The organism is Microbacterium sp. 4R-513, from assembly GCF_011046485.1.
Taxonomy (GTDB): domain Bacteria; phylum Actinomycetota; class Actinomycetes; order Actinomycetales; family Microbacteriaceae; genus Microbacterium.
The window spans coordinates 2,301,994-2,413,649 of the sequence record NZ_CP049256.1 but is presented as its reverse complement, the minus strand read 5'-3'; the positions used below and the strand labels follow the sequence as shown (position 1 = coordinate 2,413,649).

At 70.1% G+C, this 111,656-nt stretch carries 111 protein-coding genes, 3 tRNA genes and 1 pseudogene (2 of these 115 only partly in view); 44 read left to right on the top strand and 71 right to left on the bottom strand.

From position 1 onward, the window contains the following. The 5 genes from G5T42_RS10515 to G5T42_RS10495 all read left to right on the top strand — a co-directional run. Nucleotides 1-718: the 3' end of a cytochrome ubiquinol oxidase subunit I gene (locus G5T42_RS10515; RefSeq protein ID WP_165128346.1), read on the top strand. Its footprint begins 728 nt before the window's first position; the window shows 718 of its 1,446 coding nt (coding positions 729-1,446); the start codon falls outside the window, past its left edge; it ends in the stop codon at nt 716-718. A 12-nt stretch (nt 719-730) separates the two neighbouring features. Then, a complete protein-coding gene (gene cydB, locus G5T42_RS10510; protein WP_165128344.1) occupies nt 731-1,762 on the top strand; it encodes a cytochrome d ubiquinol oxidase subunit II in 1,032 nt (343 codons plus the stop codon). A gap of 127 nt (nt 1,763-1,889) precedes the next feature. Continuing rightward, the gene (cydD, locus tag G5T42_RS10505) at nt 1,890-3,584 is read left to right on the top strand and encodes a thiol reductant ABC exporter subunit CydD (RefSeq protein WP_165128342.1); all 1,695 of its coding nucleotides are present in this window, start codon (nt 1,890-1,892) and stop codon (nt 3,582-3,584) included. Nucleotides 3,585-3,604: 20 nt separating this feature from the next. Further along, nucleotides 3,605-5,296: a thiol reductant ABC exporter subunit CydC gene (gene cydC / locus G5T42_RS10500; protein ID WP_165130190.1), complete on the top strand. Its 1,692-nt coding sequence runs from the start codon at nt 3,605-3,607 to the stop codon at nt 5,294-5,296. A gap of 18 nt (nt 5,297-5,314) precedes the next feature. Further along, nucleotides 5,315-5,854, top strand: a complete 540-nt coding sequence (locus G5T42_RS10495; protein ID WP_165128340.1) for a GNAT family N-acetyltransferase — start codon at nt 5,315-5,317, stop codon at nt 5,852-5,854. Here G5T42_RS10495 and G5T42_RS10490 read toward each other — a convergent pair. The 5 genes from G5T42_RS10490 to G5T42_RS17495 form a co-directional block, all read right to left on the bottom strand. Continuing rightward, complete coding sequence (locus G5T42_RS10490; protein WP_165128338.1) at nt 5,851-6,447, bottom strand: GNAT family N-acetyltransferase; 597 nt, start codon at nt 6,445-6,447, stop codon at nt 5,851-5,853. The two genes, G5T42_RS10495 and G5T42_RS10490, sit on opposite strands and share 4 nt — an antisense overlap. A gap of 112 nt (nt 6,448-6,559) precedes the next feature. Next, the gene (locus G5T42_RS10485; protein WP_165128336.1) at nt 6,560-7,690 is read right to left on the bottom strand and encodes an ABC transporter ATP-binding protein; all 1,131 of its coding nucleotides are present in this window, start codon (nt 7,688-7,690) and stop codon (nt 6,560-6,562) included. After that, a complete protein-coding gene (locus G5T42_RS10480) occupies nt 7,666-8,469 on the bottom strand; it encodes an ABC transporter permease (protein WP_165128334.1) in 804 nt (267 codons plus the stop codon). The genes G5T42_RS10485 and G5T42_RS10480 overlap by 25 nt, the downstream gene beginning before the upstream one ends. Then, on the bottom strand, nt 8,466-9,257 hold the full coding sequence (gene modA, locus G5T42_RS10475; RefSeq protein ID WP_206535625.1) for a molybdate ABC transporter substrate-binding protein: 792 nt from the start codon (nt 9,255-9,257) through the stop codon (nt 8,466-8,468). The genes G5T42_RS10480 and modA overlap by 4 nt, the downstream gene beginning before the upstream one ends. Beyond that, nucleotides 9,254-9,652: a TOBE domain-containing protein gene (locus G5T42_RS17495; RefSeq protein WP_206535624.1), complete on the bottom strand. Its 399-nt coding sequence runs from the start codon at nt 9,650-9,652 to the stop codon at nt 9,254-9,256. Before G5T42_RS17495 ends, modA begins: the two co-directional genes overlap by 4 nt. A 99-nt stretch (nt 9,653-9,751) precedes the next feature. On the opposite strand from G5T42_RS17495, the gene G5T42_RS10470 reads away from it, so the two are divergent. From G5T42_RS10470 to G5T42_RS10445, 6 genes are read left to right on the top strand one after another with little or no spacing between them, the layout of a single operon-like run. Then, nucleotides 9,752-10,855: a HesA/MoeB/ThiF family protein gene (locus G5T42_RS10470; protein ID WP_165128330.1), complete on the top strand. Its 1,104-nt coding sequence runs from the start codon at nt 9,752-9,754 to the stop codon at nt 10,853-10,855. Then, a complete protein-coding gene (gene glp / locus G5T42_RS10465; RefSeq protein WP_165128328.1) occupies nt 10,852-12,105 on the top strand; it encodes a gephyrin-like molybdotransferase Glp in 1,254 nt (417 codons plus the stop codon). The genes G5T42_RS10470 and glp overlap by 4 nt, the downstream gene beginning before the upstream one ends. Further along, nucleotides 12,102-12,620: a cyclic pyranopterin monophosphate synthase MoaC gene (moaC, locus tag G5T42_RS10460; RefSeq protein WP_165128326.1), complete on the top strand. Its 519-nt coding sequence runs from the start codon at nt 12,102-12,104 to the stop codon at nt 12,618-12,620. The genes glp and moaC overlap by 4 nt, the downstream gene beginning before the upstream one ends. Beyond that, a complete protein-coding gene (locus tag G5T42_RS10455) occupies nt 12,617-13,270 on the top strand; it encodes an NTP transferase domain-containing protein (protein ID WP_165128324.1) in 654 nt (217 codons plus the stop codon). The genes moaC and G5T42_RS10455 overlap by 4 nt, the downstream gene beginning before the upstream one ends. Then, nucleotides 13,267-13,536, top strand: a complete 270-nt coding sequence (locus G5T42_RS10450) for a DUF6457 domain-containing protein (protein WP_165128322.1) — start codon at nt 13,267-13,269, stop codon at nt 13,534-13,536. Before G5T42_RS10455 ends, G5T42_RS10450 begins: the two co-directional genes overlap by 4 nt. Further along, entirely contained in the window at nt 13,536-13,769 is a 234-nt protein-coding gene (locus G5T42_RS10445) for a MoaD/ThiS family protein (RefSeq protein WP_165128320.1), read from the top strand. Before G5T42_RS10450 ends, G5T42_RS10445 begins: the two co-directional genes overlap by 1 nt. A 149-nt stretch (nt 13,770-13,918) precedes the next feature. On the opposite strand, the gene G5T42_RS10440 is transcribed toward G5T42_RS10445, so the two are convergent. The 6 genes from G5T42_RS10440 to G5T42_RS10415 form a co-directional block, all read right to left on the bottom strand. After that, entirely contained in the window at nt 13,919-14,347 is a 429-nt protein-coding gene (locus G5T42_RS10440) for a molybdenum cofactor biosynthesis protein MoaE (protein ID WP_165128318.1), read from the bottom strand. After that, complete coding sequence (locus tag G5T42_RS10435) at nt 14,344-14,844, bottom strand: MogA/MoaB family molybdenum cofactor biosynthesis protein (protein ID WP_165128316.1); 501 nt, start codon at nt 14,842-14,844, stop codon at nt 14,344-14,346. Before G5T42_RS10435 ends, G5T42_RS10440 begins: the two co-directional genes overlap by 4 nt. 9 nt (nt 14,845-14,853) lie before the next feature. After that, nucleotides 14,854-16,452 (bottom strand): SDR family oxidoreductase, encoded by a 1,599-nt coding sequence (locus G5T42_RS10430; protein ID WP_165128314.1) that lies wholly within the window; start codon nt 16,450-16,452, stop codon nt 14,854-14,856. A gap of 126 nt (nt 16,453-16,578) precedes the next feature. Continuing rightward, complete coding sequence (locus G5T42_RS10425) at nt 16,579-19,029, bottom strand: FdhF/YdeP family oxidoreductase (protein WP_165128312.1); 2,451 nt, start codon at nt 19,027-19,029, stop codon at nt 16,579-16,581. Between the two features lie 119 nt (nt 19,030-19,148). Next, a complete protein-coding gene (locus G5T42_RS10420) occupies nt 19,149-21,098 on the bottom strand; it encodes a helicase HerA-like domain-containing protein (protein WP_165128310.1) in 1,950 nt (649 codons plus the stop codon). A 38-nt stretch (nt 21,099-21,136) separates the two neighbouring features. Next, nucleotides 21,137-21,844 (bottom strand): phosphatase PAP2 family protein, encoded by a 708-nt coding sequence (locus tag G5T42_RS10415; protein WP_165128308.1) that lies wholly within the window; start codon nt 21,842-21,844, stop codon nt 21,137-21,139. Nucleotides 21,845-22,003: 159 nt separating this feature from the next. Here G5T42_RS10415 and G5T42_RS10410 point away from each other — a divergent pair, with 159 nt between their 5' ends. Then, nucleotides 22,004-22,513 carry a nitroreductase family deazaflavin-dependent oxidoreductase gene (locus tag G5T42_RS10410; protein WP_165128306.1) on the top strand — a complete coding sequence of 170 codons (510 nt, stop codon included), beginning with the start codon at nt 22,004-22,006 and terminating at the stop codon, nt 22,511-22,513. 9 nt (nt 22,514-22,522) lie between these two features. Here G5T42_RS10410 and G5T42_RS10405 read toward each other — a convergent pair whose 3' ends face one another. Next, nucleotides 22,523-23,755, bottom strand: coding sequence for a multidrug effflux MFS transporter (locus G5T42_RS10405; RefSeq protein ID WP_241246063.1), 1,233 nt, complete (start codon nt 23,753-23,755; stop codon nt 22,523-22,525). 510 nt (nt 23,756-24,265) lie between these two features. On the opposite strand from G5T42_RS10405, the gene G5T42_RS10400 reads away from it, so the two are divergent. Both G5T42_RS10400 and G5T42_RS10395 read left to right on the top strand, forming a co-directional pair. Beyond that, nucleotides 24,266-24,979, top strand: coding sequence for a DUF3105 domain-containing protein (locus G5T42_RS10400; protein WP_165128304.1), 714 nt, complete (start codon nt 24,266-24,268; stop codon nt 24,977-24,979). Between the two features lie 4 nt (nt 24,980-24,983). Continuing rightward, nucleotides 24,984-25,721 (top strand): DUF305 domain-containing protein, encoded by a 738-nt coding sequence (locus G5T42_RS10395; RefSeq protein WP_165128302.1) that lies wholly within the window; start codon nt 24,984-24,986, stop codon nt 25,719-25,721. A gap of 140 nt (nt 25,722-25,861) precedes the next feature. Here the strand turns inward: G5T42_RS10395 and G5T42_RS10390 are convergent, their stop codons facing one another. The 3 genes from G5T42_RS10390 to G5T42_RS10380 all read right to left on the bottom strand — a co-directional run bounded on the left by G5T42_RS10390 (nt 25,862) and on the right by G5T42_RS10380 (nt 29,402). Beyond that, the gene (locus G5T42_RS10390; protein WP_165128300.1) at nt 25,862-26,827 is read right to left on the bottom strand and encodes a carbohydrate ABC transporter permease; all 966 of its coding nucleotides are present in this window, start codon (nt 26,825-26,827) and stop codon (nt 25,862-25,864) included. Continuing rightward, nucleotides 26,827-27,966 carry a sugar ABC transporter permease gene (locus tag G5T42_RS10385; RefSeq protein ID WP_165128298.1) on the bottom strand — a complete coding sequence of 380 codons (1,140 nt, stop codon included), beginning with the start codon at nt 27,964-27,966 and terminating at the stop codon, nt 26,827-26,829. The genes G5T42_RS10390 and G5T42_RS10385 overlap by 1 nt, the downstream gene beginning before the upstream one ends. A 107-nt stretch (nt 27,967-28,073) precedes the next feature. Beyond that, on the bottom strand, nt 28,074-29,402 hold the full coding sequence (locus tag G5T42_RS10380; RefSeq protein WP_165128296.1) for an ABC transporter substrate-binding protein: 1,329 nt from the start codon (nt 29,400-29,402) through the stop codon (nt 28,074-28,076). Nucleotides 29,403-29,672: 270 nt separating this feature from the next. On the opposite strand from G5T42_RS10380, the gene G5T42_RS10375 reads away from it, so the two are divergent. After that, nucleotides 29,673-30,710 (top strand): LacI family DNA-binding transcriptional regulator, encoded by a 1,038-nt coding sequence (locus G5T42_RS10375; RefSeq protein WP_165128294.1) that lies wholly within the window; start codon nt 29,673-29,675, stop codon nt 30,708-30,710. Nucleotides 30,711-30,836: 126 nt separating this feature from the next. On the opposite strand, the gene rplL is transcribed toward G5T42_RS10375, so the two are convergent. The 4 genes from rplL to G5T42_RS10355 form a co-directional block, all read right to left on the bottom strand. After that, the gene (gene rplL, locus G5T42_RS10370; RefSeq protein WP_165128292.1) at nt 30,837-31,226 is read right to left on the bottom strand and encodes a 50S ribosomal protein L7/L12; all 390 of its coding nucleotides are present in this window, start codon (nt 31,224-31,226) and stop codon (nt 30,837-30,839) included. Nucleotides 31,227-31,268: 42 nt separating this feature from the next. Then, nucleotides 31,269-31,784 (bottom strand): 50S ribosomal protein L10, encoded by a 516-nt coding sequence (gene rplJ / locus G5T42_RS10365; protein WP_165128290.1) that lies wholly within the window; start codon nt 31,782-31,784, stop codon nt 31,269-31,271. A 363-nt stretch (nt 31,785-32,147) separates the two neighbouring features. Continuing rightward, the gene (locus G5T42_RS10360) at nt 32,148-33,023 is read right to left on the bottom strand and encodes a hypothetical protein (protein WP_165128288.1); all 876 of its coding nucleotides are present in this window, start codon (nt 33,021-33,023) and stop codon (nt 32,148-32,150) included. Nucleotides 33,024-33,409: 386 nt separating this feature from the next. Further along, nucleotides 33,410-34,045, bottom strand: a complete 636-nt coding sequence (locus G5T42_RS10355; protein WP_165128286.1) for a 4a-hydroxytetrahydrobiopterin dehydratase — start codon at nt 34,043-34,045, stop codon at nt 33,410-33,412. A gap of 102 nt (nt 34,046-34,147) precedes the next feature. On the opposite strand from G5T42_RS10355, the gene G5T42_RS10350 reads away from it, so the two are divergent. Next, nucleotides 34,148-34,810, top strand: a complete 663-nt coding sequence (locus G5T42_RS10350; RefSeq protein WP_165128284.1) for a YqaJ viral recombinase family protein — start codon at nt 34,148-34,150, stop codon at nt 34,808-34,810. 18 nt (nt 34,811-34,828) lie between these two features. Here the strand turns inward: G5T42_RS10350 and G5T42_RS10345 are convergent, their stop codons facing one another. Continuing rightward, entirely contained in the window at nt 34,829-35,329 is a 501-nt protein-coding gene (locus tag G5T42_RS10345; RefSeq protein WP_165128282.1) for a 2'-5' RNA ligase family protein, read from the bottom strand. A 146-nt stretch (nt 35,330-35,475) separates the two neighbouring features. Here G5T42_RS10345 and G5T42_RS10340 point away from each other — a divergent pair, with 146 nt between their 5' ends. The 3 genes from G5T42_RS10340 (at nt 35,476) to G5T42_RS10330 (ending at nt 38,884) form a co-directional block, all read left to right on the top strand. Beyond that, on the top strand, nt 35,476-37,206 hold the full coding sequence (locus G5T42_RS10340; protein WP_165128280.1) for an MDR family MFS transporter: 1,731 nt from the start codon (nt 35,476-35,478) through the stop codon (nt 37,204-37,206). 11 nt (nt 37,207-37,217) lie between these two features. Beyond that, complete coding sequence (locus G5T42_RS10335) at nt 37,218-37,676, top strand: MarR family transcriptional regulator (protein WP_165128278.1); 459 nt, start codon at nt 37,218-37,220, stop codon at nt 37,674-37,676. Between the two features lie 179 nt (nt 37,677-37,855). Beyond that, complete coding sequence (locus G5T42_RS10330; RefSeq protein ID WP_165128276.1) at nt 37,856-38,884, top strand: NADP-dependent oxidoreductase; 1,029 nt, start codon at nt 37,856-37,858, stop codon at nt 38,882-38,884. A gap of 15 nt (nt 38,885-38,899) precedes the next feature. Here the strand turns inward: G5T42_RS10330 and G5T42_RS10325 are convergent, their stop codons facing one another. Then, nucleotides 38,900-39,811 (bottom strand): LysR family transcriptional regulator ArgP, encoded by a 912-nt coding sequence (locus G5T42_RS10325; protein ID WP_165128274.1) that lies wholly within the window; start codon nt 39,809-39,811, stop codon nt 38,900-38,902. 61 nt (nt 39,812-39,872) lie between these two features. Between G5T42_RS10325 and G5T42_RS10320 the strand changes: the two genes are divergently transcribed. After that, complete coding sequence (locus tag G5T42_RS10320; RefSeq protein ID WP_165128272.1) at nt 39,873-40,598, top strand: LysE/ArgO family amino acid transporter; 726 nt, start codon at nt 39,873-39,875, stop codon at nt 40,596-40,598. A gap of 6 nt (nt 40,599-40,604) precedes the next feature. On the opposite strand, the gene G5T42_RS10315 is transcribed toward G5T42_RS10320, so the two are convergent. Further along, nucleotides 40,605-40,958 (bottom strand): DUF1801 domain-containing protein, encoded by a 354-nt coding sequence (locus G5T42_RS10315; protein WP_165128270.1) that lies wholly within the window; start codon nt 40,956-40,958, stop codon nt 40,605-40,607. Between the two features lie 80 nt (nt 40,959-41,038). On the opposite strand from G5T42_RS10315, the gene G5T42_RS10310 reads away from it, so the two are divergent. Next, complete coding sequence (locus tag G5T42_RS10310; protein WP_165128268.1) at nt 41,039-41,323, top strand: acylphosphatase; 285 nt, start codon at nt 41,039-41,041, stop codon at nt 41,321-41,323. A 67-nt stretch (nt 41,324-41,390) separates the two neighbouring features. Here the strand turns inward: G5T42_RS10310 and G5T42_RS10305 are convergent, their stop codons facing one another. The 9 genes from G5T42_RS10305 to G5T42_RS10265 form a co-directional block, all read right to left on the bottom strand. Continuing rightward, a complete protein-coding gene (locus G5T42_RS10305) occupies nt 41,391-42,437 on the bottom strand; it encodes a DUF561 domain-containing protein (RefSeq protein WP_165128266.1) in 1,047 nt (348 codons plus the stop codon). Between the two features lie 128 nt (nt 42,438-42,565). Next, nucleotides 42,566-43,369, bottom strand: a complete 804-nt coding sequence (locus G5T42_RS10300; protein ID WP_165128264.1) for an amino acid ABC transporter ATP-binding protein — start codon at nt 43,367-43,369, stop codon at nt 42,566-42,568. Further along, nucleotides 43,356-44,033, bottom strand: a complete 678-nt coding sequence (locus tag G5T42_RS10295; RefSeq protein ID WP_277601749.1) for an amino acid ABC transporter permease — start codon at nt 44,031-44,033, stop codon at nt 43,356-43,358. Before G5T42_RS10295 ends, G5T42_RS10300 begins: the two co-directional genes overlap by 14 nt. An 11-nt stretch (nt 44,034-44,044) precedes the next feature. Next, nucleotides 44,045-44,863 carry an amino acid ABC transporter substrate-binding protein gene (locus G5T42_RS10290; RefSeq protein WP_165128262.1) on the bottom strand — a complete coding sequence of 273 codons (819 nt, stop codon included), beginning with the start codon at nt 44,861-44,863 and terminating at the stop codon, nt 44,045-44,047. A gap of 196 nt (nt 44,864-45,059) precedes the next feature. Further along, nucleotides 45,060-45,749: a 50S ribosomal protein L1 gene (rplA, locus tag G5T42_RS10285; RefSeq protein WP_165128260.1), complete on the bottom strand. Its 690-nt coding sequence runs from the start codon at nt 45,747-45,749 to the stop codon at nt 45,060-45,062. Between the two features lie 14 nt (nt 45,750-45,763). Then, entirely contained in the window at nt 45,764-46,195 is a 432-nt protein-coding gene (gene rplK, locus G5T42_RS10280; protein WP_141883998.1) for a 50S ribosomal protein L11, read from the bottom strand. Between the two features lie 103 nt (nt 46,196-46,298). Then, nucleotides 46,299-47,510, bottom strand: coding sequence for a transcription termination/antitermination protein NusG (gene nusG, locus G5T42_RS10275; RefSeq protein ID WP_165128258.1), 1,212 nt, complete (start codon nt 47,508-47,510; stop codon nt 46,299-46,301). Nucleotides 47,511-47,577: 67 nt separating this feature from the next. Further along, nucleotides 47,578-47,853, bottom strand: coding sequence for a preprotein translocase subunit SecE (gene secE / locus G5T42_RS10270; protein ID WP_165128256.1), 276 nt, complete (start codon nt 47,851-47,853; stop codon nt 47,578-47,580). Between the two features lie 45 nt (nt 47,854-47,898). After that, a tRNA-Trp gene (locus tag G5T42_RS10265) sits at nt 47,899-47,971 on the bottom strand. Between the two features lie 180 nt (nt 47,972-48,151). Here G5T42_RS10265 and G5T42_RS10260 point away from each other — a divergent pair. Then, on the top strand, nt 48,152-48,781 hold the full coding sequence (locus tag G5T42_RS10260; protein ID WP_165128254.1) for a hypothetical protein: 630 nt from the start codon (nt 48,152-48,154) through the stop codon (nt 48,779-48,781). A gap of 105 nt (nt 48,782-48,886) precedes the next feature. Here the strand turns inward: G5T42_RS10260 and G5T42_RS10255 are convergent, their stop codons facing one another. From G5T42_RS10255 to gabT, 5 genes and pseudogenes are all read right to left on the bottom strand, one after another. Then, nucleotides 48,887-50,245: an NAD-dependent succinate-semialdehyde dehydrogenase gene (locus tag G5T42_RS10255; protein WP_165128252.1), complete on the bottom strand. Its 1,359-nt coding sequence runs from the start codon at nt 50,243-50,245 to the stop codon at nt 48,887-48,889. 23 nt (nt 50,246-50,268) lie between these two features. After that, nucleotides 50,269-51,840: an APC family permease gene (locus G5T42_RS10250; RefSeq protein ID WP_206535621.1), complete on the bottom strand. Its 1,572-nt coding sequence runs from the start codon at nt 51,838-51,840 to the stop codon at nt 50,269-50,271. After that, nucleotides 51,837-52,721, bottom strand: coding sequence for a universal stress protein (locus G5T42_RS10245; RefSeq protein WP_165128250.1), 885 nt, complete (start codon nt 52,719-52,721; stop codon nt 51,837-51,839). Before G5T42_RS10245 ends, G5T42_RS10250 begins: the two co-directional genes overlap by 4 nt. Next, nucleotides 52,718-54,094 carry an NAD(P)/FAD-dependent oxidoreductase gene (locus G5T42_RS10240; protein WP_165128248.1) on the bottom strand — a complete coding sequence of 459 codons (1,377 nt, stop codon included), beginning with the start codon at nt 54,092-54,094 and terminating at the stop codon, nt 52,718-52,720. The genes G5T42_RS10245 and G5T42_RS10240 overlap by 4 nt, the downstream gene beginning before the upstream one ends. Before the next feature lie 76 nt (nt 54,095-54,170). Continuing rightward, nucleotides 54,171-55,530 (bottom strand): annotated as a pseudogene (gene gabT / locus G5T42_RS10235) (4-aminobutyrate--2-oxoglutarate transaminase). Between the two features lie 112 nt (nt 55,531-55,642). Between gabT and G5T42_RS10230 the strand changes: the two are divergent. Continuing rightward, nucleotides 55,643-57,178 carry a PucR family transcriptional regulator gene (locus G5T42_RS10230; RefSeq protein ID WP_165128246.1) on the top strand — a complete coding sequence of 512 codons (1,536 nt, stop codon included), beginning with the start codon at nt 55,643-55,645 and terminating at the stop codon, nt 57,176-57,178. A 130-nt stretch (nt 57,179-57,308) separates the two neighbouring features. On the opposite strand, the gene G5T42_RS10225 is transcribed toward G5T42_RS10230, so the two are convergent. Continuing rightward, a complete protein-coding gene (locus tag G5T42_RS10225; RefSeq protein WP_165128244.1) occupies nt 57,309-58,787 on the bottom strand; it encodes a helix-turn-helix transcriptional regulator in 1,479 nt (492 codons plus the stop codon). A 142-nt stretch (nt 58,788-58,929) separates the two neighbouring features. On the opposite strand from G5T42_RS10225, the gene aceA reads away from it, so the two are divergent. From aceA to G5T42_RS10210, 3 genes are all read left to right on the top strand, one after another. Continuing rightward, nucleotides 58,930-60,261, top strand: coding sequence for an isocitrate lyase (gene aceA, locus G5T42_RS10220; RefSeq protein ID WP_165128242.1), 1,332 nt, complete (start codon nt 58,930-58,932; stop codon nt 60,259-60,261). A 161-nt stretch (nt 60,262-60,422) separates the two neighbouring features. Further along, nucleotides 60,423-62,105 carry a malate synthase A gene (gene aceB, locus G5T42_RS10215; protein WP_165128240.1) on the top strand — a complete coding sequence of 561 codons (1,683 nt, stop codon included), beginning with the start codon at nt 60,423-60,425 and terminating at the stop codon, nt 62,103-62,105. A 197-nt stretch (nt 62,106-62,302) separates the two neighbouring features. Beyond that, nucleotides 62,303-62,638: a YciI family protein gene (locus tag G5T42_RS10210; RefSeq protein ID WP_165128238.1), complete on the top strand. Its 336-nt coding sequence runs from the start codon at nt 62,303-62,305 to the stop codon at nt 62,636-62,638. A gap of 3 nt (nt 62,639-62,641) precedes the next feature. Here the strand turns inward: G5T42_RS10210 and G5T42_RS10205 are convergent, their stop codons facing one another. Genes G5T42_RS10205 through G5T42_RS10185 form a run of 5 tightly spaced genes read right to left on the bottom strand, consistent with a single transcriptional unit; the run spans nt 62,642 to nt 66,589 of the window. Next, a complete protein-coding gene (locus G5T42_RS10205; RefSeq protein ID WP_165128236.1) occupies nt 62,642-62,965 on the bottom strand; it encodes a hypothetical protein in 324 nt (107 codons plus the stop codon). Between the two features lie 17 nt (nt 62,966-62,982). After that, nucleotides 62,983-63,615 (bottom strand): response regulator transcription factor, encoded by a 633-nt coding sequence (locus G5T42_RS10200; RefSeq protein WP_165128234.1) that lies wholly within the window; start codon nt 63,613-63,615, stop codon nt 62,983-62,985. After that, nucleotides 63,612-64,799 carry a sensor histidine kinase gene (locus tag G5T42_RS10195; protein ID WP_165128232.1) on the bottom strand — a complete coding sequence of 396 codons (1,188 nt, stop codon included), beginning with the start codon at nt 64,797-64,799 and terminating at the stop codon, nt 63,612-63,614. The genes G5T42_RS10200 and G5T42_RS10195 overlap by 4 nt, the downstream gene beginning before the upstream one ends. 30 nt (nt 64,800-64,829) lie before the next feature. Beyond that, nucleotides 64,830-65,675, bottom strand: a complete 846-nt coding sequence (locus G5T42_RS10190; RefSeq protein ID WP_165128230.1) for an ABC transporter permease — start codon at nt 65,673-65,675, stop codon at nt 64,830-64,832. Then, nucleotides 65,672-66,589, bottom strand: coding sequence for an ABC transporter ATP-binding protein (locus G5T42_RS10185; protein WP_165128228.1), 918 nt, complete (start codon nt 66,587-66,589; stop codon nt 65,672-65,674). Before G5T42_RS10185 ends, G5T42_RS10190 begins: the two co-directional genes overlap by 4 nt. 118 nt (nt 66,590-66,707) lie before the next feature. Here G5T42_RS10185 and G5T42_RS10180 point away from each other — a divergent pair, with 118 nt between their 5' ends. Both G5T42_RS10180 and G5T42_RS10175 read left to right on the top strand, forming a co-directional pair. Continuing rightward, nucleotides 66,708-67,907 (top strand): pyridoxal phosphate-dependent aminotransferase, encoded by a 1,200-nt coding sequence (locus G5T42_RS10180; protein WP_206535620.1) that lies wholly within the window; start codon nt 66,708-66,710, stop codon nt 67,905-67,907. Between the two features lie 2 nt (nt 67,908-67,909). Then, complete coding sequence (locus G5T42_RS10175) at nt 67,910-68,311, top strand: glucose-6-phosphate dehydrogenase (RefSeq protein ID WP_165128224.1); 402 nt, start codon at nt 67,910-67,912, stop codon at nt 68,309-68,311. A gap of 77 nt (nt 68,312-68,388) precedes the next feature. On the opposite strand, the gene G5T42_RS10170 is transcribed toward G5T42_RS10175, so the two are convergent. From G5T42_RS10170 to G5T42_RS10125, 10 genes are all read right to left on the bottom strand, one after another. Continuing rightward, nucleotides 68,389-69,525 (bottom strand): UDP-N-acetylmuramate dehydrogenase, encoded by a 1,137-nt coding sequence (locus G5T42_RS10170; RefSeq protein ID WP_165128222.1) that lies wholly within the window; start codon nt 69,523-69,525, stop codon nt 68,389-68,391. A 3-nt stretch (nt 69,526-69,528) separates the two neighbouring features. Further along, the gene (locus G5T42_RS10165) at nt 69,529-69,957 is read right to left on the bottom strand and encodes a MaoC/PaaZ C-terminal domain-containing protein (protein WP_241245774.1); all 429 of its coding nucleotides are present in this window, start codon (nt 69,955-69,957) and stop codon (nt 69,529-69,531) included. Then, nucleotides 69,954-70,403, bottom strand: a complete 450-nt coding sequence (locus tag G5T42_RS10160; protein ID WP_165128220.1) for a MaoC family dehydratase N-terminal domain-containing protein — start codon at nt 70,401-70,403, stop codon at nt 69,954-69,956. The genes G5T42_RS10165 and G5T42_RS10160 overlap by 4 nt, the downstream gene beginning before the upstream one ends. Nucleotides 70,404-70,606: 203 nt before the next feature. After that, nucleotides 70,607-71,404 carry a sulfite exporter TauE/SafE family protein gene (locus G5T42_RS10155; RefSeq protein WP_165128218.1) on the bottom strand — a complete coding sequence of 266 codons (798 nt, stop codon included), beginning with the start codon at nt 71,402-71,404 and terminating at the stop codon, nt 70,607-70,609. Between the two features lie 2 nt (nt 71,405-71,406). Further along, nucleotides 71,407-72,231 (bottom strand): DUF2510 domain-containing protein, encoded by an 825-nt coding sequence (locus G5T42_RS17710; RefSeq protein ID WP_165128216.1) that lies wholly within the window; start codon nt 72,229-72,231, stop codon nt 71,407-71,409. 38 nt (nt 72,232-72,269) lie between these two features. Further along, entirely contained in the window at nt 72,270-73,154 is an 885-nt protein-coding gene (locus G5T42_RS10145; protein WP_165128214.1) for a hypothetical protein, read from the bottom strand. 150 nt (nt 73,155-73,304) lie between these two features. After that, complete coding sequence (locus tag G5T42_RS10140; RefSeq protein ID WP_165128212.1) at nt 73,305-74,150, bottom strand: methyltransferase domain-containing protein; 846 nt, start codon at nt 74,148-74,150, stop codon at nt 73,305-73,307. A gap of 130 nt (nt 74,151-74,280) precedes the next feature. Beyond that, complete coding sequence (locus G5T42_RS10135) at nt 74,281-75,366, bottom strand: alpha/beta fold hydrolase (RefSeq protein ID WP_241245773.1); 1,086 nt, start codon at nt 75,364-75,366, stop codon at nt 74,281-74,283. Between the two features lie 69 nt (nt 75,367-75,435). Next, complete coding sequence (locus G5T42_RS10130) at nt 75,436-76,320, bottom strand: RNA polymerase sigma-70 factor (protein WP_165130185.1); 885 nt, start codon at nt 76,318-76,320, stop codon at nt 75,436-75,438. 15 nt (nt 76,321-76,335) lie between these two features. Next, nucleotides 76,336-76,926 (bottom strand): carboxymuconolactone decarboxylase family protein, encoded by a 591-nt coding sequence (locus G5T42_RS10125; RefSeq protein ID WP_165128208.1) that lies wholly within the window; start codon nt 76,924-76,926, stop codon nt 76,336-76,338. 98 nt (nt 76,927-77,024) lie between these two features. On the opposite strand from G5T42_RS10125, the gene G5T42_RS10120 reads away from it, so the two are divergent. The 3 genes from G5T42_RS10120 (at nt 77,025) to G5T42_RS10110 (ending at nt 79,071) form a co-directional block, all read left to right on the top strand. Then, the gene (locus G5T42_RS10120) at nt 77,025-77,534 is read left to right on the top strand and encodes an isoprenylcysteine carboxylmethyltransferase family protein (protein ID WP_165128206.1); all 510 of its coding nucleotides are present in this window, start codon (nt 77,025-77,027) and stop codon (nt 77,532-77,534) included. 107 nt (nt 77,535-77,641) lie between these two features. Next, a complete protein-coding gene (locus G5T42_RS10115; RefSeq protein WP_206535791.1) occupies nt 77,642-77,803 on the top strand; it encodes a hypothetical protein in 162 nt (53 codons plus the stop codon). Continuing rightward, nucleotides 77,800-79,071 (top strand): hypothetical protein, encoded by a 1,272-nt coding sequence (locus G5T42_RS10110; RefSeq protein WP_165128204.1) that lies wholly within the window; start codon nt 77,800-77,802, stop codon nt 79,069-79,071. Before G5T42_RS10115 ends, G5T42_RS10110 begins: the two co-directional genes overlap by 4 nt. 6 nt (nt 79,072-79,077) lie before the next feature. On the opposite strand, the gene G5T42_RS10105 is transcribed toward G5T42_RS10110, so the two are convergent. Next, on the bottom strand, nt 79,078-79,527 hold the full coding sequence (locus G5T42_RS10105; protein ID WP_165128202.1) for a VOC family protein: 450 nt from the start codon (nt 79,525-79,527) through the stop codon (nt 79,078-79,080). A gap of 166 nt (nt 79,528-79,693) precedes the next feature. Between G5T42_RS10105 and G5T42_RS10100 the strand changes: the two genes are divergently transcribed. After that, complete coding sequence (locus tag G5T42_RS10100; RefSeq protein ID WP_165128200.1) at nt 79,694-80,599, top strand: S1 family peptidase; 906 nt, start codon at nt 79,694-79,696, stop codon at nt 80,597-80,599. 81 nt (nt 80,600-80,680) lie between these two features. On the opposite strand, the gene G5T42_RS10095 is transcribed toward G5T42_RS10100, so the two are convergent. Next, on the bottom strand, nt 80,681-81,064 hold the full coding sequence (locus tag G5T42_RS10095; RefSeq protein WP_165128198.1) for a PPOX class F420-dependent oxidoreductase: 384 nt from the start codon (nt 81,062-81,064) through the stop codon (nt 80,681-80,683). Nucleotides 81,065-81,146: 82 nt separating this feature from the next. After that, nucleotides 81,147-81,605: a PDDEXK nuclease domain-containing protein gene (locus tag G5T42_RS17905; protein WP_206535619.1), complete on the bottom strand. Its 459-nt coding sequence runs from the start codon at nt 81,603-81,605 to the stop codon at nt 81,147-81,149. Nucleotides 81,606-81,615: 10 nt separating this feature from the next. On the opposite strand from G5T42_RS17905, the gene G5T42_RS10085 reads away from it, so the two are divergent. The 3 genes from G5T42_RS10085 to G5T42_RS10075 all read left to right on the top strand — a co-directional run bounded on the left by G5T42_RS10085 (nt 81,616) and on the right by G5T42_RS10075 (nt 84,282). After that, the gene (locus G5T42_RS10085; RefSeq protein ID WP_165128196.1) at nt 81,616-82,584 is read left to right on the top strand and encodes a ThuA domain-containing protein; all 969 of its coding nucleotides are present in this window, start codon (nt 81,616-81,618) and stop codon (nt 82,582-82,584) included. A 183-nt stretch (nt 82,585-82,767) separates the two neighbouring features. Continuing rightward, nucleotides 82,768-83,508: an IclR family transcriptional regulator gene (locus G5T42_RS10080; protein WP_165128194.1), complete on the top strand. Its 741-nt coding sequence runs from the start codon at nt 82,768-82,770 to the stop codon at nt 83,506-83,508. A gap of 6 nt (nt 83,509-83,514) precedes the next feature. Further along, nucleotides 83,515-84,282 (top strand): IclR family transcriptional regulator, encoded by a 768-nt coding sequence (locus G5T42_RS10075; RefSeq protein ID WP_206535618.1) that lies wholly within the window; start codon nt 83,515-83,517, stop codon nt 84,280-84,282. Nucleotides 84,283-84,300: 18 nt separating this feature from the next. Here G5T42_RS10075 and G5T42_RS10070 read toward each other — a convergent pair whose 3' ends face one another. From G5T42_RS10070 to G5T42_RS18005, 5 genes are all read right to left on the bottom strand, one after another. Then, on the bottom strand, nt 84,301-84,963 hold the full coding sequence (locus tag G5T42_RS10070) for a TetR/AcrR family transcriptional regulator (RefSeq protein ID WP_165128190.1): 663 nt from the start codon (nt 84,961-84,963) through the stop codon (nt 84,301-84,303). Continuing rightward, nucleotides 84,960-85,763 carry a shikimate dehydrogenase gene (locus G5T42_RS10065; RefSeq protein WP_165128188.1) on the bottom strand — a complete coding sequence of 268 codons (804 nt, stop codon included), beginning with the start codon at nt 85,761-85,763 and terminating at the stop codon, nt 84,960-84,962. The genes G5T42_RS10070 and G5T42_RS10065 overlap by 4 nt, the downstream gene beginning before the upstream one ends. Before the next feature lie 124 nt (nt 85,764-85,887). Beyond that, nucleotides 85,888-86,190, bottom strand: coding sequence for a Dabb family protein (locus tag G5T42_RS10060; RefSeq protein WP_165128186.1), 303 nt, complete (start codon nt 86,188-86,190; stop codon nt 85,888-85,890). After that, a complete protein-coding gene (locus G5T42_RS18010; protein WP_347103752.1) occupies nt 86,187-86,954 on the bottom strand; it encodes a VOC family protein in 768 nt (255 codons plus the stop codon). The genes G5T42_RS10060 and G5T42_RS18010 overlap by 4 nt, the downstream gene beginning before the upstream one ends. Then, on the bottom strand, nt 86,902-88,035 hold the full coding sequence (locus G5T42_RS18005; protein WP_347103751.1) for a TIM barrel protein: 1,134 nt from the start codon (nt 88,033-88,035) through the stop codon (nt 86,902-86,904). Before G5T42_RS18005 ends, G5T42_RS18010 begins: the two co-directional genes overlap by 53 nt. Nucleotides 88,036-88,170: 135 nt before the next feature. On the opposite strand from G5T42_RS18005, the gene G5T42_RS10050 reads away from it, so the two are divergent. Beyond that, on the top strand, nt 88,171-88,929 hold the full coding sequence (locus tag G5T42_RS10050) for an IclR family transcriptional regulator (protein WP_165128184.1): 759 nt from the start codon (nt 88,171-88,173) through the stop codon (nt 88,927-88,929). A gap of 48 nt (nt 88,930-88,977) precedes the next feature. Beyond that, nucleotides 88,978-89,697, top strand: coding sequence for an IclR family transcriptional regulator (locus tag G5T42_RS10045; protein WP_206535617.1), 720 nt, complete (start codon nt 88,978-88,980; stop codon nt 89,695-89,697). A gap of 63 nt (nt 89,698-89,760) precedes the next feature. On the opposite strand, the gene dctP is transcribed toward G5T42_RS10045, so the two are convergent. Beyond that, nucleotides 89,761-90,816: a TRAP transporter substrate-binding protein DctP gene (dctP, locus tag G5T42_RS10040; protein WP_165128180.1), complete on the bottom strand. Its 1,056-nt coding sequence runs from the start codon at nt 90,814-90,816 to the stop codon at nt 89,761-89,763. Nucleotides 90,817-90,992: 176 nt separating this feature from the next. Between dctP and G5T42_RS10035 the strand changes: the two genes are divergently transcribed. Then, the gene (locus tag G5T42_RS10035; RefSeq protein WP_277601748.1) at nt 90,993-92,216 is read left to right on the top strand and encodes a Gfo/Idh/MocA family oxidoreductase; all 1,224 of its coding nucleotides are present in this window, start codon (nt 90,993-90,995) and stop codon (nt 92,214-92,216) included. Between the two features lie 28 nt (nt 92,217-92,244). Next, a complete protein-coding gene (locus G5T42_RS10030; RefSeq protein ID WP_165128176.1) occupies nt 92,245-93,606 on the top strand; it encodes an FAD-dependent oxidoreductase in 1,362 nt (453 codons plus the stop codon). Nucleotides 93,607-93,633: 27 nt separating this feature from the next. Here the strand turns inward: G5T42_RS10030 and G5T42_RS10025 are convergent, their stop codons facing one another. From G5T42_RS10025 to G5T42_RS17900, 5 genes are all read right to left on the bottom strand, one after another. Next, complete coding sequence (locus tag G5T42_RS10025; protein WP_165128174.1) at nt 93,634-94,083, bottom strand: type II 3-dehydroquinate dehydratase; 450 nt, start codon at nt 94,081-94,083, stop codon at nt 93,634-93,636. Then, the gene (locus G5T42_RS10020; protein WP_206535616.1) at nt 94,059-95,450 is read right to left on the bottom strand and encodes a TRAP transporter large permease; all 1,392 of its coding nucleotides are present in this window, start codon (nt 95,448-95,450) and stop codon (nt 94,059-94,061) included. Before G5T42_RS10020 ends, G5T42_RS10025 begins: the two co-directional genes overlap by 25 nt. A gap of 2 nt (nt 95,451-95,452) precedes the next feature. Next, on the bottom strand, nt 95,453-96,133 hold the full coding sequence (locus G5T42_RS10015; RefSeq protein ID WP_165128172.1) for a TRAP transporter small permease: 681 nt from the start codon (nt 96,131-96,133) through the stop codon (nt 95,453-95,455). A gap of 208 nt (nt 96,134-96,341) precedes the next feature. After that, entirely contained in the window at nt 96,342-98,879 is a 2,538-nt protein-coding gene (locus G5T42_RS10010) for a PQQ-binding-like beta-propeller repeat protein (protein WP_165128170.1), read from the bottom strand. A 26-nt stretch (nt 98,880-98,905) separates the two neighbouring features. Next, a complete protein-coding gene (locus G5T42_RS17900; protein ID WP_277601747.1) occupies nt 98,906-99,034 on the bottom strand; it encodes a hypothetical protein in 129 nt (42 codons plus the stop codon). Between the two features lie 301 nt (nt 99,035-99,335). Between G5T42_RS17900 and G5T42_RS10005 the strand changes: the two genes are divergently transcribed. Genes G5T42_RS10005 through G5T42_RS09990 form a run of 4 tightly spaced genes read left to right on the top strand, consistent with a single transcriptional unit; the run spans nt 99,336 to nt 106,160 of the window. Continuing rightward, nucleotides 99,336-100,781 carry an aldehyde dehydrogenase family protein gene (locus tag G5T42_RS10005; protein WP_165128168.1) on the top strand — a complete coding sequence of 482 codons (1,446 nt, stop codon included), beginning with the start codon at nt 99,336-99,338 and terminating at the stop codon, nt 100,779-100,781. After that, nucleotides 100,778-101,674: a citryl-CoA lyase gene (locus tag G5T42_RS10000; RefSeq protein WP_241245771.1), complete on the top strand. Its 897-nt coding sequence runs from the start codon at nt 100,778-100,780 to the stop codon at nt 101,672-101,674. The genes G5T42_RS10005 and G5T42_RS10000 overlap by 4 nt, the downstream gene beginning before the upstream one ends. Further along, the gene (locus G5T42_RS09995) at nt 101,671-103,434 is read left to right on the top strand and encodes a thiamine pyrophosphate-binding protein (protein WP_165128166.1); all 1,764 of its coding nucleotides are present in this window, start codon (nt 101,671-101,673) and stop codon (nt 103,432-103,434) included. The genes G5T42_RS10000 and G5T42_RS09995 overlap by 4 nt, the downstream gene beginning before the upstream one ends. An 11-nt stretch (nt 103,435-103,445) precedes the next feature. Next, on the top strand, nt 103,446-106,160 hold the full coding sequence (locus G5T42_RS09990; protein ID WP_165128164.1) for a TIM barrel protein: 2,715 nt from the start codon (nt 103,446-103,448) through the stop codon (nt 106,158-106,160). 79 nt (nt 106,161-106,239) lie between these two features. On the opposite strand, the gene G5T42_RS09985 is transcribed toward G5T42_RS09990, so the two are convergent. From G5T42_RS09985 to G5T42_RS09970, 4 genes are all read right to left on the bottom strand, one after another. Beyond that, nucleotides 106,240-106,313: transfer RNA gene (locus tag G5T42_RS09985), tRNA-Met, on the bottom strand. A gap of 36 nt (nt 106,314-106,349) precedes the next feature. Next, nucleotides 106,350-106,421 (bottom strand) — tRNA-Thr (locus G5T42_RS09980). Nucleotides 106,422-106,527: 106 nt separating this feature from the next. Beyond that, a complete protein-coding gene (locus G5T42_RS09975; RefSeq protein ID WP_241245770.1) occupies nt 106,528-108,093 on the bottom strand; it encodes a peptidoglycan DD-metalloendopeptidase family protein in 1,566 nt (521 codons plus the stop codon). A 312-nt stretch (nt 108,094-108,405) separates the two neighbouring features. After that, nucleotides 108,406-109,200, bottom strand: a complete 795-nt coding sequence (locus G5T42_RS09970) for an inositol monophosphatase family protein (protein ID WP_165128160.1) — start codon at nt 109,198-109,200, stop codon at nt 108,406-108,408. Between the two features lie 68 nt (nt 109,201-109,268). Here G5T42_RS09970 and G5T42_RS09965 point away from each other — a divergent pair, with 68 nt between their 5' ends. Then, on the top strand, nt 109,269-110,843 hold the full coding sequence (locus tag G5T42_RS09965; protein WP_165128158.1) for an NAD(P)/FAD-dependent oxidoreductase: 1,575 nt from the start codon (nt 109,269-109,271) through the stop codon (nt 110,841-110,843). A 44-nt stretch (nt 110,844-110,887) separates the two neighbouring features. Here G5T42_RS09965 and G5T42_RS09960 read toward each other — a convergent pair whose 3' ends face one another. After that, on the bottom strand, nt 110,888-111,656 hold the 3' portion of the coding sequence (locus G5T42_RS09960) for a hypothetical protein (protein ID WP_165128156.1). Its footprint extends 170 nt past the window's final position; 769 of the gene's 939 nt are visible here — the last part of the coding sequence; its start codon lies beyond the right edge, outside the window; its stop codon occupies nt 110,888-110,890.

Genomic DNA, 111,656 nt, shown 5'->3' with positions numbered 1-111,656 from the left:
CGGGCTCGTCATGGTCTCGACGCAGCCGATGAAGATGGCGGCCGCCGAGGCGATGTTCAACAGCGCATGCGGGGCGGATGCCTCGTTCTCGATCTTCACGCTGGGCACCCCGGACGGCTCCAGCGAGCTCTTCTCGATCCGCGTGCCCTACCTGCTGGCGTTCCTCTCGACGCACTCGCTGAACGGCTGCGTCGAGGGCATCAACGACCTCAACGCCGAGTACACGACCCAGCTCTTCCCGCAGTTCGCCGACCAGGTCGACGGCAGCTTCGCACCTGTTCTCTGGGTGACGTACTGGTCGTTCCGGTGGATGATCGGCCTCGGGGGCGTCGCCGCGCTCACCGCCGTCGTCGGCCTCTGGCTCACGCGCAAGAACGCCAAGCGTGAGGTGCCGGCGTGGGCGTGGAAGCTCGCCATCTGGGCCTGGCCCGCATCGCTCTTCGCGATCCTCGTCGGCTGGATCTTCACCGAGATGGGCAGGCAGCCCTGGATCGTCTTCGGGCTCATGCTCACGCAGGACGGCGTCTCGCCGAGCGTCCCCGGATGGACGGTGCTCATCTCGCTGCTGTCGTTCACCGCGATCTACGCCGCCCTCGCCGTCGTCGAGATCGGCCTCATCATGAGGACCGCCAAGAAGGGCCCCGACCCATTGCCCGGCCCCGATGACCCCCACCCGTCCGAACTGGCGCTCGAAGACACGCCCACGACGGTGTACTAGGAGGAGCTCGCCATGGATCTCGCATACCTCTGGTTCTTCATCGTCGGCTTCCTCTTCGTCGGCTACTTCGTCCTGGACGGGTTCGACTTCGGCGTCGGCATGTCGCTCCCCTTCCTGGGCAGGGACGACGTCTCACGCCGGCAGATCATCAACACGATCGGCCCCGTGTGGGACCTCAACGAGACGTGGATCATCGTCGCCGGCGCGTGCCTGTTCGCCGCCTTCCCGGAGTGGTACGCGACCCTCTTCAGCGGGTTCTACCTCGCGCTGCTGCTCATCCTGCTGACGCTCATCCTGCGGGGCGTCTCATTCGAGTACCGTCACCAGCGGGACAGCCTGAAGTGGAAGAAGGGCTTCGACCGGATGATCGTCATCGGCTCGGCCGTGCCCGCCTTCCTGTGGGGCGTCGCCGTCGCGAACATCGTCCACGGCGTGCCGCTCGACGCGAACCACGAGTTCACAGGATCGCTCGTGACGCTGCTGAACCCGTACGCGCTCGTCGGCGGGCTCACGACGCTCCTCCTCTTCTTCACGCACGGCGTGTACTTCGTCGCACTGAAGACCGACGGGCAGGTCCACCTCGACGCCCGCCGGCTCGCGCGGCGCAGCGGCATCCTCACCGTCGTCGTCGCGGCCGTCTTCCTCGTCTGGACGATCCTCAACGCCTCGACGGCGGGTGCCCCGGCCCTCTGGCTCGTCGTGCTCCTGTCGGCCGTCGCAGCGCTCAGCCTCATCGCGTCCCTCGTGGCGAACGCGCGCGACAGCGAAGGCTGGGCGTTCGCGCTCGGCGCGGCGACCATCGTCGCGGCGGTGCTGGCCCTGTGGTTCGCGCTCTTCCCCAACGTCATGCCCTCGACGACGGATGCCGCGAACAGCCTGACGATCGAGAACGCGTCGAGCACCGACTACACGCTCACGATCATGAGCTGGGCGGCGCTGATCTTCCTGCCCCTCGTGCTGCTGTATCAGGGCTGGACGTACTGGATCTTCCGCAAGCGCGTCTCGCGCAGCCGCATCGAGCGCGCCGCCGCGGTGGTGCACTGATCCGGCGGGCTTACGCGCGGTGCGCCGGGACCACACATCCGCGCTCGAGCCGCCGCATCGGAGCGGCACGAGCGGGGAGTCTGGCGCACGGACGGATGGGTTCGCGGGTGAGGAGGGTCGAACAGGGATGAGTGGGACGGATGCCGGGGCGCGGCGCACGCCGCCGGTCGACCCTCGGCTGCTGAAGTACGCCGGCGCCTCCCGCGGCTTCTTCCTGGCGGTCGCGGTGATCGCGGTGTGCCAGACGCTCGTGATCATCGCGTTCGCCTGGCTCATGACCTCCGCGATCGTCGGCGCCGTCGAGGGGATGCCGCTGTCCGCCCTCGCGCCGACGCTCGGCCTCCTCGCGGCCGTCGTCGCGGTCCGAGCCGTGCTGCTGTGGGCGCGCGACAGCGTCGCAGCGCGGGCGGCCGCTCAGGTCGAGCTGCAGCTGCGCGACACGCTCGTCGGCGCGGTCGGCGTGCTGGGTCCGGAGTGGACCGAGCGGCACAACTCGGCGCAGCTCGCCGTCACCGCCGGGCGCGGACTCGCCGCTCTCGAGGCCTACTTCGGGCGCTACCTCCCCCAGCTCGTGCAGACCGTCATCGCGACGCCGATCCTCGTCGCGGTCATGTGGTGGCAGGACTGGATCTCGGGCCTCACCGTTCTGCTGACCCTCCCCCTCATCCCGGTCTTCATGGTGCTCATCGGCCTCGCGACGCGCACGGTGCAGCAGCGCCAGTGGAAGACGCTGCATCAACTGGCCGCGCGGTTCTCCGACACGGTGCAGGGCCTCTCGACACTCAAGGTGTTCGGCCGGCAGCACCGCGCCGCGGCATCCATCGCCTCGGTCACCGAGCGGTACCGGACCGAGACCATGAAGGTGCTGCGCGTCTCGTTCCTGTCCGGCTTCGCGCTCGAGTTCCTCGCTTCGATCTCGGTCGCGATCGTCGCCGTCTCGATCGGCTTCCGCCTGCTCGACGGCTCGCTCGCGCTCATGGTGGGGCTCTTCGTCCTCCTGCTCGCGCCCGAGGCGTATCTGCCGCTGCGGCAGGTCGGAGTGCAGTTCCACGCGGCGGCCGAGGGCATCGCCGCGACCGACGACGTGTTCGCGGTGCTGGATGCCGCGGCCCCACGCCGTCCATCCACGCCTCCGTCGGCGGATCCCGCGAAAGGGCCGCGCACCGGGATGCACGCCACTGCGGCCCCCGGCATCCTCACGCTCGAGGGGGTGCGCGTCCGGCGCGGCGAGCGGCTCCTTCCGCCCATCGACCTCGTCGTGCGGCCCGGCGAGGTCGCTCTGCTGGAGGGACCGAGCGGCTCGGGCAAGTCGAGCGTCCTGGCGGCGCTCCGCGGCGCCGCGGGGTTCGAGGGCACCGCCGCGTACGGCGGCCGCGACGTGCGCGACCTGGTGCCCTCCGGGTGGCTCGCGTGGGCGGGTCAGCGACCCGGCCTCGTGGCGGGACCCATCGGCGCCAATGTCGCTCTGGGCGACCCCGTGCCCGACGCCGCGGTCATCCGCCGGGCGCTCGAACTCGCCGGCGCGGGCGACCTCGACCCCGAGGCCGAGCTCGGCGTGCAGGGCGCCGGACTCTCCGGCGGCCAGGCCCAGCGCGTCGCCGTCGCGCGGGCCTTCTACCGGCACCTGCGCGGCTTTGCGCCGGTTGTCGCGCTCGACGAGCCGAGCTCGGCTCTCGACACCCGCACGGAGGCGCGGCTCTGGGCGTCGGTGCGGCTCCTCGCCGATGCGGGCGCTGCCGTCGTGCTCGTCTCGCACCGCGTGTCGGCGCGGACGATCGCTGACGCCGTCGTGCACCTCGAGCCCAGTGAGGTGCCGGCATGACGTCCCTCGACCGGCGCACGATGGCGGGCGCCTCGCCGGCGCTCGCCCCGTCGACTCCCGCCGCCGTCCTCCGCGGCGCCATGCCGCCCGCCAGGCGGTTCTGGCCGGGTGCCGCATCGGCCTTCCTGTCCGAGGCATCCGCTGTCGCGCTCCTCGCCGTCAGCGCCTGGCTCATCGTGCGGGCGAGCGAGCAGCCCCTCGTGATGTACATCACGGCGGCGGTCGTCGGCGTGCGTCTCTTCGCGATCAGCCGCGCGGCCTTCCGCTACCTCGACCGGCTCGCGAGTCACGACGCGGCCCTGCGCCAGCTGGCGACCAGCCGGGCCGACCTCGTGCGCCGACTCATCCCGCTGGCCCCCGACGGTCTCACCCGCACGCGGCGCGGCTCGGTGCTGGCGGCGCTCGTCGACGACGTCGACGACCTGCAGAACCTGCCCCTTCGCGTCGTGCAGCCGCTCGTCGCGTCGGCGGCCGTCGCGGTGGGCGCCGTCGTGCTCGTGGCGTTCGCCTGGTGGCCGGCCGCCGTGACGCTCGCTGCGTGCCTCGCGATCGCGGGGGCCGCGGCGATCCTCTGGGGCTGGGTGGCCGGGGCGAGGGCGGAGCGCGCGGTCGCTCCGCTGCGCTCACGCCTGTCCGACGCCATCGTCGACCACCTCGGCAGCCTCGACGTCCTGATGGCGTACGGCGCCGAGGACGAGAGCCGCCGACGCATCCGGGAAGCCGATGCCGCTCTCCGCCGCGCCGTCGTCCGTCGGAGCGGTGCGCAGGCCGGCACCTCCGCCCTCGTCTCACTCCTCGCCGGCGCGGCATCGATCGCCGCCATCGCCGTCGCGGCGCCCGGGGTCTTCGACGGTGGACTGTCCGCACCGGCTCTCGCGGTCGTCGTCCTCGTGCCGATGGCGGTGTTCGAGGTCTTCTCCACCGTCCCCCTCGCGGCGTCTTCCTGGCGGCAGGTTCGGGCGGCCGCCGCGCGGATCGCGGCATCCCTCCCGGCCGACCCGCCCGAGGGACTCGTCATCGAGGCGATCCCGGCGACCGGCGAAGCACCCCCGCTCGGCGACGGGCTCCGCCTGCGCGACGTGTCGGCGCGCTGGCCTGGGGCACACCGTGCGTCCCTCGCCGGCATCGACCTCGACGTGCGGCCGGGCGAACGCGTTCTCGTGGTGGGCGCGAGCGGCGCCGGGAAGACGACTCTCGCCCACGCCCTCGTGCGCTTCCTCGACACCTCGGGCGAGTACGCGATCGGCGGGACGGAGGTGCACGACCTCGCGGGCGACGACGTCCGCCTCACCGTCGGGCTGTGCGAGCAGCACCCCATGCTGTTCGACGAGGACATCCGCCAGAACCTGCTCTTCGCTCGTGACACCGCGACCGACGCCGACCTCCACGCCGTCCTCGACCGCGTGGGCCTCGGCGGTTGGCTGCGCGAACGGGGCGGGCTCGGCGCGCGCGTCGGAGAGCGCGGGGCGCTCGTCTCGGGAGGACAGGCACAGCGCCTCGCCCTCGCCCGAGCGCTGCTGCGGGGCTTCCCCGTGCTCGTGCTCGACGAGCCGACCGCGGGTGTCGACCCCGAGGCATCCGATGCCCTGCTCAGCGATCTGCTCTCCGCGGTGGGAGACGATCAGGCCGTCGTGCTCATCTCGCACGTGACTGTGCCCGCGGGTCTCGTCGACCGGGTCGTGCGTCTCGAGGGCGGCCGGGTAGCCGCCTGACCCAGGTAGCGTCGACGCATGGCCGACGTGAGGGTGCGCAGAGCGACCGTCGACGATGCCCGGGCGATCGCCACGATCCGCATCAGGACGTGGCGCGAGGCCTACCGCGGCCTCATCCCCGAGGAGGTCATGGATCGGTTCGACATCGATCGCGAGACGGAGCGGCGCACCGTGCACTGGGACGATCGTCACGCCGACCCGCAGAGCGTCGAGCTGATCGCCGAAGTCGACGCGGAGCCCGTCGGGTGGGCGACGGCCGGCCCGTCGCGCGACGATGACGGCTCGGGCGAGGTCTATGCGATCTACGCTCTGCCGGAGCACTGGTCCACCGGCGTCGGGCATGCGCTCCTGGTCGAGGCGGAGCGGGCGCTCAGGGCTGCCGGCTTCCGCCGAGCGCACCTCTGGTATCTCGACGGCAACGAGCGCGCGGCATCCTTCTACGAGCGCCACGGCTGGATCGAGGACGGGCGCACCAAGCTCGATGACCGGCTTCTCGGCGACGAGCAGGTGGCTCCGCTGCTCGAGCGCCGGCGCGTCCGCGACCTCGTCGAGAGCTAGAGCGCCATTCCGAAGGCCTGCACGCCTTCGTGCGACGGCAGGGCCGTGAAGCCCAGACGCGTATAGAACGCGAGCGCCCCGGTGTTGCCGCTCGAGGCGACGAGGTGCAGGCCCGTCACGCCGCGCTCGCGCAGGGCGGCGACGAGCGTGTCGATGAGGCGCCGGCCCCAGCCCTGCCCCTGCAGCTCCGGAAGCAGGTCGATGTGGAGGTGCGCGGGGTATGCGTCACCGTAGGGCTCGGCGCCGGCGTGCCGGCCGTAGGCATAGCGAAGGGTGCCGTCCTGCCGGCTGCGCTCCTCGTCCGGCCGCGGCCACCGCTCGGCGAACCGCGGCCACCACTCGGTCGCGAACCACACCTCGAACTCGCGCGTGTCAGGAGCGCACACGACGTATCCCGCGACGCGGCCGTCATCGGTCTCGACGACGAACGCGAGGTCGGGATGCCTCGCCGCATACGGCAGAACGAAGATCTGCGCCCAGATCTCGTCGTCCTCGAAGAGACCGGTCGCATCGACCCCCTCGTCGGCGGTCCGAAGGCAGATGTCGGCGAGCGCGGGCTCGTCGCCGGGACGGAACGGACGGATGCGGGGCACGCGCCGAGTCTAGATGCGGGCGCCGACGCGGTCCCGTCCGACGGAGCCGCGGGGGGGGTGCGTCGTCTCGGGTAGCGATGCCGGGCCGTCTCACTCCGCGATGGCCGGCGTCTCACGCCGGGATGAAGCGCACGTCTCCGGCGTCCACGCGAAGACGCACCGGAGCGCCGGGCACGAGAGCCGCCTCGGCAGCCCGGTCGGCCGGGAGGTCGACGGCCACCTCCGGCTCGGCCGTCCGCACGCGGACGCCGGCGGGCGTCTGCTCGAGGCGCACGACGCGCGCGAGCCACTTCCCCGCATCGCGCGGGGAGCCGTCGGATGCCTCGGGCGGCACGGCCCCCGACTCGGACGCCCCGTCGATCCGCTCCAGGCGCACCGCAGCCGGCGAGAACACCGCGGCCAGACGTCCCTCCTCCCCCGCGTCGCCACGCCCGGCGTCGAGGACGAGCCCTCCGCTGGCCCACCGGTCCGAGGCGAGTGTGCCCACGACGCGGTTGAGTCCCGAGACTGCGGCGACGAAGCGCGTCGCGGGGGCGGCGAGGACGTCGCGCACGGGTCCGGCCTGTGTCACCCGGCCGTCTTCGACGACGACGAGCCGGTCCGCGAGAGACACCGAGTCCACGGCGTTGTGCGTCGCGACGACGGCCGTCGTCCGCGTCGCGGTGAGCTGCTCCCGCACCATGGCCCGGATGTCGGCGGCGGTCTCGGTGTCGAGCGACGTCAGCGGCTCGTCCAGCAGCAGAAGGGACGGCGCCGTGGCGAGGGCGCGGGCGATCGCGACACGCTGCTGCTGCCCGCCCGAGAGCTGCGCCGGGCGCCGGGCGCCCATCCCGTCCAGTCCGACGCGCGACAGCCATTCGTCGGCTTCGCGATGGGCGGTCGGCTTGTCGACGCCGCGCGCGAGCGGCCCGAAGGCGACGTTCTGGTGCGCCGTGAGGTGCGGGAACACGCGCGGGTCCTGGCCGAGGAGCACGACGCCGCGCTTCGACGGCGTCACATGCGCGCGGGGTCGGGGTGCGGCATCCAGTGTCCTTCCGCCCACCCGGACATGTCCCTCGCCCAGTGGCACCAGACCTGCGATGGCGCCGAGGAGCGTCGACTTTCCGGCGCCGCTGGGCCCCATGACGGCGACGACCTCACCGGGCGCGGCGACGACCGTCGCGTCGAGCACCAGGCCGTGTCGCGGCACGACCACCCGTGCATCGAGCGCCTCGCCGGTCACCGGGGCGTCTCCGGTCGCCACGCCCGGACGAGCAGCAGCACGCCGATGGCCGTCACCAGCAGGAGGAGCGAGAGGGCGACCGCCGAGCCCTGCGTGATCCCCGCGCCGTTGAACGCCGTGTAGATCGCGAGCGGCATCGTCTGCGTCACGCCCGGCGCGTTGCCCGCGAAGAGGGCCGTCGCGCCGAACTCGCCGACCGCGCGCGCGAAGCACAGGACGATGCCCGCGATCAGGCCGGGGCCGGCGAGAGGGAGAGTGACCCGTCGCAGGATGGTCCAGCGGCCGGCCCCCAGCGCGGCGGCCGTCTGCTCATACCCGACGCCGCTCGTGCGGAGCGACCCCTCGACAGCGAGCACGAGGAAGGGCAGCGCGACGAACGTCTGTGCGAGGACCACCGCCGGCGTCGAGAACGGGAGACGGATGCCGATCTCGGCCAGAGCTCCTCCGAGCCAGCCGGTGCGACCGAACAGGAAGAGAAGAGCGATGCCCCCGACCATGGGAGGCAGCACGAGCGGAACCGTCACGAGGGCCCGGAGCACGCCCGCGAGGCGCGGGCCGCTTCGTGCGATGAGCAGCGCGAGCGGCACGCCGAGCACGACGCACACGAGGGTCGCCACGAGGCCCGTGCCCAGCGAGAGAAGAAGGGCCGAGATCGCCTCCGGTGCCGTGACATCGGCCCAGAGGGTCGACCAGTCGACGCGTGCGACCAGCGTCAGAAGCGGCAGGACGAGAAGCGCGAGACCGACGACCGCAGGCAGCAGCAGGATCTGCGGGACGAAGCCCGCCCCTTCACGTCTCACGGCTTCCCGAAGCCGCGCGCCTCGAGCACCGCCTGCCCGTCCGGGCCGAGGACGAACGCTTGGAAGGCGGCCGCCGCCGCGCGATTCGCGGCGTTCCTCAGCGTCGCGATCGGGTAGCGGTTGACGACCTCGGCGGCGCCGTCGGGCACGATGGAGTCGACATCGGTGCGCCCCTTGACGTCGGTGGCGTAGACGAGGCCCGCATCGGCTTCGCCGGCGGCGACCTTCGTGAGCACGGCGGTGACGTTCTGCTCGTAGCTCGCGGGGCTGACGCTGACCCCGGCGTCGGCGAGGAGCTTCTGGGATGCCGCGCCGCACGGCACCTCGGGGGCGCAGAGCACGACCGTGACACCGTCGTCGGCGAGGTCCGCGAGGCTCTCGACATCACCGGGGTCTCCCGCGGGCGTCGCGATGACGAGCGTGTTCGTCGCGAAGACCTCCGGGTCGCCGGCGAGACCGGCATCCGTCACCTTCGCCATGTTGTTCTCGTCGGCGGATGCGAAGAGGTCGGCGGGCGCGCCCTCGAGGAGCTGCGTCGCGAGGGTGCTCGATCCGTCGTACACGATCGGCTGCACGTCGATCTGCGGGTGCCGTTGCTCGAACTCCGTCGCGAGCTCGTCGAACGCGGCCTGGAGCGACGCCGCCGCATAGATCGTCAGGTCGCCGGTCAGCTCGTCGCCCGCGCCGGTGGGCGCCGTCGCCGACCCAGCATCGCCGGCCGACGACGCGCAGCCGGTCGCGAGGAGCGCTGCGAGAGCGACAGCTCCGGCCGCCAGGATGCGTCTCACAGAGTCCCCTTGGGCGTCTCGACGATGACGTTGGTGGCCTTGACGACCGCGACGGCGAGCGAGCCGACCTCGAGGCCGAGGTCGCGCACGGCTTCGGCCGACAGGAGCGACACGACGCGGTGCGGTCCCGCCTGGATGTCGACCTGGGCCATGATGCCGTCGGCCTGCACGCGCGTCACGAGACCCACGAACCTGTTGCGGGCGCTCGAGAGGACGTCCGTGGGATCGGATGCCGCGCGGGCGAGCTCGACCGCACGCTCGGCGAGCGCTTCGCCCGGGACCTCCGCGGGCGTGGCATTCGTCGTCGGGAGGACGCCCTGCTCGACCCATCGCCGGACGGTGTCGTCGCTCACGCCCAGGAGCCGAGCAGACTCGGCGATCTTGTAGCTCGGCATGGGCCGAGGATATCACCGCATCTGCGGCGAGGATCGGCTGGAATCTCCGCATCTGCGGCCGCTCGATCCCGGTGTCCGACCCGCGGATACCCTGGATGCATGCCTCTGCCACCGCTGGTCGAGCCCGTCGCCGCACTCGGCGAGACCGAGCGCGTGCGCACGGCGCGCCACACGCGGCTCATCGGCTTCGGCGAGGTCGCGCAGCGCCGGCTCGCGGCCGCCCGCATCGCCGTCGTGGGCGCGGGCGGGCTCGGCTCACCGGTCCTCTTGGCGCTCGCCGCGGCCGGCGTGGGCGAGCTGATCGTCGTCGACGACGACGCCGTCGAGCTCTCGAACCTGCAGCGGCAGATCCTCCACCGCGTCGGCGACGTGGGTGCGCCGAAGGTCGACAGCGCCGTCCGCGCCGCTGCCGACCTCGCCCCCGAGACGGTCGTGCGCCCCGTGCGCGAGCACCTGACCCCCGACAATGCGGCGCGCCTCCTCGCCGGCGCACACGTCGTGATCGACGGCACCGACACGTTCGAGACCCGCGAAGCCGTGGCATCCGCGTGCGAAGAGCTCGGCGTGCCTCTTGTCTGGGGAACCGTCCAGGGCTTCGACGCGCAGGTCACGGTTTTCTGGAGCCGCCCGCCGGGCGATGTCGCGCCCGTCGTGCTGGCCGACCTCTATCCCTCGGGAAGCGTGGGCGAAGTGCCTTCGTGCGCGGACGTCGGCGTGCTCGGCGCGCTCTGCATGCAGGTGGGTGCCCTCCTGGCCACCGAGGCGATCAAGCTCGTGACGGGGATCGGCGAGTCGCTGCTCGGCCGCGTCCTCGTGGTCGACGGGCTGCGTGCGCGGCAGCACGAGGTGGCGCTTCGCCGTGCGACGACGGATGCCGCGTCCCCCGCGCCGCTGCCCGATCCCGCGACCGTCGTGCCGTACGTCGGCCCGGCTGCGCTGGCGGGTGCCGTCATCCTCGACGTCCGGGAGGACGATGAGGTGGCGCTCGGGATGATCCCCGGCTCGCGTCATGTGCCCCTCGGCGAGCTGCTGGCTGACCCGTCGACGGTGCCGGCCACGGGGCGCGTGGTGGTGGTCTGCCAGGTCGGGATGCGCGCGCGCCGCGCCGCCGAGGCGCTTCGCGCGGTCGGGGTCGACGCCGAGGTCCTCGCCGGCGGCATCGAGGCGTGGCAGGCGTCCGGCGCCTCGCGGATGTCCGCGTGAGCGCGGACGGTCTGCGCGAGGTCGAGGAGCAGCAGGCCCTGATCCTCTCGCGCGTCGAGGCGATCGGGCTGGTCGATGCTCGTTCGATCCCGGTTCCGGCGGCGCTCGGCCGGACGCTCCGCGAGCCGCTCCGCGCCCGCGTCGACATCCCGGTCTTCGACAACTCCGGGATGGACGGCTTCGCTGTGCGATTCGACGACGTCATGGATGCCTCGCCCGACCGTCCGGTGCGGCTCCGGGTCGTCGCCGATCTGCCCGCCGGCACGGCCCTCGACCCTCCGGTCGCACCTCGTGAGGCGGCCCGGATCATGACGGGATCCCCCGTCCCCACGGCGACCGACGCGATCGTCCCCTTCGAGGACACCGCCGGAGGCCTCGCGGATTCCCTCGGCGAGATCGTCGTCGTGCGGGCGCCGCGTCGCGCGGGCGCGCACGTCCGCCGCCGCGGCGAGGACGCCGTCGTCGGCGACGAGCTCCTGCCCGCGGGCGTGGAGCTGGGCGCCCTCCAGCTCGCGGCGGCTGCCGCGGCCGGGGTGGCCGAGGTCGTCGTGTCGCAGCATCCCCGTGTCGTCGTCGTCTCGACCGGGTCCGAGCTCGTCGCCCCCGGCTCGCCGCTGGAGCGCGGCCAGATCCCCGAGTCGAACAGCGAGCTTCTCGCGGGGCTCGTCGCGGGCGCCGGCGCCGAGGTCGTGCTCCGGCTCAGTGTGCCCGACGACGGCGACGGACCGCTGCGGGCCATCGCCGAGGCATCTGCTCTCGGTGCTGACGCGGTGGTGTTCACGGGCGGAGTCAGCGCGGGAGCGTACGAGCCCGTCAAGACGCTGCTCACCGGCGCGATGGAGTTCACCGGGGTCCGGATGCAGCCGGGCAAGCCGCAGGGATTCGGCGCGACCGACGACGGGGTGCTGCTCTTCGGGCTGCCGGGGAACCCGGTGAGCGCGGCGGTCTCGTTCGAGGTGTTCGTCCGGCCCGCGCTCCTCGCGCTGCAGGGCCGCAGCGAGCTCCAACGCCCGATCCTGCGACTGCCGGCGCAGACGGCGTGGCGCACGCCTCCCGGCCGGCGTCAGTACCTCCCGGCCGCGATCGACCGTTCCGACCCGGCGCGCTGGACCGTCCGGCCCGCGACCGGCGGCGGCTCGGGATCGCATCTGGCCGGCGGGCTCGCCCGGGCTGAGGCCTACGCGATCGTGGGAGCGGAGACGGATGCCGTGGCACCCGGCGATCTCGTCGATGTCATGCTGATCTCATGAGCTTCACGCACCTCGACGAGTCCGGTCGCGCGCGCATGGTCGACGTTACGGCGAAGCAGCCGACAGTCCGCGCGGCGACGGCGCGGGGCTTCGTGCGGTGCTCGGTCGAGGTCGTGGCGGCCCTCCGCGACGGCAGCGTGCCGAAGGGAGACGTGCTGGCCGTCGCCCGCATCGCCGGCATCCAGGCGGCGAAGCGCACCCCCGACCTGCTTCCCCTCGCCCACGTCATCGGGGTCCACGGCGCGGCCGTCGACCTCGCGATCGTCGATGACGGCGTCGAGATCGAAGCCACCGTCCGCACCGCGGATCGCACCGGCGTCGAGATGGAGGCGCTCACCGCCGTGTCGGTGGCCGCCCTCGCGATCGTCGACATGGTGAAGGGGCTCGACAAGGCGACGTCGATCGAGAGCGTCCGGATCACGGCGAAAGAGGGCGGCCGGTCCGGCCGCTGGACGCGGCCGGGCGAGATCATCCCCTCGGACGCCGACGCCGACGCGCCCGTCGTCGAGTCGTGAGCGGACTCGACCCCGGCGGGCCGACGTTCGGCGCGATCCTCCTCGCCGGCGGCCGCGCGACCCGCGTCGACGGCGCCGTCAAGCCGCTCTTCGACGTCGGAGGACGCACTCTTCTGTCGCGGGCGGTGGACGCGGCCCGCGCGGCGCAGGCGCACCCCTTGGTCGTGGCGGCTCCCGTGCTGGACGAGAGCCTCGAGGTCGAGTGGGTCGCGGACGACCCGCCCTTCGGCGGACCCGTCGCAGGCATCGTCGCCGCCTTCGGCCGCTCCGACCTCTGGGAACGCGCGCCCGAGTGGACCTTCGTGCTCGCTTGCGACCTCCCCCAGGTCGGTGCGGCGGTCGAGCGGCTCGCGTCCGACGTCGTCCTCCTCCCGGCCGACACCGAAGGACTGTGCCTCGCGGATGCCTCGAGCCGCCCGCAATGGCTCACCGGCGTCTACCGCACGCGAGCGCTTCGAGAGGCGGCGCGCGCCATGCCGCACGCCGGTCGCCACGCGCCCGTGCGCGAGCTGCTCGCGGATCTCGCCGTCGCCGTGGTCGCGGCGTCCGATGACCTGACCGCGGATGTCGACACGTGGGAGGATCTCCACAGAGCCCGCGAAGCCGCGGCGCGCGGCACGCCACCGCCCGCCGCCGAGGAGGAGTCATGACCGAGGCATCCCGCACCCTTCCCCCCGAGGCGCTCGACGCGTGGGCCGCCGCGATGCGCGAGCGCTTCGGCCTCGCCGACGGCGACGTGCCGATCTCACTCATCCTGGATCTCGCGCGCGAGGCGGCGAACGGCGTCGCACGACCGGCCGCGCCGCTGAGCGCCTTCGTCGCCGGCCTCGTCGCGGGGCGCGCGGGAGGGTCGCAGGAGGATGTCGAGTCCGCCGTCGCCGCCGTGGTCGAGCTCGCCCAGGGCTGGGAAGCCTGATGGCGCGCGTCCGCTACTTCGCCGCCGCGGCCGAGGCCACCGGGCTCGAGGCCGAGCACCGCGGCGAGCGCACGCTCGGCGAGCTGCGGTCGGCCGTCTCGTCCGACCACCCGGGGCTCGGCGGCATCCTCCCCCGCTGCGCCGTCCTCGTAGGCGGCGCGCGCGTCGATGACGCCACCCCTCTCGGCACCGACGATCTCGTCGACGTGCTGCCGCCCTTCGCGGGCGGCTAGGCCTTCGCAAATCCGCGGCATCTCGCGGGTCGGCGGTCAGCGGACCCGCACATCGCCGCGGGTGAATGGGAGAGGAGAGCCCTCAGCCGCGGCACCATGCCGGTCGACGGTCACCGGACCCGCACATCGCCGCGGGGGAATGCCGCTGCTCAGCCGCCCAGGCCCTTCCACGCCGTCGTCCCGTCGGCCTCGACCTGACGCTTCCACACCGGCAGGTCTGTCTTGATCGTCTCGATGAGCGTCCGGCACACGTCGAACGCCTCGGCCCGGTGCGACGACGCGACGGCGATGACCACCGCGAGGTCTCCGACGGCGAGGCGCCCGACACGGTGGCTCACGGCGACGAGGGCGCCGGTCTCGCCGATCGCCTCGGTGGCGAGACGCCGCAGGGTCTCTTCGACGTCGGGATGCGCGGTGTACTCGAGCGCGACGACCGAGGTGGCGGCATCCGGATCGTGATCTCGCACGCGCCCGACGAACGTCGTCACGGCCCCGCACGCCGGGTCGTCGACCGCGGCCAGGTGGGCCTCGAGGTCGAGGGCCCGATCGCTGATCGTCGCGAGACGCACGCCGCTCATGAGTGGTCTCCGCCCGCGAGCTGATCGATGACGTGCCGCGCCACCGAGAGGATGACCGGCATTCCGGATGCCACGGCCTTCGGCGATCCCGGAAGGTTCACGATCAGAGCACCCGCCGTCACGCCCGGCACCGGGTCGACGACCCCGGACAGTCCCCGCGAGATCATGCCGCCCGGCGTCTCGGCAGCGCCCAATCGCCGGAGCTCCTCGGCGATGCCCGGAACCGGGCGTCCGATCACCCGGGCGGTTCCCTCGGGCGTCTCATCGCGCGGCCCGACACCCGTGCCGCCCGTCGTCACGATGAGACGCGCCCCGCCCGCGAGCACGGCCAGGAGGGCCCGCTCGACGCTCTCGGCGCCGTCGGGGACGACGATCGGCTCATCGCATTCGAAGCCCGCGCGGACGAGTTCCGCTACGGCCGCAGGACCGGCGGTGTCGGGGCGGTCGCCCGCCGCGGAGCGGTCGGACACCGTGATGACGGCGGCGGCGTAGCTCATGCCTTCAGCCTACGAGCCCCTGCCCTCCGCGGTGGCGGTGATGCGATTGGCCATCCCGCGGAAGATGAAGCCGTGGAACGGCAGGACCGCGAGCCAGTAGAGGCGCCCGCTGAGCCCGCGCGGGAAGAACACCGCTCTCTGGTCATAGCGCGACCCATCGCCCTCCGGGCTGGCGCGCAGCTCGAGCCACGCGCCGCCCGGGACCTTCATCTCGGCCCGGAGCCGCAGCATCCGTCCCGGTTCGATCGCCTCGACCCGCCAGAAGTCCAGCGCGTCGCCGACCTCGAGGCGGGAGCGGCTGCGTCGGCCGCGCGCGAGGCCGACGCCGCCGACGAGCTTGTCCATCCAGCCGCGGATGGCCCACAGGAGCGGCTGCGAGTACCAGCCGTTGACGCCGCCGATGCCCTCGATGACCGCCCACAGCCGCGCCGGGTCGGCGCTCGTGTGCGCCGTGCGCGCGTCGGTGAAGACGGTGCGCCCCGCCCAGTCGGGGTCGCTCGGAAGCGGGTCGCTCGGAACGCCGAGCACCTCGGCGTCGAGCCAGCTCGTCTCGACGCGGTCCTCGCTCTCGCGGCCCAGGGCGAGGTCCACCGCGCGGCGATACGGCGTCAGGCCGCCCTCCGGCGGCGGGATGATGGCGTCGATGTCGCGGTTCTTCACGACGCAGTCGTTCTGCAGCGACTCGACGAGGGGGCGGGCGATCGAGCGAGGGATAGGCGTCACGAGATTGACCCAGTGCGAGGCGAGGCGAGGCGTCAGCACCGGCAGCGCCGCGATCGCCCGCTGGGGAAGCCCGGCCTCGACGGCGTAGCCGTTCATCATCTGCCCGTAGCGCAGGACGTCGGGTCCGCCGATGTCGACGGCGCGGTTCACGTCGGGTGCGACGCGTGCGGCCGCGAGGAGGTAGTAGAGGACGTCGCGCACAGCGATCGGCTGGATGCGGTTGCGCACCCACTTCGGCGCCGGCATGTACGGGAGCACCTCGGTGAGGTGCCGCACCATCTCGAACGACGCCGAGCCCGATCCGATCACGACTCCGGCCTGCAGCACGAGGGTCGGCACGCCCGATGCGAGGAGGATCTCCCCCACCTCGACGCGCGAGCGCAGGTGCGGCGAGAGGTCGGCGTCGTCCGGGTGGAGCCCGCCGAGGTAGACGATGCGCGAGACGCCGCCCGCACCCCTATCGGCTGTCGCCTCGGACGCGGCATCCGTCGCCGCCTCCGTCCCTCGCGGGCGAGTCGCGGCGGCCGCTTCGGCCACGGTGCGCGCGGCCGCGCGGTCAGCCTCCTCGAACTCCTTGCCCGACGACATCGAGTGGATGAGGTAGTAGAGCACGTCGACGTCCTGGACGGCTTCGGCGAGCGCGGCGGAGTCCGCCGCGGCCCCGACGACCACCTCGACCCGCTCGGACCACTCGAACGTCGAGACACGCGTCGCATCCCGGGCGAGGACGCGCACACGATATCCCGCCGTCAGCAGCCGAGGAACGAGCCTGCCGCCGATGTACCCGGTCGCGCCGAGCACGAGCGCCCGCGGCGGCTCACCGTCGGCGCGAGCGATGGCGCGGAGGGCGGGTTCCTGGCCGGACGGCGAGGCGATATCGGTCACGCGAGCGACGCTACGTCGTGACGGATGCCTCGGCCAGATCTTGCGTCCGGCGCAGGCTCGTGCTTCCCGGCGCACCATGCGGCCTCGGCAGGCGACGGCACACCACCGCCGGACGAGGACGCCGGGCTAGCCACGGTGCTCGAGCCGGACGACCACCGACTTGGAGGTCGGGGTGCCGCTCACGTCGGCGACCGAGTCGAGCGGCACCAGGACGTTCGTCTCGGGATAGTACGCGGCCGCGTTCCCTCGCGGCGTCCGATACGCGACGACGCGGAACTCCTCGGCGCGACGCTCCTGCACCACGCCGTCCGGACCCACCCACTCCGAGACGAGGTCGACGATCTCGTCCTCTTCGAAGCCGAGCGCGCGGATGTCCTTGGCGTTGACGAGCACGACACGCCGCCCGCCGTGGATGCCGCGGTACCGGTCGTCCTTGCCGTAGATCGTCGTGTTGTACTGATCGTGCGAGCGGAGCGTCTGCAGCAGCAGCCGTCCGCGCGGGATGCGGGGATACTCGAGCGCGTTCACCGTGAAGCGGGCCTTGCCGTCGGCCGTCGCGAACGTGCGCGCATCGCGAGGCCCGTTGGGCAGGTGGAGCGTGCCGCCCTTGTCGATGCGCTTCTCGTAGTCGTCGAAGCCGGGCACGACGTTCTCGATGTGGTGGCGGATGAGGGCGTAGTCCGCTTCGAGCGCCGCCCAGTCGGCACGCGGCGCGTTCGCGGGGCGACCGGATGCCGGAACCTGCGGCGCGGCCGCCTCCTCGGCGGGCGAGCGCTCGACCTGCTCGCGATCGATCTGCTCGAGATCGTGCACGCCCGTGCCCACCGGCGTGGGCTCGGCCGAGGCATCCGTTCTGAAGACGAGCGCCGAGAGCCGAGCGACGATGGCGACCTCGCTCAGAAGGTCCTCGGCGGGCGGCGCGAGCCGCCCCCGGGACGAGTGCACGGCGCCCATCGAGTCCTCGACGGAGACGCGCTGCTCGACGCCGCCTCGGCGGTCGCGGTCGGTACGGCCGAGAGTCGGGAGGATGATCGCGCGCTTGCCCGTCACGACGTGCGAGCGGTTGAGCTTCGTCGACACCTGGACGGTGAGGTCGACGTTCCGCATCGCCGGCTCGGTCACCCCGGTGTCGGGGGTGGCGAGCACGAAGTTGCCGCCCATGCCCATGAAGAAGCGTACTTTCCCGTCGCGCATCGCCCGGATCGCCTGCACGGTGTCGTAGCCGTACTCGCGCGGGGCGGAGAACGAGAACTCGGCGTCCAGCGCATCGAGGAACGCCGTCGACGGCTTCTCGTAGATGCCGACGGTGCGATCGCCCTGCACGTTGGAGTGCCCGCGGACCGGGCAGACGCCCGCTCCCTTTCGGCCGATGTTGCCCTGCAGGAGGAGCAGGTTCACAACTTCGCGGAGCATCGGGACGGAGTGCTTGTGCTGCGTCAGCCCCATCGCCCAGCACACGATCGTCGCCTTCGAGGTACGCACGGCCTCGCCGACGCGGCGGAGCGTCTTCTCGGGGAGCCCGGTGGCCTGGACGAGCTCGGACCACGAGGCATCCGCCATCGCCTGCCGATAGGCCTCGAAGCCGCTTGTGTGGTCGTCGATGAAGGCGCGATCGAGCACCGCCTCACCGGTCCCTGAGCCGGTCGAGGGGTCGGCCTCCAGCAGGTGCTTGCCGATCGCCTGGAAGAGCGCCTGGTCGCCGCCGAGGCGGATCTGCACGAACTGATCGGCGAGCTTCGTTCCGCCGAACGCGACTCCCCGCACCGTCTGCGGGTTCTCGAACCGCATGAGCCCGGCTTCGGGCAGCGGGTTCACGGCGATGATCTTGGCGCCGTTCTGCTTGGCCTTCTCGAGGGCGCTCAGCATGCGCGGGTGGTTCGTCCCGGGGTTCTGCCCGGCGACGATGATCAGGTCGGCCTCGTAGATGTCGTCGATCGAGACCGTCCCCTTGCCGATGCCGATCGTCTCGGTCAGGGCGGATCCGGACGACTCGTGGCACATGTTCGAGCAGTCGGGAAGGTTGTTCGTGCCGAGGCCCCGGACGAGCAGCTGGTACAGGAACGCCGCTTCGTTGGAGGTGCGCCCGGACGTGTAGAAGACGGCCTCGTTCGGGTCGTCGAGCTTCTTCAGCGCGGACGCGATCTCGTGGAGTGCGTCGTCCCACGAGATCGGCCGGTAGTGCGTCGCTCCCTCTTCGAGCACCATCGGCTCGGTGAGGCGGCCCTGCTGCCCGAGCCACCAGTCGTCGTGCCTCTCGAGGTCGGCGAGCGAGTGCTCGGCGAAGAACTCCGCGCCGATGCGGCGCAGCGTCGCCTCCTCGGCGACCGCCTTCGCGCCGTTCTCGCAGAACTCGGCGATGTGACGGTGGTCGTTCTCGGGCCAGGCGCAGCCCGGGCAGTCGAAGCCGTCCTTCTGATTGACCCGCAGCAGCGTCTGGACGCTGCGCGTGATGCCCATCTGGTCGTTGGACATCTGCAGCGAGCGGATCACGGCGGGCACGCCGACCGCGACCTTCTTCGCCTTCCCGTGTGTGACCTTCGACTCGTCGATGTCGGCGGTGGGTGCGGGCTTGGCCATGCTGTCTACCGGTGCTTCCTCGCGTGGCGTCCGGCCGGGCGGACGATGCCGCGGCCTCTCTCCATGCTAGGTCGGTGCCGGTGCCCGGGATCCGGAACCTATCGCTGAACGGGAGCGGTTCAGCGGCGGCCCGTGCCGAAGACTCCCCGGATGACCCCCGACAAGATCGTCTGCGTCGACTTCGAGTTCAGGATCGACTCGAGGGGCGACTTCCGCTGGGCCCGCGACGTGCGTGTCGTACCCGACGTCTTCTTGAGGATCCGGTCGTACTCGGCCCGCGCCCTCTTCTCGGCGGCGGCCTGCTGCTTCTCGATCGCGGCCTGCTGCTTGGCGTACTCGGCATCCGCCTTCGCCTTCGCGAGCGCCGCCGCCTCCGCGGCGGCCGCCTCGGCGGCGGCGTTCATCTTGGCCGTGAGGATCTCGCGCGCGGACTGGGGATCGACGGCGGTGCCGTACTTCGCCAGGAGCGGGGATGCCGCGACCGCCGCGCCGATCTGCGCTTCGGGCGTCGGCGACATGAGTCCTTGCGGCGCGCGCAGGCGCGTCCATGCGACGGGCGTCGGCGCACCCTTCTCGCTCATGACGGTGACGATCGCCTCGCCCGTTCCCAGCTCCTGAAGCGTGCGCTCGAGGTCGTAGCCCGACTTCGGATAGGTCCCGACCGTCGCTCGCAGGGCCTTCGCGTCATCCGGGGTGAACGCACGGAGGGCGTGCTGCACGCGCGAGCCCAGCTGAGCGAGAACGTCGCCCGGCACGTCCTTGGGCGTCTGGGTCACGAAGAAGACGCCGACGCCCTTCGAGCGGATGAGGCGGACCGTCTGCACGATCGCCGCCGTGAAATCCTTCGAGGCGTCCTTGAACAGGAGGTGCGCCTCGTCGAAGAAGAACACGAGCTTGGGCTTGTCGAGGTCGCCCACCTCGGGCAGGATCTCGAACAGCTCCGCGAGCAGGTACATCAGGAACGTCGAGAACAGCGCCGGCTTATCGGCGACACCGGGCACCTCGAGGAGCGAGATGATGCCGCGACCGTCGGCCGCCGTCCGCAGGAACTCGCCCACCTCGAACTCCGGCTCGCCGAAGAACACATCAGCGCCCTGATCCGCGAACGTGATGAGCTCGCGCAGGATGACGCCGGCCGTCGCGGCCGACAGCCCACCGAGGGTCTTCAGCTCAGCCTTGCCCTCGTCGCTCGTGAGGTACGTGAGCACGGCGCGGAGGTCCGAAAGGTCGACGAGCGCCAGCCCGTGCTCATCGGCGTAGTGGAAGACGAGGCCGAGGCTCGACTCCTGCGTCTCGTTGAGGCCCAGCACCTTGCTCAGCAGCAGCGGCCCGAACCCGCTCACCGTCGCCCGGACGGGCACCCCCTTGCCGATGCCGCCGAGCGCGAAGTACTCGGTGACGGATGCCTCGGGCTTCCAGTCCTGCCCGATCGCCCGCGTGCGCGCGAGGAGCTTCTCGTTCGGCTCGCCGGGCGTCGCGACGCCCGACAGGTCGCCCTTGATGTCGGCGGCGAAGACCGGCACGCCCTTCGCGGCGAGCTGCTCGGCGAGCCCCTGCAGCGTGCGGGTCTTGCCCGTGCCCGTGGCACCGGCGACGAGCCCGTGGCGGTTCATCATGCCGAGCGGGATCCGGATCTGCGCCTCCGGCACAGGATCGCCGTTGACCAGCGCCCCGAGGTCGAGGGTCGTCGCCTCGAAGGTGTAGCCCCGGACGATCGCGGCCACGGCGTCCGTATCGAGAGGACCGGTGGTCGCAGTCGGGTGCACGGGCGCAGGATTCGGTTCCTGAGTGGTCGGAGCCTCCGTCGGCGCTCCCGCGGGCCCCAATGCCGACTGCTCCACCGTCGCGGGCGCAGGTGCCGCGTCCACTGGCGCCGCGGGCCCGGTCCCGGAACCCGGCGCTCCGCCCGCGGCTCGCGCCTTCGCAGCCTCCGCCTCGGCGGCGGCCAGGGCCGCCTTCGCCTGCGCGGCCTTGAGCTGGGCCTCGGCGGCCTCGGCTTCGGCGCGCAGCCGGGCGAGCTCGGCTTCGGCGGCGGCGACGGCGGGATCGGTGGCGGCGGGGTCGCTCATGCGCTCAGCCTAGCGACGGCCCGTTGCGCCGAGCCGGGTCATCCAGCGCTGCGCGTGAGCGCGGCATCCGCGCGTCTGAGACGCGGATCGCGCGCCATGAGGGGGAGGAAGAGGGCGGCGAGCAGCAGGGCCACTCCCGTGCCCACCATCGCCCCGCCGAGGGTGTCGCTCAGCCAGTGCGCGTGCAGATAGGTGCGGCTGAGTGCCATGAGCAACACCCAGACGACACCGCCGATCACGGTCCAGATCGAGGGGAAGATCACCATGAGAGCGACGGCAACCGTCGCGGCATTCGCCACGTGTCCCGACGGGAACGAGCCGAAGTCGCTCAGCACGATGATGTCTTCGGGACGCGCGCGACCGAAGGTGTGCTTGAGGATCTGCACGAACATGGCCGAGGCCACCGAGGCGGCGATGAAGTACATCGCAGCCCACGGCCTTCGGAGGAACAGCAGGATGCCCCCGACGACGATGGGCACGACGAAGACGCCGAACCACCCCCCGCCCAGGAAGTTCATGACGAACGAGAAGGTCGTCATGAAGTGGGAATGCCACGCCGCGAGCGTCTGGTCCCACCAGACGTCGATCGCGAAGGGCGGGTCTCCGCGGAAGAGGATCCACCCCCCGAGGCCTGCCGCGCCTGCGATGAGCACGATTCCGACCACGATGAAGGGCAGCCGCTGCGGGAAGGCGGCGTCCCTGCTCGGGGGCTGCCCCACCGCGGCGCGGATCTCCTGACGGTCCATCGGCCCATTGTGGCCCTGTCGTCCAGAAGGATGCTTCCCCTTGCGCTTCGGCGTGGCGTCGTGCAACTGCCGGGACGCCGCCCGCCCGAAGAGCGTCGCTGTCGCCGCGCCGGACGCGAACACCTCGCGAAGCGCGCGCGATACGGCAAGGATGACGGCATGAGCGCCGTCGTCGACACCGTCCGCGCGGTCATCGCGCCGCTGAGTCGCACCCGCGTCTTCCGACGCTTCATCGGGCCTCGCCTGCTTCCTCCCATCGAACGGCTCCTGGCCCGGCTGACGCGCGGCCGGGTTCAACTGAGCGCACTGCTCGTGCCGTCGCTGGTCCTGCACACCACCGGCGCGAAGTCGGGCGAGCCGCGCGATGCGCCGCTCATGTACACGCCCGACGGCCGCGGGCGGGCGATCGTCGCGGGAACCAACTTCGCCGGCGCACGGCATCCCGCGTGGACCCAGAATCTGCTCGCTGACCCCGACGCCGAGACCACTGTGCGCGGACGGCGCATGGCGGTCCGCGCGACCCCGATCCCCGACGACGAGCGCGACGAGACGTGGGCGCTCATCGAGACGCAGTGGCCCGGGTATCGCAACTACGAACGGGAGTCCGGGCGAGCGGTCCGGCTCTTCCTGCTGCAGCCGGTGCGTCGCGAGCCGGCCGCGGTCGGATAGGGCGAAGCGTTACGGAGCGAGGCGCTCGACGGTGCGGGGACGCACGACGAACCAGAGCGACAGAACGGCCACGACCGCACAGGCGGCCATGACCGACGCCATCGTCGTCGGCGTGATGCCGGCATCCCGCGCGATCCAGCCGACGAGCGGTGAGATGAGGCCGGCGACCCCGAAGTTCGTGAACCCGATGATCGACTGCGCCGTACCCGCCGCCTTGCCGTGGCGGTCGAGTGCGAGCACCTGCACGCACGGGAAGGTGAAGCCGCACGCCGTCATGAAGAAGAAGAGCGGCACGATGGTTCCCCAGATGCCGAAGCCCAGCTGGTCGGTGACGATGATGGCGGATGCCGCAACTACGAGCACGGCGGTCGACCAGGCCAGAACCCACTGAGGCCCGAAGCGCGCCGCGAGACGGGAGGCCGTCTGCACGCCGAGCACCACGCCGAGGGAGTTGACGGCGAACAGCATGCCGTACTGCTGGGCGTCGAAGCCGTAGTCGAGCTGGAACAGGAACGACGACGACGAGAGGTAAGAGAAGAGTCCACTGAACGTCATGCCGCCGATGATCAGGACGCCGATGAAGACGCGGTCGCTCAGGACGCCGCGGTAGCGCTGCCAGACGGTGGTCGAGCCCTTGCCGCCGTGGCGGCGTGCGGGCGGAAGGGTCTCGGGCAGGAAGATCGTGGCGCACACGAGCATGACCGCGCCGTAGACCGCGAGCACGACGAAGACGCCGCGCCACGGCATGACCAGGAGCAGGGTCGACCCGACGAGCGGCGCGAGCACAGGCGCGACACCGGAGACCAGGGCGAGGCGCGACAGCATCACCACGAGACGGCGCCCGCCGAAGAGATCGCGCACGATCGCCGCGGCGACCACACCGCCGGCCGCAGCACCGGCCCCCTGCACCACGCGCGCGGCGGAGAGGAGCTCGAGAGTCGGCGCCATCGCGGCACCGAGACTCGCCAGGACGTGGAGCGCCGTGACCGAAAGGAGCGGCACCCGCCTTCCCACCTTGTCGGACAGCGGACCGACGATGAGCTGCCCGAGGCCGAAGCCGATCATCGTGCCGGTCAGAGTCAGCTGGATCGCCGCGGCGGTCGTGTTGAACTCGGCCTCCAGAACGGGGAAGGCCGGAAGGTAGAGGTCGATCGTGAAGGGCCCGAGAGCCGTGAGTGCGCCCAGCAGGATGATGTAGAGCGTGCGGCGCCGCTTGGGGATCGAGTCCCCGGGGTGAAGCATGATCGGCGCGGTGGCCGGGTTGGAGCCGAGCGTGCGGATGGCGCCCGTCGACGACGGGAGTCGCACGGAGCCGGTGGAGGGCCGGGGCTCGTTCGGCGCACGCGTCGGGGCGGGGGGCGCCGGGGCGGCCGGCGCCGCAGCGGTCACGGCATGGGTGTGGGCGGCGGGCTTCTGCGTGGGGATGGAGGCGGTGTCGAGCAAGGCGTATTCACTTCGGTGACGATGGAGCGGGACGGCGCGTCGACACCGCGTACGGTTCAGGCGCAGGAAGAGGGCTGGCAGAGCGACGGGGGACGCGCGGAGCAGAAGAATCGACAGACCGAATCGATTCGGAGGATCAGTTTACCGGACTGGATTCGCGAGCCCGCACATGTCGGTCGCAGTCCGGACCTAGCGGAACCAGGTTGTCGGCGCCCTCTCAGACCCGAACCCATGCACTCGAATAGGCTGGGCCTGTTTCCTGCCCCTGCCCGAAGAACCTTCGCGGGCGCCCGAGCCGAGATCATCGAGATGACCCCGACAGCACCCGACGAGAAGCGCGTGAGCGGCAACCCCGCCACGCAGGCGAAGATCAACACCACCGTCAAGCAGCAGCGCGAGCAGAAGCGCCAGGAGAAGCTGGCCGAGTACCAGAAGCAGCTCGCCAAGCGCAAACGAGGCAAGATCGTGTGGTGGGCCGTCGGCTCCGCGGCGGCCGTGCTCGTCATCGCGGCGATCGTCGCATCGATCGTGTTCGCGCCGAAGCCCCCGCCCACCTACGAGGCGGGCGGCACGGGCGCCGACATCGAGGGCGTCGAGACCTTCGAGAACGAGACGTCGCACGTCGAGGGAACGGTCGACTATCCGCAGAGCCCGCCCGCGGGCGGCCCGCACAACCAGGTGTGGCTCAACTGCGGCATCTACGACCAGCCCGTTCCGAACGAGAACGCCGTCCACTCCCTCGAGCACGGCGCCGTCTGGGTCACCTACGACGCCGCCAAGGTGTCCGGCGACGACCTCGCGACTCTCAAGTCGTTCCTCCCATCGAGCTACGTCATCCTCTCCCCCTACGAGGGGCTCGAGTCTGCCGTCGTGCTGTCGAACTGGAACCACCAGCTGAAGCTCGACGACGTCGACGACCCGCGCATCGGACAGTTCTTCGAGGAGTACTGGCGCAGCGCCGATGTGCCCGAGCCCAGCGCCCTGTGCTCGGGCGCGCTGGATGCGCCCGGCAAGGTCTCCTGACGCCATGACCACGGCGGGGTCTGACGAGGGCGGCGCGCCCGAATCGATCGAGCCCGCCGATCCTCCGTACTCCGCCGAGGCCGAGGCATCCGTCCGCCCGCGCTGGTGGGTCTACCTGCTCGTCGGGATCGGGATCGCCGCCCTCGCCTTCGCGATCGGCCGGTTCTCGACCTTCGGCACCGCGGAGACGGCGGCCGGGCCGAACCCCGCCGACATCGGCTTCGCCCGCGACATGCAGGTGCACCACACGCAGGCGATCGAGATGGCGATGGAGATCTACCGCAAGACCGACGACGAAGACGTGCGGCGCATGGCATACGACATCGCAACGAGCCAGGCCGGCCAGCGCGGCGAGATGTTCGACTGGCTCGTGCAGTGGGGTCTGCCGCAGACGGGCGGGCCGCTCATGGCCTGGATGACGGATGCCTCGGCCGGCCATGCCGGCCACGGCGGCGCCGCGACGAGCGGGACGGCGACAGATGCCGAACTGCGCGCCGCCATGGGGATGGCGACGGATGACGAGATCGCCGAGCTCCAGGACGCGACGGGGTCGGCAGCCGACTGCCTGTTCCTCGAGCTCATGATCCGCCACCACGAGGGGGCGATCCCGATGGCGCAGGCCGTCATCGAGCTCGGCAGCGTGCCGCGCGTCAAAGCCGTCGCCGAGAAGATCGTGCAGGGGCAGCAGGCGGAGATCGACGCGATGACCTCGATGCAGCTGCGGCTCGGCTGCTCGTCCTGACGTCTCTCGGCCTAGAGGCCGTGGAGTCCCGCGATCGTGGAGGTCACACCGCAGCAGCGCACAAGTGGCGGCGGCACCGCGTAAGAGAGGGTCGGCGCCCCCGGCCGCCGACCCTCTCTCAGCTCTCGATCCGCGCTGCGTCAGCCCTTCGTGGATCCCGCGAGGAGACCTCGCACGAAGTAGCGCTGCAGCGACAGGAAGACGATGAGCGGCACGACGAGCGCGATGAACGCGCCCGCGGTGAGCAGATACCAGTCCTGCCCGCGGCTTCCCGTCATCTCGGCCAGCAGCTTCGTGATCGGCGCGACCGCGCCGTCGGCGTAGATGAGGGCGACGAGCAGGTCGGCCCACACCCAGAGGAACTGGAAGATCGCCACCGCCGCGATGGCCGGCGTCGTGAGCGGAAGGATGATGCGGAAGAAGATCTGGCCGTGCCCGGCGCCATCGATGCGCGCCGCCTCCATGACCTCGCCCGGGATCTCCGAGACGAAGTTGTGGAGCAGGTAGATGATCAGCGGAAGGCCGAAGATCGTATGCGCGATCCACACCTGCGCGTACCCGGCCTGGCCGATCGCCTGGATGATCGGGAAGCCGAAGATCGTGCCCTTCGAGAAGAGCAGCAGAAGCGGCACGAGGGCCATCTGGATCGGGACGATCTGCAGCGCGAAGACCCCGATGAACAGGATGTTCTTGCCTCGGAAGTCCATCCACGCGAAGGCGTAGGCCGCCAGCATCCCGATCGTGATGGGGATGAGCACGGCAGGCAGCGTGATCGCGAACGAGTTCACGAACGCCTGTGCCATGTTCAGCTGGCTGTTGCCCGACTGCAGCGCTTCGGCGTAGTTGTCGAACGTCCAGCCCCAGTTCTGGAAGATCGTCCACCAGCCGGTGGTCTGGATCAGCTGGGCCGGACGGAAGGACGAGATGAACAGGCCGAAGGTGGGGATCGTCCAGGCGATCGCGATCAGGATCGCCACCGCGGTCGCCCAGCGCGAGGTGAGCCGGCGCTTCGTGCGGCGCAGCGGAGTCTCGAGCTGCGCTTCACCGCGCTTGATGCGGCGGGCGTCCTGGTCGTCGATCGGGAGATCGATGGGTGCGACGGTCATCAGCGGAGCTCCCTCTGCTTCTTGAGCTGGATCGCGTTGTACACGATGATCGGGGTCACCAGCAGGAACAGGATCACGGCGAACGCTCCCGAGCGGCCGGCCTCGAAGCTGCGGAACTGCGTGTAGACCTCGTTGGCGAGCACCGAGGTGTTCGAGGCGCCCGCCGTCATGGTGCGGACGATGTCGAACACCTTCAGCGAGCCGATCGAGATCGTCGTGAGCACGACGATCAGCGCACCGCGGATGCCCGGGACGATGACGTTCCAGAACTTCTGCCAGCCGTTGGTGCCGTCGAGCTCGGCCGCCTCGATCTGCTCGGTGGGGACGCCCTTGATGGCTGCCGACAGCAGCACCATGGCGAAGCCGGTCTGGATCCAGATGAACACGACGATGAGGAACAGGTTGTTCCACGGCTCGACCGACAGGAAGTTGATGGGCTGACCGCCGAACCACACGATCACCTGATTGAGGAAGCCGATCTGCTCGCCCTGCGGCGGACGGTACGTGTACATGAACCGCCAGATGATGGACGCGCCCACGAACGAGATCGCCATCGGCAGGAAGACGAAGATCTTGTAGTACTTCTCCCCGCGGATCTTGTCGATGAAGTACGCGTAGGCGAGGCCCGCCGCCGTCGAGACGATTGGGGCGATCAGCACCCACAGGACCGTGTTGATGATGACGCGCACGTTCTGCGGGTTGGTGAAGATCCAGACGTAGTTGTCCCAGCCCACGAACTGCGTGCTCGACGAGTTCATGAACGACTGCACGGTCGTCTGGATCGTGGCGACCACGAGCCCCACCCCCACGAGGAGGAGCGCGGGGGTCAGGAACCCGACGAGCTGGAAGAGCGATCCCTGACCGCCCTTGGCGCGCCGGTCGAGGAAGAAGAAGAGAAGGCCGAGCACCGCGGCCGCGCCGATCGCCCACTGGTACGACTGCAGCAGCCAGAGCACGAGGGCCGGACCGAGTACGCAGGCGGCCAGGCGGATGATCGTGTACATCCGACCCGGTCGCGGGGCGATCTCGATGAAGAACAGGATCAGACCGACGACGATCACGAAGACGCCGACGACGATCGGGATCTGCAACCAGGGCGACAGCGTGCTCAGCCACTGGAAGAACGAGGAGACGGACATGGGTTCCTTTCGAGTGCTTCGGTGGACTCGGGAATCACGGAAGTCCGGCGAGGGGTGAGAAGCGGAGCCGCCCCGGTGGACGGCGCGGCTCCGCTCTCACTCGCCGATCAGCTCGAGGGCCAGCCGGCCTGGATCTGCTCCAGGACCGTGTCGGTCGGCGTGCCGTTGACCCAGTCGATCATGCCCTTCCAGAACGTGCCCGCACCCACTGCCGAGGGCATCAGGTCGGACGCGTCGAAGCGGAAGGTCGTCTCGTCGCTCTGAAGGATGCGGATGGCCTCCTTCAGGATGTTGCTCGAGGCGTTGTCCGGGTCGAGGCCCTTGTTGGCGCTGATGACACCGCCGAGCTTGACGCGGCTGTTCGCCCAGTCCTCGCTCGACAGGTACTCCTGCACCTTCTGCGTCGCCTCGTCGTCGCTGAACGCGCCGACGATCTCGCCACCACCGGTCACGACGTCACCGGAGGCGTCGCCTCCGCCGAAGCCAGGCGTGAGGAACGCCCAGATGTCGCCGTCCTCGGCGACCGTGCCACCCGCGTCGGTGATGAAGCCGTCGTAGAACGAGGCCTGGTGGTGAAGCACGCAGTCGCCCTTCACGAGCGCCGATGCCGGGTCGCCGAAGGGCGTCGTCACGATCGTGCCGATGTCACCGAAGCCCGCGTTGACGTACTGCGGGTTCAGGGCGATCTTCCCGAACTCGTCGAACGCCGACTTGATCTTCGGGTCGGTGAAGGGCACCTTGTTGGCCACCCAGTCGTCGTAGACGTCGGTGCCGGACTGGCGCAGGACGATGTCCTCGATCCAGTCGGTGCCGGGCCATCCGGTCGCGGCATCCGATCCGAACCCGATGCACCACGGCGGCTTGCCCGTGTCGGCCTGGATCTGAGCGGTCAGGTCGAGGAGCCCCTGCCAGTCGCTGGGCACCTCCCAGCCCTTCTCGGCGAAGAGCTTGGGCGAGTACCAGACCCAGCCCTTGACGCTCGCCATGAGCGGCGCGCCGTAGAGCGTGCCGTCGACGGTGCCGTAGTTGGCCCAGTCCTCGGTCCAGTTCTTCGCGACGTTGTCGGCGACGGCCTGCGGGGCCTCCTTGAGGTAGCCGCGCTTGGCCATGTCGGCCATCAGACCGGGCTGCGGGAAGATCGCGATGTCCGGTGCGTTCCCGCCCTGGGCGCGCACGGCGATCTGCTGCTCGAACTCCTTCGACGACTCGTACTTGATGTCGATGTCGTTCTCCTTCTCCCAGTCCGCCCAGGACTGTTCGAGGAGTTCGGCCTCGGTGTCGGCGATCGTGCCGTAGATCGTGACGGTGTTGTCGCCCGAGCCACCACCTCCCTCGTTCGTCTGCCCCGGTCCGCCGGAGCATGCCGCGAGCGCGAGGCCCGTCATGCCCAGGACCGCGGCTGAGATGAGGACGCGTCCTCGTCTCAATGTCTTCATGAGTCCTCCTCTTCGAGTGGTGCAGGGACGCTGATCCCTTGGAAGCGGGCACGGGAAGTGCGGAACCGCTTCCATGGCTCACGCTAGGCGATTTCCCGGCCGGCGCACAATCAACTCATAATCACAACTGCGTAACCGTGCTCCGGCGGACGTTTACCTGGGCGAAGTCGACCCGGCATCCTGGAATCGGTTCCAGGGGCTGCGGAATTCGCGAGCGAAGGTGCTCGGCGGGGCACGGTCCACGGGACGGCCCGCTCGGAGAGGAGTCGCATGGCCGGGATCGCGGATGTCGCTCGCGCCGCGGGCGTCTCGAAGGCGACCGCCAGCCGGGCGCTGACGGGGAGCGGCTACGTCTCGGAGGCCACGCGCGAGCGCGTGCTCGGGATCGCGGCATCCCTCGGCTATGTCGCTTCGACGGCCGCCGTGAGCCTGGCGACGGGCCGCAGCCAGAACATCGGTGTGGTCATGCCGTACGTGAGCCGGTGGTTCTTCGCGGAGGTGCTCGAGGGCATCCAGGACTCGCTGCTCCGCCACGGCTACGACCTGACGCTCTACGACGCGCGCCCCGGCACCGAGGGCCGCCGGCGCGTGTTCGAGGACTTCCTGGCCCGCAAGCGGTTCGACGGGCTCATCGCCGTGGGCCTCGAGCCGAGCGACAACGAGCTCGAACGACTGGTCGCCATCGGGTGCCCGCTGGTGAGCGTCGTGGGCCAGAACGGCCGGACGAGCGTCGTCGCGCTCGACGACGAGCACGCCGCGCGGCGCGCGACCGAGCACCTCGTGGAGCTCGGCCACACGAGCATCGCGTTCCTCGGAGGCGGGGGTCCGCACTGGGCGCACGTCGACCATGTGCGGATGCTCGGCTACGAGGCGACGATGACGGATGCCGGGCTCCGCCCGTCGCACATCATGTCGGCCGTGACGATGCCCGGCGGGTACGCGGCGGCCGTCGACCTCCTGGGCGACTCTCGGCGCCGCCCGACGGCGATCGTCGGCGCGTGCGACGAGGTCGCCATCGGCGCGATCATCGCCGCGCGTCGACTGGGACTCCCCGTGCCCAGCGCGCTCAGCGTCGTCGGCATCGACAACCACGAGTACGCGGAGATGTTCTCGCTGACGACGCTCGAGCAGTCCCCGCATGCGCAGGGCTCGCAGGCCGCCGAGCTGCTCCTCCGCCGCCTCCGTGAGCCCGGTGCGCCGATCGAGCACGTCCGGCTGCAGGCGACCCTCATCGTGCGGAACTCGACCGCTCCGCCGCAGGGTGTCCCCTCGGTGGCCGTGGGCGCGGGCGCGGCTCCCTCCGCCTAGGTGGGGGCATCGGCGCGCCGGCCCGAGCGGCGTCAGCATCGCCGTCCTTCGCGTCCGGCGACGATGCCATGACGAAGGCCCCGGGTACCGAGGTACCCGGGGCCTTCGTGCTTCGCGAGAGCGAGATTACTTGAGGGTAACCGTCGCGCCGGCCTCCTGGAGGGCGGCCTGAGCCTTCTCGGCGGTCTCCTTGTTGGCGCCCTCGAGGACGGCCTTGGGAGCACCGTCGACGACGGCCTTCGCCTCACCGAGGCCGAGCGAGGTGAGCTCGCGGACGACCTTGATGACCTGGATCTTCTTGTCGCCGGCGGCCTCGAGGATGACGTCGAACGAGTCCTTCTCCTCGACCTCTTCGGCGGGGGCGCCACCGGCCGGCGCGCCAGCGGCGGCAACGGCGACGGGGGCGGCGGCGGTGACGTCGAAGGTCTCCTCGAACGCCTTGACGAACTCGCTGAGCTCGATGAGCGTGAGCTCCTTGAACGCGTCGAGCAGCTCCTCAGTGCTGAGCTTTGCCATGATGATTCTCCTTGATTGGGGTTGTGCCTAGCCGGGCCCTTATCAGGCCGCGGACTCCTGCTTCTCGCGCAGCGCGTCGACCGTGCGGACGGCCTTCGACGGAAGCGCATTGAAGACGTATGCCGCCTTGGTCAGCGAGGCCTTCATCGCACCGGCGAGCTTCGCCAGCAGGACTTCACGGCTCTCGAGGTCGGCGAGCTTGTTGACCTCGTCCGCGCTCAGGGGGTTTCCGTCGAAGAAACCGCCCTTGATCACGAGAAGAGGGTGTGCCTTGGCGAAGGCACGCAGACCCTTCGCGACGGCGACCGGGTCGCCGTGCACGAACGCGATGGCCGACGGACCCTTGAGGTCGTCGTCCAGCGACGTGATCCCCGCGTTGTTCGCGGCGATCTTGGTGAGCGTGTTCTTCACCACGGCGTACTCCGCGTCCTGACGAATGCTGTTGCGCAGCTCCTTGAGCTGGGCAACCGTCAGACCGCGGTACTCGGTCAGCAGAACGGCGGTCGAGTCCTCGAAGTTCTTCGTGAGCTCGGCGACCGATGCTTCCTTCTGCGCCATGGCCACTCCTTGTGTGTACGAGACGCTCCGCGGTGGCGGGGCGTCGGCCGAGGCACCCAGTCGCCCTGCGAATGAGAAAAGCTCCGGCGCAAGCGCACGGAGCTTCATTCCTGATCCAGGAAGTTCGTTCGTACACCTGCGCAGGCCCTGCATTCGCAGTGCTTCGATCTCGGTGCGCAAGCGCACGTCGATGACCGGCGGTCTTCGGCTTGTCACCAGTCTACGGGATGCCTCTCCCCTCCCCAAATCCATCCCCGACCCCGTTTGGTCGAGATCGTACGTAGTCGCCGAAACCACACGAGGTGCGCGGAAAGAACGTGTGAACTCGGCGGGATCGTATGTACTCGACGCACGGCGGAGGGCTCACTCAGAGGGAAGCAGGATGCCGAAGCCGGCGAGGCGCGCCGCGAGCGCTTCGGTCGTCTCTATGTGCGGACCCTCGACCCGGACCAGACGCTTCTGTGTCACGCCGCGGATCCAGTCCTCGCGGCGCTTCTCGTCGAGAACCACCTGATCGAGTGAGCGGCCGGAGCGCATCGACTCGTCGAGATACTTCCCTTGACCGTCGAACTCGACGAAAGTACGGGCGTCTTCGATCTCGAGGTCTACGAAGTACTCCCCGCCGCCCGGTGCGGCGATCGGCACCTGGAGTTCGAACCGGGTCCATCCGAGACGGGCGAGCTGGAGTCGCGTGACGCTTTCGCCGGGGAGCTCAGCCCGGCCGTCGGCGAAGCGGATCACCTCTTCGGCTTGGCGTATGCCGCGCGCACCTCGTGCTCGGGCGATGCGCTCCAGCATCCCAGCCCGCCACTGTTCGGCGGCGGCGGAATCGTACCGCCGCCCCACGACGGAGACGCGGCGCAGTGCGGCATCGGCGAAGGCGACGGCGGTATCGCGGCCGACGACTCGGACGACGTCGGAAGTGGTGCGCGCGAGAGTTGTGCACGGGATGCCGTCACGCACCTCCACATCCTCCTCGGGAAGCGGCTCGCAGTGACGGAAGAGTCCCGGTCTGCTCGTCGACCGGGCGGTGGGAGGGAAGGTCGCGTGCACTCGTGCTGGCGTGCACCGGTAGAGCGGCAGACCGTGCGCAGCGCCCGCGGACACGTACGACTGCACTCCGCCGCCCTCCCGCATCTCGCTGTGCACTGCGACCACCTCGAGGAGGTGACGCGACTCCGGCCAGAGCTGGTCCCACAGCGACTGCAGGACGTACCTGTTGCGCTGCAGCCGCCGCATCCGGCCCGATTCGACCGCTCGCCGGATCGCCCGATCGCTCCACCCGTTGTCCTGCAACTGCGCCCGCGTCCGAACTGACGCACGTGCTTCCGAGGGTGAGAGGTGCCGTCCCATCCTCACAAACTCTCGGACCCACGCTTGCCGCCAAGGTCGAGGATTCGATCTGTGAACAATGCCTGGCCGCCGCCCTCTTGTGCAGGACCCAGCCGACCAAGCCGACCGTACTCGTCTACCTCCCGATCTGTGCTCGGCGAGAACGTACGCACTCGCCGAGATCACAGGGTGCTGACCTCAAGAACCTGTGCTCTCGGCGAGGACGTACGTACTCGACGCCGGAGGGAGGCACGAAGAGCGAGGGGACGAAGAGCAAGGAACGAGGCGCTCGGTCAGCTGCGCGAGGGCGTGATGTCGATCTTGTGGCCGTGGGCGTCGGAGAGCGTCCACCACCGCGGCGCCTGACTGTCGTCGGCGATCGTGCCGCCGGCGGCGAGGACGGCCGCGACACGCGCCTCGGCCTCGTCTCGCGGCACGACGATGTCGAGGTGCGAGCGCCCGCGCAGCGGCTTGTCGATCTTCTGCATCCAGATGAGCGGACCGCGGCCGGAGGGGTCGCGCAGTTCCGTGTCGCTGATCGCGTCGTAGCCCGTGGCCGCCTTCCAGAACGGCATGATCGCCGCGGGGTCCTCCGTCGCGATCGCGAGCATGAGCCGCTGCGGGGTCGTGACGTCCACCTCGACGCCGAGGTCGCGCGCTGCCGCGGCGATCTGCTGGGCCAGCGCGACGTCCTTCCGCGTCAGCCCGTTCGCGGAGTGCGTGAAGAGGTGCACGCTGACCTGGCGGTACCGCACGTCGACGTCCGGATGATGGTCCGCCGTCTCGGCGAGAGCGGCGATGGCCGAGAAGAGCCGGGCACCCGTCGCGAAGTTCCGGGTGGTGTAGGTGATGTGGGCTCCGTTCGCGCCGGCGCGCCACCCGTCTGCACCCGCTGCCGCACGGAAATCCGCTGCACTGATCGTGTCCATGCGCCCGACTCTTCCACCTCGTGCCGACACCGCAACCCCGTTGCGGACGGCCCGGGCGTGGCAGGTCGGTGCACGTCGGCGACGCGGCGTACGGTGGATGACGTGACACCCGAACTCGCCGCTCGCATCGTCGCGGACTCCCGCGATCGGGTCGCGTGGGTGCGGGCGAGGTCGCGCGGCATCACGGCAACGGATGTCGCGACCCTCACGTCGGCGAACGCGATCCCCCGCGCCGCCGACGCCAAGCTCATGGGGTCGGGCTTCTCCGGCAACGCCTACACGGCGCACGGCCGTGTGCGCGAGCCCGAGATCGCCCGCTGGGTCGCGGCGACCCACGGCATCCAGCCCTCGACGGCCCTCTTCCACGCCGTCGTCGAGAAGCGCCACCTCGCGACTCCCGACGGCATCGGCCTCGACCACGGCGGGCGCGTGATCCTCGCCGAGATCAAGACGACCAACAAGGAATGGCGCAGCATCCCGCGCTCCTACCTGCGCCAGGTGTGGTGGCAGCAGCACGTGCTCGGCGCCGAGCGGACGCTCGTCGCGTGGGAGGAGCACAGCGACTTCGTCCCCGTCGACGACGAACCGCGCTGCGCCTGGGTCGACCGCGATGAAGCCGAGATCGCCAAGCTCGTGCGGCTCGCCACTCTGCTCATCGACGAGCTGCACCGCCGGCACCTCCTCAGCCGTGCGAAAGACGCGGGACGGATGCCGCAGCCCGAGGCTCCGCGTCAGCCCTTCCGCGCCCTGGCTCTGGCCGACTGACCCGCACCGCACGTTGCCTCACCGGAGGGTCGTCACGGTCTTCGCGGTCGCGTCCCACACGCGCAGGCCCGTCGCCTGACCTGCGATCGGTCGCGCGTCGAGCGCTTCGAGCGCCTGCGCCACCTGCGGCGCGGACATCCGGCGCGCCAGGGTCACATGCGGAGTCCAGTGATCGGGCCCCGTGTTGGCGTAGTGCGGCTCCGGTGGCCCGACGATCCGCGCGATCTCCCGGTGCAGCTCGAGGAGGGCAGCCGAGACGATCACCTGCCGTGCGAGGACGAAGCGGTCGCGCCCGAAGAGCAGCATGCCCCCGAGCTCGATCTCCAGCGGCAGAGCGTCCGCGACGGAGGAGAGGGTCGAGGCATCCACCCTCTCCCGCACGGCGAGCGTCACGTGCGGCCGATTGCTCGGAGCGGTCTGCCGCCCGGCGCTCGGCAGTCCCGCCTCGACGAGCCGTGTCCACTCGTCGCGCACCGCGCGCTCCGAGCCGGGATCCAGGAGGAGCTCGACGCTGAACATCCCCCCATCCTCCGCCGCGCGACACGAATCGCGGACGCGGGAATAGTTGACAGATGTCAACGACTTACATATAGTTGACATTCATCAACTTTCGCGCCGCCGTCGCCGCGCTCGAATCCCTTTCCCCTCCTTTCAGAAGGATCTCCATGACCACGTCCTCCACCGCGACCGGGTCGGTCGCCACGTCCGGAGAGAAGCGCACCCACCGCCAGGTGCTGCAGGCCCTCTCCGGCCTCCTCCTCGGCATGTTCGTGTCGATGCTGGCCTCGACGGTCGTCTCGACGTCGCTGCCCGTCATCGTGCACGACCTCGACGGCGACCAGGCCGCCTTCACATGGGTCGTCACGGCGACCCTTCTGACGACCGCCATCTCCACCCCGATCTGGGGCAAGCTCGCCGACCTCTTCAACCGCAAGCTGCTCATTCAGATCGCCATTGCGATCTTCGTGCTGGCGACGGCGGCCGCGGGCTTCTCCCAGGACCCCGGCATGCTCATCGCCTTCCGTGCCGTCCAGGGCATCGGCGCCGGTGGGCTCGCCGCTCTCAGCCAGGTCATCATGGCCGACATCATCAGCCCGCGTGAGCGCGGCCGCTACATGGGTCTCTTCGGCGCCGTCATGGCCGTGGCGACCGTCGGAGGCCCGCTCCTCGGCGGTGTCATCACCGACACGCTGGGCTGGCGCTGGAACTTCTTCGTCGCGCTCCCCTTCGCGGTGCTCGCACTGATCATCCTGCAGCGGACGCTGCACCTGCCGAAGCGCCCGAAGAAGAAGGCCCGTATCGACTACCTCGGCATCATCCTGCTGTCGACGGCCGTCTCGCTCCTCCTCATCTGGATCACGCTCGCGGGCGACTCGTTCGAGTGGTGGAGCACCGAGACGATCCTCATGGTCGGCGGTGCGATCGTCGCGACGGCGCTGTTCATCATCGTCGAGCTGCGCTCGAAGGAGCCGCTCGTGCCGCTCACGCTGTTCCGCAACCGCACCTTCACGCTCGCCGTCATCGCGTCGGTCGCGACCGGCATCGCGATGTTCGGGGCATCGGTCTTCCTCAGCCAGTACATGCAGCTCGCTCGCGGCGCCACGCCGACCGAGGCCGGCCTCATGACCATCCCGATGATCGCGGGTCTGCTGCTCGCATCGATCGGCGTCGGCGCGCTCATCACGCGCTTCGGAAAGTGGAAGCCGTACCTCATCGTCGGCTCGGTGCTGCTCATCGCGGGCTCGTACCTGCTCTCGACGATCCACTACGACACGAACTTCGCCCTCGTCTCGGTCTACATGTTCCTGCTCGGCGCCGGCGTCGGCATGACCATGCAGAACCTCGTGCTCGTCGTGCAGAACACCTCGAAGCCGACCGAGATCGGCGTCGCGAGCTCGGGCGTCACGTTCTTCCGCAGCCTCGGCGGCACGATCGGCGTCTCGATCATGGGAGCCGCCCTCGCCGCGAGCGTCACCGACCTTCTCGGCGACGCGAAGGACAGGCTCACCGCCGCGATCGTGAGCCTCGGAGCGCAGGGCGCCGAGGTCGCGCAGCAGCTCCAGAGCGGTGCGCTCCCGAAGGTCTCGGCTATGCCCGAGGTCGTCCGGGTCATCTTCGAGGACATCTACGCCCAGGGCATCTCGCACTCGTTCCTCATCGCCGTGCCCTTCGCGGTCGTGAGCCTCATCGCCGTCCTGTTCCTGCCGAACAAGCCGCTCACCAAGATGACGACCAGCGAGCGCATCCAGGCGAGCGAGGCCGACCTTGCCACGGTCTCGGTCGCCGAGGGCATGGACACCCTCACCGCGACGGCCACCGTCTCGACGGTGGACGGTGCCGGCTCGGACGACGACGAGGCGACGGATGCCTCGGCAGCGGCATCCGCTCGACGCTAATGTCGATCGCGATGGCCGAGACGGACGCCCGAGAGGCCCGCACCGAAGCGGTGCGGGCCCTCGAGGCGGAGTTCGGTGAGCTCATCACGCAGTTCCGGCGTGTCATCGTCGAGAACGCGCATCGCGTGAGTCCCGGCATGCTGCCGGGCGCCTACAAGGTCTTCACGACGATCGTCCGACGCGAGAGCGTGACGATCTCGGCGCTCGCGGAGTCGCTCATGAGCGACAAGGGGCAGATCAGCCGCACGGTGCGCGAGCTCGAGGCCCTGGGGCTCGTCGTGCGCACTCCCGATCCGACCGACGGCCGGTCGAGTCTCCTCTCGCCGACGCCGGAGGGCCTTGAGCGGCTCGCCGCGGCGCGTCATCCGCGCGAGAGTGCGCTGGCCGACTCGCTCGAGAACTGGCGCCTGGCCGACATCGAGCGGCTGACGCACCTGCTGCACGCCCTCACCTCGGGCACGACTCCCTGAGACGCACAGACGAAGAGCCCCGCGGATGCCGCGGGGCTCTTCGCCTTGTCGGCGGTGCCGCATCAGGCTTCTCGACCTGGTAGCAGAGGCGTAACACGGGCGAGACAATCCAGCGGTTGACTGGATCACACCAGGGCACCAGTGCTGCCGACGCCGCCATGCACGGGAAGGAGCGACCGATGCGATCCCGGCCGCTGCGATCCACCTCCGCCTCCGCCACGCTCGTGCCGGTGGACGATCCGCCCGACGTCATGCGGGCCGTCGTGATAGACGAGACGGGGGCGCCCGAGGTGCTGCACGAGGCATCCGTCCCCGTCCCCAGCCCCGTGCTGACCGAACTGCTCGTGCGTGTGGTGGCCGCCGGGGTCAACCCGACCGACGCGAAGACGCGTGCCGGCCGAGGCGTATCGGGGGCGATCGCGGGCTACCCAGCGACGCTGGGCTTCGACTTCAGCGGTGTCGTCGTGCAATCGCCGTACGACTCGCACCCCTTCCCCGCGGGCACAGAGGTGTACGGCATGCTCGCCTTCCCGCGCACGGGCGGCTCGTATGCCGAGTACGCCGTCGTCCCGACGCTGTCGGTCGCGCGCAAGCCCGCGTCGCTGTCGCACGTCGAGGCCGCGGGCGTGCCGCTGGCCGCGCTGACCGCGTGGGGGCTCGTCGTCGAGACGGCGCATGCGCACGAGGGTCAGCGCATCCTGATCCACGCGGGCAGCGGCGGCGTCGGCCACTTCGCCGTGCAGCTCGCGCACTACTTCGGCGCGCATGTCACGGCGACCGGCTCGGCGCGCAACGCCGCGTGGCTGCGGGAGCTCGGGGCGGCGACCGTGATCGACTACACGTCCCTGCGGTTCGAGGACGTCATCGCCGACGTCGACGTCGTGATCGACCTCGTCGGCGACGTTCACGATGACACCGGCACGCGGTCGCTCGGCGTGATCCGCCCGGGTGGGCTGTACATCGTCGTGCCGACGCACTCCTTCCCGGGCTATGCCGAAGCCGCCGCGGCGGCGGGAGTGCGCGCCACGAGCTACCGGGTCATCCCCGACGGCGGCGCCCTCGCGACGGTCGGGCGACTGCTCGACTCCGGCGCGATCCAGGTCTTCATCGAACGGGTCTTCGATCTCGCCGACGCCGGCGCGGCCCACGAGTCCCTCGAGGAGGGGCACACGCGCGGCAAGATCGTGCTACGCGTGAGCGACGACTGAGACGGATGCCTCGGCTCAGCCCGCCGGCATCCCGGCAAGCACGCGCCGGCCGACCGTGACGAACTCGTCGGCGATCGCGTCGAGGAGCGGCGAGCGCAGATTCCACTGCTGCCAGTGGAGCGGCACGTCGATCGGCGGACCGCCGAGCCGCACGAGACGGCCGTCGCTGAGCTCGGCCGAGGACTGGAACCCGGGCAGCAGCCCCCAGCCCAGGCCGAGCTTGATCGCCGTCGCGAAGTCGTTCGACGCCGGCACGTAGCTGCGGGGCGGGGTCGCGGCATCCACCCCCTGCGCCGCGAGCCACTGGGACTGGAGGTCGTCGCGGCGGTCGAAGTCCACGAGCGGTGCCGTCTCGAGCGCGGCGGGGGTGACGCCGCCCGCAAGCCAGCGGGCGACGTAGGCGGGCGTCGCGACCGCCTCGTACCGCATGACGCCGAGAGGGCTGACGCGGCAGCCCGCGACGGGCGTCGCCCGCGAGGTGACGGCTCCCATCACCGTCCCCGACTCCAGGAGTGCGGCGGTGAAGTCCTGGTCGTCGCGGTGCAGCTCGAAGACGATGGGATGCCTCGCCGCCAGCTTCGCGAGCGGCGCGAGGAACCACGTCGCCAGGGAGTCCGCATTCACGGCGAGCGGCACCGAGACCAGCGCGCTCCCCTCCTCGTCGACGCCGAGCACCGCGAGCGCGTCCTGTTCGAGGAGCGCCGTCTGACGGGCCAGTCGCACGACGGCCGCACCGGCCTCGGTCGGCCGCGCGGGCTTGGCACGCACCAGCACGACACGACCGAGCTGCTCCTCGAGCGACTTGATGCGCTGGCTGACGGCGGAAGGCGTCACGTGCAGGCGGCGGGCCGCGGCATCCAGCGATCCTTCGTCGACGACGGCGGCCAGGGTCTCGGCCAGTTCGAACGGGATCCGCACATCAGCCATGCTAATGCGACTGAAGATCCATGAGCTGGACTGAAGAAGACGTGGCGCATAGCGTCGAAGCGTGCTCTCCTCCGTGCTCGCCGGCTTCGGCCTCGGCCTCTCGCTCATCGTCGCGATCGGCGCGCAGAACCTGTTCGTGCTGCGCCAGGGCATCCGCCGCGAGCACGTCCTCCTCGTCGCGGCGATCTGCGCGGTCTCCGATGCGGTGCTCATCGTGCTCGGCGTGTCGGGGGTCGGCTTCGTGCTGCAGGCCGTGCCGTGGCTCATCGACGCCGTGCGCTGGGCCGGCGCGGCGTTCCTCATCGCCTACGGGCTGCTCGCGGCGAAGCGGGCGTGGCGTCCGAGTGGCGACGTGCTCGATGTCGGAGCCGAGGCATCCGTCGATCCGTCCGCACGACCGGCCCACGAGCCACCGTCCGCACGACCAGCTCAGGACACGCCGTCGCAGACGACCGAAGGCCCGGCGAGTCGGCGGCACGTCGTGCAGACGGCCGCCCGAACGGCGGCGCTTCCCGTCGTGCTCACGTGTCTCGCCCTGACGTGGCTCAATCCGCACGTGTACCTCGACACGGTCTTCCTGCTCGGCACGGTCGCCAATACGCACGACGCCCGCTGGCTCTTCGCACTCGGGGCAGCGACCGCGAGCGTCGTGTGGTTCTTCGGACTCGCCTTCGGCGCCCGCTACCTCAGCCGCTGGCTGTCGACGCCGCGCGCATGGCGCGTCCTCGACGCCGTGATCGCCGTCGTGATGATCGTGCTCGGCGTCTCGCTCGTGCTGCCGCACTGACGCGGGTCAGCGCTCGATCTGCTCCTTGCGCGCGACGACCAGCGCGCGCACGAGGTCGTCCGGCAGCGGATGACCCGGCTGGAACCGCACCGTCCCCTTGTCGAGACCGGTCTCGGGCACTCCCGCGACAGCATCCGCGACGGCCGACACGGCCTCAGGGCTGAACGGGTAGATGCCGATGTGCTTCTGCGTGCGCTTGACCGAGAGCAGCGGCTTGCCGCGGTAGACGAGCGCCGGCATGCCGTAGCCGGTCCCCTGCTCGGCCCCGGGCACCTCGTCGCGTGCGATCGCATAGACGCGCTCGACCGCGGCACGGTCCTCGGGTGCGAGCTCGGCGAGGTAGTCGTCCACGGTTCCCATGCAGGCATCCTGGCATCCGCCCGGCGCCCTCGACCACCCGATTCCGTGACGGGGTCGCCACCGCACCGCATGATGGAGGCATGAGACGCGTCCACGTCCTGATCTCGGGCGATGTGCAGGGGGTCGGCTACCGCTACACGATGAAGATCGTCGCGAGCGAGGCCGGAGTCACCGGCTGGGTGCGCAACCGCCGCGACGGCCGCGTCGAGGCGGAGTTCGAGGGCGAGGACGACCGGGTCGACGAAGTGCTGGCGTGGATGGCCGAGGGCCCACCCGGTGCGCGGGTCTCGAACGCGGAGGTGACGGATGCCTCGCGCCGGGGCGCGTCCGCCGAGAAAGGCTTCGAGGTGCTGCCGACCTCCTGAGCCGGCGTCTGCACGCGTGCGGCGCTGCCGGCGCTCGACAGGAACCTTCCGCCGCGACGGAACAGCGTCAGCCCGGGACGCCGGCGCGCAGCTCGGCGAAGACCTCCGCCGCCGTGTCGCGGGTGGCCAGCCCCGCCGCCTGGCCGGCCCACAGCGAGAGCAGCTCGCCGTCGCCCTTCGCCGCCGCCGCTGCGCGGAAGACACCCGTCAGCCAGTTCTGCGCGGGGAAGGGCGCGATGACCCCCGACGTCTCGATCGTCCGCATGGCGGTGTTCGGGATGCCTCGCGCCAGCCGTCCGCTCATCGCGCGGGTGAGCACGGTCTCGGTGTCGGTCGACGAGCCGATCGCGGCGCGGTGCGCGTCGGTCGCCGCGGACTCCCGCGTGCGGAGGAAGGCCGTCCCGACCTGCACGCCCGCGGCCCCGAGCGCGAAGGCGGCAGCGACCCCGCGCCGATCTGCGATGCCCCCGGCCGCGATCACCGGCACCCCGACCGCGTCGACGACCTGCGGCACGAGCGCGAACGTGCCGACGAGCGAGTCCTCCGCGCGGCGGAGGAACGAGACCCGGTGGCCGGCCGCCTCGGCCCCTGTCGCGACGATCGCGTCGACGCCCGCCTCGTCGAGCTCGCGGGCCTCGGCGACGCTCGTCGCGGTTCCGACGAGACGGATGCCTCGCGCGCGCGCCGCCTCGACGAGCCACGGCTCCGGGACTCCGAACACAACAGAGAGCACGGCGGGCGCGGCATCCAGCACCGCCTGCAGCTGATCTCCGATCGGAGGGAGGAAGGCCGCCGGAGGGCGGGGCGCCTCGACACCCGCCGCCTCGAACAGCGGCGCGGCGGCGGCGAGTGCCGGGCCGAGCTCGACGGCGGAGGGCGTGACCTCATCGCCCGTCGGCAGCCAGAGGTTGACCGCGAACGGCCGGTCCGTCGCCGCCCGGAGCTGCGCGACGGTCTCGTGGATCCGCTCGGGCGTGTAGCCGTAGAGCCCGTACGACCCCAGACCGCCCAACCGGCTCACCCCGACGGTCAGCGTCACCGACGAGAGCCCGCCGAACGGTCCGAGCACGATCGGCTCATCGATCCCGAGGAGGTCCTGCAGTGCGCGCGACATGCCTTCGACGCTACTCGCCCGAGGCGGTGCCGTCGTCAGAACGACGGCCGCAGAATCGCGGACCCACGTGCACCCGGCGCTCGACCGCTGCGGGCCGCCCGGCACCGCGGCGCGGGCCGCGGCATCCGTCAATCCAGAGGTCGCAGCAGCCGGTCGAGGAAGCGGCGCGTGCGCTCCTCCTTGGGGGCGGTGAAGACCTGCGAGGGATGCCCCCGCTCGACCACGACGCCGCCGTCGAGGAAGAGCACCTCGTCGGCGACCTCGCGCGCGAAGCCGAGCTCGTGGGTCACGACGACCATGCTCCAGCCCTCGTCGGCGAGCTCCTTGACGACCTTGAGCACCTCGCCCACGAGCTCGGGGTCGAGAGCGCTCGTCGGCTCGTCGAAGAGCAGGAGGTCGGGGCGGAGGGCGAGGGCCCGGACGATCCCGACCCGCTGCTGCTGTCCGCCCGACAGCTGGAACGGGTAGATGTCGCGCTTCTCGGCGAGGCCGACCCGGTCCAGCAGCGCCTCCGCCTGAGCGATCGCATCCGCCTTGCGGATCTTCTGCACGCGGACGGGTCCCTCGATGACGTTCTGCAGCACGGTGAGGTGCGGGAAGAGGTTGTGGTGCTGGAAGACCATCGCCGAGCGATCGCGCAGGGCGAAGCGGTCGACCGGCCGTACCGGTGACGCGAAGTCGATGGTCGGACCGCCGTCGACAGCGATGGTCCCGGCATCAGGGGTCTCGAGCCCGTTGAGCGAGCGGAGCACCGTCGTCTTACCGGAGCCGCTGGGCCCGATGAGCACGACGACCTCTCCGCGACGCAGCTCGAAGTCGATGCCCTTCAGCACCTCGTGGGCGCCGAAGCTCTTGCGGAGCCCCCGGGCGTGCAGCAGCGGTGTGTCGTCCGTGGGGGCGGACGGCGCGAGCGGATCCTCAGTGGACGACATAGCGATCCAGTCTCCTCTCCAGGACACCCTGCCCGGCGGAGAGCACGAGGCAGAAGAGCCAGTAGATCAGCGCAGCCTCGAGGTAGATGACCATGAACTCGAGGCTGAAGGCCGCGATCTCCTGCGCCCGCCGGAACAGCTCCGTCACGAGGATGAGCGATGCGAGCGACGTGTCCTTCACGAGCGAGATGAAGGTGTTCGACAGCGGTGGCACCGACACCCGGGCAGCCTGCGGCAGGATGATGCGGGCGAGCGCCGTGCGCCGAGGCATCCCGATCGTGTACGCGGCCTCCCACTGCCCCTGCGGGACCGAGAGCACGGCGGCCCGGATGATCTCGGCCGCGTAGCCGCCGACGTTGAGTGAGAAGGCGATGATCGCGCTCGGCCAGGGGTCGAGGACGACGCCGATCGAGGGCAGGCCGTAGAAGATCACGAAGAGCTGCACGAGCAGCGGCGTGCCGCGGATCACCGAGACGTAGAAGCGCGCGATGTTCGAGAGCACGCGGTTGCGCGAGATGCGCATGAGCGCGATCGCGAGCGCGATGGCGAGCCCCACCACGAAGGAGATGACCGCGAGCGGGATGGTGCCCGTCAGGCCCGCGAGCGTGATGGGCCAGAAGGAGCTGAGGAACAGGTCCCACGGCGTCGCCGCGGGACCTGTCACAGCCTCAATGATCACTGGGAGACGTCGGCACCGAAGTACTTGTCGCTGATCTGCGCGAGAGTGCCGTCCGCGCGCAGCTCGTCGAGGGCCTTGTCGACGGCGTCGACCAGAGCCTGCTTGTCCTTCGTGAAGGCGAGCGCGTTCTCGGCCTTGTCGTCGGTCTCGGCGGCGATCTTCAGGCCGGTCGGCCCGTTGGTCTTCTCGTAGTCGAGGAAGGTCAGGTTGTCGTTGACCGTGGCGTCGACGCGACCCTGCTGCAGGAGCGCGACGGCCTGAGCCCAGCCCTCGACGGCCTCGACCTGCGCGCCGCTCTTCTGGGCGAGCTCGTACCAGTTGCTCGTGAGCGACTGGGCCGTCGTCTTGCCGGCGAGGTCGTCGAAGCTCTTGATCGAGTCGTCGCCGTCCTTTACGACGATGACGCCGGGCGAGACCGTGTACGGCTCGCTGAAGAGGTACTTCGCCTCCCGCTCGGGGTTGATCGACACCTGGTTGGCGATGACGTCGAAGCGACCCGCGTCCAGGCCCGCGAAGATCGCGTCCCACTGGGTCTCCTGGAACTGGATGTCGAGGTCGAGCTTGTCGGCGACCGCCTGGATGATCTCGACGTCGTAGCCGGTGAGGTCGCCTGAGCCCTCGTCGTGGTAGCTGAAGGGGCGGTACGTGCCTTCGGTCGCGACGGTGAGCGTGCCGGGCGTCACGAGGCCGAAGTCGTCGTCGGCGGCCGCTCCGCTCGAAGCCGCGGGCGCAGCACTGCCCGAGCTGCACGCGGTGAGGAAGGCGACGGATGCTGCGGCGAGCGCGGTGAGGACGATGGCGCGGCGGCGGGACATGAAGATCTCCTAGATGCTGTGTCGGTGCGTTCGCCCGTGGGCGAAGCGTCAACGGTAACCCCGGCGGTGGCGCGGGGACGGATTCGATTACGCTGTGCGACGGTTCCGCTCGACTTCGGAAGCTCGGTCGGTCCCAGGGCGGGAAGCCGAAGAGGCCCCGCCGTGTGGCGAGGCCTCTTCGGTGAGTCGGTGAGCGTCAGAACGAGTTGACGTCCAGCGGGATGCCGGGGCCGAACGTGGTCGACACCGCACCCTTCTGGATGTATCGGCCCTTGGAGCTCGACGGCTTCAGGCGGACGATCTCGTCGATCGCGGCCTTCAGGTTCTCGTCGAGCTGCTCCTGCGAGAAGGACGCCTTGCCGACGACGAAGTGCACGTTGGCGTGCTTGTCGACGCGGAACTCGATCTTGCCGCCCTTGATCTCCTCCACGGCCTTGGCCGGGTTGGGGGTCACGGTGCCGGTCTTCGGGTTCGGCATGAGTCCGCGGGGACCCAGCACCTTGCCCAGACGGCCGACCTGGCCCATGAGCTCGGGCGTCGAGACGGCCGCGTCGAACGACGTGTAGCCGCCCGCCACCTTCTCGATGAGCTCGGCGCCGCCGACCTCGTCGGCGCCCGCGGCGATCGCGGCCTCGGCGGCCGGACCCGTCGCGAAGACGATGACGCGCGCCGTCTTGCCGGTGCCGTGCGGGAGGATGACGGTGCCGCGCACCATCTGGTCGGCCTTGCGGGGGTCGACCGAGAGCTTCAGCGCGACCTCGACTGTCGAGTCGAACCTCTTCGAGCCGGTCTCCTTCGCGAGGGCGACAGCCTCGGACGGCGTGTAGAACTTGTCGCGGTCGATCTTCGTCGCCGCGGCCTCGTAGACCTTGGACTTGGTAGCCATTTTCCCTACTCCCCTCAGTCCTCGACCGTGATGCCCATGGAACGGGCGGTGCCGGCGATGATCTTCGAGGCGGCCTCGATGTCGTTCGCGTTCAGGTCGGGCTGCTTCTGCTCGGCGATCTGGCGGACCTGCTCCTTGGTGAGCTTGCCGACCTTGACCGTGTGCGGCGTCTTCGAGCCCTTCTGAAGGCCTGCGGCCTTCTTGATGAGCTCGGCGGCCGGCGGGGTCTTCAGGATGAACGTGAAGCTGCGGTCCTCGTAGACGGTGATCTCCACGGGGATGACGTTGCCGCGCTGCGACTCCGTCGCGGCGTTGTACGCCTTGCAGAACTCCATGATGTTGACGCCATGCTGACCGAGCGCGGGGCCGATCGGCGGCGCCGGGTTGGCTGCACCGGCGTTGATCTGAAGCTTGATCAGGCCGGTCACCTTCTTCTTCGGTGCCATTCTTCTTTCCTTTCCATCGAGCGGATGCCTCGCGGCGATCCGTTCTCCCGCACACTCGGCATCTCCGAGCAGCGGTTCCCCCGGGGACGAGCCCCAGGAAGTCTTAAAGCTTGGTGACCTGGTCGAACGACAGCTCGACCGGGGTCTCGCGCTCGAAGAGCGAGACGAGGACCGTGAGCTTGCCGCTCTCGGGCTTGATCTCGCTGATCGTGCCGGGAAGACCCGCGAACGAGCCCTCCTTGATCGTGATGGTCTCGCCCACCTCGAAGTCGACCTCGGCGGGGATGACGCGGGCAGCGGCCGCGGCGCCCTTCTTGGCGGCGCCGGCCTTGGCGGGCACGGTCTCTTTGATCTCCACCAGGCTCTTCAGCATGTTGAAGGCCTCCTCGAAGCGGAGGGGCGTCGGGTTGTGCGCGTTGCCGACGAAGCCCGTGACGCCCGGCGTGTGACGCACGACCGACCACGTGTCTTCGTTGAGCTCCATGCGCACGAGGACGTAGCCGGGGATCCGGACGCGCGTGACCATCTTGCGCTGGCCGTTCTTGATCTCCACGACGTCCTCCATGGGGACCTCGATCTGGTAGATCTCCTCCTCGACCTCGAGCGTCGACTTGCGCTGCTCGATGTTGGCCTTCACCTTGCGCTCGAAACCGGCGTAGGAGTGGATGACGTACCACTTGCCCGGGAGGGTGCGCAGCTCGGCGCGGAAAGCCTCGTACGGGTCTTCGTCCTCGTCGGACTCCTCGGCGTCCGCGTCGACGTCAGCGGCGTCCGCGGCGGAGCCGACGGCGTACTCGCCGTCCCCCGTCTCGTCATCGGCGGCGTCCACGTCGACGGACGCCTCGGCGGCGTCGGCGGGCGAGACGGATGCCTCGGTCTCGTCGACCTCGTCCTCGGCCTCCGCGAGCTCGGCACGGAACTCCTCGCTCAGCACGGGCTCGTCCGGCTCGCCGTTCACGTCGGGGCCGTCGTAGGGCGCGACATCCTCGGCGGCGGCGGCCTCGCGGTCGGCCACCTCCTCGGCGATGGAGTCGTTGAGGACTTCAGCGGCGGCCTCGGTCTCGGCCGCCTCGTCAAGATTCAGTGCATCGTTCACGATCGCGTCGGCCTCCGGGTCGTCGATGTCGATGTCGTCCAGGTCGGCGAGGTCCTCGTCGTCGTCGGAGTCATCCACGACGTGCAGAGCGGTGTGCTCGGCCGGCTCGACCGAGTGCTCCTCGTAGGCCAGGACGTTGCCCTCCTGGGCTTCGTCGTCCTCGGAGGACTGCTCGGCAGCCGTCGCCCAATCGGCGTCGTCGACATATCTTTCAGACACTTCGTTCACTTCCGTTCGTGGGCTCGGGATGCTTCGTCCCCGCCCGCGTCGCGATCCAGGTGGATGCTCAAGCCCCAGCCGGCACGCCGAAGACGACGGTCGTCAGCCAGACGAACAGCAGGTCGAGGCCGTAGACGAGCGCCATCATGACGACGACGAATGCGAGAACGACCGCCGTGAACTTCACGAGCTCCTGGCGGGTCGGGGTGACGACCTTCCGAAGCTCGGCGAACACCTGACGGATGAAGAGCGCAATGCGCGCGAAGAAGCCCAGCCTCTTCTCGCGGGGTGCGGTCGCCTCTGACTTGGCGACGACCTCGCCCTTCGGCTCGTCTTGAACCATCGAACCCACCTGATTACCTTCCGTGTGCCAGCTCGAGCTGACGCGCAGGGCGGACAGGAATCGAACCTGCAACCTGCGGTTTTGGAGACCGCTGCTCTGCCAATTGAGCTACCGCCCTAGAGACCCTGAGGCCTCGGATGCCCGCACTCGTCCGCCGTGTCCTGTCACTGAGGGGCTTTGCCCGGGAACCCGGGCACGGCGAAAGATTGCAGACTTCAACTGCACTCTCCAGTGTACGGCATGCCTCTGCGACCCGCGAACCCGGCGGAGAGCCCGGAGGACGAATACCATCCCACTCGTGGCCATCACGCAGCAGCGGCTCGACGACCTCTGGGACTTCTCCGACGCCGCCGGATCCGAGACGCGGCTCCGCCTCGCGGCCGATGCGGAGGCGGATGCCTCGGCCCGCGCCGAGCTCGAGACCCAGGTCGGACGCGCCCTCGGACTCCAGGGAAAGTTCGACGACGCGGAGGGCGTGCTTGACGCCATCGCGTCGTATGCGCCGGAGGTCCGGACACGGGTCGCGCTCGAGCGCGGACGGCTCCGCAACTCGGCCGGCGATGTCGTGGCCGCGGTGCCGCTCTTCCGAGAGGCGGCGGAGGCCGCGGCATCCGCTCGACTGGACTTCCTGCTCGTCGACGCGCTGCACATGCTCGCGATCGCCGATCCGGCGAACGGCGCGCAGTGGACGGACCGGGCGCTCGCGCACCTGGACGGCGTCGACGACCCGCGCACCCTACGGTGGCGCGTCGGGCTGCACAGCAATCGCGGCTGGGCGCTGTTCGACGGCGGCGACGTCGTCTCGGCGATCGCCGAGTTCGAGCGCGCGAAGGACGCCGCCGTGCGCTGGGGCACCGAGCAACAGGTGGAGTGGGCCGACGAGGCCCTGGCCGAAGCCAGGGCCTCACTCGACGCGTACGGCCGCTGAGGACCCCCAAGCGCTGGAAGCCGAGATCGCACGAATCACCACCGCGCATGCGCGGGAACGGTCATCCGTGCGATCTGGGCCCCTCGGCGCGAGACCTTGCGCCGCTCAGCCGATGCGGATGAGCTTCTTGTTCACGAACTCGTCGGCAGCGAGCAGGCCGAGCTCGCGCGAGGTGCCGGACCGCTTGACGCCGCCGAACGGCAGCTCGGGCGAGTCGGCGAGCACGAGGTTCACGTAGACCATGCCGGCGTCGATCTTGTCGGCGACGCGCTCGGCCTGCTTCTCGTCGGTCGTGAAGAGGTACGAGCCGAGGCCGAACGGCGTGTCGTTGGCGACCTTGATCGCCTCGTTCTCGTCGGCGACCTTGTAGACGACGCCGACGGGCCCGAAGAACTCCTCGCGGTAGGCATCCATCTCGCTCGTGACGCCCGTGAGCACGGTGGGCGTGTAGTACGCGCCGTCGCGCGTGCCGCCCGTGACGAGCGTCGCCCCCTGGCTCACCGCCTTCTCGACCTGCTGCGCGAGCCGCTCGGCCGCCGTGACCGACGAGAGCGGACCGAGGACCGTGTCGTCGGCGAGCGGGTCGCCGACCTTCGCGGCGGCCATCGCGGCGGTGAACTTGTCGAGGAACGCGTCGTACAGGTCCTCCGTCACGATGAAGCGCTTGGCGGCGTTGCACGACTGGCCCGTGTTGTCCAGGCGCGCGTCGACGGCGGCCTGGACCGTGGCGTCGAGGTCGTCGGTCGACAGCAGGATGAACGGATCGGAGCCGCCCAGCTCGAGCGCCACCTTCTTGAGGTTGCGGCCGGCCGCCTCGGCGACGGCGGCGCCCGCGCGCTCGGAGCCCGTGACCGAGACGCCCTGCACACGCGGGTCGGCGATGATCGTCGCAGCCTGCTCGTTCGTCGCGTAGACGTTGATGTACGCGCCCTCGAGGCCCGCGTCGCGATAGATCCTCTCGATCGCGGCGGCGGACTCCGGGCACTGCGGCGCGTGCTTGAGCAGGATCGTGTTGCCGACCACGATGTTGGGGGCCGCGAAGCGGGCGACCTGGTAGTACGGGAAGTTCCACGGCATGATGCCGAGGAGCACGCCCAGCGCCGACCGGCGGATGACGGCCGACCCCTCGCCGACGATGTCGATGGGCTGGTCGCCCGTGATCCGCTCGGCGTTGTCGGCGTAGTACTCCGTGATGTCGGCGGCGAAGTCGACCTCGCCGAGCGCCGCGACGAGGGGCTTGCCCATCTCGCGCACGATGATCTCGGCGAGCTCGTCCCGGCGCTCGCGGTGCAGTTCGGCGACGCGGCGCACACGGCCGGCGCGCTCGGCGACGGGCACATTCCGCCACTCGCGGAACGTGGCATCCGCCGTCGCGATCGCCTTCTCGAGATCGGCGTCCGAGATCGTCGGGTAGCTCGCGAGGGTCTCTCCGGTGGCCGGGTTGACGACGGCGTAGTCGCTCATGATGTTCTCCGTTTCGGTTTCTCTCAGACAGTCTGACGTGCGCGTCGAAGGCTGGGCGGGGCATCCATCGACAGCGTCTCGCCGCGGAAGAATGCCGGACGCTTGATGGCCTGCCAGATCATGATGACCACGCCGACGAGGATGATCGTCACGCCCAGCACGAACACCAGCCCGACCCCGAAGATGCTCGACCCGCTGCCGTAGGCGGGATCCATCGAGTCGATCAGCGTCGTCACGAACAGCACGGCGAGGATCGCGCCGCCGACGAGCGGGAAGAGGAACGTGAAGAAGAAGCTGCGCGCCGAGTCGAACCACTGCTTGCGGAAGTACCAGACGCACGCGAACGCGGTGAGGCCGTAGTAGAAGCAGATCATCATGCCGAGCGACAGGATCGTGTCGGTCAGGACGTTCTCGCTCAGCACGCGCATGACGGCGTAGAAGACCGACGCCACGACGGCCGAGACGATCGTCGCGTAGCCGGGCGTGAAGAACCGCGGGCTCACGCGGGCGAACGACCGCGGAATGGCGCCGTAGTGCCCCATCGCGAGGAGCGTGCGAGCCGGGCCCACCGCCGTCGACTGCAGCGACGCGGCGGAGCTCGACAGCACCGCGAGCGACACGAGGAAGGCGAGCGGTCCGAGGATCGGGTCGGACAGGGCGAAGAAGACGTTCGCCGAGATGTCCTCGTTGGCCAGCCCCAGAGGCCCGGTGCCGACGCCGGCGAACATGATGAGGCCGATCGACAGCAGCAGGTAGAGCGCGACGACGATGACGACCGTCAGCATCGCGGCACGGCCGGGGGTCTTGGCCGGGTTCTTGGTCTCCTCGTTCATCGTGAGGACGACGTCCCAGCCCCAGAAGATGAAGATCGAGAGCGACAGGCCCGCGGCGAAGGCGCTGAAGGTGGGGACCTCGAAGGGGTTGAACCACGACCACGAGAACGCCGTGGGATCCGGGGCATCCCCCTGCACCGCCTTGACGATAGCGACGACCGCGAAGAGCAGGAGCACGACGACCTGGAAGCCGACGAGGATGTACTGGAACTTCTGCGTCGTCTGCATGTCGCGGTACGACACGAGCGTCGCTCCGAGCATGAACAGCAGGCACACGCCCACGTTGATGAACGGGTTGAACGCGAGCTCGGCGATCTCGGGATTGCCGGTCAGCTGCGCGATGAGCAGGAAGAGGAACTCGACCGCGATCCCGGCGAGGTTCGACAGCACGATGACGGTCGCGGCCACGAGGCCCCAGCCCGTCATCCAGCCGATCCACGGCCCGAAGGCGCGGACGCCCCACGTGAAGGACGTGCCGGAGTCCGGCATCACCCGGTTCAGCTCGCGGTACCCGAACGCCGTCAGCAGCATCGGGATGAAGCCGACGAGGATGATCGCCGGAACCTGCGTGCCGACGACCGCCACGGTGGGGCCGAGCGAGGCCGTGAGCGTGTAGGCCGGGGCGATCGTCGAGACGCCGATCACGACGGCGCCGATCACTCCGACGGCGCCGGCGCTGAGGCCCTTCTTGGACAGTTCGCCCGCGTGCGGGCCGGATGCGGGGGCCAGCGGCGTCGCTGAGCCGGTGTCGGTGGCGCTCATGCGCGGATACCTTCCTTGTCGCGTGTTCGGGGCACGACGACCATGGGGACGGGGAGCTCGTGCAGCATCTTCGCCGCTGTCGAGCCCAGGAAAAGACGACGGGGCTGGGCGAGCCGGCTCGATCCGACGACGGCGAGCTCGCCCGGCTCCCAGCTGAGGTGCGCGACGGCATCCTCGATGCTCTCGCCGCGTGCGACCACGACGTCGGCCGGGACGGACTCCGGCAGCGACTCGAGGGCTCGGCCGAGGACGTCGTCGGCGTGGGCGGCGCCCGCGACGCGGATGACGCCGGTGTCGACCGTCGCCGGGAGGTCGACGGAGACGAGCGAGAGGAGGCGGAGCCTCGAGCGGGTGGCGACGACGAGGTCGACGCACTCCTCGAGCAGCGCGTCGGCGCCGGGCCTCGTGCCGATCGCCGCCGTGACGCGGCTCACGCCGGTCACGTCGAACCGGCGATACCCCTCGGGAGCGAGAACGACGGGCACGTCGGAAGAGTGCAGCAGCTCGGTGGCGACGGTGCCCAGACGATGACGCCCACGGAGGCCGCCGTTGGCGGCGCCGACCACGATGTGGGACGCCTCGAACTCGTGCGCGGCGGCGATCAGGCCCTCCGCGAACGAGTCGGCGAACCGGACGTGCGCCTCGTGCGGGACGTCGGTGGGCATGGACGCGCCGGCCTCGGCGAGCCAGGTCTCCGCCTGGCCGACGAGGTAGCGGTCGTAGCCGGCGTCCGGCGGCGTGATGACGCTGCGGTCCTCGGCCGGGAGCACCAGCACGAGGTCGACCCGCGCGCCGAGGGCCGGAGCGAGGCGTGCGCCGAGCGCGACGGCGTCCTGGCCGGCCTCCGTGGCGGTGTAGCCGACGACGATATGGCCGCTCATGCGCGCGCGTCTTCGAGGATGTTCTCGGCGACGAGCCGGCCCATCCGGATCGCGCCGTCGACGTGCTGGTACCCCGCGCCGGCCATGTCGCTGCACGCGAAGTGGATCGGCCCGACGGGCGTGCGCAGGTCGGCGCCGTAGCGGTGCAGGCCGCCGAGGTCGAAGCTGGCCGCATACGCGCCGCGCGTCCACTCCTCGCTGCCCCAGTCGCTCTCGTAGTAGACGACCGGGTTCTTGGCCTCGGGCCCGTAGTAGTGCGACAGCGACTCGAGGATGCGCTCCTTGCGCTCCTCCGCCGACAGTGTGAAGACATCGTCGGCGTTGCGGTCCGAGACGAAGCCGACGAGGGTGCCGCGCTCGTCGCCGTAGTTCGTGTTGTCGTACGCCTCGTGGCAGATCTCGTAGGGGCTGAACGCCGTCGCCGAAAGGCCCTGTTCGCGCCAGAAAGGACGGTCGTATACGGCGTGCACCTTGATGACGAACCCCATCGAGATGTGCTGGTGCATCTGGTGCTGGCGGCGCGGGAGCGGCGGCACGAACTGGATGCGGCTGTAGAGGATCGGCGCGTGGGCCAGGATCGCGTACCGTGCGCGGACCGTCTGGGTCTCGGTCACGGCCACGACGCCGCCGGTGCCGGAGCCCGTCGACGGCGTCCATTCGAGCGAGCGCACGGGCTGACCGAGGAAGACGTCGTCGCCGAGACGCTCGGCCAGGAGGAGCGGCACCTGCTGCAGTCCGCCGATCACCCGCTTGTCGAGGATGAAGTCGGCATCGACGAGGTGGGTGTAGCTGCCGGCGGAAGCGGCCATGAGCAGCGACTGGAGGAGCGAGACGGCGTGCACGGGCTTGGTGAGCATGGCCGAGCCCGTCGGGAACGCGAGGTTGCGCACCGCTTCGTCGTCGTCGGTCTTGGCCCGGAGCCAGGCCTCCCACGAGATGGTGTCCCACTCCTCGGCCTTGGGGTGCGCCCAGGGACGGTCGGGGTCGATCTCGGCGACCATCGCGTCGAGCTCGTCGGTGATCTCGGCGATGATCCGCTCGGTCTCGGGCGACACGGGGAACATCTCGCCCGTGAAGCGCTTGGCCTCGCCGTCGGGGCCGACGTAGACCGAGTCGCCCTCGCGGTAGCGGTCGAACGTCTCGAGACCCAGCTCCTCGATCGTGTCGATCAGGGCCTGCTGGTCGGGCGACACCCACTGGCCGCCGATCTCGAGCATCGCGCCGTCGATCACATCGGTCCACAGGCGCCCGCCGACGCGGTCGCGGGCCTCCAGCACGGCGACCGAGAGACCGGCCTTCTTCAGTTCGTTCGCTGCGGTCAGTCCCGCGGCGCCCGCGCCGATGACGACGACGTCACGCGTCAGCTCCGACATGTTTGCTCCTTTGCTTCAGGTCAGTGGTCACGGCGGACGGGCCCGGCTCCCCCAGCCGGGCCCGTCGACCGCGAGGTCAGTTGGCGGCGAGGGAAGCCGCGACGACGTCGATGCCCTCGTTCAGCAGCGCGTCGGGGATGCTGAGCGGCGGAAGGAAGCGGATGACGTTCCCGTAGGTGCCGCACGTGAGGACGATGACGCCATCGGCGATGCACGCCTTGGCGACGGCGCCGGTGAGGGCCGCGTCGGGCTCGCCGGTCGCCGGGTCGACGAACTCGGCCGCGATCATGGCGCCGTGGCCGCGCACGTCGCCGAGGCGGGGGTCGGCCTGCTGGATCTCGCGCAGACGGCCCAGCAGGATCTCGCCGATCTCGTTCGCCCGCTCGATGAGCCCCTCGGTCTCGAACGCCTCGATCGCGGCGAGCGCCGCGGCGCACGCGACGGGATTGCCGCCGTAGGTGCCGCCGAGGCCGCCGGTGTGCGAGGCATCCATGATCTCGGCACGGCCCGTCACGGCGGCCAGGGGCATGCCCCCCGCGATGCCCTTGGCCGTCGTGATGAGGTCGGGCACGATGCCGAAGCGCTCGCTCGCGAACATCGCGCCGGTGCGGGCGAAGCCGGTCTGGATCTCGTCGGCGATGAAGACGACGTCGTTGGCGCGGCACCAGTCCACGAGGGCGTTGAGGAACCCGTCGGCCGGGACGATGAAGCCGCCCTCGCCCTGGATGGGCTCGATGATGACGGCGGCGAGGTTGTCGGCGCCGACCTGCTTCTCGATGATCGAGATGGCTTTCTTCGCCGCCTCGGCGCCGCTCAGGCCGTCGCGGAACGGGTACGAGAGGGGCGCGCGGTAGATCTCCGCCGCGAAGGGGCCGAAGCCGCTCTTGTAGGGCATCGCCTTCGCCGTCAGGGCCATCGTGAGGTTCGTGCGCCCGTGGTAGCCGTGGTCGAAGGCGACGACGGCCGACTTCTTCGTGTACTTGCGAGCGATCTTGATCGCGTTCTCGACGGCCTCGGCGCCCGAGTTGAAGAGCGCGCTCTTCTTCTCGTGATCGCCCGGCGTCACGCGGTTGAGCGCCTCCGCGACGCCGACGTACGACTCGTACGGCGAGATCATGAAGCACGTGTGGGTGAACTGGGCCGCCTGAGCCTGGATCGCCTCGACGACCTTCGGGTGCGCGTTGCCGAGCGTCGTCACGGCGATGCCCGAGCCGAGGTCGATGAGCGAGTTGCCGTCCGCATCGACGACGACTCCGCCCCCCGGCTGCCACGGCCTCGATGGGCACCGTGTGCCCGACGCCGGCGGCGACGGCGGCAGCCTTGCGGGCGAGGAGCTCCTGCGAGCGCGGGCCGGGGATGCTGGTGTTCAGGCGACGCTCCTGGGGAAGCGAGGGCCCGCCGAGCGGCGTTGCGGTGACGGTTTCGGTCGCGGTCATGCTGGGGAGCGTACGGACCGTCGCAGGACGGCCGCACTCTCCGCGGTGTACATTCTCGGAAGTCGCCTGTACGTCCTGTACACGGCGGGTCGGCCCGAGCGACGGGAGTGCGATGGATGCCGCGACCGAGGCCGCGACCCTGCGGGCGCTGCTGCGACGGCACGAGCTGCACCTGACGCTGCAGAGCGACGAGTCCGACCTGGCGCCCGGCGCCCTCGACCACGCCGTGCGGTGGGTGCACAGCTCGGACCTCGCCGACCCCACCCCGTTCCTGTCGGAGGGGCTCGCACTCCTTACGACCGGCCGGCAGTTCCTCGAGACCGGCGAAGACCCCGCCGTGTTCCGCGCCTACGTCCACCGGCTCTCGGCGCGCGGCGTCGTGGGCCTGGGCTTCGGCACCGAGGTCGTGCGCGCCGGCATCCCGCCCGCCCTCACCGACGCGTGCCGGGAGGAGGGGATGCCGCTCTTCGAGGTGCCGTACCGCACCCCGTTCATCGCGGTCGCCCGCGCCAACGCCGAGGCGATCGCGGCCCAGGCCTACGCGCGGCGCAGCTGGGCGCTCGCGGCGCAGCGGGCGATCGCGCTCGCCGCGCTCCGGCCCGACGGGCTCGGCGCGACCCTCGCCGAGCTCTCCCGCCAGCTCGACATGTGGGTCGGGCTCTTCGATGCCGCCGGTGCCCTCACCCGGGAGCATCCCATCGCCGGGCTCTCCGACGGGGTGCGGGAGGGTCTCACAGCAGAGGTGGGAGCGGTGCTCCGGCGGGGCGCGCGCGCCGGATCGTCGCTGCGGATCGGCGACCAGGCCTTCACGATGCAGACGCTGGGGCGCGGCGGGCATCTGCGCGGTGTCATCGCGATCGCGGGAGCGGAGCTCGACCAGGAGGGGCGCGGGGTCGTCACCTCCGTCGTCGCCATGGCGGGACTCGCGTTCGAGCAGCAGCAGCGCCTGACGCGCGCCCACGAGCTGCTGCGGACCGGACTCGTCCAATCGCTCCTCGCCGGAGACCCCGCGCTCTCGCGCCGGATCGCGCGCGACCTGTGGGGCGGCTTCCCGGCTCCCCCGGTGCTCGTCGCCGTCACCGACCCCACGGCGGCGCGGGCCGATGCGGTCGCCGAATGGCTGACGCTGCGCGCCTCGGAGTCGCGTGGCGCCGTCTTCCACGGGCGCGCGGAGGACCACCTCGTGGTCGTGAGCCACGACGAACACGTGCTCGCGGAGCTGGCGGAGCGCTTCGGCGCGCGCCTGGGCGTGTCGGAGCCGGTGCCGTGGGCCGAGTTCGCCGACGCGCATGCGCAGGCGGTGACGGCGCTGCGCCGCGGAGGCCAGCAGGTGAGCCGGTTCCGCGAGATCGCGGCATCCGGCGTGCTCTCGGCGCTCGACTCGGACGCCGCCCGCTCCCTCGCCGCTGCGCGACTCGCACCGCTGCGGGAGCACGACGCGGCGCAGGGGGCGGCCCTCGTCGAGACGCTGCGCGCGTGGCTCGAGCAGGATGCCCGGATCGACGCGGCCGCGGCCGCGCTCGGGGTGCACCGCCACACCGTGCGGGCTCGGATCGGCCTCGCCCAGCGCCTCCTCGGCACCGACCTGACGTCGTTCGCGGCGCGCGCCGATCTGTGGGCGGCGCTGCAGGTCTCCCGGGAGGTCTGACGGACCTGCCCCGGCGCAACCGCGTGCACAGCGGCGGATGATGTGCGCGACACGCCGGCTCGAGGCATCCGTCACCGGCGTGTCGCCCAAGGACTCCGCCGTTGTGCCGGCGAAGCCGGCGGCCGCCGGATCAGCGCGGCGCGTGCGCCTCGAGGAACTCGTACACGTCGGTCGTGTCCACCCCGGGGAACGCGCCCGTCGGAAGCGTCGCGAGGAGCGTCCGGGGCGTCCGCACGTTCGGCCATGAGCTGTCCCGCCACGCCGCTTCGAGGTCGGCGGGCGCACGGCGGCAGCACACCTCGACGGAGTGCTTCGAGACGCCCCGGTTCGGGGTGTCGCGGCCGAGGAACCACTTCGTGTCGTCGAACCGCACGCCGACCGACACCGAGTGCGCGCCCTCGCTCGAGAACTCGACGCGCGCCGTGCACCAGTAGGTGCCGTTCCCCGTGTCGGTGTACTGGTAGTAGGGGTTGAAGTGGTCGTCGACGTCGAAGACGACGCGGGACGTCCACCGGCGGCAGCACATCTGCCCCTCGATCGACCCGAGCCGGTCGGTCGGGAAGTTGACGTCGTCGTTCTCGTACGCCTTCGTGATGACCCCCGACTCGTGGACCTTGAGGAAGTGGACCGGGATGCCGAGGTGCTGCGTCGCGAGATTGGTGAAGCGGTGCGCCGCCGTCTCGTACGAGACCGAGTAGGCGTCGCGGAGGTCCTCGATCGAGATCGCCCTGTCCTTCTTGGCGTCCTGCAGGAACGGCACGGCGTGAGCCTCGGGGATGAGCAGGGCCCCGCTCAGGTAGTTCGTCTCGACGCGCTGCCGGAGGAACTCGGCGTAGCTCGTGGGCTCGGTGTGCCCGAGGATGCGGCTCGACAGCGCCTGAAGCACGGCGGTACGCGGATCGCCCTTGGCGGTCAGCCTGCTCGACAGGTAGAGGCGACCGTTCTTGATGTCGGCGACGCTGCGCGTGGTCTGCGGCAGGTCGGGAACGTAGTGGAGCGTGAACCCGAGATGGGCCGCGATGTCGGAGGCCGTGCGCTGGGTGAGCGGACCGCCGGGGTGGTCGACGGCGTCGAGGATCTCGCGCGCACGCTGCTCGAGGTCGGGGAAGTAGTTGCTCTGCGTCCGCATGAGCCGACGGAGGGCGACGTTGGCCCGCCGCGCCTCCTCGGGGGTTGCGGCGCGCTCGTCGCGGAGGCGCTCGATCTCGCCCTGCAGGGCGAGCATCGCGCGGAGCGCCTCATCGGGGACGGTCTTGCCGATGCGGAAGGACGGGATGCCGAGGGCCTGGAACGTCGCGCCCTTCATGGCCCGCTCGAGGGCGATCTCGAGGGTCGCTCGCTCGTCGAGCGGCTCGGACTCCAGCAGCGCCTCGAGTGAGACGCCGAGCACGCGGGCGATCGCACGCAGCAGCGTGAGCTTCGGCTCGCGTCGCCCGTTCTCGATCATCGACAGCTGACTCGGCGCGCGATCGACCGCGTTCGCCAGCTCCTCGAGGGTGAGGCCGCGCTCGGTGCGCAGCTGACGGATGCGGCGGCCGATGGTGAGAGAGTCCACCTCTTCATCGTCGGCGACATCCACGTCGGGACTGTGGCTCGAAGGAGGTGTCATCCCCGGATTCTGTCACGAAAGCAGAAGTATGCCGAAAGTTCACACGCTGATCGGTCGGCGGGCGCCGGGATCTTCACGGACAGTGGGTGACACGACGAACGAGACCGGAGCCTCGGCCCCGGCATCCCGAGAAGGAGTCCTCATGACGATCCACGCCACTCCCGGCCGACCGCCCCTCCGCGCCGGCGACCAGACGCAGACCGCCGCCGACCTGCAGGAGGTGTGGGACACCGACCCCCGCTGGGACGGCATCGAGCGCACCTACACCGCCGACGATGTCATCCGCCTGCGCGGCTCCGTCCGTGAGGAGAGCACGCTCGCGCAGCGCGGCGCCGAGAACCTGTGGAACCTCCTCCACACCGAGGAGTACATCCGGGCGCTCGGCGCCTACACCGGCGGCCAAGCCGTCCAGCAGGTGCGCGCCGGGCTCAAGGCCATCTACCTGAGCGGCTGGCAGGTCGCCGCCGACGGCAACCTCGCCGGTCAGACCTACCCCGACCAGAGCCTGTACCCGGCCAACTCCGTGCCGTCGGTCGTGCGGCGCATCAACAACGCGCTCCTGCGCCAGGACCAGATCGAGCACGCCGAGGCATCCGTCGGCACCGGCGAGATGACGCAGGACTGGCTCGCGCCGATCGTGGCGGATGCCGAGGCCGGCTTCGGCGGACCCCTCAACGCCTACGAGCTCGCCCACTCCCTCATCCAGGCGGGCGCGGCCGGCATCCACTGGGAGGACCAGCTCGCGAGCGAGAAGAAGTGCGGTCACCTCGGCGGCAAGGTGCTCGTGCCGACGCAGCAGCACATCCGCACGCTCAACGCCGCGCGACTGGCCGCCGATGTCGCCGGCGTGCCGACGGTCATCATCGCCCGCACCGACGCCCTGGCAGCCGATCTGCTGACGAGCGACGTCGACGAGCGGGACCAGGCCTTCACGACCGGCGAGCGCACGACCGAGGGCTTCTACCGCGTGCGGCCCGGACTCGAAGCGGTCATCAGCCGCGGCCTGGCGTTCGCGCCCTACGCCGACCTGCTCTGGGTCGAGACCGGCGAGCCCGACATCGAGCTCGCCCGGGACTTCGCGCACGCGATCCACGAGCCGTTCCCCGGCAAGCTGCTCGCCTACAACTGCTCGCCCAGCTTCAACTGGAAGAGCCACCTGAACGACGAGCAGATCGCGAGCTTCCAGAAGGAGCTCGCCGAGCTGGGCTACAAGTTCCAGTTCATCACCCTCGCCGGCTTCCACGCCCTCAACCACTCGATGTTCGACCTCGCCAAGGGCTACGCCGAGCGCGCCATGAGCGCCTACGTCGAGCTGCAGGAAGCCGAGTTCGCCGCCGAAGCGCAGGGCTACACCGCGACGAAGCACCAGCGCGAGGCCGGAACCGGCTACTTCGACTTCGTGTCGACGGCGCTCAACCCCGACAGCGCCACCCTGGCCCTGGCCGGCTCCACCGAGACCGCCCAGTTCCACTGATCGAACGGATGCCCCGGCACGGCCCGACCCCGCCGGCCCATGGCACCCATTCCACCCACATCCCGGGTTCGGGGCGCTTCGCACCCGCGACACGCCGCGACACACCGTCCACGGCGGGCGGATCGCGCCCCAAACCCCGAAGACCTAGAGAAGGAAAGACCATGACACTCATCGACACCTCTCCCCCGAACACCACGACCACGCCGCCCGCGGCGACCGCGGCGAAGTCGGCCATCGAGATCCTGGGCCGGATCGGACCGCGGTACGGCGAGGTCCTCACGCCCGAGGCTCTCGCGTTCCTCACCGAGCTGCACGTCCGCTTCGCGGCCCGCCGCCATGACCGGCTCGCGGACCGCCTGCGTCGCCGCTTCGAGATCGGCAACGGGCACGATCCGCAGTTCCGCGATGACACCCGGCACATCCGCGAGGATGCCGAGTGGCGGGTCGCCGGAGCGGGACCGGGCCTCGAAGACCGACGCGTCGAGATCACCGGCCCCACGGATCCGAAGATGACGATCAACGCCCTCAACTCCGGGGCGAAGGTGTGGCTCGCCGACCAGGAGGATGCCACCAGCCCCACGTGGAAGAACGTCATCGAAGGGCAGCTGAGCCTGCGCGACGCGATCCGCGGCGAGCTGTCGTTCACGAGCCCCGAGGGGAAGCGGTACGAGGTCACGGCGAGCGAGACCCCCACGATCGTCATGCGCCCCCGCGGCTGGCACCTGCCCGAGCAGCACATCGCGTTCACGGACCGCGCGGGCCGCACGCTCGCCGCGTCGGGCTCGCTGGTGGACTTCGGGCTGTACTTCTTCCACAACGCCCAGCGGCTGATCGCCGACGGCCGGGGCCCCTACTTCTATATCGCGAAGCTCGAGTCCAGCGAGGAGGCGAAGCTGTGGGACGACGTCTTCACCTTCAGCGAGCGCTTCCTCGGCATCCCGCACGGCACGATCCGCGCGACGGTGCTCATCGAGACGCTGCCCGCGGCGTTCGAGATGGAGGAGATCCTGTTCGAACTGCGCGATCACTGCGCGGGCCTCAACGCCGGCCGCTGGGACTACATCTTCTCCATCATCAAGAACTACCGCGGCCGCGGGGCGCGGTTCGTCCTCCCCGACCGCAGTGAAGTGACGATGACCGTGCCGTTCATGCGGGCGTACACCGAGCTGCTCGTCAAGACCTGCCACAAGCGCGGCGCGTTCGCGATCGGCGGGATGAGCGCCTTCATCCCCAACCGCCGCGATCCCGAAGTGACCGAGCGCGCGTTCGAGAAGGTCGCCGCCGACAAGAAGCGCGAGGCCGGTGACGGCTTCGACGGCACGTGGGTCGCCCACCCCGACCTGATCCCCGTGGCCCGCGCCGAGTTCGATGCGGTGCTGGGCGAGCGGCCGAATCAGCTCGATCGCCAGCGGCCCGAGGTCCACGTGAAGGCGGCCGACCTCATCGACGTCCACATCGGCCGCCCCATCACCGCGGCCGGCGTGCACGGGAACGTCTCGGTGGCGATCCGCTACCTCGAGGCGTGGCTGCGGGGTCAGGGCGCCGTGGCGATCGACAACCTCATGGAGGATGCCGCGACCGCCGAGATCAGCCGTTCGCAGGTGTGGCAGTGGATCCACCAGGACCGCACCACCGACGACGGCACCCCCATCACCCGCGAGTACGTCGAGGGACTCATCGCCGACGTGCTCGCGCAAGCGGAGCGCCGCCCCTCGACAGGCACGGGGACCGGCGACCGGTTCGACGACGCGGCGGAGGTCTTCCGCGAGGTCGCGCTCGGCGCGGACTTCCCTGCCTTCCTGACGCTGCCGGCCTACGCGAAGTTCCTCGTCGACGCCGGCTGATCGGCGGTTCGAACGGACCGGATGCCTCGACCCGCGCGGGTCGAGGCATCCGGTTCTCTTCGCTCCCAGGGCCGCAGAACCGGGACTCGCCGAGGGTCGCGGAAGATCCGCGAATTCTTTTCGCGCGTTTCGTCGACCCGGCAACGGGTCGTTCGACGCACAGAGCAGTAACGTCGCTCAACGGAAAGGACAGCGCGATGAAGTTCCTGATGCTCGTAGTCGTCGACCCCAGCCTCGAAGAGGGCGAGGAGGCGCCCATCACGATCGAGCAGTGGGTCGATGAGACCTACGGCGCCGGCAAGGCCACCGAGGGCGACCGGCTGCGTCCGCCGTCCGACGCCAAGACGGTCCGCCGCCGCGGCGGCAAGCTCATCGTGACCGACGGCCCCTTCGCCGAGACGCACGAGTGGATCGCGGGATTCGATGTGCTCGAGGCGGAGTCGCTCGACGAGGCCCTCGAGATCGCCGGGCGCCACCCGATGGCCGCGGGAGGCATCATCGAGCTGCGGCCGGCCTGGCCCCTCGACCTCTGACGCTCAGGCCCTGGGGGCGGTGCTTCGCACTGTGCCCAGGGCCTCGGCCTCGGCCTCGCGCGCGAGCCGCTGCGCCCGGATCCCGCTCGCGAGCACCCAGCCCAGGAGCCACACCACCGTCACGATGGTGATGACGAACGAGGTGCGCAGCGCGGCATCCTGATCCGGCATGACGAGCAGCGGCACGAGCGAGAGGATGCCGCCCACCACAGTGCCGATGGCGCCGGTGAGTGCGCGACCGCACCCACCCCAGAGCCACCAGACCAGCACGCCGGCCGCGACGAGCGCGACCGACGAGATCACGGCTCCCCACACCAACTCGTCCATGAGGGAAAGGGTAGCCCTCAGGACAGCATTCCGCGCTCCATCGCGACGGTGACCGCATGCGTGCGATCGGCGACGCCGAGCTTGTCGAACGCCTTGAGCAGATGCGTCTTGACGGTCGCCTCGCCGATGCCCAGCCGCGATGCGATCTGCTTGTTGCTGTGGCCGGTCGCCACGAGGCGCAGGACCTCGGTCTCGCGCGGCGTCAGCACCGTCTCGGTCTCCGGTCGGCGCATCCGCTCCACGAGTCGTACCGCGACATGCGGAGACAGCGCCGGCTGGCCGGCCGCGACCGAGCGGATGCCCGCGACGATCTCGACCTGCGGCGCGGCCTTGAGCAGGTAGCCGTCGGCGCCCGCCTCGATGGCGGCCAGGATCTGGTCGTCCGACTCGTAGGTGGTGAGGATGAGCACGCGCGGGGGCGGCGTCCCCGCCTCGCCCGCGACGATGCGGCTCGTCGCGGCGACACCGTCGCTTCCCGGCATCCGCAGGTCCATCAGCACGACGTCGGGCTGGGTCGCCCCCGCGATCCGCACGGCCTCGTCGCCGTCGGATGCCTCGCCCACGACCTCGAAGCCCGGCTCATCCGAGAGCATGCCGGCGAGCCCGGCCCGGACGACGGGGTGGTCGTCGGCGATCACGAGCCGGATCACCGGGCCTCCTCCGCGTGAGCGGGCTCGTGGGGAAGATGGACCCGCAGCGTCGTGCCGGCACCGGGCGCGGACTCGACGTCGATCGAGCCGCCCGCGAGCGCGACCCGCTCCCCCATGCCGTCGAGCCCGAATCCCGACCGGGGTGCGTCGGGATCGAATCCGCGCCCGTCATCGGTCACCTCGACCTCGGTCGTCGCGCCGAGCGAGGTGACCGCGACCGTCACCCGCGTCGCCCCGGCATGCCGGCGGACGTTCGCGAGCGCCTCCTGGAGACAGCGCAGCAGCACGACCTGGGCGTCCCGGCCGAGGGGCGCGGAGTCGTCGATGCGCAGATGCACGTCGATCGCCAGGCCCGCCTCGGCGCGGAAGCGCTCGGCGAGCCGCTCCACCGCCGCCGCGAAGACCAGCTCGCCGGGGACCGCCGCCGTGCGCGCGACCAGCGCGCGCGACTCGGCCAGCGCTTCACGTGCCACCTGCTCCACCGTCGCGATCGTCGAGGCCGCGGCATCCGTCGCTCCGTCCCGCGACTGCCTGCCCGCGCGCTCCGCGAGGATCACGAGTCCCGCGAGGGTCTGGGCGAGGGTGTCGTGGATGTCGCGGGCCAGCCGCTCCCGCTCGCTCGCGGCACCTCGATCCCGGCTGAGGGCCTCGACCTGCGCCTGTGCCGCCGTGAGATCGGCGAGCAGCCGCCCGCGCTCCTCGCCGTACTCGGCGATGCTCGTGATCCAGAGCCCGAGCGAGATGGCGAACGCGACCGAGAAGCCCGCCGTCGTGAGACCCGAGACGAAGGCCTCGAACGAGAGCCCGCCGCCCAGCAGATACCCGGCGAGGACAGCCAGCGCGATGACGACCGAGGCGAGGATCGCCTGCCTGCGATCGGCCGTGATGACCCAGGCGAGCGGGTAGGCGACGACCTGGAGCATCGAGAGGAAGGGACCTGCGGCCACGCCGATGCAGATCGACACCGCCGCGATCGTGACGAAGACGGGCACCCGCCAGGTGGGCGCCTCGGACCCGATCTCCGGCCGCGCGAACACCGCGTATCCCACGACGAAGAGTCCGAGGGTCATGAGGACGATGAGCCGCTTCGTCGGGTCGGTCGGGCCGAAGCCGAGGAATGAGAACACGGCGATGGCGAGGATCGCGCCGATGACCGTGACGTCCCACCACCGCCTGTTCAGCATCTCGAGCCCCTTCGCCGCCGCGTCACGAGGCTACGCGTCGCGCCGGATCCACCGGAAGGTCAGCCGCGAGAGGATGAGCCCGACCACGAGCCAGATCGACAGGGCGAGCGCGACGCCCGCGAGGTTCCAGTCCTCGGTCTGCTCCAGGACGCCGTAGCTGTCCGGCAGGAACACGTAGCGCATGCCCTCGGCCATCCACTTGAGCGGGAAGAGGCTCGCCACGTTCTGGAGCCAGTCCGGGAGCTGGAAGAAGAACAGGTAGACGCCCGAGATGAACTGCAGGACGAGGGCGATGGGGACGACGACCGCCGTCGCGCTCTTCGCCGTCCGGGGCACCGACGACAGCGCGACTCCCAGCAGCGCCGACGTCGTGATGCCGAGCACGAAGACCCACGCGAACACCGCCCACTTCGACGGGTCGGTCGGGAGCTCCGCGCCGAGGACGAAGACGGCGAAGGCGAGCAGCAGGATCGCCTGGAGCGTGCCGGTCACGCCGACCTGACCGATCTTCCCGGCGAAGTACGACACGGGCGACAGCGGCGTTCCGCCGAGGCGCTTCAGCGTTCCCTCCGAGCGCTCGACGGCGATGTCCATCGCGAGGTTCTGGAACCCCGACAGCAGGAGGCCCGCCGCGAGCATCCCCGGCAGGTAGAGCTCGGCGACCGAGATGGCCGGGACGCCGGGCGCCGGCTGGAAGTCGCCGTCAGACCCGAACACGACGCTGAACAGCCCGAGCATCGCGATGGGGAAGAGGAAGGTGAAGAAGAGCGTGTCGCCCGACCGGAAGTACTGGATGAGCTCGAAGCGCGTGCGCCACCATCCGAGAGCCACGGCACTGCGCAGAGCCCGGCGCTCCGAACCGACCGCGACGCTCATCGCGCGGCCTCCTCGATGACCGGCTCGCCGGCATCCGCGGGTCCGGGAGGCGGACCCGGAGGCGTGTCGACGGATGCCTCGGCGACGAGCCCGAGATAGACGTCCTCGAGGCTGGGCCGGACGATCTCGAGGCCTGCGGGAGCACCACCCATGCGCGCGGCCAGCCGGGTCGCGAAATCGAACGGCTCGCGCGTGCGCTCCTCGCGCGCCTCCCCGCCTTCGATCCAGCGCACGACGGGCACCCGCGCCTCCTCGCCGCCGATCGTGTCGACGGGTCCGATCGCCCGCAGGCGGCCGTCCGCGATCACCGCCACCCGATCGGCGAGCTGCGCCGCCTCGTCGAGGTAGTGCGTGGTCAGGAGGATCGTCGTCCCCTCGGCCTGCAGGCGGCGGATGAGCTCCCAGAACTCACGCCGCGCGTGGGGGTCGAAGCCCGTTGTCGGCTCGTCGAGGAAGAGCAGCTCGGGGCGTCCGATGATGCCGAGCGCCACGTCGACGCGCCGCTGCTGCCCGCCGGAGAGCTTCGAGATCCGCGTCTTCGCCTGCTCGTCGAGCCCGACGGCGGCGATCACCTCGTCGACGTCACGCGCCCGCGGATAGAACCCCGCGAACTGGCGGAGCTGCTCGCGCACCGTGAAGAGGCCTCCCTGGCCCGTCGACTGCAACACGATGCCGATGCGCGACTTCCACTCCAGTCCCGCGGACTCCGGGTCGACGCCGAGCACCGCGACCTCGCCGCCCGTGCGACGACGGTAGCCCTCGAGGATCTCGACGGTGGTCGACTTGCCGGCGCCGTTGGGCCCCAGCAGCGCGAAGGTCTCGCCGCGCTCGATGTCGAACGAGACGTCGTCGACCACCGTCCGCCCGCCGTAGGCCTTTCGCAGGTTCCGCACTCGCACCGCCGTGTCGCCCATTCGTCCAGCCTCTCCGATGCCGGCCCGGAGCGGAACGCCCTTCCGACGTAGCGCCCATCCCCCATTCGGTGGATGCCTCGCCGTCATCGAGGCGGCGCGCCCGGGTACGCTCGAAGGCGTGACCGAACGCGCTCCCCTGTCCCGCAAGCTGTCCGCGATCGCCGAGTCGGCGACCCTCAAGGTCGATGCGAAGGCCAAGGCTCTTCAGGCGGCAGGCCGTCCCGTCATCAGCTACGCGGCCGGCGAGCCCGACTTCGCGACGCCCCAGTTCATCGTGGATGCCGCGATCGAGGCGCTCCACGACCCGGCGAACTACCGGTACACCCCCGCGGTCGGCCTCCCCGTGCTGCGCGAGGCGATCGCGGCGAAGACACTGCGCGACTCGGGCCTCGAGGCCGCGCCGTCGCAGGTCGTCGTCACCAACGGCGGCAAGCAGGCCGTCTACCAGGCGTTCCAGGCGGTCGTGAACCCGGGCGACGAGGTGCTCCTCCCCGCCCCGTACTGGACGACGTACCCGGAGGCGATCGCCCTCGCCGACGGCGTGCCCGTCGAGGTGTTCGCCGGGGCGGACCAGGAGTACAAGGTGACGGTCGAGCAGCTCGAGGCCGCGCGCACCGACAAGACGACGGCGCTCGTCTTCGTCTCGCCCTCCAACCCCACGGGATCGGTGTACACCGCGGAGGAGACGAAGGCGATCGGCGAGTGGGCGGTCGAGCACGGCATCTGGATCATCTCCGACGAGATCTACCAGAACCTCGTCTACGAGGGCGTGCGTGCCGTCTCGATCGTGGAGGCGGTTCCGGATGCCGCGGCTCAGACGATCCTCGTCAACGGCGTCGCCAAGACCTACGCGATGACCGGCTGGCGTCTGGGCTGGATGGTCGGGCCCGCCGACGCCATCAAGCTCGCCGCCAACCTGCAGTCGCACCTGAGCTCGAACGTGAACAACGTCGCGCAGCGCGCGGCGCTGGCGGCCCTGACCGGCCCGCAGACCGAGGCGGAGCAGTTCCGGCTCGCCTTCGACCGGCGGCGCAAGCTCATCGTCTCGGAGCTGTCGAAGATCGAGGGCGTCACCGTGCCGAACCCCCTCGGCGCGTTCTACGCCTACCCGGACGTGACCGGGCTCCTCGGCCGGGAGTGGCGCGGCAAGCGCGTCGAGACCTCGCTCGAGCTCGCCGACCTCATCCTCGACGAGGCCGAGGTCGCCGTGGTGCCGGGCGAGGCGTTCGGCCCGTCGGGATACCTGCGCCTGTCGTACGCACTGGGCGACGATGCCCTCCTCGAGGGCGTTCACCGCATGCAGGACCTGTTCGCGTAACGATGAGGATCACCGAGTCGGCCGACTGGCGGGATGCCCTCCCGTTCGAGTCCCCCATGCTGCTGGCCGACGTCGTCCCCGGCGGGCCCGCTCGCTGCGCGGGCTGCGGACCCGACGTCGACCCGCGGCCGCGCGACGAGCTGTGGGCGTACAAGCACCGGCATCCCAACAACCATGCCGGGTACGTGCGGTTCTACTGCGCGGCGCACGTTCCCGCCGCGCGGCGCGCCCCGGTCGCTCCCTCGGCGCCGGTGCGCCGGGAGCGGGCGCGATCCGCGCCGCGCGTCTCGGCGCCCGCCCGGCGCGCACCCGACCTCGACACGACGCGCGCGATGTGCCCCGACTGCTTCATCGAGGTGGCCGCCAACGGCGTGTGCGGCGTGTGCGGCCGCCAGGTGGCCTGACCGCGGGTTCAGCTCAGAGCCCGGCGACGCGCTCAGGCGCCGGCTGAGAGTTCAACGCCCCGGAGCAGAGACTCCCCTCAGAGCTCGACGCCCAGGAGCACCGGCTCGGGCTGGAGCACGAGGCCGAACTCCGACTGCACACGGCCCTGGATGAAGCGCGCGAGCTCGGCGAGCTCTGCCGCCGTGGCATCGCCTCGGTTCGTGAGGGCGAGCGCGTGCTTGGTCGACAGTGCGGCGCGCGAGCGCGGGAGCTTGAAGCCCTTGCTGATGCCCGAGTGCTCGATGAGCCACGCGGCGCTGACTTTGACGTCGGGCTGGTGGGTCACGGGCGCGGGCACGTAGCCGTCGAACGACGCGAGCGGGATGACGAGTACCGGGTCGAGGTCCGGGGCGACGGGCCACCGCGGGCACTCGTCGGGCAGAGTGCGTGCGAAGGATGCCGAGACCACGGCGTTCTGGAAGAACGACCCGGCACTCCACGTGTCGGGGTCGGCGTCGTCGAGCACCATGCCCTTGCGGCGGCGGGTCGCGAGCACGTGGTCGCGGATCCAGGCCACCGTGACGCCCTGACCCTCGGCGAGGCCGAGAGCGGTGCGCAGCTGCGATCCCGCAATCGGCCGTTCCTCGTGGCCGACCTCCGCGAGCTCGAGCGTCACCGACAGGATGACCGCGGAGCGGAGCGGCGCCGAGCCGTAGTGGTGCTTGAGCACAGACGTGCGGAAGCCGAGGCCGAGCTCAGCAGCCGGCACGGTCGTGACCTCGCCCGTCGACTCGTCGAGCAGCTCGACCTCGACGAGCGTCTGCACGATCTCCTGACCGTAGGCGCCGATGTTCTGCACAGGTGCGGCGCCGACCGTGCCGGGGATTCCCGACATCGCCTCGATCCCGGCGAGCCCCTGCTCGACCGCGAAGCCGACGAGGGAGTCCCAGTCGTGCCCCGCCTCGACGCGGAGGCGGGCGAAGCCGGGCCGGGGTGAAGGCATCCGTTCGATGCCCTTCGTGAGGATGCGCACGACGGCGCCGTCGAAGGGCTCGTCGCCGACGAACAGGTTCGAGCCGCCGCCGAGCACGAGCCAGGGGCCGCCGTCGCCCCACACCTCGAGGAGCGCACCGACGAGCTCGTCGCGCGTGTGCGCGTCGATCATGCGCGCGGCGACACCGCCGGTGCGCAGCGTCGTGAGCTGCGCGAGCGGGAGCGGCTCGACGTCGGGCATGGGCTACGCGAGACGGACGCGGACCTGCGCCTTGCCGAGCACCGTCGTGTCGGCGTGCGACACCGTCAGATCGATGCGGGCGGTCTCGTCGTCGACGGCGCCGACCTTCGCGGAGATCGCGACATCGGCACCGGACTCGGCGTCGACGACGACGGGTCGCGTGAACCGCACGCCGTACTCCAGGATGCGTCCGGCGTCGCCGAGCCAGGGCACGATCGTCTCGACGGCGAGCCCCATCGTGAGCATGCCGTGCGCCAGCACGCCGGGCAGCCCGACCGACGTCGCTATGTCGTCGCGGTAGTGGATGGGGTTGAAGTCGCCCGAGGCGCCGGCATATCGCACGAGCGACTCGCGGGTGAGGTGCACGGTGCGCTCGGCGACGACGTCGCCGACGGCGATCCCGGTCCCTGAGCTCGTCGACGCGTCGGTCACTGCTCCCCCTCCCCGACGAGGAGGACGGATGTCGCGGTCACGACGTGGGCGCCGGAGGCATCCGTGATGACCGATTCGCTCGTGACCATGGCGTTTCCTCCGAGGGTTCGGATGCCGGTCACGGCCAGCTTTCCTGTGAGCTCATCGCCAGCGACGATCGGGCGGGTATAGGAGAAGCGCTGCTCGGCGTGCAGGACGTTCTGCAGCACGATCCCCGAGTCGGGCTGGGCGAGGAGCTGCTGCAGCGTGTGCTCCTGCACCACGATCGCGAAGGTCGGCGGCGCGACGACGTCCGTGTAGCCGAGCGCCTGCGCGGCGGCCGGGTCGGTGTGCTGGGGGTCGCCGGCGAAGACGGCGCGCGCGAACTCGCGGACCTTCTCGCGGCCGACGAGGTAGGGCGACGTCGGCGGGAAGTCCCGCCCGACGAGCTCGGGGTTCACTGGCACCGTGCCATCCTATCCAGCGGCCACCCTCCTCCCTTCCGGCTCGGCGCCCGCCCGACCCCTGCTCGCCGGGCCGCGGACCCCGGCCGACCCGGGCTGACGGCGAGAACGTAGGATCTCGCCGAGACCACCCGATGTCGACGCGAACGACGTGTGCTCTCGGCGGGTACGTATGTTCTCGCCGAGCGGCGCGGGCAACGGATGCCTCAGCGAGCGCGGCCGCGGACGGCCCGGACCGCCATCTGCACCGCGATGAAGGTGAGGAAGACGGCGAAGAGGACGTTGCCGACGAAGGGGTCCACGAGGGTGGCGATCCAGGCGCCGAGCGCCGTCGTCGTGCAGGCGGCGAGGCCGACGAGGGCCGCCGCGAGGAGATCCACGTTGCGGCGGCGGAAGTTGCCGATCGTTCCGGAGATCGCCGTGGGGATCATCATGAGCAGCGAGGTGCCCTTGGCGATGAGGTCGCTCGTGCCGAACACGATCATGAGCGCCGGCACGACGATGATGCCTCCGCCGACACCGAGCAGGCCCGCGAGCGTCCCCGTGACGACCCCCAGGACGACCAGGCCCACGATCGTGACGAACGTGAGCGGCAGTTCGGCGTCGCGGGAGGGGATGACGAGGAAGAGGCTCACGATGACGAGCACGAGGAAGCCGACGAAGCACCACCGCAGCACCGTCTGGGACAGCCGCGGGAGCAGCCACGTGCCGACCTGCGCGCCGCCGACCGCGCCGACCGCGAGGATGAGCGCCGGGATCCAGGCGACCGACCCGTGGATCGCGTAGGAGATGACGCCGACCGTCGCTGTCGGCACGATGGCCGCGAGGGAGGTGCCGGCCGCGAGTCGCTGGTCGAACTTGAGGATGAGCACCAGGAGCGGCACGATGACGGTGCCCCCTCCCACGCCGAAGAGGCCCGAGAGCAGCCCCGCCAGAAGGCCGATGCCGACGCACGTGAGGAAGAAGCGGGGCGTTCGCGCCGCGCCGACAGTCGCATCGCTCACGGTCAGTCGGACGCCGCGTCGTCGATGGCCCAGTGATCCCCGTCCGCCACGACGTAGTACTCGTAGTGCACCTCGGCGGGCTCCCGGGTCGCGAGCGGCTGGTTCTCGTCGTCGGTGAGCGACAGGTAGGTCTCGGTCGTGGCGACGGTGATCGTTCCGCCGTCGCGGGAGATGTCGGTGACCGCGATCTCGTACTCGTCGGTGGACTCGCTGAAGCCCTGCGCCTCACCCTCGAAGGAATCGCACTCGGCGAGCCCGATCTGCGCCCGGAACGACTCGGTCGTCGCGGCGAAGAACTTGTCGCAGTCGACCTCGCTCCACGCGTCGTCGTACAGCTGCACGGCGTCGACCGCGGCCTGCTCGTCGTCGTTCCCCGGCTTGATGCCGCCGCCGGCGGCGAAGACGCTCGACAGCAGCATCGGGATGACGACGATCGCCGTGATGACGAGGCCCAGGACGACGACGCCGATGACGACCCACACGATCCAGAGCTTGGACCTCTTCTGCGCGGGCTGGGACTCGGCGTACGGCCCCGGACCGTAGGGGCCGCCCGCCTCGGGCGGATAGACCGGGCCGCCGGGCTCGGTCGGAAAGACGGGATCGCCCGCAGCGGGCGGATACACCGAACCGCCCGCGGCGAGCGGGTAGACCGCGGCGGGCGCCTCGGGCTGGTGCACAGGGTCGGGACCGGCCGGCGCGACGGGGGACGCGGCATCCGTCACCGCGTCGGGCGTCTGCGTCTGCGTCTGCTCCGTCCAGCGGGCCCCGTCCCACCAGCGGCGCGCACCGTGTCCGTCGTCGTACCAGCCGGGCGGGGTAGAGCTCATATCGGCAACCCTACTCGCGGGCTCCTCGGGGGCAGCGGTCAGGCGGCCGCGAGCGAGCCGATGAGGCTCGGGTTCGGGTCGCGCCACTTCTGGGCCGACTGGAGGATCCAGAACAGGGCGAACAGGCCGAGTGCGATGAACTCGCACACGAACACGGGTGGGATCGGGGCATCCGGAATCTCGCCTCTCGCGACGAGGGCGACGACCACGATGATGTCGAGCACGAGCGCCGTCGCGATGACGATGTTCGTGATCGCGAGGGCGCGCGACGGCTGCACCCACAGCGGATCGCTCGCATGCGGGAAAGCGTTCCACACCGCGACGGCCGCGATCACGAGGAAGAAGAGCCCCGCGGCGGCGAAATGGCCGAAGGCGAGGAACGTCTCGCGCGCGAAGGCCCAGGTCACCCACACCGCGAGCAGGACGACCAGGGTGACGATGACGGATGCCGCGATCTGCCGCCACGCGAGACCTTGTCGTCTGCGGATCACGAGCGCCACGACGACGAGCACGACACCGACGACGAGGAAGGTCGCGACGTTGTCGTCGACGCCCGCGCGCACCTCGAGAGGCACGCAGGGGGTGTCACCGGGACATGTCCCCTCGAACCCCGGGATCGAGCCCGGATACATGGGAGTGGGCACGAAGGCGATCATCGGCGCGAGGAGGGCGGCGACATCGAGCAGATTGCGCTCGACGCCGCGGCCCGAGAGCGCGAAGAGGCCGAAGCACACGGCGATCAGCGCACCGACGAGCGCGTTGCGCGCGGGCGAGTAGTAGTACGCGCTGATGGACTGCAGCAGACCGACGTCGCCCAATGCGAAGACGACCGCGATTGCGATGACGAGCGCGGTGGCGGCGATCCCGATGCGCACATAGCGGTAGGTGCGCACCAGCGACGTCTCGATCGGCACGTCGGTCATCGGGCTCCCTCGGTTCTCGGCTGGTCAACGCTAGCGGCGAGCGCCGACGCGAGCGGCTGCGGCGCGCATGCGCCCCCGATGTCGCGCCGTGCGACCGGACGCCGAGACCGGGCCCGGCGAAGAGCCGGGCCCGGTCGGATCCCGGCCGGGTCAGGCCCGCCGCCCCGTGACGAGCAGGTACTCCCACCCCATGACGCCGTCTCGCAGAGACCGGTCCCCCAGCGCCGCGAGCTCGGCGTCGAGGGCGGCGACCTTGTCGGCGTCGTCGGCGATGAATCGGTAGACCGAGATCGTCGGGCCGTAGTTCGCCTTGAAGAAGTCGCGGAACTCGGCTCCCTTCGCGAAGCGCTCGACGCGCAGCGTCTGCTGGCTGGCGACGAGGTCGGTGACGCGCTCGCCGAACAGCATGCGCACGTGGTCCGCGAGGCCCCAGAGAGGCGCGGGCGAGGCGCCGGCCGGGGGCGGCGGGGCATACGGCTTCATGAGCGAGAACATCTCGCCGATGAAGCCGTTCGGCGTCCAGCTCAGGACCCCGATCCGCGCGCCCGGACGGGCGACCCGGACAAGCTCGTCCGCCGCGAGCTGGTGGTGCGGGGCGAACATGACGCCGATCGCCGACAGCACGACGTCGAACGAGAAGTCCGCGAAGGGCAGCGACTCGGCATCCGCGGTCTGCCAGGTGATGTCGACATGCTCGGCGGATGCCGCGGCCCGACCGACATCGAGCAGCTCGGGCGTCAGGTCGGTCGCGACGACGTCGGCTCCCCGGCGTGCAGCCGGGATCGCCGAGGTGCCCGTGCCCGCGGCGACATCGAGGACGCGCTCGCCGGGCTGTACGTCGAGCGCTTCGACGAGTAGGCCGCCGAGCCCGCCGACGACGTCCTCGACGACGGTCGGGTAGCTTCCGCTCGCCCACATCGCGGCGTGCTTCGCCTTGAGTGCGCGATCTTCGGGCGTGGCCGTCACGGCGGGTCCTGTGGGGGTGGTGTTGGACATCCTTACCTCCTGGTCGGGGTTGATGAGCCAACCGTAGGAACGAGGCATCCGTCGCCGCATCGGCGTCAGCACGCAGCTTCGCGCGGTCGCGAGGCCGCCGCTGGCGGCTGGCGCGTAGTCGGAGCCCCGATCAGTGGGACAGCAGACGGGCGACTGCCGCCGTGCGCGCGGCGCGACCCTGGAGGCCGAGCTTCGCGTACGCGTTCTGCAGATGCCGCTCCACGGTCCGGACCGACAGGACGAGCTCGGACGCGATGGCCTCGTTGTCGTATCCCTCGGCCGCGAGCCGGAGGATGTCGAGTTCGCGCGGAGAGAGCACGGTGCTGAGGTCGTCGGACACCGGCGCACTCAGGCTCACGCGGTCCGGCGCGAGGAATCGTGTCACCTCGTCGAGGAAGACCGGCCACGCCGGCTCATCCTCCAGGACGATGTGGTTGTCGCTCTCGAGCGCCACGAGTCGTGCTCCGCGGATGTGAGCTGCGAGGTCGCGGGCGTGGTGGAACTGGTTCATCTGGTCGCCGCGGCTGTGGATGACGAGGGTCGGAAGGTCGATGTCCGCCATGCGGTCGCTCGCATCGACGTTCTGGCGCTGCGCCCGCGCGATCACGGCGGTCTCGGCATCCACCGCCATCATCTGGAGGTCGTCGATCCAGCGCATCTGCTCCTCCGTGCCGCCGGGGATCATGAGGCTGCTGAAGACCCGGCGGAACTCCGCCGTGGGCCGCGCCCAGCCCACGCGGATCAGCGCTTCGAATGCCTCGTCGAGCGCGATCTCTTCGGGCGACGCCCCGGCATGGGCTCCGGCATAGCTCCCGTAGAAGATCAGCCGTGTGAGGCGTTCGGGATGCCGCGCGGCATACTCGAGCGCCACAGGACCGCCCTGCGCCATCGCGAGAAGGGCGAACTTCTCGAACCCCGCACCGTCGGCGACCGCCTCGAGGTCGGCGACCCGCGCTTTCAGACTGTGGTCGGTGATGCCCCGGTCCGACAGTCCATGACCGCGCTCGTCGTAACGGATCACCGTCGCGACACGGCCCAGACCCTCGAGGAAGTGACGCCAGACGGGACTCTGCCAGTCGAACTGCAGGTGGCTCAGCCAGCACGCGTCGATGAGGAGCGGTGGGCCCGCGCCGTGCACCGCGTAGGCGATGCCGACGCCGTCCGCCGAGCGCGCGAAGCGGATGTCCTGCACGACATCCGCTTCGAAGGCGCCCACGCGGGTCATTGTAGGAGCCGGATGCCTCGGACACACCTGCGGCCGTGCACTCCGACGAGCTCGGCGGGCTCAGCGCGCGAGGGCGGCCTCCTCCTCGAGCCGCCCGAGCTTGTCGGGGTTCGCGATGGAGAAGACCCGGGTGATCCGTCCCTCCTCCACCGTGAGACTCACGGCGCCGACCAGCTGCCCGTCGAGCTCCATCCGGATCCCCGGCTGCCCGTTGACCCACATCGGGCTCGCCACGAGGACGCCCTCGACCTTCGCCATGCCGCCGATGAGGTAGCGGGCGAGGCGGTCGGCGCCGACGATCGGCCGCCGGGCCGCGCCGCGCACCTTGCCACCGCTGTCGGCGACCGAGACGACGTCCGGGGCCAGCACGTCCATGAGCCCCTGCAGATCGCCCGTGTTGAGCGCGGCCACGAGCTGCGCGACCACGACCTCGTGCTCTGCCGGCACGACCCGCACGCGCGGTCGACGGGCGGCGACGTGGTCCTTCGCGCGGTGCGCGATCTGACGCACCGCCGCAGGGCTCTTCCCCACGGCATCCGCGATCTCGTCGTACGGCACGTCGAACACCTCGCGCAGCACGAAGACCGCCCGCTCCGAGGGCGTGAGCGTCTCGAGAACCGTGAGCATCGCGATCGAGAGGCTCTCGGCGAGCTCCACGTCGTCGGCCACGTCCGGGCTCGTGAGAAGCGGCTCGGGCAGCCACTCCCCCACGTAGTCCTCGCGGCGGCGAGCCGTCGAGCGGAGGTGGTTGAGCGCCTGCCGCGTCACGATCCGCACGAGGTACGCGCGCGGCTCGCGCACCAGCGAGCGGTCCACCCCGTCCCACCGCAGCCACGACTCCTGCAGCACGTCCTCGGCATCGGCGGCGGAGCCGAGCATCTCGTACGCGACGGTGAACAGCAGATTCCGATGAGTCACGAAGGGATCGTCGACGCGGGCGCCCATGCTCATGGCGGGAGCCTACGCGGCGTCCGAGACGGCGCTGCGCGTGGCGAGCGGCGGCAGGCCACAGGCATCCGCGAACTGCTCGGAGCGGATGCCGAGCGCGATGTTCATGCGCGCCGACATGTTCATGAAGGCCACCCGGGCGGCGAGCTCGACGAGTGCGGCCGCGCCGAGCTCGGCGAGCAGCGCGTCGGAGAGCTCATCGGTGACCGCCGGGGGCGTCTGGCTCGCGGCCTCGGCGTACTCCATCACCATCCGCTCGAGGGACGAGAAGACGGATGCCTCGCGCCACCGTGGGACCTCGCGGGCCTTGCCGGCGTCCAGCCCGTGGTCGTGCGCCAGGAAGTAATTGAGGTCGAGGCAGAAGCTGCACCCGATCTCGGCGGCGGCGGCCATCGCGGCGTACGAGGCGAGCTGGGGGTCGAGCGCCTTCCACCGCTCGGTCTTGCCGCCGATGCTCATGGCGTCCTTCATGACGGCCTTGTTGTGCCACAGGATGCCGAGCGAGTCGGGGACCTTCCCCGTCATCCTCTTCGCGGCGAAGGTGATGAGGGCTCCGTAGAGGCCGTCGACCTCGGTGGGCGGGATGCGGGTGCCGGTGGTCATGTCGTTCTCCTTGTCGTCCGGGGTGTACGACATGGAGACACCGGCCGGTCCCACGGTGTGACATCGCCGCCGATTCCCACCGTCGCTATCCTCGGCACATGGGTCACCGGCGACTGCGCGCGTGGGTCGGCACGATCGTCTTCCTCTTCCTCGCGCCCGGAATCGTGGCCGGCGTGATCCCCTGGCTCCTCACGGGGTGGACGAGCGCCTGGCCGGGCGGAACACCGTGGATCGCGACAGCTGTCGCTGTCGTCGCCATCGTCGGCGGCATCGTCGTGCTGCTCGACGCGTTCGTCCGCTTCGCCCTTGCGGACGGCACTCCGGCGCCGCCCGCGCCGACCGCCGAGCTCGTCGTGGTGGGTCCGTACCGCTACGTCCGCAACCCGATGTACCTGGCCGTCCTTGCGATCATCTTCGGGCAGGCGCTGCTGTTCGCGAGCGTGTGGACCGCCATGTATGCCGTGATCGCGTTCCTCGCCGTGCTGCTGTTCGTGAAGGCGTACGAGGAGCCGACCCTGGAGGGTGAGTACGGCGACCGGTATCGCGAGTACCGCGAGAACGTCCGGGGCTGGATCCCTCGGCTCCGCCCCTGGACGCGCCGCGACTGACATGACCCGCACCCGCCCGGGGCCAAGAGCGGGACGTGTCAACCCCTTATCGCCGGTGCATCGGCTCGGTGATCGTTGAACCCGGGCAGCAACGTGAAGGAGTTCCGATGAGCACGAGCGATTCCGGCAAGGGTTCCGGTTCCCAGCAGGACGACGAGCGGGCCGCCGACGGCAGCGCCGCCGAGTCCGGCTCGGAGTCACCTGAGGAGGGCGCGGCCGCAGAGGCCGCCGCCGAGGACGCCGTCGTCGATCGCGGCGACAAGGCGTGAGCAGCCCCGCCGAGCAGCTCCGGCGGGGATCAGACACAGCGACCCGCTGGCGCGTCCGTGCGCGAGCGGTCGCCGGCGAGCTGCTCGGACCGCGGCAGGGGACCACGCCCCTGGAGCCGGGCTGGGCAGCGCCCGTCGTGCTGGTCTGGGCGCTCGGCCGGCTGGTGAACCTCGCGCTTCTCCTCACGGCCTATGCCGTCTCGCAGATCGGCCACTGGCCGTTCGGCCCCGACGGCGAGACGGCGCCCTCGTTCCTGCGCTTCCTCTCCGGATGGGATGCCGACCGCTACGGAGAGATCGCCTCCGTGGGGTATCCGGTCATGCTGCCTGTGGATGCCGCGGGCGCGGTCCAGATGAACAACTGGGCCTTCCTCCCCCTCCTGCCCATCCTCGAACGGGTCCTCGCCAGCGCGACGGGGATGCCGTGGCAGCTCGCCGGCGTCGTCATCAGCCTCGTCGCCTCGGGTGCGGCCTGCGTCGTCCTCTACGCGCTGCTGCGGCACGTCACCTCCGCCCGGGCGTCGTGGTGGGCCGTGGTGCTGTTCTCCCTCGGCCCGCTCTCGTTCGTCTTCGTGCTCGGCTACGCCGAGTCGCTCTTCCTCCTCCTGATCTTCTCGGCGCTTCTGCTCGCGGTCCGTCGCAGATATCTGCTGATCGCACCGCTCGGCGTCGCGGCGGCGTTCACGCGACCCGGCGCCCTCGCGCTCGCCCTGGCTCTCGGCATCCTGCTCATCGGTCGATGGATGCTGCGCACCGAGGATCCGCTCCCGCGCTCCGAGGTCGTCGGGCTCGTCGTGTCGGGACTCGCGACGGCCACCGCAGGGCTCATGTGGCCCGTGGTGGCCGACCTCGTCACGGGGGAGCCGGGAGCGTACGTGCAGACCGAGATGGCGTGGTGGGTGCCGTTCCTCGGCGGCGGAGAGCTCGTCCCGCTCGCCCCCGGGCTCGTCATGGGCTGGACCTGGCTCGGCCCGCTCGGTGTGCTGATCATCCTCGGCGCCGTGGCTGCGGCGTTCCGCTGGATCGCCTCGGGGCCGGTTCGCGCCCTGGGCCTCGAGGTCGTGGGCTTCGCGCTGAGCTACACCCTGTACCTCTTCGCCGTGTTCCTGCCCACGCAGAGCCTGCCGCGTCTCGTGCTGCCGCTCGCCCCGCTGCTCGCCGACGACAGGCTGTCGCGGACGCGGCGGCGACGCGCGTGGTCCCTCGCGATCAGCATCGCCCTGCAGGTCGTGGCGGTGTTCCTGCTGTGGACGCTCGCCAATCCCTGATCCCGGCTATGTCCGGTCGGGATTCCGGCTCAGATCCTGCGCGAGCATCACCAGGATCCCGCTCGGGCCGCGCACATAGGTTAGCTTGTAGACGTCGCGGTAGTTCGCGACGCCCCGCAGCGGATGGCAGCCGTGACGGGCGGCGATCGCGAGGGCTTCGTCGAGGTCGTCCACCGAGAATGCGACCCGGTGCATGCCGATCTCGTTGGGGAGGGTCGGCTCGGTCTCGATCGCCTCCGGGTGGATGTATTCGAAGAGCTCCAGCTGACCTGCGCCGTCCGGAGTCTGGAGCATCGCGATGTTGGCGTGGTTCCCGTCGAGACCGACCGCCGTGTCGGTCCACTCGCCGCTCACGGTGTCCCGGCCGACGACCGAGAGTCCGAGGTCCGTGAAGAAGGCGATCGTCGCTTCAAGGTCCCGCACGGCGATGCCGACGTTCTCGAGTCTGATGGACATGCGTTGCACGCTACCGCCCAGGAACCGGTGACGGGCGGCGCCATCGGCGGAACGGGCCGGCGATTGTATCTCTCGGCGCGACGGATTTCTGCCGCCTTGTGAATCGAGCGGCGCGCGGGTTACAAGAGTCGAAACCCGTTGGAACCCGTTTGCAAAGGAGCACACGATGCTTGCCAGATTCGCTCGCTGGGCACTGCTGCCGGCTGCCTTGGCGGTGACAGCCACCGCATTGGTGGCTGCACCCGCCGGCGCCGTCACCGGCCCGAACATCACACCCGACTTCGAACACGAATACGTGGGACTGGTCGCCTTCTACGACGAGGACGGGACGTTCCTGCATCGATGCACGGGGACGCTGCTGTCCCCCGAGGTCTTCCTCACGGCGGGGCACTGCGTCGCCGGTGACGACGAGGGCAACGTGGCCGCCTCGGCACGGATCTGGTTCGAGCAGGACGCGGGTGTCGACTACGACCCCGTGACGGACACCCCGGCGACTTCGGGCTACCCCTACACCGGTGGCGTCACGTCGACGATGCTCTACAACTACGGGTTCACCGACCTGTCGAGCATTCCCGAGACCCACGATGTCGGCCTCATCGTGCTGGAGCCGGGCGCCGTCGAGGCCGCCTATCCCGACATCGACACCTATGGGGCCCTCGCCCCGGTCGGCGCCGCGGACGCGCTCGGCACCGGCGTCGACGCGGTCGTTACCGTCTCGGGTTACGGGGTCACCCGCACGAACGGCAAGAACGGGCAGAACACGGTCTCGTACCGCGAGCGGCTGACCGGTCAGACCTTCATCATCAACGCTCGGAACCAGAACACCGCGGGGTACAACCTGCAGTTGGCATCCAACTTCGGCCAGGGTCGCGTCGGCACCTGCTTCGGCGACTCCGGCGGGCCGATCTTCGCGGGCGACACGAACACCGTGGTCGCGGTCAACTCCTGGGTGAAGAACTACAGCTGCGGCGGCCAGGGCTTCCCCTATCGCGTCGACACCGTCGAGGTGCAGGCGTGGATGGAGTCGGTCCTCGCACCGCTCGGACTGTGGGACGACATCGCACCCCGGTAGACCGATCGGCATCCGCAGCCCCGATCCGCGCGTGCGCGGGTCGGGGCTGTGTGCGTGACCGCGCACCCGCGCCCGGCGGGGTCAGTCGATCAGTCCGGCGCTCCCCATCAGTCGCGTGGGCACGATCTGAATCGCGACGCGGAGCGGATTCTCGCGCGGCTGACGGTATCGACCGGCGTAGAGCGCCACGGCGAGCGCCACCTCATCGGGATCGTCGTGTACCGTGCCCGCGCCTTGGAAGGTGACCCAGCGAGCGCCGTCGAACTGGCTCACGGTCGCGGTGCCGTCCCGTCGCAGGTTGCGCACCTTCTGAGATCCGCGCGAGGAGATGATCCGCAGAACGCCCTCGTGGAGCGTCACTCCGACCGGAACTGAGTGGATGCCGCCCCACGGTGCGAGCGTTGAAAGCGTCGCCAGGTGCCGCTCCCGCATGAAGTCCTGTCCCGCCGCCGTCAGAGTACGCACGGAGAGACGCTACCCCGCGCCCTCGGACTGGGCCGGCAGCTCAGCCCTCATCGCCTCCGGCATGAGACCGCGCAACCGCGTGTCACGACGCTTCGCCCGACTCCGCGATCTCGTCGGCGAGCCGAGTGAGGGCCTCCCCGGCCGGCAGCGCCGCCTGGTCGGCCGGCGAGAGCTCGTATCGGCTCACGGCGACGGGCTGCGCCGTGCCGGCGAGCGCGTGCCGCACGACGGTCTCGTTCTCGGCCGCGACGAGCAGGATGCCGACGGTCGGCGCGTGCCGGTCGGGCAGCCGGAGCCGATCGTCCACGAGCGCGACGTAGAAGCCGAGCTGACCGGCATCCCTCGGATCGAACTTGCGCGCGTTTCGTCCAACGCCCTGTTGGACGACGAGCGACCGTCGAGACCCGACACGCCGGTCCCGCTGAGACCGCGGCTTACTGGGTGGAACGAGCTTTGCCCCGAGGTTCGCGGCGAGCCTAGATTCACACCAGCCCCGGGCCGGTCGCGTCGATCCACCCGAGGGATCAGCACGAACGATCAAAGGAGATCACATGAAATCACTCATACGCTCCGGAGTCACCCTCGTCGCCGCGGCAGCGCTCGGTGCCGGTCTGGTGGTCGGGGGGACGGCGTTGCAGAGCGACAAGGGGAACGGGAACGGTCTCGGCGGTCAGCCGGCGACGGCCAGCCAGATCTACCTCGACGAGATCAAGGACTACGGCGTGTGTCGTGGAGTCGATCCGTCCTGCTACCACGAGTGGGGCAATGGCTGGACGGAGGGCGAGACCAAGCGCATCCTCATCTGGAGCCGTACGGCCGGTCCCCGTCACGCCCACCTCGGCACCCCGCTGGCTCCCGGTCTGAACCCGCCGCTGAATGCGAACAACGTCGCACAGGCCACGCTCAAGGCATGGGCGGAAGAACGCGGGATCGCGGTCGACTACACCGAGGATCTCTCCCAGTTCCGGCTGAACAACTACCAGGCGGTGGTCTTCCTCAGCTCCAACCGTGACACCCTCGACGACACGGCTCAGACGACGCTGATGCAGTACATCCGCGGCGGCGGCGGCTTCGTCGGCATCCACAACGCGTTCGGCGCCGAGTACTCCTGGCCTTACTACGAGGGCCTGCTCGGTGGCGCCAACTTCTACAACCACGGGCCGAACCGCGACGGAACGGTGGAGACGATCAACAACCGTGACGTCTCGACGGCGGGTATGCCGGCAACGTGGCCCTTCAAGGACGAGTGGTACAACCTCACGCCCTACCCCAGCTTCGTCAATGTCCTGCTCGAGGTCGACCGGGCGACGAGCGAGGCCACCCCGGCCGGCCACGGCGAGCACCACCCGGTGAGCTGGTGCCAGTACTACGACGGCGGACGGGCGTGGCTGACGACGCTCGGACACGACAACGCGGCCTGGCTGGGCACCCTGCCCGGTGACGGCGACGCGTTCTTCAAGCAGCACGTGATGGAGGGACTCGAGAGCGCGATGGGGATCAAGCCCTTCTGCGCCGCTTGACGCCGCAACGGCACCCTCACGAGTGATCGACCGGGGGCTCGGACGCATCCAGCGGGTGAGTCCGGGCCCCTGGCCTTCGCCTGAAAGACGGACGAGAGCGGGCTCGTTCCACTGGGTGGAACCATCCGGCCGATAGCGATGCGCGCAGTTGCCGGGCCGGCGGAGTCGACGGATACTGCACACATGCGATCCGCTCTCAGAGACGAGCCGGTATCGGTGCTCGACCGGATCCTCGCCATTCTCGACACCGTGCGCGAGTCACACGGTTCGACCTCCATCACACAGCTGGCTCGGGCGACCGGCATCCCCAAGTCGACCGTGTCCCGACTCGTCGCCGATCTGGTCCGACAGCGTTACCTCGCGCGAACCGAGGACGGCATAACGATCGGTCTGAGACTCTTCGAGCTCGGAGCACGGGCGAGCACGCCGCGACGGCTGACCGTCGCAGCCCTGCCGGTCCTGGCGAAGCTCTTCAACGCGACGGGCGAGCATCTGAACGTCGCCGTGCAAGAGGGCCGGGAGATGCTCTCGGTGGTCTCCGTCCGGGGACGGCTGCGACCCGTGCCCTCCCGGGCCGGCGTCCGCGTGCCGTCGGTCACCACCGCACTCGGCAAGGCGGTGCTCGCATTCACCGACGATGAGGGGGTGCTCGGCGGCGTGATGACGAGCCTCGACTCGAGCCGTCGGCTCGCGTTCGAGAAGGAGCTCGCGTCCGTGCGGATCGATGCGGTCGCGATCGATCGATGCGAGACCTTTCCCGGGGTCATCGGCGTGGCCAGCCCCGTCCTGTCGCCGGAGCGACTGCCGGTGGCGGCGATCTCCGTCGCCGGCCCCGTGACTGATATGGATCCGAAGCGCATCGCACCGCTCGTGCGTCACGCCGCCTCGGCGCTCACCCACCGACTGGCATTGCAGGTGGCCTAGGAGATGGTGGGCAAGGTGGTCGAAGACGGCATCGGCGTCCTCGACCGCATGACGCTGATCCTCGAGGCGTTCGATCAGAACGACAGAGGGCTCGGGATCTCGGAGCTGGCCCTGCGTGCGGGACTTCCGAAGTCCACGGTCTCCCGGCTGGTGGCGACGCTGGTGAAGCAGCGGTACCTGGAGCGGGACGGCAAGCTCATACACCTGGGCCTGCGGCTGTTCGAGCTCGGACAGCTGGCGGAGGAGCCCCGGGAGCTCAGAATCGCGGCGCTGCCCGTTCTGGCCGAGCTCCGCGACAAGACGGGCGAGAACGTGCACCTCGCCATCCGCGACGGAGGCGCGATGGTCTGCATCGCCACGCTTCGCGGGCGAGCCGGCGGGCGGCCCACGATCCGCACCGGCTCGCGGCTTCCCGTCCACGCCACCTCACTCGGAAAGGCGGTGCTCGCCCACTCTGCGCCCCTCGACGTCGAGGAGATCCTCTCGTCGGAGCTCAGGGCATGGACGTCCGGGACGGTGACCGATCCGGTGAGGCTCCGAGGTGAGCTGGCGGACGTCCGCAGACGTGACGCGGCGAGCGAAGTGCGCGAGTACGATCCGGAATCGTCCTCAGCCGCTGCGGCCGTGTTCGCCCCATCGGGCCGCGTCGCCGGAGCGATCTCCGTCTCGTGCGGTGCGGACCGGTTCGACCTCGACCGTCTGACGCCGGCGGTTCGTGCGGCCGCCAGTGCCGTCGCGCGTCGACTCGCGACGACCGGACCTGCCTGGGGCTGACGACAGTCGCCGAGCGGCTCAGCGGCCGCGGCGATCGGTCATCGTGGCGACGATCATGTCGCCGATCAGCCTGCGGTGGGAGTCCTGGAGCTGCGGGTCGAGCATGTCGCGGTCGAAGATCGCCGCGAACGTGTGCCGATTCGCCACGTGGAAGCAGGCGTATGCACTGATCACCATGTGCACGTCCACCGCATCGATGTCGTCCCGGAAGATTCCGGCCCGCACTCCCCGGTCGATCACCTCCTCCAACAGCGTGATCGCGGTGGCGTTCTCGCGGAGGATCGTCTCGGACTGCTTGAGGTGCTCCGCGCGATGGATGTTCTCGATGCTCACCAGCTGGATGAAGGCCTGGTGCGTCGTGTGGTGGTCGTAGGTGGCCTCGGCGATCGTGCGCAGCGCCTCATCCGGCGCGAGCTCCGCTACCTGGATGCCTCGCTCGACCTGGCGGATCTGCGCGTACACCCGCTCGAGCACCGCGAGATAGAGCCCTTCCTTCGATCCGAAGTAGTAGTAGATCATCCGCTTCGTCGTGCGCGTGCGCGCGGCGATCTCGTCCACTCGCGCACCCGCGTAACCGTTGGCCGCGAACTCCGCGGTCGCGACCCTCAGGATGTCCGCCTGCGTGCGCTCCGCGCGGTCGGTGTTCGCAGCCGCGCTCGTGTCGCTCGCGGAACTGCTCATCGACCTCCCCTTCGCATGCGCGAATCCACCTCGGCGCTGATGAGGTCACGGAAGTGGCGCTGCATCCTGTCGCGGTCGGGCTCGAGACCCGTGATGATTCGGAGACTAGCGCATGCCTGGCCGACGGCCATCCGCCCGCCGTCGAGCACGGGATGCCCTCGTTGCGCCGCCTCCCGGATCAGCTCCGTCTCCAGGGGGCGGTACACCACGTCCGAGACCCAGGCCCTCTCGGCGAGCAGTCCGACGTCGAAGGCGACGCCGGGGTGATGGAGCATTCCGAGGGGAGTCGCGTGTACGACGCCCGTCGCGACGGCGATCGCTTCCGGGAGTTCGTCGGACGCGAGCGTCCCGATCGTCGCCTCAGTGAAACGAGCGCGCATCCGCAGCGCGAGCTCATCCGCGCGGACGGCGTCTGCATCGAACAGGTCCAACCGCTGGGCCCCCACGGAGAGGAGCGCATACGCGGTCGCCGCACCGGCACCACCGCATCCGATCTGCACGACGCGGTCGAGCGACGCGTTCGGCAGGCCGGCGATCAGGCCGTCGCGGTAGCCCATCCAGTCCGTGTTGTAGCCGACGAGGCGGTCACCGTCGAAGACCACGAGGTTGACGGCGCGCAGGTTCGCGGCATCCGTGTCCAGCTCGTCGACGAGGTCCAGCACGAGCTGCTTGCAGGGATGCGTGATGTTCATCGCCGCGTAGCCGGCGGATCGCGCCTCGGTGAGCATCGCACCGACATCGTTCGCCGGTCGGCCGAGCTCGAGGAGATCCAGGATGCGGTACTCGTAATCCAGTCCCATCGCGCGCGCCTCGACTTCGTGCAGGGGGGCGTCAGGGATGCCGTGATGCCGTCGCCGATGAGACCGACGAGGTAGTGCGTTCCATCCCGGGGAGAGCCCAGGCCGCCCCCGCCCGCGTCATCGGTCACGAGGCGCTCGGGATCTCGAAGTCGACCGTCGCGAGGGACGCCTTCACCGGACCCGAGATCGTCAGGACCTCGGCGTGGGCAGGGTGACGGGTATACGCCTCCAACCCGGCCAGGTCGTCGAAGTCGGCGACGATCGCCACGTCATGGGACGCAGCACCCCGCAGGAGATCGGTTCCCACGCTCATGCTCCGCAGTTCGGGTATCTGCTCCGGCAGCTTCCGGAGCATCGACATCCATTCCTCCCGCTGGTCGCTCGTGAATTCCGGGATGAAACGGAAGACCGCGACATGGCGGATCATGCGCCGCTCCCCTTGGATGCGGCTCGGCGATACTGATGCTGCGCAGCGAGGCGCACCGGTGCGTTGACCGCGCCGTAGCCGGTGTACCCGTCGCGGCGCTCGACGACTTCGAGGAAGACCGTCCCGACGGGCTCGGTGTAGAAGTGCAAGAACTCTCCTGACTCATCGCGGTCGTACATGACATCGAGTTCTCTGAGTTGGTCCAGCAGACCGGGTTCGAGCCGGAAGCGCGCTTGGACGTCGTCGTAGTAGTTCGCGGGGATGGGAAGTGGCCGGAAGCCCCTTGCCCGAGCCGCTCGCGCGAGCGCAAGGATGTCCTGCGTGGCGAAGGCGATGTGCTGCGGAAGGATGTCGTCCTCCCGCGCGCCCGAGGGGACCAGGTTCAGCGCGACGCGCAGGACGTCGCCCTCGGTGTGGAGAGCCTGGCTCCGGACCAGCCCGATGGGAGCGGCGACCTCGACGGATGCCTCGGTCCGCAGGTCGAGGACGGACTGGAAGAAGAGCACGGCGGCATCGAAGTGCTGCCAGGGCTGCGCCATGTTGACGTGGTCCACGCATTCGACCGCGACGTCCGTGTCGGACTCCGCGGCGCCGAACTCCTGCACCCATCGCGGCTCGGTGCTCGCACTCGCCCCGAAGAAGAGCTCCGACCCGTCCGGCGCCCGGACGCCGACGAGAGGCTCGTCGCCGGTGCCCTGCTCCCGCGGGACTTCAGGCGCGAACAGGTCCACCGCGCGCCGCAGCGCCCGAGCGGGATCGACCACGGAGAGACCGATGCCCGCGACGGTCGGCTGGTTGCCGTCGGGGTCGGGGGGGACCGAGAACGATCCGCGCCGCTCCTTGCGACCACAGTTCCACGTTCTTCGTGCGGTGCCGGCCATGGGATCGGAAGCCCAGCTGCGAGAGGAGTCGCCGCAGCTCGCTCGGCTCCCCCGGCCGGAGCTCGACATAGCTCACGTCGGCCGGCGGGGCGACTTCCGGCAGCGGCGTCGTCGCCATGCGGTCGGCCCGGCTGCGAGCGCCGGTGCCGAGCGATTCGGCGGTCTTGTGCTCCAGCCAGCGAAGGGAGCGCCGCGCATCGATGGCCGTCGCCACCGTGTCCGCCTGACGGAAGGTGTCGTTGAAGACTTCGAGCGAGACCGGCCCGTCGTAGCCGGTGCGGACGAGGTGCGCCATGAACGTGCCGAGATCGAAGCCGCCCTCGCCTGGGAAGACCCGGTGATGCCTGCTCCACGACAGGACGTCCAACGAGAGCAGGGGCGCGTCGGCCATCTGGACGAAGAAGATCTTGTCGACGGGAATCGTCTCGATGGCCTCTGGGTCATGCCCTTTCGACAGGATGTGGAAGCTGTCGAGGCACAGTCCGATGCGCGCGTGATCGGTCAGGCGAACGATTCGCGCGGCCGCCTGGTAGTCGTCCACGAACCGCCCCCACGCCAGCGCCTCATATGCGACGCGCACGTCGTATTCGTCCGCCAGAGAGCCGAGCATCCGCAGTTGAGACGCGGCGAGCTGCTCGTCACCGCTGCGCGCGGTGGCGACATTGCTGCAGAGCAGCATGGTGTCGATGCCGAGCCGATTCATCAGGCGGAATTTGGCGGCCGCGCGCTCGAGATTCTGCTCGAGCAGATCAGGGCCCACGCCCTCGAAGTCGCGGAAGGGCTGATACAGATCGAGTGTCAGACCCAGTTCCTCACCCCGGTCCCGGATCGCCTCCGGTGAGAGGGGCGACGCCACGAGGTCGGGCTCGAAGATCTCGACACCGTCGAACCCGGCTTCTCGAGCGGCGACGAGCTTCTCTTCCAGCGTGCCGCTCAGGCAGACCGTCGCGATCGACGTGCGCATTACACCTCCGTGCGGTCACCGGCGTCGGTGCCGCAGTTGTTGGACGACCAGCGTTGCAGGCAGACGTACTAACTAGTACGTTCGAAAGCGGAAGGGCGATCGACGACGATTCAAGCCGCTGGGAGGAGATGCTCGATGAAGAGTCTCGCCGAATGGAACACCACGTCCGCTCCCCGCGGAGCTCCGGTCTCAGTGCTCGATCGCATCGTGGCGATTCTCGACGCGGTCAAGACGGCCGGCGGTACGAGCACGATCACCGAGATCGCGACCGCGACCGCTCTTCCCAAATCGACCGTCTCGCGGCTCGTCGCGGACCTGACACAGCAGCGCTACCTCGTGCGTACCGACGAGGGGGTATCCCTCGGGCTCCGGCTCTTCGAGCTCGGGGCGCGGGCGAGCCTGCCGCGCCGACTGCTCGCCGCCGCCGGACCGGTCATCCGCAACCTCTGCGAGGTTACGGGCGAGCGCGTGGGTCTATGGGTGCCCCAAGGCAGCGACATGGTGTCCATCGCCGCCGTGGCGGGCCGTCTCCCCATGCTCCCGACGCGCGCAGGCATGCGATCGCCCGCCCTGACGACCGCGAGCGGCAAGGCCTTTCTGGCGTTCTGCGCCGATTCGGCGCTCGTGAGCCGCATCAGCGCGCCGCTCGCCGACGACGCGGCCGACCACTTCCGGGACGAACTCGCGCACGTGCGCGCGTCCGTCGTGGCGCAGGACATCGAAGAGTCATATCCGGGCATCCTCGCTGTCGCGAGTCCCGTCCTCTCTCCCGACCGCGTGGTGCTCGGTGCGATCTCCATCGCGGGCCCGAGCGGGAGTATGGACCCCGAGCGCGTCACGCCGCTGGTCCGCGCGGCCGGCACCACCGTGACGCGCCGCCTCGTCGCCGCCTAGCAGATGCGCACCGCGAACTGGACCGATTCGGTCAGTGTCCTGGACCGCGTGAGCGCTGTGTTCGACGCCTTCGGCGAAGAGGACGAAGGGCTCGGGGTCTCGGAGCTGGCCCGTCGCGCCAACCTCCCGAAGTCGACCGTCTCGAGGATCGCCGCCGACCTGGTCGAGCAGCGGTTCCTCGATCGGGAGGGCGACCGGCTCTACTTGGGTGTCCGCTTGTTCGAACTCGGGCAGACGGTCCAACAGCCGCGGCTTCTTCGCCGGGTCGCGCTGCCGGTGATGGCCGAACTGCGCGATGTCACCGGGCAGACGGTTCATCTCGCCGTGTTGGACGGAGGGGACGTCGTCTTCGTCGCGGTCGTTCGGGGCCCCGCATCCAGACCGCTCGTCCGCATCGGCAGTCGGCTCCCCGCGCACGCGACAGCCGTGGGGAAGGCGATGCTGGCATTCGCACCGCAGAGCGTCGTCACGGCGGTCACCGGACGAGAACTCACGAGGCGCACCTCGAAGACGATCACGGAGGCATCCGTCCTGCATCGCGAATTCGCGGACATCCGGAGGCTCGGGGTGGCCACCGAAGACGAGGAGTGCACCCCGGGCCGTGCCTGCGCGGCGAGCCCCATCCTGAGCTCCGGCGTGTTGACGCCCCTCGCAGCGATCTCCGTGGCCGGGCCCGCAGAGAGCCTCGTGCCGGACCGTGTGGCGCCGGCGGTGCGCGCCGCCGCGATGGCGCTGAGTCGTCGGCTCTCGACGGATCCCGCCGGCTGACCCGCCGCACGGGAACGGGGTGGGTGCGTGACTGCACCCACCCCGTTCCGCTCGTGCAGCGGTCTAGCCGGCCATCTCGCGGATGGCCTTGTACGCCTCGAGGTTCTCACCGGTGTAGTGGTCCTCGAAGTAGGACTCCGCCTTGCTGATGAACGCGTCCATGTCGATGTCCTCGGTCTCGATCACCGTGAACGCATCGTCTCCGCGGTATTCGTCCAGGATCTCGTCCGTCGCCTCTTCGACGCAGGTGCGGTTCTCGGGGCGGATCTCGTGGATCGTCTTCTCGAGCAGCTCTGCCTGCTCGTCGCTCATCTTGTCGTACGTCTTGTCGCTGACGAGGATCCAGTGGATGCCGACATTGTGGTTGTTGAGCACCACGGTGTTGAGCACCTCGTCGTAGCTGGACGAGTGCGTCGCGACGATCGGGTTCTCCTGACCGACGGCGATCCCCTGCTGCAGCGCCGAGTACACCTCCTCGACCGCAACCGAGACGGGGTTCGTGACGCCCAGCGCCTCGGCATTGGCGAGGAACTGGGGCGAGTTCGGGAAGCGGATCGGCACGCCCTCGAGATCGTCCGGGCTCTTGACCTTCACATCCTTCGTCGTGAAGGTGCGGTTGCCGAAGAACCAGCCGTCGACGATGTTGACGCCGGTCGAATCGTGGAAGGCGCCGAACAGGTCCTCCGACCCCTCGTCGATCCAGTTGAAGGCGTGGTCCACGTCGTCGAAGGCGTAGGCCGCGTCCACGACGCCGATGGGCTCATACGTCGAGCTCAGCGCCGACGCCCCCTGGAGGTCGATGTCGATGTCACCGGCCTGCACGAGCGGGAACCGGTCGGCGTCGGGGCCGAGCTGGCTCGCCGGGTACAGCTCGACCGTGAAGCCGATGTCGGCATCCTCGAGCCGCTCTTTGAGGAGCTCGACGCCGCAGTAGTAGTTCGGCGTCTCCTCGTTCTGGCTGGTCGCGACGGTGAGCGTGACAGGCTCGCTCGCCTGCGCGGTCTCGCCGGACGAACTCTCGGGGGTGCCTCCGCCGGCGCAGCCGGCGGCGACGAGAGCGATTGCTGCGAACGCCGACGCGGCGAAGATGCCGCGGCGGGCCGAGCGGGCTGTGCTCATGGGACTCTCCTCTGATTCTCTGCACGTCGTCGTGCAAGTTCTGACGTGCCGTTGTGAGGCCGGAGCGCGGCATCCGGTCGACACTGCTCGTACGGGTGAGACGGCGTCGACCACGAGTCACGTTACGGCCCGGTGGCAGTGCTGACTCTGACCCACTTCGATCGGGGCGAAAAGCGATGTCCCGTCGAGTGGAACATGTGCCCGCGAACCCGCCTGCGGCCCTCTCCGCTGAATGGAACGACCCGTGTCGGACGCAGCGCGGTGGCCTACGCTCGGGGCGAGGCGCGGCGCTGCGCGTACGCGAGGGAGGACCAGTGACGGTATCCGGATCGCCCCCGGTTCGAGTCGGGGTGATCGGTGCGGGCTTCATGGGTCGCCAGCACATCGACTTCATCAGAGGCGCCCGCGGGGCCGCCCTGGCGGCCATCGCGGACCCGGCCGTGACCGACCCGGACGTCGGGTGTCCCGTCTTCACGTCAGCCGGCGAGATGCTGGACGCCGGGCAGGTCGACGCCGTGGTCATCGCGAATCCCAACGCCCTCCATGTCGAGACCGCGATCGACTGCTTGGAGGCCGGCGTCGCGGTGCTGCTCGAGAAGCCGGCCGCCGTCGACTACGCGGAGTCCCGTCGACTGGTCGACGCCGTCGCCCGGCTCGAGGGGCGCCTTCTCGTCGGCCACCACCGCCGCCACCATCCCGCGGTCGCGCGGGCCCGCCGGGCGATCTCGGACGGTGAGCTCGGCGAGGTCGTAGCCGTCAGCGGGATGTGGTCGGCGCGCAAGGACGACGCCTACTTCGCGGACGTGGAATGGCACCGCAGAAAGGGCGCAGGTGTGACGCTCATCAACGTCGTGCACGATCTGGATCTGCTGAGGCACCTGTGCGGCGAAGTCGCCCAGATCCAGGCGCTCTACAGCTCGCAGGCACGGGGCTTCGAGGTCGAGGACACCGTCTCGCTGACGCTTCGATTCGAGAGCGGCGTGGTCGGGAGCTTCGTGGCGTCAGATGCGGGAGTGTCGCCGTGGGGCTGGGACCAGGCGACCGAGGAGACGATGGCCTTCCCCTTCCTCCCCGACGGGGATGCCTACCGATTCGTGGGCACGCGCGCGGCACTCTCCGTGCCGAACCTGGCGAAGTACTCGTATGAGGCGGGAGCGTCCCCGGATTGGCACTCGCCGCTGTCGCGCACGTACCTTCCAACACCCCAGCGCGGATCCTTCCAGGCTCAGCTCGACCACTTCCTGGAGGTCGCCAGCGGGGAGGCCGACCCCCTCGTCACCGCGGAGGATGCGTCCCGCACGCTGGCGCTCGTCGAGGCCGCCGACCTTGCGGCGCGCACCGGCCGGACCGTCGACGTGACGAAGTTCCGGAACGACCTCCCGGATCCAGAGGACGCATGACACGGCCTGTCGACCGCCGGAATCCGCGATGAAGAACGCAGAGGCTCGCGGATTCGACGCGATCGTCGTGGGGGCGGGCCTCGCCGGCCTGGCCGCCACTCGCCGCCTCGCCGGATCAGGGCTCCGTGTCGCCTTGCTGGAGAAGCGGGATCGGATCGGCGGGAGCTCCGCGATGAGCGGGGGCTGGTTCGCCCTCTCCGGCACTCCTCTGCAACGGAGTCAGCGTGTAGACGATTCCGAGGCCGTCTTCCTCGCCGACATGCTCGCGACCGGCGGGGGCTTCGCCGACGAATCGCTCCTGCGTGCGCTGGTCGCCCGCCAGGCTCTCGCCCTCGAGGCCATCGACAGGGCCGATGCCTGGACCGACGAGCTCAAGATCAGCGCCGGTATGACGGTCGCACGCGCCCACCTCGTGCGAATGCCCGATCTCCTCGGGCATCTGCAGCGTGAAGCCGTCGCGGCGGGCGCCGTCGTCCTCGTCGACCAACCGGGAGAGGGCCTCGTCTTCGACGGAACACGGGTCGTGGGCATCCGTTCCGGAGGTGCGGTCCTCGCCGCAGAGGCCGGAGTCGTCCTGACCACCGGCGGGTTCTCGCGCTCTCGGGAGCTGCTCGAGCTCTTCGTGCCGGACCAGGCGGCCGCCATGCCGTACGGCGGCGTGGGCAATACGGGCGACGGAATCCGGATGGCATGGATGCTGGGCGCCGGCCTCGCCGACATCGGCCACGTCACCGGCACGTACGGTCAGCACGCCGAGACCACGGATGATGAGCACGAGCTGCTCACTGCCAATTACCTCGGTGGAATCCTCGTGAACGCGCACGGCGAGCGCTTCGCCGACGAGTCGGAGTCGTACAAGGTCCTGGGATCCGCCGTGCTCGACCAGCCCCGACGGATGGCCTTCCAGATCTTCGATGCGCGGGTGCGAGCCCTCTCTCGCCCCGGTGTGCCGCTGTCGGACATGGATCGCATCGAGGAGCTCGGTCATCTGCACAGCGCGCCGACCGTGGCAGCCCTCGCCCACGCGCTCGGCATCCCGGCGGATGCACTCGAGCAGACGATCGCGCGCTACAACGATGCGGCGATCGGACGACGGGAGGATGATTTCGGACGCACCGGCCTCGTGAACGGGGTCGGCGCGCTGCTGCCGGTCGAGATCGGCCCGTTCTACGCCTACCCCGCGGTGACGGCGATGACGTCGACATACGGGGGACTGAGCGTCGAGCCCGACACCGCGGTGAAGCGGGTGGACGGGAGCCGCATCGAGCGGCTCTACGCTGCCGGAGAGGTGGCGGGCGGATTCCACGGCGCGTCGTACATGACCGGAACCGCGCTCACGAAGGCCCTCGTGTTCGGGTGTGAAGCAGCGGAGGCGATCCTGCGCTCCTGACCCGCTCGAGCCGTCGGCGGCATGAGATCACTCAGGGTGGTCGAGCATCAACCGGTCGGCGGCGCGGATCGCGAGCTCGTATCCGAAGACCCCCGCACCCGCGATCACCACGCGCGCCACGGTCGAGATGAGCGAATGCCGGTGCGCGGCGTCGCGGGCATGGATGTTCGTGATGTGCACTTCCACGATGGGTGCCGAGAGAATGTGAAGGGCGTCCAGCAGCGGAACCGACCCGAAGCTGAATCCGGCCGGGTTGATGACCACCGCCGCGTTCCGGCGGAACGCCTCCTGCACCCACTCGACGAGCTCGTGTTCGGCATTGGACTGCGCGAAGAAGAGATCGAAGCCGAGCTCACCCGCCAACCGCTCACAGTCCGCGCGGACATCGGCCAGGGTCGCGGTGCCGTAGAGCTCCGGCTCCCGCTGACCGAGCATGTTCAGGTTCGACCCGTTCAGCACGAAGAGCGCTCTTGCCACGGAAGACTCCTTTCACGATGATCCCGTCCCCCGGTGCGTCCCCTTGCACGATCGCGGGGACACACCGGAGCCGGGAAGGGATCCGCTACAGCAAGCCGAGCAGCTGCGGCAGGAACGTCACGATGATCGGGAAGAGCGTCAGCAGGAGGAGGACGGTACCCAGTGGGACGAGGAACGGGAGGATTCCTCGGAAGAGCTCGCCCATGGGTCTGCGCGTGATCGACCCGACGACGAACAGGACCGCACCGACGGGTGGCGTGAGCGACCCGATCATCAGGTTGAGGATCATGATCACGCCCAGCTGCACCGGCTCGATCCCGAACTGCCCGACGATCGGCATCAGGATGGGCACCAGCACGAGGATCACCGGCGGCGCCTCGAGGGGGGATGCCGAGCAGGATCAGCAGCACGTTGAGCATCAGCAGGAACACGATGGGGTTGTCCGTCAGGCCCGTGAGCCACTCGCCCAGGTGCCGCGAGACCTGCTCGCGGGCGAGCACCTGGCCCATCAGGTTCGAGGCACCCAGGATGAGGAGGATGCCGCCGGCGATGACGACGGTCTCCTTGGCCGACTTCCAGAAGACCGGCCATGTGAGCGTGCGGTAGATCGCTCCGAGTATCAGCATGTACACGGCCGCGATTCCCGCGCTCTCGGTCGCCGTGAAGAGCCCGCTGAAGATGCCGCCGAGGATGATCACGGGAAGCAGCGCCGGCCCGATCACGCGCACAGCGGCCTTGCCGAGCATCGAGCTGTTGAACGGTCGACTCACCGCTACGTCGGGGTGTCGTCGCACCCAGAAGAAGATGTACGCGGCGAGACCGACGGCCATGAGCATGGCCGGGATGATCGAGCCTGCGAAGAGTGCTCCCGTCGAGATCGAGGCCGTCGCGGCGAACAGGACGGCCGGGATGCTGGGGGGCATCACCGTGCTCATGAGCGACCCCGACGCCGTCAGGCCCGACGAGAAGCCGTAGGGATAGCCCGCCTTCAGCATCTGGGGGATCTGCACCTTGCTCGTCGATGCGGCGTCGGCGAGCGCCGACCCGCTGATCCACGAGAAGCCGATCGCCGTGCCGAGATTGACGTACGCGAGGTTGCCCGGAAGACGGGGAAGGAGTGCGCGCGCCAGGTCGTACAGCCGGGTGGCGATGCCGAGGTTGTTCGCGATGGTGCCGACGAAGATGAACAGCGGGACGGCGAGCAGCGGGAAGCTGTTGATGCCGTTCACGATCGACGAGATCGCGTAACCGGCAGAGAGCCCGTGGCTGTAGAAGTAGAGCATGCTCGACGCGATCATCGCGAAGGCGACGGGGACGCGAAGGAGCAGGAAGACGACGAACAGCAGGATGTAGAGCCAGAGATCCATCCTCAGCCCTCCATCTCACCGATGTCGAGCTTGCGCTCGGGGCGGTTCGCGTAGGGGATCTTGAACGACGAGTGGACCGCGGCCGACAGGAACCCGACGAGGGCGAAGATGTAGATCACACCGAGCGGCAGATGCATCGCAGCGCTCAGCCGGCCCCACTCCGTCTCGATCTTGACCCAGGCCTCATAGGCGAGAGCGATGCTCGTGAGAACCATGATGACCGCCGAGATGACGCGCAGAGCGATGAAGAGCCGCGTTCCGGCGAGCATCTCGTCGAAGATCTCGAGCACGATGTGCCCGTTGCGCCCGACGAGGTATCCGGTCGTGATGAAGGTGAGGGCGATCATCGAGAGGAGCGCGAGCTCACCCGCGCCCACCCAGCTGACCGAAGGGAAGTACCGGCCGAGCACCTGATACATGACGCCGAAGATGATGCCCGCGAAGAGCGTGACGGCGATGGTGATCTCGATCGCCGACAGGACACGGATGACGAGGGGGTCGGGCGGGAGGCCCTGATTGAACTTGGGGGTCGTGAAGAAGGTGTTCGTCTGCGGGAAGATCGAGTCGCGAAGAGGTATGGAACGGGTGTCGTCCGACACCTCGCCGGGCTCGGCACCGGTGCCCTTCTCGGGCTCCGCGCCGTTGCCCTCCTCGGGCTCCGCGCCGGGGTCCTTGTCCGTCATGGCTTCACCGCCATGGTGTCAGCGTGCATTGCCAACCTCTCTGTTGATGCCGGGCCGGGCGTGCGCGGGCGCACCGCCGCCCATGCGACTCTGGCCGTCCGTGGGACGCGTGCAAAGAAGAGTTTCGCCGAATGGGACACCGGTCCCGGACAAGGCGATCCGCCCCCGTCGCGAACGACGGGGGCGGATCGACTGATGTCGCGAGAGGTTACTTGACGACCGTCACCGTGGCGGTGGACGAGAGCTGCTCCTGCACGCCCGCGGCATTGAGGACGTTCACCCTCACGGTGAGTGTCACCTCGCCTGTGGGCACGTTGTTGTCGACGTCGGCCGCATCGAACTGGACGATGATCCGGTTCTTGTTGGCGGTCACCTTCGACGCCTCCACGACCGTCGACGACAGCGGCGTGACGAGCGCCGCACCGCTGTCGTACGTGTAGCCCGCCGGCAGCTCGAAGTGCGCCGAGACCTTGCCGTTCACCCCGGTGAACAGTCCGGTCCCCGACCCCAGGTTGAGCGTGCCCGGCGTGAACTTCAGCGCGCCCGGCTGATCCTTGGGCGTGAGGTATACCTCGATCTTCCCGGTCGGCCGCGGGTCGGTGCAGTCGTTGAAGAAGTACTCTCCGGCACGGTCGAACGTGTGCTGGTAGGTCTCCCCCGGCTTCAGCTTGACGTTGAACTCGCCTTCGAAGAACTGCGTCGCGCAGTGGTCCTTCACGTTGGGGAAGCTCGGGAACGTGTCGGCCCCCGGATTGCGGAACGTCACCGTCGTGCCGACGGGGACCCGCAGGTGCGTCGGCTGCATGCCGTTCTGCGACACGCTGTCCCGCGAGGCGGCGTTGTCGGCCGTGCGGCTCGCCCTCGCCAGGAGCACGGTGTTCGCCACGGTGGAGCCCTCGACCGCGGTGCCGCCCACGGGGCGACGGATCGTCAGGGGCGCCGTATCCGGTCCTTCCTGGCTGCCGGACTCGGTCCGGTAGTCGCCGCCGAGCTTGAACGACCACAGCGAGTCGCCCTGGGTCACGGAGGCACCGTAGGGGTTGGTCGATCCCGCTGCGATCACGGCGACGTACTGCTCGCCGTCGACCTCATACGTGACCGGAGCACCCGATATGCCGGAGCCCGTCTGGAACTCCCACAGCACGTCACCCGTCGCCGCGTCCATCGCCAGCACGCGACCGTCGATCTGACCGACGAACAGCAGATCGGATGCCGTGGTCAGCGGTCCCTGACCGTGCGACATGTCGGTGCCCAGGTGGTTGCGCCAGGCGACCTCGCCGGTCGACGCGTCGTAGGCCAGGATGCCGCCGGTCTGGTACTGCCCGATGGCGCGCAGGCCGTTCGCGGCCGCCCCGTCGTAGTGCGCCACGGGGTTCGCACCGTACGGGAAGTAGACCAGGTTGGTGCTGTGGCTGTAGGAGTTGTTCGACCAGTCGCCGCCGCCGTTCTGGCTCGTCGTCGACAGGATCGGCGCCAGGTACTGCGGGTCGTACAGGCAGCCCTCACGGTGTCCCGACGAGCCCGCCGGGTATGAGAGGAAGGGCTCGTCGACGGACACGTAACTGTCCGGGTTCAAGACGAGGTCGCCATCGGCGTCCGCCTGATACCCGTTGTAGTTCGGCACGCCGCGCCAGGGGTTCCCCGGGATGTTGTCGGGATCGAGTTTCTCCCACACGACGCAGTCCGGCAGCAGCCGGGTCTCAGGCATCGGCTGGGTCGGAGTGTTGTGCTGGCGGGAGTCCGTGATCACGGGCTGCTCGGTCACGGGCAGCACCGGCTTGCCGTTGGTGCGGTCGATCACGAACTGATGACCTGACTTGCTGCCGTAGAACGCGACCTTGCGCTCCTTTCCGTCGACCGTGATGTCGGCCAGCGTCGGCGGGTGGACGTTGTCCATGTCCCACACGTCGTGGTGGATGGACTGGTAGTGCCACTTGAACGCGCCGGTCTTGGCGTCGACGGCCACAAGCGTGTCGGAGAACAGGTTGTCACCAGGACGGCCGGACGCGTTCTGCGACGATGTGCAGCTGCGCGCGTTGCCGAACGTCATGATGTAGTACCCGAGCTCGGTGTCGACGGCGCCGTGCATCCACGACGTCGCACCGCCCTCCTCGGCGCAATCGGTGCCGTCTGCCTGCACGGGGCCCCAGGTGGCGGACGGGTCGAACGTCACGCCGTCGAGTCCGGTGAACAGCTGACCGCGCTTCGGTCCGCCGAAGAAGTGCCAGAGGTAGTGGCCGTCGCTCGCGTCCAACGCGACGACCGCGCCCCGGTCGCCGTCGGCCGCGTGGGCGTACACGACGCCGTTGTAGTAGACCGTCGCGACCTTGCCGACACGGCCCAGGTCTTCGCCGTTCGGGCCAGTCGGCTGCACCGCCCACACCTCGGCGCCGGTCTCCTGGTCGAGGGCCACCACTCGGTTGCCACCCGCCAGCGTGAAGATCTTCCCGTCACCCGCCGAAACACCCCGGCGGGTGCTCGATGTCCCGTAGGCGGGCTTGTCCCACTTCCAGATCGCGTCCCCCGTGACACCGTCGACGGCGATGACTCCGCCGCTCGGCGTGTCGACGTAGATGACGCCGTCGACGACGATCGGCGTCGTCTGCTGACCGACATTGGCCGACGCCGGCGCGACCGCGGAAAGGTGCGTCCGCCACGCCGGTGCGAGATCCTTCAGATTCTGCTTGCTGATCTCCGTCAGACCCGAATAGTGCTGATTGCCGAGATTGCCGCCGACGGTCGGCATGTCGTCGCCGGTCGGCTCCAGACCGGTCAGACCGGCGGGGGAACCGGCTCGGCGGGTGTGGCCAGGCCGTAGGCGGGCGTGGCCGCGACGGCGAGCGTCAGCACCAGCGCGCCGACACCCGCCGCGCCCAACCTCTTGGTCAGTCGTTTGCGCATCCCTTGCTCCTTGATCATCGTCGATCTGACGCCGCCGGGCTCATGTCCTGCGGCGCCGATGTGGGAAGCCGGCCCCGCGCGCCGCATTCGGCGGATCGGCGATACGGCCGGCGCTCGGACGCTAACCCCGCGTGGGAAGGCGGGCAATGGCGCGGCCCATCGAGTGGAACTCCACCTCGGGGGCGACCCCATCGGCACGGTCCGGCCGTCGGTTTCTGCCCAGTGGGACAGTCTTTGATCCCGGCGAGCGCCCCTGCTTAGCATCTCGCCGTCGGCATCGTTGCCCACGGACGGAGTTGTCATGGCCTCTTCAGCCACCAGATCCCTGTCACCCGAGCAGAAGCAGGAACTCGACGAGGTGTTCGCCCGCGCGCGGGCGGCGCTCGCGATCATCGAGACGTACGATCAGGCCCGCGTCGACCGCCTGATCCAGGCGGTCGCCTGGGCGGTCGCGAACCGCTCGTCCTTCCATCGCCTGGTGGAGATGGGCATCGAGGAGTCCGGGCTCGGCGACTTCGGAAGCCGCATGAACAAGCGCATGAAGATCCGCGGCGTGCTCCGCGATGCACTGCGCAGCCCCTCGGTCGGCGTCATCGAAGAGGATGCCGAGAAGGGCCTCGTCAAGTACGGCAAGCCGGTCGGGATCATCGGCTGCGTCGTGCCCACGACCAACCCGGACCTGACCCCCGCGGGCAACGCCATCTACGCGATCAAGGCACGCGACGTCGTCGTCTTCTCGCCGCACCCGCGTTCGAAGAGCACGACCTTCGAGACCGTACGGCTGATGCGCGACGCGCTCGAGGCCGAGGGCGCCCCCGCCGACATCCTGCAGTGCATCACTCTGCCGAGCCTCGCCGCTTCGCAGGAGATCATGCACCGCTCCGACCTCGTAATCGCGACCGGCGGGCAGGGGCTCGTCCGCGCGGCGTACAGCTCCGGGACCCCCGCCTACGGCGTCGGCGCCGGCAACGCGACCGAGTTCGTCGACGAGACCGCCGACCTGCAGGAGACCGCGCGCAACTGCATGCTGTCCAAGACCTCGGACTTCGGGTCCGGGTGCTCGGCGGACGGGAACATCCTCGTCCCGGCTGCCCGCTACGCCGACATGCTCGTGGCGCTCCAGGCCGAGGGCGGATACCTCGCGACGGCCGAGCAGCGCGAGGCCCTCAAGTCCGTCATGTGGGACGAGGAGGGGCACCGTCTGGCCGACACGGTGGCCATCTCACCGCAGCAGCTCGCGCGCGCAGCGGGATTCGACATCCCGGAGGATCGTCGCTTCATCCTCGTCGAGGGCGACGGCATCGGCGAGGACAAGCAGTTCTGCAAGGAGAAGCTCACGACCCTGATGGCGGTCCACGCCTACGAGGGCAGCTTCGAGGACGGCGTCGAAGTCGCCAAGCATCTCTATGACATCGGCGGCAAGGGTCACTCGTGCGGCATCGCGTCGACCGACGACGCGCACATCGACTACTTCGCCCGCCACATGCCGGTTTCCCGGATCATGGTTCGACAGCCCAACTCCAAGGCGAACGCGGGTGCGTTCACGAACGGGATGCCGATGACCTCGTCGATGGGGTGCGGGACCTGGGGAGGCAACATCACGTCGGAGAACGTCTCTCTCCGGCACTACCTGAACACGACGTGGGTATCGCGCACGATCCCCGAGGACCGGCCGTCCGACGAGGAGCTCTTCGGCGACTTCTACGACGAGGCGCTCGAGTCCGACTCGGCGCTGGCGGCATCGTGAACACGTCCGCCGACTCGGGCGGCGGCGACGCCCCAGTGACCGGCTCCTCGGCGGATCAGCTCGTCGACGAGGCCCGGCGGTGGTGGCAGACCGACATCATCGACATCCACCCCGGCGAGATCGCCCTGCGCGGCTATCCCATCCAGGAGCTCATCGGAAACGTCGGGTTCGTCGACACCATCTGGCTCATGCTGCGGGGCGAGCTGCCATCCCGCGCGCAGACGACTCTGCTCGAGTCGGCGCTCGTGGCGTCCGTCGACCACGGCCCGCACGCGCCCTCGATCGCGATCGCGCGAATGGCGACGACGTGCGGCGCGCCGGTGAACGGCGCGATGGCCTCGGCGATCAACGTGCTCGACGACGTCCACGGCGGGCCCGGCCAGCAGTGCATGGAGCTCTACCTCGAGATCGACGCCGAACGGGAGCGCGCTGGAGACCTGGCCGAAGCAGTCCGCAGCGTCCTGAAGCGGCACCGGGACGCGGGTCTCGCGTACGTGCCCGGATTCGGCCACCGCTTCCATCCGCTCGACCCTCGTACCCCGCGCCTGCTGTCTCTCGTCGAGGCGGCGGCCGCGGACGGGACCGTGTCGGGCCGCTTCGCGGCGATCGGGCGCGCGGTCGAGGACGCGATCAGCGAGGGCAAGTCGCGCCGCGTCCCGATGAACGTCGACGGCGTCACGGCCGTCATCTACTGCGAGCTCGGCTTCACTCCCGAACTCGGGCGCGGCGTCTTCATCCTCGCTCGCTCGGTGGGAATCCTCGCGCACGCGAACGAGCAGATGGTCCAGGGCGGGCGGATCAAAGGCCCGATGCCCAAATCGATCGACTACACCTACACGGGGCCGGCGCGTCGCTCGGTCCCCCAGAAAGACGGAAGAAGGAGAACGTCATGAAGGACCTGGTCTCCAACCAGATCGTTCGCTATCTGGAGGCTCGTGACGTCGAGCATGTCTTCGGACTGTGCGGACACACGAACATCGCGCTGCTGGCGGCCCTGGAGAGCAGCGATCAGATCTCCTTCGTCAACGTGCGGCACGAGCAGATCGCCGCGCACGCAGCGGATGGCTACGCCCGCGTCACGAAGCGGACGGGGGTCGTCCTGACCCACCTCGGACCGGGTCTGACGAATGCCACGACGGGTGTCGCCAACGCGGCACTGGACTCGATCCCCATGGTCGTCATCGCCGGCGACGTTCCCACCCACTATTTCGGGAAGCACCCGCACCAGGAGATCAACCTCCACGCCGACGCGGCGCAGTACGAGATCTACCGGCCCTTCGTCAAGCGGGCATGGCGGGTGGATCAGCCCCATCTGATCGCCGAGGTGCTCGACAAGGCGTTCACGCTGGCGGCGAGCGGCCGACCGGGGCCCGTGCTCGTCGACGTCCCCATGGATGTGTTCTCCGCCGAAGTCGATGTCGCCCTGTTCGACAAGGTCATCGGCAACACCCGCATGCTGGCGAGGCCGAGTCTCGATGAGACGGTTGCCGAGCAGATCGTCAGGAATCTGCTGGATGCCGAGAGCCCCGTGCTGTACGTCGGCGGCGGTATCGTCGCCGCCGACGCAGCATCCGAGCTCGCCGAGTTCGCCGACCTTCTGTCGCTCCCCGTCGCGCACAGCCTCATGGGCAAGGGCGCCGTGCCGGACGACAGCCCACTCGTCCTCGGGATGACCGGATTCTGGGGCACGGCCTTCACCAACGAGACGACGCGCACGGCCGATTGGATCCTTGCTCTCGGCACGCGCTTCGCCGAGGCCGACTCCAGTTCCTGGTACGCCGAGTACACCTTCGACATCCCCGCGACCAAGCTCATGCAGATCGACATCGACCCGGCGGAGCTCGGGCGCAACTACCCGCTCGAAATCGGTGCGCTCGCCGATCTCAAGTCCGCGCTCGCCGTGCTTATCCGCGTCGCCCGTCGTCTCGTGCCCGAGGGCGTTCGGCGGACCGAGCTGCTGGCGCAGATCGCGGCGCACCGCTCGACCGTGAAACTGCAGAACAGGGAGGCCCAGGCCTCCGATGCCTGGCCGATGCGACCCGAGCGGATCCTGTCGGAGACGAGGGAGGTGCTGCCGGCGGATGCGATCATCACCACCGATGTCGGCTGGAACAAGAACGGTGTCGGGCAGCAGTTCGACATTCTCACACCGGGCACTTTCCTCACTCCCGGCGGCTTCGCCACGATGGGCTTCGGCGCTCCCGCCGCCGTCGGGGCCAAGATCGCCCGGCCGGATCGCGTCGTCGTGTCGCTCGTGGGGGACGGCGGCTTCGGACAGAACCCGGCCGTTCTCGCCACGGCCCGCGAGCAGAATGTGCCCGTCGTGTGGGTCGTGATGAACAACAACGCCTTCGGCACGATCGCCGGCCTCGAGAAGGCGGCCTTCGACACGACGTTCGGCACGGTGTTCGGCAGCGCCGACGACCCGATGTACACGAACTTCGCGGCGATCGCGGAGGGCTACGGGGTCACCGGGATCAAGGTCGACTCGGCCGCCGAGTTCAAGCCGGCTCTCGAATGGGCCATCGCCCTCGACGGGCCGGTCGTGATCGACGTGTCGATGGTCAACGTGCCGACCCCGACGACGGGTCACTGGAACATCCTCGACATCTACTCCCCCGGCGAGACGGTCGAGCACGTCGCGACGGACTGAGGGGCGATCTCGTGGATGCCGCATTCGACGCGCGGCGCGTGGCGCTGTCGACCGTGTGCCTCTCCGGCACGCTCGAGGACAAGCTTCGCGCCGCCGCCGAGGCGGGGTTCCTCGGCGTGGAGATCCTCGAGTTCGACCTCATCACCTCGGCCTGGCCTCCGACCCGGGTGGCCGCCGAGGCGGCCGCCCTGGGCTTATCCATCGAGGCCTATCAGCCGCTGCACGTCGAGGCGGTTCCGCCTGATGAGTTCGGTCGCGCCCGGCGTCATGCGGAGCGGAAGCTGGACCTCCTGGCCGAACTCGGCACTCGGGTCCTGGTGTGCTGCTCGTCGAGGAGCGGAGACGGGGTCGACGACGACGATCTCGCCGCGGATCAGCTGCACGAGCTGGCGGACCTCGCCGGAAGCCGCGGCGTGCGGCTCGCATACGAGGGCGTCCCGTGGGGACGCGTCCGCACTCACGAGGATGCCTGGCAGCTCGTGCAGCGGGTCGACCACCCCGCCCTCGGGCTGTGTCTCGACAGCTTCCATGTGCTGTCGCTCGGCAACGGTGCCGCGGCGATTGAGGGCGTACGACCCGACAAGCTCTTCCACGTTCAGCTCGCCGACGCCCCGAGGCTCGACATGGACGTCCGCGAGTGGAGCCTTCACTATCGGATGTTCCCGGGTCAGGGTTCGCTCGATGTGTCCGGCTTCGTCGGACGGCTCGTGTCGATGGGATACGCGGGCCCGATGGCGCTGGAAGTGTTCAACGACGTCTACCAGCAGGAGGATCCGCGCCACGCCGCCATCGACGCCATGCGATCGACGCGAGCGCTCGCCGAGGCGGTGCACTCGTCCGACGCCGGCGCGAAGCTCGCGCCGCCGGGGGTCGATGGACTGCCGTCGGCACCGCGTCTCGACGGCTACGCGTTCGCCGAGCTCGCCGTGGATGCCGTCTCGGGCCCACTCCTGTCGCGCACACTGACGGCACTCGGATTCGGTCACGTGGGGCAGCACCGCTCGAAGCCGGTGCAGCTCTGGGAACAGGGCGGGGCTCGAATCGTTCTCAATCTGGCGCCGGAGCGTTCGATCGACCCGGCGACGGCGTCCATCAGCGCACTCGCCCTCGAGAGCGCTGCCCCTGAGGCCTCCCTTCGGCGCGCGGAGGGCCTTCTCGCGCCGAAGCTCGCGCGGCCACGGGGCCCCGGCGAGGCGGATCTCAGTTCGGTCGCCACTCCGGGGGGCACAACGCTCTTCTTCTGCGAATCGGGGCCGGGGCGCGACTGGCTGCGCGACTTCGAGCCGACCGGCGCGTCCACCGCACTCTCGCCCGTGGTGCACGAGATCGATCATGTGGCGATCACCGAGTCGGTCGACGACTTCGACCAGTCGACCCTGTTCCTCCGAACGGTTCTGGGGCTGATCCCGCGCGAGTCGACCGAGGTCAACGCCCCGTTCGGCGTGGTCCGGAACTGGTTCGCGAGCGATCCGCGTGAGCGCGTGCGCATCGCTCTGAGCACGACCCCGCTGCGCCGCGGCGACTGGTCGCCTGGAGTTTCGAGCCCGCAGCTCGTGGCCTTCTCCACCGATGATGCGATCGGCTGCGCGAGGACGCTCCGCGAGCGTGGCGCCCCCGTCCTCGAGATTCCCGCGAACTACTACGACGACCTGGATGCGCGACTCGACCTGCCGACGGAGTTCATCGCCGACCTGCGCGCGAACGGGATCCTCTACGACCGCGACGAGCACGGCGCGTTCTTGCACTTCTTCACCGAGATGGTCGCCTCACGCGTCTTCTTCGAAGTCGTTCAGCGCATCGGCGGCTACGCAGGGCTCGGCGACCCACGGACCGTTCCGCTGCGGATGGCGGCCCACCGCCGTCAGCGCATGCGCACGTTGGCGACGGCGCCGACCGCGAGCGCGTCGGAGCACCGCCACGACTACTCGCTGGCCCATCTCACAGCTCTGAGTCTGTCTCCGCCCGAGTTGGTCGACGCCGCCGCGGCCGCCGGCTACCGGTACGTCGGCCTGCGCATGACGAAGGTCACCCCGCAGGAGCCGCACTATCCGCTGGCGTACGACCCTGCGCTGATGCGCGCCACCAAGACGCATCTCGCGGCGACGGGTATCGAGGTCCTCGACATCGAGCTCGCGCGCATCACGTCGGGGGACGACCCGCGCGACTATCTCCGCTTCCTCGAGGCGGGGGCCGAGCTCGGTGCGCGTCACGTCATCACGCAGCTGCCGGACTCCGACTTCACACGCAAGACCGATCGATTCGCGGAGCTGTGCCGATTGGCGCTGCCTCTCGGACTCACCATCGACCTCGAGTTCCCCTCCTGGACGGAAACCCCGAATCTGACGGAGGCGACGCGCGTCCTGCGTGCCGCGGAGCAGCCGAATGCGGGGCTCCTCATCGATCTCCTGCACTTCGCGCGGTCTGGTTCCCGCATCGAGGATCTCCAGGGCCTTCCTCCGGAGTGGTTCCACTACGCACACGTCTGCGACGCACCGGGCACGATCCCGACCACCACCTCGGAGCTCATCCACACAGCGCGCTTCGAGCGGCTCTTCCCCGGAGAGGGCGGCATCGACATGCCCGGGATCCTCGCGGCCCTGCCGCCCGGTCTCCCGTTCGCACTCGAGATCCCGCGCGCCATGCTCGTGGCGCAGGTCGGCGCGAAGGAGCACGCTCGCTTGGCGATCAGCGCAGCACGACGGCACCTCGACGGATCGCCGTCGTGACGTGACGTCCCCACCGGGCGGGTTCGAGACGGCCGCTCCTGCTACGAAAGAAGCGCCCCACAAGGGGGCGCTTCTTTCGTAGCAGGAGCGGGGCTTGAACCCGCGACCTCACGATTATGAGTCGTGCGCTCTCACCAACTGAGCTACCCTGCCGCACGGCATCCGCCGGTCACGGAACCGGATGCTGCGAGCCCCGAGTCAGGATTGAACTGACGACCCCTTCCTTACCATGGAAGTGCTCTGCCACTGAGCTATCGGGGCGTGCCGCCTGCGCGCAGGCAACTAGAAGAGAATACCAGAGCCGAGGCATCCCGCTGAATCGTGACGCTCCCCCGGCGGGACCGGAGACTCGCCGGCGAGCGCGTGATCAGCCCAGGTCGTAGCGGCCCGCGTTCGCACGCAGCCAGTCGATCGGATCGATCGCCGTCGTGCCGTTCTGCAGGATCTCGAAGTGCGTGTGGGCGCCGAACGAGCGACCCGTGTTGCCCGTGTTGCCGAGGATCGTGCCGACCGTCACGTGATCGCCGACCTTGACCTTGAGCGAGCCGTACAGCATGTGCGCATAGCGGCTGGAGACGAGCTGCCCGTCGATGACGTGGTCGATGACGACCGTCACACCGTAGGCGCCGCCGCTGTTGGTCGCGATGCGGACCGTGCCCTCGGCGATCGCCTGCACGTCTGCGCCCTGGCCGGGAACGAAGTCGGCGCCCTCGTGCATGCGGCCGTCGCGCATGCCGAAGCCGAAGGTGATGCCGACGCCGACCTTGAACGGCCACTGGATGGCGGCGTTCGGGTCGTTGACGTAGAAGTTCGAGTAGTTGGTGATGCCCTCTTCGGCAGCGATCTCGCCCATCGACACCGTCGAGTAGCTCTCGTTGCGGTCGAGCGCGACGCTCTCGATGCCCTCGGGCGCGACGTACGCCTGGATGTCGTCGGTGTCGATGTCGAGGTCGCTGCCCTCGGCGGCGACGAGCGACGTGGGCTCGGTGCCCGTGACCGCGGCGACGGCGTCGGCCGGCGTCGTCATGCCGACAGTCAGCAGACCCACGATGCCCATGACGCCCACCGAGAAGGACGCCGTGGCGACCTGGCGGCCGGAGCGACGCGCACGGCGCGGCGCGAGGTGGGTCGCTGCGGCGGGCTCGGGCTCCACGTCTGCCGGCGTCGGCGCCTCGGCCTCGCGCTGCACGGGCATCTCGCCCGTGAAGGCGAAGAGCTTGGCGGCGGCCTCGAACTCGTCGACGTCGGAGGCCGGCGCGTAGGGCTCGTCCGCCGTGTCGCCGAGGGGCGGCTGGACGTCGGTCGGCTCGATGAGCTCGAACGGCTCGTCAGCGGGCGCGGAGCCGACCGGGACGACGGGCTTCGGCTCGACGGCGGCAGCCGCTGCGGCAGCGGCCGCAGCCCAGGCGATCGCGGCCGTCGGGATGGAGTGGGGGGTCGCCTCGGATGCCTCGACGGGGGAGGACTCGACCGGCGAGGACTCGACCGGCGCTGCCTGGACCGGCGCTGACTCGACGGGCGCGGTCGTCGCCGGAACGACCGGCTCGGCCGGCGTCTCAGCGACCCCCGCGTCCTCGATGACGGGCGTCGGCCGCGTGCGGATGCGACGGCTCGCCCGCGTCACGGGCGCGGTGGATGCGGCATCCTGAACGGGCGCGGCATCCTGAACCGGCTCCGCGACGAGCGGCGCCTCGAGCACCGGAGCGTCGGCCGGGATCGGGTCGGACGCGACGGGCGACTCGACGACGGGCTCCTCAAGGACCGGAGCGTCGGCCGGGATCGGGTCGGACGCGACGGGCGACTCGACGACGGGCTCCTCAAGGACCGGAGCGTCGGCCGGGATCGGGTCGGACGCGACGGGAGCACCGGGGAACGACCAGACCGTCCGCTGGGCGGCTGTGGACCGCTGGGCCCGGGCGTCGCGCCGACTCACCACTGCCTCCGAGGTCTCTGCGGCGGCCTGAGAGACAGGCGCGGCGGAGGGTCGGCTGGATCTGCGCGTGCGCGCTGGCTCAGCCATCGGGGCGTCGAAAGGCAAAGGGGCGGGGGGCTCTCGGGTCGGAGTCGCTCGCGTGGAACAACGGAGGGGCGGACTTCGGGTTCTGATCACCTCGCCATTCGGGCGGCGAAAGTAACGATCGGGTAAACACTACCCCGAGCACGCTGGGAATGCCATGTCAAGGGAGGGCGCCACTCCGATATATCAGCTATGAAGCCGCTGGAAGCGCCGGTGCCGGGGCATCCGTCAGTCGGCAGCCAGAGTCAGGATCTTCTCATACAGCGCCGGCCCCGCAGCGATGATCAGCGCGCGATCGTGAGCGTCGGGCGGAAGCACGCCCACCATGCCGCCCGCTTCGGTCACGAGCAGTCCGCCGGCGGCGTGGTCCCAGGGCTGGAGCCCGCGCTCGAAATACGCGTCGAGGCGACCCGACGCCACGAATGCGAGGTCGAGCGACGCGGCGCCGATTCGGCGCACATCGCGCGCGATCGGCATGACCCGTGAGAGCCGTGCCAGATCGCCGGCGTGGGTCTCCGGCCGGTAGCCGAATCCCGTGGCGACGAGCGCGCCGGCCGCCGCGGCCTCGGCGTTCACCACGAGCCTCTCGTCTCCGAGCCACGCCCCCTCGCCCCGCGCGGCTCGGAAGAGCTCGCCCGAAGCCGGATTGAACACGGCCGCCGCGACGCGGCTCCATTCCGCCGGGTTGGGGTCGCCCGCGATCGCCGCGATGCTCACCGCATACGACGGGATGCCGTACACGTAGTTCACGGTCCCGTCGATGGGATCGACGACCCACGTGATGTCGCTCGTGCCGCGCTCCGCGCCGGACTCCTCTCCGAGGAAGCCGTCGTCGGGCCGCTCCGCGCCGAGGCGCTCCCGGATCAGCTGCTCGACCTCGCGGTCGGCTTCGGTCACGATGTCAGCGAGGTGCGACTTCGTCGCCGCGATCGCGACCCCCTCCACCCGACGGCTGCGGGCGAGCTCTCCCGCCTCGCGGGCGATGTCGCAGGCGAGCGTCTCCAGGTCTTTTGCGAGCGGCATGCCTCCACGCTATCGCCGAGGGTGGAGGGATTGTCGGGATGCCGCGTCCCCCGCGTTACCGTGGGCGGATGACCTCCCCGATCCACGACGTCGTGATCGTCGGCGGCGGGCACAACAGCCTGGTCGCCGCCGCCTACCTGGCACGAGCGGGCAAGGACGTCGTCGTCCTCGAGCGGCTCGATTCCGCGGGCGGCGCCGCCGTCTCCGAGCGGCCGTGGGAAGGCGTCGACGCGCGCCTCTCGCGCTATTCGTACCTCGTGAGCCTCCTTCCACGCCGGATCGTCGACGACCTCGGCCTTCGCATCGACCTTCGCCGTCGCCGCTACTCGTCGTACACACCCGATCCCGAGGACCCCTCGCGGGGCATTCTGGTCGACACCGCGGATGCCTGGGCGACCGCCGCTTCGTTCGATCGCACGACTGGTGACACCCGCGAGGCGGCACGCTTCGACGACTTCTACGAACGCATCGCGCCGCTCGGCCGGACCGTCTTCCCGACGATGACCGGCCCGCTCCCCCGCGCCTCTCTGCTGAGGTCGCAGATCGACGACGACTCCCTGTGGTCGGCGGTCGTCGAGCGACCCCTCGGCGAGCTGCTGCGTGCATCGCTCACGACGGACATCGCCCGCGGGATCGCGCTCACCGACGCCCTCATCGGCACCTTCTCGCACTCCGACGACGAGTCGCTCCGCCAGAACCGCTGCTTCCTCTACCACGTGATCGGCGGCGGGACGGGTGACTGGGACGTCCCGGTGGGAGGCATGGGCCGCGTGACGGCGGAGCTGGAGCGCGCCGCCCGGGATGCCGGTGTCCGCGTGCGCACGAATGCCCGAGTGACCGCGGTGAGCCCCGACGGCGAAGTCGTTGTCGACGGGGGCGAGCGGGTCGCGGGCCGACTCGTGCTGAGCGGCGTCGGCCCGGCCGTCCTCGAGGAGCTGCTCGCGGCCGGTGGAGCAGCGGGAGCCGACAGCGATGACCGGCCGGAGGGCGCTCAGCTCAAGGTGAACATGCTCCTCGAGCGGCTTCCCCGCCTCCGTGACACGCAGGTGTCTCCCGAAGCCGCATTCGCCGGCACGTTCCACATCAACGAGACGATGTCCCAGCTCGATGGGGCCTACGAGACCGCGGCGGGCGGCGGCATCCCGAACCCTCTCCCCGCCGAGATCTACTGCCACTCGCTCACCGACCCGTCGATCCTCGGCCCCGAGCTCAGGGCATCGGGGGCGCAGACGCTCACGCTCTTCGGCCTGCAGGTGCCGCACCGGCTCGTCGCGGGCCGGGATCGGGATGCCGCGCGCGCGGACCTGCTCCGCGCGGCCGAGACGACGCTCGACTCGGTGCTCGCAGAGCCCGTCGCCGACTGCATCTACCGGGCTCCGGACGGTACGCCGTGCGTCGAGGCGCGGACGACCGCGGACCTCGCCGAGTCGCTCGGAATGGTCGCCGGCGACATCTTCCACGGCCCGCTGTCGTGGCCCTGGGCGCCCGACGACGTGGAGCTGAAGACGCCGGCCGAGCGATGGGGCGTCGCGACCCGGCACCATGGGGTGCTCGTCTGCGGGTCCGGAGCCGTCCGCGGGGGCGCGGTCAGCGGCCTCGGCGGACAGAATGCCGCGATGGCCGCGCTCGAGATCCTCGGCTGAGACCCGCCGCTCGGTGCCCGCACCCGGCGGCGCAGGCATCAGGCCTAGGGGCGCGGCGGGAGCGGCGGCGGAGGCGGGTAGCCCTCGTAGCCCGGGGCGGGGGAACCGCTGTGGGGCGCGCCGGGCGCGGGCCCGCCGTCGCTTCCGCGGTGCGGAGGGGCGACCGGCGCGACGGGTGCGACCGGCGCGATCGCCTGCGACACCGTCGACGGGTATCCCGTGTAGTACGCGTTCCAGTCCGGCCAGCCGTCCGGCATCACGGGAAGTGGCGTCACTCCGTCGGCGTACGTCGGCCAGGCGGGCGGCGGCACCGGCGTCTGCGCCGCGGGATAGGGACCGTAGCCGCGCGCGACGGGCCGTCTGGGGGCGAAGAGCGCGTTGACGAGCGGGACGAGCGCCGTGCCCACCGCGGCGAGGATGGCGATCGCGACGACGGCGCGCCAGTACGGGTCGGCGTAGGTGAAGTACTCGTGGAATGCGAGCGGGATGACGAGCATCGCGGCGAGGATGACGACGAGGGCGATCGTGATGATCGTGACCCCCCGCGTGAAGCCGGTGACGTGCCGCTGGTGCGCCTTGATCAGCAGCCGGGCGTGCAGGAGCGCGAGCAGCAGGATCAGCACGATGAGCAGGAACGAGATGAATCGCCCGAACGCATCGAAGTAGTACCAGCCGGGCGCCGGCAGCCAGATGAGGATCGCGCCGAAGAGGAGGCACAGCACCCAGGTCACCATGCTGGCGAGGGCGAACCACGCGGGCCTGCGCGGAGCGAGCCGCGCGTCGAGGAGAGCAGCGCCGGCGAACGCCGCGAGC

Excerpts from the sequence above, each read along its gene's own strand:
- G5T42_RS10105 (WP_165128202.1), bottom strand. The coding sequence starts at position 79,527 with ATGTCCATCAGACTCGAGAACGTCGGCATCGCCGTGCGGGACCTTGAA.
- G5T42_RS10205 (WP_165128236.1), bottom strand. The coding sequence starts at position 62,965 with ATGGACGAGTTGGTGTGGGGAGCCGTGATCTCGTCGGTCGCGCTCGTC.
- G5T42_RS10035 (WP_277601748.1), top strand. The coding sequence starts at position 90,993 with ATGTCCCGTCGAGTGGAACATGTGCCCGCGAACCCGCCTGCGGCCCTC.
- G5T42_RS10255 (WP_165128252.1), bottom strand. The coding sequence starts at position 50,245 with ATGAGCGACTACGCCGTCGTCAACCCGGCCACCGGAGAGACCCTCGCG.
- G5T42_RS10185 (WP_165128228.1), bottom strand. The coding sequence starts at position 66,589 with ATGGGCGACACGGCGGTGCGAGTGCGGAACCTGCGAAAGGCCTACGGC.
- G5T42_RS10250 (WP_206535621.1), bottom strand. The coding sequence starts at position 51,840 with ATGAGCGCCACCGACACCGGCTCAGCGACGCCGCTGGCCCCCGCATCC.
- G5T42_RS10245 (WP_165128250.1), bottom strand. The coding sequence starts at position 52,721 with ATGAGCGGCCATATCGTCGTCGGCTACACCGCCACGGAGGCCGGCCAG.
- secE (WP_165128256.1), bottom strand. The coding sequence starts at position 47,853 with ATGGTTCAAGACGAGCCGAAGGGCGAGGTCGTCGCCAAGTCAGAGGCG.
- rplK (WP_141883998.1), bottom strand. The coding sequence starts at position 46,195 with ATGGCACCGAAGAAGAAGGTGACCGGCCTGATCAAGCTTCAGATCAAC.
- G5T42_RS09965 (WP_165128158.1), top strand. The coding sequence starts at position 109,269 with ATGACCTCCCCGATCCACGACGTCGTGATCGTCGGCGGCGGGCACAAC.
- G5T42_RS10355 (WP_165128286.1), bottom strand. The coding sequence starts at position 34,045 with ATGGACACGATCAGTGCAGCGGATTTCCGTGCGGCAGCGGGTGCAGAC.
- rplL (WP_165128292.1), bottom strand. The coding sequence starts at position 31,226 with ATGGCAAAGCTCAGCACTGAGGAGCTGCTCGACGCGTTCAAGGAGCTC.
- G5T42_RS10315 (WP_165128270.1), bottom strand. The coding sequence starts at position 40,958 with ATGGGAACCGTGGACGACTACCTCGCCGAGCTCGCACCCGAGGACCGT.
- G5T42_RS10440 (WP_165128318.1), bottom strand. The coding sequence starts at position 14,347 with ATGAGCGGCGTGCGTCTCGCGACGATCAGCGATCGGGCCCTCGACCTC.
- aceA (WP_165128242.1), top strand. The coding sequence starts at position 58,930 with ATGACGATCCACGCCACTCCCGGCCGACCGCCCCTCCGCGCCGGCGAC.
- G5T42_RS10010 (WP_165128170.1), bottom strand. The coding sequence starts at position 98,879 with ATGCCGACCGTCGGCGGCAATCTCGGCAATCAGCACTATTCGGGTCTG.
- G5T42_RS09970 (WP_165128160.1), bottom strand. The coding sequence starts at position 109,200 with ATGCCGCTCGCAAAAGACCTGGAGACGCTCGCCTGCGACATCGCCCGC.
- G5T42_RS10115 (WP_206535791.1), top strand. The coding sequence starts at position 77,642 with ATGAGCACGAGCGATTCCGGCAAGGGTTCCGGTTCCCAGCAGGACGAC.
- aceB (WP_165128240.1), top strand. The coding sequence starts at position 60,423 with ATGACACTCATCGACACCTCTCCCCCGAACACCACGACCACGCCGCCC.
- G5T42_RS10070 (WP_165128190.1), bottom strand. The coding sequence starts at position 84,963 with ATGAGCAGTTCCGCGAGCGACACGAGCGCGGCTGCGAACACCGACCGC.
- G5T42_RS10425 (WP_165128312.1), bottom strand. The coding sequence starts at position 19,029 with ATGGCCAAGCCCGCACCCACCGCCGACATCGACGAGTCGAAGGTCACA.
- G5T42_RS10050 (WP_165128184.1), top strand. The coding sequence starts at position 88,171 with ATGAAGAGTCTCGCCGAATGGAACACCACGTCCGCTCCCCGCGGAGCT.
- cydB (WP_165128344.1), top strand. The coding sequence starts at position 731 with ATGGATCTCGCATACCTCTGGTTCTTCATCGTCGGCTTCCTCTTCGTC.
- G5T42_RS10170 (WP_165128222.1), bottom strand. The coding sequence starts at position 69,525 with ATGCCCGACGTCGAGCCGCTCCCGCTCGCGCAGCTCACGACGCTGCGC.
- G5T42_RS10450 (WP_165128322.1), top strand. The coding sequence starts at position 13,267 with ATGACCGAGGCATCCCGCACCCTTCCCCCCGAGGCGCTCGACGCGTGG.
- cydC (WP_165130190.1), top strand. The coding sequence starts at position 3,605 with ATGGCGGGCGCCTCGCCGGCGCTCGCCCCGTCGACTCCCGCCGCCGTC.
- G5T42_RS10300 (WP_165128264.1), bottom strand. The coding sequence starts at position 43,369 with ATGTCGTCCACTGAGGATCCGCTCGCGCCGTCCGCCCCCACGGACGAC.
- G5T42_RS10120 (WP_165128206.1), top strand. The coding sequence starts at position 77,025 with ATGGGTCACCGGCGACTGCGCGCGTGGGTCGGCACGATCGTCTTCCTC.
- G5T42_RS10410 (WP_165128306.1), top strand. The coding sequence starts at position 22,004 with ATGAGCGCCGTCGTCGACACCGTCCGCGCGGTCATCGCGCCGCTGAGT.
- G5T42_RS18005 (WP_347103751.1), bottom strand. The coding sequence starts at position 88,035 with ATGCGCACGTCGATCGCGACGGTCTGCCTGAGCGGCACGCTGGAAGAG.
- G5T42_RS10190 (WP_165128230.1), bottom strand. The coding sequence starts at position 65,675 with ATGAGCGTCGCGGTCGGTTCGGAGCGCCGGGCTCTGCGCAGTGCCGTG.
- moaC (WP_165128326.1), top strand. The coding sequence starts at position 12,102 with ATGAGCTTCACGCACCTCGACGAGTCCGGTCGCGCGCGCATGGTCGAC.
- G5T42_RS10015 (WP_165128172.1), bottom strand. The coding sequence starts at position 96,133 with ATGACGGACAAGGACCCCGGCGCGGAGCCCGAGGAGGGCAACGGCGCG.
- G5T42_RS10145 (WP_165128214.1), bottom strand. The coding sequence starts at position 73,154 with ATGACCGACGTGCCGATCGAGACGTCGCTGGTGCGCACCTACCGCTAT.
- G5T42_RS10385 (WP_165128298.1), bottom strand. The coding sequence starts at position 27,966 with ATGTCCGTCTCCTCGTTCTTCCAGTGGCTGAGCACGCTGTCGCCCTGG.
- G5T42_RS10130 (WP_165130185.1), bottom strand. The coding sequence starts at position 76,320 with ATGGGCGCCCGCGTCGACGATCCCTTCGTGACTCATCGGAATCTGCTG.
- G5T42_RS17495 (WP_206535624.1), bottom strand. The coding sequence starts at position 9,652 with ATGCCGAGCTACAAGATCGCCGAGTCTGCTCGGCTCCTGGGCGTGAGC.
- G5T42_RS09995 (WP_165128166.1), top strand. The coding sequence starts at position 101,671 with ATGAAGGACCTGGTCTCCAACCAGATCGTTCGCTATCTGGAGGCTCGT.
- G5T42_RS10445 (WP_165128320.1), top strand. The coding sequence starts at position 13,536 with ATGGCGCGCGTCCGCTACTTCGCCGCCGCGGCCGAGGCCACCGGGCTC.
- G5T42_RS10305 (WP_165128266.1), bottom strand. The coding sequence starts at position 42,437 with ATGTCGCGCGCACTGCAGGACCTCCTCGGGATCGATGAGCCGATCGTG.
- G5T42_RS10195 (WP_165128232.1), bottom strand. The coding sequence starts at position 64,799 with ATGCTGAACAGGCGGTGGTGGGACGTCACGGTCATCGGCGCGATCCTC.
- G5T42_RS10290 (WP_165128262.1), bottom strand. The coding sequence starts at position 44,863 with ATGTCCCGCCGCCGCGCCATCGTCCTCACCGCGCTCGCCGCAGCATCC.
- G5T42_RS10340 (WP_165128280.1), top strand. The coding sequence starts at position 35,476 with ATGACCACGTCCTCCACCGCGACCGGGTCGGTCGCCACGTCCGGAGAG.
- cydD (WP_165128342.1), top strand. The coding sequence starts at position 1,890 with ATGAGTGGGACGGATGCCGGGGCGCGGCGCACGCCGCCGGTCGACCCT.
- G5T42_RS10065 (WP_165128188.1), bottom strand. The coding sequence starts at position 85,763 with ATGGGACTGGATTACGAGTACCGCATCCTGGATCTCCTCGAGCTCGGC.
- G5T42_RS10325 (WP_165128274.1), bottom strand. The coding sequence starts at position 39,811 with ATGGCTGATGTGCGGATCCCGTTCGAACTGGCCGAGACCCTGGCCGCC.
- dctP (WP_165128180.1), bottom strand. The coding sequence starts at position 90,816 with ATGAGCACAGCCCGCTCGGCCCGCCGCGGCATCTTCGCCGCGTCGGCG.
- G5T42_RS10020 (WP_206535616.1), bottom strand. The coding sequence starts at position 95,450 with ATGGATCTCTGGCTCTACATCCTGCTGTTCGTCGTCTTCCTGCTCCTT.
- G5T42_RS10380 (WP_165128296.1), bottom strand. The coding sequence starts at position 29,402 with ATGAAGACATTGAGACGAGGACGCGTCCTCATCTCAGCCGCGGTCCTG.
- G5T42_RS10345 (WP_165128282.1), bottom strand. The coding sequence starts at position 35,329 with ATGTTCAGCGTCGAGCTCCTCCTGGATCCCGGCTCGGAGCGCGCGGTG.
- G5T42_RS10335 (WP_165128278.1), top strand. The coding sequence starts at position 37,218 with ATGGCCGAGACGGACGCCCGAGAGGCCCGCACCGAAGCGGTGCGGGCC.
- G5T42_RS10175 (WP_165128224.1), top strand. The coding sequence starts at position 67,910 with ATGAGGATCACCGAGTCGGCCGACTGGCGGGATGCCCTCCCGTTCGAG.
- G5T42_RS10210 (WP_165128238.1), top strand. The coding sequence starts at position 62,303 with ATGAAGTTCCTGATGCTCGTAGTCGTCGACCCCAGCCTCGAAGAGGGC.
- G5T42_RS10435 (WP_165128316.1), bottom strand. The coding sequence starts at position 14,844 with ATGAGCTACGCCGCCGCCGTCATCACGGTGTCCGACCGCTCCGCGGCG.
- rplA (WP_165128260.1), bottom strand. The coding sequence starts at position 45,749 with ATGGCTACCAAGTCCAAGGTCTACGAGGCCGCGGCGACGAAGATCGAC.
- G5T42_RS10375 (WP_165128294.1), top strand. The coding sequence starts at position 29,673 with ATGGCCGGGATCGCGGATGTCGCTCGCGCCGCGGGCGTCTCGAAGGCG.
- G5T42_RS10390 (WP_165128300.1), bottom strand. The coding sequence starts at position 26,827 with ATGACCGTCGCACCCATCGATCTCCCGATCGACGACCAGGACGCCCGC.
- G5T42_RS10415 (WP_165128308.1), bottom strand. The coding sequence starts at position 21,844 with ATGGACCGTCAGGAGATCCGCGCCGCGGTGGGGCAGCCCCCGAGCAGG.
- G5T42_RS10230 (WP_165128246.1), top strand. The coding sequence starts at position 55,643 with ATGGATGCCGCGACCGAGGCCGCGACCCTGCGGGCGCTGCTGCGACGG.
- G5T42_RS10420 (WP_165128310.1), bottom strand. The coding sequence starts at position 21,098 with ATGAGCGACCCCGCCGCCACCGATCCCGCCGTCGCCGCCGCCGAAGCC.
- G5T42_RS10240 (WP_165128248.1), bottom strand. The coding sequence starts at position 54,094 with ATGTCGGAGCTGACGCGTGACGTCGTCGTCATCGGCGCGGGCGCCGCG.
- G5T42_RS10330 (WP_165128276.1), top strand. The coding sequence starts at position 37,856 with ATGCGATCCCGGCCGCTGCGATCCACCTCCGCCTCCGCCACGCTCGTG.
- G5T42_RS10140 (WP_165128212.1), bottom strand. The coding sequence starts at position 74,150 with ATGTCCAACACCACCCCCACAGGACCCGCCGTGACGGCCACGCCCGAA.
- G5T42_RS10405 (WP_241246063.1), bottom strand. The coding sequence starts at position 23,755 with ATGCTTCACCCCGGGGACTCGATCCCCAAGCGGCGCCGCACGCTCTAC.
- G5T42_RS10495 (WP_165128340.1), top strand. The coding sequence starts at position 5,315 with ATGGCCGACGTGAGGGTGCGCAGAGCGACCGTCGACGATGCCCGGGCG.
- G5T42_RS10225 (WP_165128244.1), bottom strand. The coding sequence starts at position 58,787 with ATGACACCTCCTTCGAGCCACAGTCCCGACGTGGATGTCGCCGACGAT.
- G5T42_RS10470 (WP_165128330.1), top strand. The coding sequence starts at position 9,752 with ATGCCTCTGCCACCGCTGGTCGAGCCCGTCGCCGCACTCGGCGAGACC.
- G5T42_RS10060 (WP_165128186.1), bottom strand. The coding sequence starts at position 86,190 with ATGATCCGCCATGTCGCGGTCTTCCGTTTCATCCCGGAATTCACGAGC.
- G5T42_RS10310 (WP_165128268.1), top strand. The coding sequence starts at position 41,039 with ATGAGACGCGTCCACGTCCTGATCTCGGGCGATGTGCAGGGGGTCGGC.
- G5T42_RS17900 (WP_277601747.1), bottom strand. The coding sequence starts at position 99,034 with ATGCGCAAACGACTGACCAAGAGGTTGGGCGCGGCGGGTGTCGGCGCG.
- G5T42_RS10030 (WP_165128176.1), top strand. The coding sequence starts at position 92,245 with ATGAAGAACGCAGAGGCTCGCGGATTCGACGCGATCGTCGTGGGGGCG.
- G5T42_RS10400 (WP_165128304.1), top strand. The coding sequence starts at position 24,266 with ATGACCCCGACAGCACCCGACGAGAAGCGCGTGAGCGGCAACCCCGCC.
- G5T42_RS17710 (WP_165128216.1), bottom strand. The coding sequence starts at position 72,231 with ATGAGCTCTACCCCGCCCGGCTGGTACGACGACGGACACGGTGCGCGC.
- G5T42_RS10085 (WP_165128196.1), top strand. The coding sequence starts at position 81,616 with ATGAAATCACTCATACGCTCCGGAGTCACCCTCGTCGCCGCGGCAGCG.
- G5T42_RS10125 (WP_165128208.1), bottom strand. The coding sequence starts at position 76,926 with ATGACCACCGGCACCCGCATCCCGCCCACCGAGGTCGACGGCCTCTAC.
- G5T42_RS10360 (WP_165128288.1), bottom strand. The coding sequence starts at position 33,023 with ATGCGGCGGCTGCAGCGCAACAGGTACGTCCTGCAGTCGCTGTGGGAC.
- G5T42_RS10395 (WP_165128302.1), top strand. The coding sequence starts at position 24,984 with ATGACCACGGCGGGGTCTGACGAGGGCGGCGCGCCCGAATCGATCGAG.
- G5T42_RS10080 (WP_165128194.1), top strand. The coding sequence starts at position 82,768 with ATGCGATCCGCTCTCAGAGACGAGCCGGTATCGGTGCTCGACCGGATC.
- G5T42_RS10100 (WP_165128200.1), top strand. The coding sequence starts at position 79,694 with ATGCTTGCCAGATTCGCTCGCTGGGCACTGCTGCCGGCTGCCTTGGCG.
- G5T42_RS10005 (WP_165128168.1), top strand. The coding sequence starts at position 99,336 with ATGGCCTCTTCAGCCACCAGATCCCTGTCACCCGAGCAGAAGCAGGAA.
- rplJ (WP_165128290.1), bottom strand. The coding sequence starts at position 31,784 with ATGGCGCAGAAGGAAGCATCGGTCGCCGAGCTCACGAAGAACTTCGAG.